The sequence below is a fragment of the Achromobacter xylosoxidans genome (assembly GCF_014490035.1).
Taxonomy (GTDB): domain Bacteria; phylum Pseudomonadota; class Gammaproteobacteria; order Burkholderiales; family Burkholderiaceae_B; genus Achromobacter; species Achromobacter bronchisepticus_A.
Genome location: NZ_CP061008.1, coordinates 5,357,900 through 5,469,984, shown reverse-complemented (window position 1 = coordinate 5,469,984; position 112,085 = coordinate 5,357,900). Strand labels below are relative to the sequence as shown.

General features: G+C 63.7%; 107 protein-coding genes, 2 tRNA genes, 1 pseudogene and 1 riboswitch (2 of these 111 running past the window's edge). Of the genes and pseudogenes, 62 read left to right on the top strand and 48 right to left on the bottom strand.

Translation table 11 applies throughout. The features are described 5' to 3' along the window. A protein-coding gene (locus tag IAG39_RS25370) for a universal stress protein (protein WP_059375544.1) crosses the window boundary here: on the bottom strand, positions 1 to 376 show its 5' portion. The gene continues 62 nt to the left of window position 1, outside the view; only the first 376 of its 438 coding nucleotides appear in the window; the start codon lies at positions 374 to 376; its stop codon lies off the left edge, out of view. Positions 377 to 614: 238 nt separating this feature from the next. Here IAG39_RS25370 and cobA point away from each other — a divergent pair, with 238 nt between their 5' ends. The 8 genes from cobA to IAG39_RS25330 are packed head-to-tail and all read left to right on the top strand — an operon-like array spanning position 615 to position 6,687. Next, the gene (cobA, locus tag IAG39_RS25365) at positions 615 to 1,406 is read left to right on the top strand and encodes a uroporphyrinogen-III C-methyltransferase (protein WP_118931719.1); all 792 of its coding nucleotides are present in this window, start codon (positions 615 to 617) and stop codon (positions 1,404 to 1,406) included. Then, positions 1,385 to 1,732 (top strand): c-type cytochrome, encoded by a 348-nt coding sequence (locus IAG39_RS25360; RefSeq protein ID WP_118931720.1) that lies wholly within the window; start codon positions 1,385 to 1,387, stop codon positions 1,730 to 1,732. The genes cobA and IAG39_RS25360 overlap by 22 nt, the downstream gene beginning before the upstream one ends. Before the next feature lie 7 nt (positions 1,733 to 1,739). Continuing rightward, positions 1,740 to 2,909, top strand: coding sequence for a cytochrome D1 domain-containing protein (locus IAG39_RS25355; protein ID WP_118931721.1), 1,170 nt, complete (start codon positions 1,740 to 1,742; stop codon positions 2,907 to 2,909). Further along, entirely contained in the window at positions 2,899 to 3,897 is a 999-nt protein-coding gene (locus IAG39_RS25350) for an AsnC family transcriptional regulator (RefSeq protein WP_205736586.1), read from the top strand. The genes IAG39_RS25355 and IAG39_RS25350 overlap by 11 nt, the downstream gene beginning before the upstream one ends. Beyond that, the gene (locus IAG39_RS25345) at positions 3,890 to 4,375 is read left to right on the top strand and encodes an Lrp/AsnC family transcriptional regulator (protein ID WP_118931723.1); all 486 of its coding nucleotides are present in this window, start codon (positions 3,890 to 3,892) and stop codon (positions 4,373 to 4,375) included. The genes IAG39_RS25350 and IAG39_RS25345 overlap by 8 nt, the downstream gene beginning before the upstream one ends. A 1-nt stretch (position 4,376) precedes the next feature. Continuing rightward, the gene (locus tag IAG39_RS25340) at positions 4,377 to 4,895 is read left to right on the top strand and encodes an Lrp/AsnC family transcriptional regulator (protein ID WP_118931724.1); all 519 of its coding nucleotides are present in this window, start codon (positions 4,377 to 4,379) and stop codon (positions 4,893 to 4,895) included. 13 nt (positions 4,896 to 4,908) lie between these two features. After that, positions 4,909 to 6,048: a heme d1 biosynthesis radical SAM protein NirJ gene (nirJ, locus tag IAG39_RS25335; protein WP_118931817.1), complete on the top strand. Its 1,140-nt coding sequence runs from the start codon at positions 4,909 to 4,911 to the stop codon at positions 6,046 to 6,048. After that, on the top strand, positions 6,049 to 6,687 hold the full coding sequence (locus IAG39_RS25330; RefSeq protein WP_118931725.1) for a DUF4202 domain-containing protein: 639 nt from the start codon (positions 6,049 to 6,051) through the stop codon (positions 6,685 to 6,687). Between the two features lie 27 nt (positions 6,688 to 6,714). On the opposite strand, the gene IAG39_RS25325 is transcribed toward IAG39_RS25330, so the two are convergent. From IAG39_RS25325 to IAG39_RS25315, 3 genes are read right to left on the bottom strand one after another with little or no spacing between them, the layout of a single operon-like run. Further along, entirely contained in the window at positions 6,715 to 7,707 is a 993-nt protein-coding gene (locus tag IAG39_RS25325; RefSeq protein ID WP_223283220.1) for a bifunctional precorrin-2 dehydrogenase/sirohydrochlorin ferrochelatase, read from the bottom strand. 14 nt (positions 7,708 to 7,721) lie between these two features. After that, positions 7,722 to 8,069: a c-type cytochrome gene (locus tag IAG39_RS25320; RefSeq protein ID WP_118931727.1), complete on the bottom strand. Its 348-nt coding sequence runs from the start codon at positions 8,067 to 8,069 to the stop codon at positions 7,722 to 7,724. A gap of 16 nt (positions 8,070 to 8,085) precedes the next feature. Continuing rightward, entirely contained in the window at positions 8,086 to 9,645 is a 1,560-nt protein-coding gene (locus tag IAG39_RS25315; RefSeq protein WP_118931818.1) for a nitrite reductase, read from the bottom strand. A gap of 233 nt (positions 9,646 to 9,878) precedes the next feature. Here IAG39_RS25315 and IAG39_RS25310 point away from each other — a divergent pair, with 233 nt between their 5' ends. Next, complete coding sequence (locus tag IAG39_RS25310; protein ID WP_118931728.1) at positions 9,879 to 11,405, top strand: PLP-dependent aminotransferase family protein; 1,527 nt, start codon at positions 9,879 to 9,881, stop codon at positions 11,403 to 11,405. A 167-nt stretch (positions 11,406 to 11,572) separates the two neighbouring features. Continuing rightward, positions 11,573 to 12,934 carry a c-type cytochrome biogenesis protein CcsB gene (gene ccsB, locus IAG39_RS25305; protein WP_118931729.1) on the top strand — a complete coding sequence of 454 codons (1,362 nt, stop codon included), beginning with the start codon at positions 11,573 to 11,575 and terminating at the stop codon, positions 12,932 to 12,934. Positions 12,935 to 12,981: 47 nt separating this feature from the next. Here the strand turns inward: ccsB and IAG39_RS25300 are convergent. After that, positions 12,982 to 13,069: transfer RNA gene (locus IAG39_RS25300), tRNA-Ser, on the bottom strand. A 115-nt stretch (positions 13,070 to 13,184) separates the two neighbouring features. Here IAG39_RS25300 and IAG39_RS25295 point away from each other — a divergent pair. From IAG39_RS25295 to IAG39_RS25280, 4 genes are all read left to right on the top strand, one after another. Next, positions 13,185 to 14,162: an NAD(P)H-quinone oxidoreductase gene (locus IAG39_RS25295; protein WP_059375540.1), complete on the top strand. Its 978-nt coding sequence runs from the start codon at positions 13,185 to 13,187 to the stop codon at positions 14,160 to 14,162. Between the two features lie 140 nt (positions 14,163 to 14,302). Further along, positions 14,303 to 15,049: a triose-phosphate isomerase gene (gene tpiA, locus IAG39_RS25290; RefSeq protein ID WP_054450238.1), complete on the top strand. Its 747-nt coding sequence runs from the start codon at positions 14,303 to 14,305 to the stop codon at positions 15,047 to 15,049. 21 nt (positions 15,050 to 15,070) lie between these two features. Further along, positions 15,071 to 15,553 (top strand): preprotein translocase subunit SecG, encoded by a 483-nt coding sequence (secG, locus tag IAG39_RS25285; RefSeq protein ID WP_059375538.1) that lies wholly within the window; start codon positions 15,071 to 15,073, stop codon positions 15,551 to 15,553. A 165-nt stretch (positions 15,554 to 15,718) separates the two neighbouring features. After that, the gene (locus IAG39_RS25280) at positions 15,719 to 16,621 is read left to right on the top strand and encodes a MurR/RpiR family transcriptional regulator (RefSeq protein WP_223283221.1); all 903 of its coding nucleotides are present in this window, start codon (positions 15,719 to 15,721) and stop codon (positions 16,619 to 16,621) included. Here IAG39_RS25280 and IAG39_RS25275 read toward each other — a convergent pair. Further along, positions 16,615 to 17,454, bottom strand: coding sequence for an HAD-IIA family hydrolase (locus IAG39_RS25275; protein WP_118931730.1), 840 nt, complete (start codon positions 17,452 to 17,454; stop codon positions 16,615 to 16,617). The genes IAG39_RS25280 and IAG39_RS25275 overlap by 7 nt on opposite strands. Positions 17,455 to 17,685: 231 nt before the next feature. Here IAG39_RS25275 and IAG39_RS25270 point away from each other — a divergent pair, with 231 nt between their 5' ends. From IAG39_RS25270 to IAG39_RS25205, 14 genes are all read left to right on the top strand, one after another. Beyond that, positions 17,686 to 18,621 carry a phosphate/phosphite/phosphonate ABC transporter substrate-binding protein gene (locus IAG39_RS25270; protein ID WP_118931731.1) on the top strand — a complete coding sequence of 312 codons (936 nt, stop codon included), beginning with the start codon at positions 17,686 to 17,688 and terminating at the stop codon, positions 18,619 to 18,621. A gap of 17 nt (positions 18,622 to 18,638) precedes the next feature. Beyond that, positions 18,639 to 19,484, top strand: coding sequence for a phosphonate ABC transporter ATP-binding protein (locus IAG39_RS25265; protein ID WP_118931732.1), 846 nt, complete (start codon positions 18,639 to 18,641; stop codon positions 19,482 to 19,484). Next, a complete protein-coding gene (gene phnE / locus IAG39_RS25260; RefSeq protein ID WP_118931733.1) occupies positions 19,481 to 20,500 on the top strand; it encodes a phosphonate ABC transporter, permease protein PhnE in 1,020 nt (339 codons plus the stop codon). Before IAG39_RS25265 ends, phnE begins: the two co-directional genes overlap by 4 nt. An 86-nt stretch (positions 20,501 to 20,586) precedes the next feature. After that, on the top strand, positions 20,587 to 20,757 hold the full coding sequence (locus IAG39_RS25255; protein ID WP_165867779.1) for a hypothetical protein: 171 nt from the start codon (positions 20,587 to 20,589) through the stop codon (positions 20,755 to 20,757). 37 nt (positions 20,758 to 20,794) lie between these two features. Beyond that, on the top strand, positions 20,795 to 23,050 hold the full coding sequence (locus tag IAG39_RS25250; protein WP_118931734.1) for a phosphocholine-specific phospholipase C: 2,256 nt from the start codon (positions 20,795 to 20,797) through the stop codon (positions 23,048 to 23,050). Between the two features lie 78 nt (positions 23,051 to 23,128). Next, entirely contained in the window at positions 23,129 to 24,550 is a 1,422-nt protein-coding gene (locus IAG39_RS25245; protein WP_165867780.1) for a YadA family autotransporter adhesin, read from the top strand. A gap of 86 nt (positions 24,551 to 24,636) precedes the next feature. Beyond that, positions 24,637 to 25,578 (top strand): LysR substrate-binding domain-containing protein, encoded by a 942-nt coding sequence (locus IAG39_RS25240; RefSeq protein WP_059375512.1) that lies wholly within the window; start codon positions 24,637 to 24,639, stop codon positions 25,576 to 25,578. A gap of 80 nt (positions 25,579 to 25,658) precedes the next feature. Beyond that, positions 25,659 to 27,056 (top strand): VOC family protein, encoded by a 1,398-nt coding sequence (locus IAG39_RS25235; protein ID WP_118931736.1) that lies wholly within the window; start codon positions 25,659 to 25,661, stop codon positions 27,054 to 27,056. Next, entirely contained in the window at positions 27,053 to 28,228 is a 1,176-nt protein-coding gene (locus tag IAG39_RS25230; protein ID WP_118931737.1) for an alpha-hydroxy acid oxidase, read from the top strand. The genes IAG39_RS25235 and IAG39_RS25230 overlap by 4 nt, the downstream gene beginning before the upstream one ends. A 100-nt stretch (positions 28,229 to 28,328) precedes the next feature. Then, positions 28,329 to 29,318 (top strand): Bug family tripartite tricarboxylate transporter substrate binding protein, encoded by a 990-nt coding sequence (locus tag IAG39_RS25225; protein WP_059375507.1) that lies wholly within the window; start codon positions 28,329 to 28,331, stop codon positions 29,316 to 29,318. Between the two features lie 157 nt (positions 29,319 to 29,475). Continuing rightward, positions 29,476 to 29,560 (top strand) — tRNA-Leu (locus tag IAG39_RS25220). 169 nt (positions 29,561 to 29,729) lie between these two features. Beyond that, positions 29,730 to 31,001 (top strand): tyrosine-type recombinase/integrase, encoded by a 1,272-nt coding sequence (locus tag IAG39_RS25215; RefSeq protein WP_118931738.1) that lies wholly within the window; start codon positions 29,730 to 29,732, stop codon positions 30,999 to 31,001. Between the two features lie 568 nt (positions 31,002 to 31,569). Continuing rightward, complete coding sequence (locus tag IAG39_RS31780) at positions 31,570 to 31,785, top strand: helix-turn-helix transcriptional regulator (protein ID WP_118931739.1); 216 nt, start codon at positions 31,570 to 31,572, stop codon at positions 31,783 to 31,785. A 443-nt stretch (positions 31,786 to 32,228) separates the two neighbouring features. After that, a complete protein-coding gene (locus IAG39_RS25205) occupies positions 32,229 to 33,557 on the top strand; it encodes a hypothetical protein (protein ID WP_118931740.1) in 1,329 nt (442 codons plus the stop codon). 331 nt (positions 33,558 to 33,888) lie between these two features. Here the strand turns inward: IAG39_RS25205 and IAG39_RS25200 are convergent, their stop codons facing one another. Beyond that, the gene (locus tag IAG39_RS25200) at positions 33,889 to 34,365 is read right to left on the bottom strand and encodes a dCMP deaminase family protein (protein WP_205736587.1); all 477 of its coding nucleotides are present in this window, start codon (positions 34,363 to 34,365) and stop codon (positions 33,889 to 33,891) included. Between the two features lie 808 nt (positions 34,366 to 35,173). Here IAG39_RS25200 and IAG39_RS25195 point away from each other — a divergent pair. The 4 genes and pseudogenes from IAG39_RS25195 to IAG39_RS25180 all read left to right on the top strand — a co-directional run bounded on the left by IAG39_RS25195 (position 35,174) and on the right by IAG39_RS25180 (position 39,261). Continuing rightward, positions 35,174 to 36,315, top strand: a pseudogene (locus tag IAG39_RS25195) (IS3 family transposase). 398 nt (positions 36,316 to 36,713) lie between these two features. Further along, positions 36,714 to 38,087 carry a radical SAM protein gene (locus tag IAG39_RS25190; RefSeq protein ID WP_165867781.1) on the top strand — a complete coding sequence of 458 codons (1,374 nt, stop codon included), beginning with the start codon at positions 36,714 to 36,716 and terminating at the stop codon, positions 38,085 to 38,087. Further along, positions 38,084 to 38,689 (top strand): 3'-5' exonuclease, encoded by a 606-nt coding sequence (locus IAG39_RS25185; protein ID WP_118931744.1) that lies wholly within the window; start codon positions 38,084 to 38,086, stop codon positions 38,687 to 38,689. Before IAG39_RS25190 ends, IAG39_RS25185 begins: the two co-directional genes overlap by 4 nt. Then, a complete protein-coding gene (locus tag IAG39_RS25180) occupies positions 38,689 to 39,261 on the top strand; it encodes an AAA family ATPase (protein WP_118931745.1) in 573 nt (190 codons plus the stop codon). The genes IAG39_RS25185 and IAG39_RS25180 overlap by 1 nt, the downstream gene beginning before the upstream one ends. 507 nt (positions 39,262 to 39,768) lie before the next feature. On the opposite strand, the gene IAG39_RS25175 is transcribed toward IAG39_RS25180, so the two are convergent. From IAG39_RS25175 to IAG39_RS25155, 5 genes are all read right to left on the bottom strand, one after another. Beyond that, positions 39,769 to 41,913: a tetratricopeptide repeat protein gene (locus IAG39_RS25175; RefSeq protein WP_118931746.1), complete on the bottom strand. Its 2,145-nt coding sequence runs from the start codon at positions 41,911 to 41,913 to the stop codon at positions 39,769 to 39,771. Beyond that, the gene (locus tag IAG39_RS25170; protein WP_124260342.1) at positions 41,910 to 42,911 is read right to left on the bottom strand and encodes a hypothetical protein; all 1,002 of its coding nucleotides are present in this window, start codon (positions 42,909 to 42,911) and stop codon (positions 41,910 to 41,912) included. The genes IAG39_RS25175 and IAG39_RS25170 overlap by 4 nt, the downstream gene beginning before the upstream one ends. A gap of 360 nt (positions 42,912 to 43,271) precedes the next feature. Beyond that, positions 43,272 to 44,339, bottom strand: coding sequence for a beta family protein (locus tag IAG39_RS25165; protein WP_240633208.1), 1,068 nt, complete (start codon positions 44,337 to 44,339; stop codon positions 43,272 to 43,274). 70 nt (positions 44,340 to 44,409) lie between these two features. After that, on the bottom strand, positions 44,410 to 45,618 hold the full coding sequence (locus IAG39_RS25160) for an ImmA/IrrE family metallo-endopeptidase (protein WP_118931749.1): 1,209 nt from the start codon (positions 45,616 to 45,618) through the stop codon (positions 44,410 to 44,412). Next, entirely contained in the window at positions 45,608 to 45,877 is a 270-nt protein-coding gene (locus tag IAG39_RS25155; protein WP_118931750.1) for a type II toxin-antitoxin system HigB family toxin, read from the bottom strand. Before IAG39_RS25155 ends, IAG39_RS25160 begins: the two co-directional genes overlap by 11 nt. Before the next feature lie 937 nt (positions 45,878 to 46,814). Between IAG39_RS25155 and IAG39_RS25150 the strand changes: the two genes are divergently transcribed. Next, on the top strand, positions 46,815 to 48,701 hold the full coding sequence (locus IAG39_RS25150; protein WP_118931751.1) for a reverse transcriptase domain-containing protein: 1,887 nt from the start codon (positions 46,815 to 46,817) through the stop codon (positions 48,699 to 48,701). Positions 48,702 to 49,017: 316 nt separating this feature from the next. On the opposite strand, the gene IAG39_RS25145 is transcribed toward IAG39_RS25150, so the two are convergent. From IAG39_RS25145 to IAG39_RS25125, 4 genes are all read right to left on the bottom strand, one after another. Continuing rightward, positions 49,018 to 49,944 carry a site-specific integrase gene (locus tag IAG39_RS25145; RefSeq protein ID WP_223283222.1) on the bottom strand — a complete coding sequence of 309 codons (927 nt, stop codon included), beginning with the start codon at positions 49,942 to 49,944 and terminating at the stop codon, positions 49,018 to 49,020. A 112-nt stretch (positions 49,945 to 50,056) separates the two neighbouring features. Next, positions 50,057 to 50,743 carry a hypothetical protein gene (locus IAG39_RS31735; RefSeq protein ID WP_316253115.1) on the bottom strand — a complete coding sequence of 229 codons (687 nt, stop codon included), beginning with the start codon at positions 50,741 to 50,743 and terminating at the stop codon, positions 50,057 to 50,059. A 103-nt stretch (positions 50,744 to 50,846) separates the two neighbouring features. Beyond that, a complete protein-coding gene (locus IAG39_RS25130; RefSeq protein WP_118931754.1) occupies positions 50,847 to 51,209 on the bottom strand; it encodes a hypothetical protein in 363 nt (120 codons plus the stop codon). Positions 51,210 to 51,249: 40 nt separating this feature from the next. Next, positions 51,250 to 51,729, bottom strand: a complete 480-nt coding sequence (locus IAG39_RS25125; RefSeq protein ID WP_124260343.1) for a hypothetical protein — start codon at positions 51,727 to 51,729, stop codon at positions 51,250 to 51,252. A gap of 111 nt (positions 51,730 to 51,840) precedes the next feature. Here IAG39_RS25125 and IAG39_RS25120 point away from each other — a divergent pair, with 111 nt between their 5' ends. Then, on the top strand, positions 51,841 to 52,068 hold the full coding sequence (locus IAG39_RS25120; RefSeq protein WP_118931755.1) for a helix-turn-helix domain-containing protein: 228 nt from the start codon (positions 51,841 to 51,843) through the stop codon (positions 52,066 to 52,068). A 2-nt stretch (positions 52,069 to 52,070) separates the two neighbouring features. Here the strand turns inward: IAG39_RS25120 and IAG39_RS25115 are convergent, their stop codons facing one another. Next, positions 52,071 to 52,580 (bottom strand): hypothetical protein, encoded by a 510-nt coding sequence (locus IAG39_RS25115; protein WP_118931756.1) that lies wholly within the window; start codon positions 52,578 to 52,580, stop codon positions 52,071 to 52,073. A 797-nt stretch (positions 52,581 to 53,377) separates the two neighbouring features. Here IAG39_RS25115 and IAG39_RS25110 point away from each other — a divergent pair. Further along, positions 53,378 to 54,277: a LysR family transcriptional regulator gene (locus IAG39_RS25110; RefSeq protein ID WP_223283223.1), complete on the top strand. Its 900-nt coding sequence runs from the start codon at positions 53,378 to 53,380 to the stop codon at positions 54,275 to 54,277. A 16-nt stretch (positions 54,278 to 54,293) separates the two neighbouring features. Here IAG39_RS25110 and IAG39_RS25105 read toward each other — a convergent pair whose 3' ends face one another. The 3 genes from IAG39_RS25105 to IAG39_RS25095 all read right to left on the bottom strand — a co-directional run bounded on the left by IAG39_RS25105 (position 54,294) and on the right by IAG39_RS25095 (position 59,086). Then, on the bottom strand, positions 54,294 to 56,378 hold the full coding sequence (locus tag IAG39_RS25105; protein ID WP_118931757.1) for an acetate--CoA ligase family protein: 2,085 nt from the start codon (positions 56,376 to 56,378) through the stop codon (positions 54,294 to 54,296). Between the two features lie 8 nt (positions 56,379 to 56,386). Next, positions 56,387 to 57,550: an acyl-CoA dehydrogenase family protein gene (locus IAG39_RS25100; protein ID WP_118931758.1), complete on the bottom strand. Its 1,164-nt coding sequence runs from the start codon at positions 57,548 to 57,550 to the stop codon at positions 56,387 to 56,389. A gap of 105 nt (positions 57,551 to 57,655) precedes the next feature. Continuing rightward, entirely contained in the window at positions 57,656 to 59,086 is a 1,431-nt protein-coding gene (locus IAG39_RS25095) for an NAD-dependent succinate-semialdehyde dehydrogenase (protein ID WP_118931759.1), read from the bottom strand. Positions 59,087 to 59,388: 302 nt separating this feature from the next. On the opposite strand from IAG39_RS25095, the gene IAG39_RS25090 reads away from it, so the two are divergent. The 7 genes from IAG39_RS25090 to IAG39_RS25060 all read left to right on the top strand — a co-directional run bounded on the left by IAG39_RS25090 (position 59,389) and on the right by IAG39_RS25060 (position 65,860). Beyond that, positions 59,389 to 60,282 (top strand): NAD(P)-dependent oxidoreductase, encoded by an 894-nt coding sequence (locus IAG39_RS25090; RefSeq protein WP_059375496.1) that lies wholly within the window; start codon positions 59,389 to 59,391, stop codon positions 60,280 to 60,282. A 146-nt stretch (positions 60,283 to 60,428) separates the two neighbouring features. Beyond that, positions 60,429 to 61,445 carry an iron-containing alcohol dehydrogenase gene (locus IAG39_RS25085; RefSeq protein ID WP_165867782.1) on the top strand — a complete coding sequence of 339 codons (1,017 nt, stop codon included), beginning with the start codon at positions 60,429 to 60,431 and terminating at the stop codon, positions 61,443 to 61,445. 34 nt (positions 61,446 to 61,479) lie between these two features. Beyond that, positions 61,480 to 61,983, top strand: a complete 504-nt coding sequence (locus IAG39_RS25080) for a 2,4'-dihydroxyacetophenone dioxygenase family protein (RefSeq protein WP_059375485.1) — start codon at positions 61,480 to 61,482, stop codon at positions 61,981 to 61,983. A gap of 47 nt (positions 61,984 to 62,030) precedes the next feature. Continuing rightward, positions 62,031 to 62,993: a Bug family tripartite tricarboxylate transporter substrate binding protein gene (locus IAG39_RS25075; RefSeq protein WP_165867783.1), complete on the top strand. Its 963-nt coding sequence runs from the start codon at positions 62,031 to 62,033 to the stop codon at positions 62,991 to 62,993. Positions 62,994 to 63,110: 117 nt separating this feature from the next. Beyond that, entirely contained in the window at positions 63,111 to 64,073 is a 963-nt protein-coding gene (locus tag IAG39_RS25070) for a Bug family tripartite tricarboxylate transporter substrate binding protein (RefSeq protein WP_118931761.1), read from the top strand. A gap of 13 nt (positions 64,074 to 64,086) precedes the next feature. Beyond that, complete coding sequence (locus IAG39_RS25065) at positions 64,087 to 64,848, top strand: class II aldolase/adducin family protein (RefSeq protein WP_059375472.1); 762 nt, start codon at positions 64,087 to 64,089, stop codon at positions 64,846 to 64,848. 13 nt (positions 64,849 to 64,861) lie between these two features. After that, the gene (locus tag IAG39_RS25060) at positions 64,862 to 65,860 is read left to right on the top strand and encodes a D-2-hydroxyacid dehydrogenase (protein WP_118931762.1); all 999 of its coding nucleotides are present in this window, start codon (positions 64,862 to 64,864) and stop codon (positions 65,858 to 65,860) included. A 110-nt stretch (positions 65,861 to 65,970) separates the two neighbouring features. Here IAG39_RS25060 and IAG39_RS25055 read toward each other — a convergent pair whose 3' ends face one another. Next, positions 65,971 to 67,221, bottom strand: coding sequence for a flavin-containing monooxygenase (locus IAG39_RS25055; protein WP_059375379.1), 1,251 nt, complete (start codon positions 67,219 to 67,221; stop codon positions 65,971 to 65,973). A 463-nt stretch (positions 67,222 to 67,684) separates the two neighbouring features. On the opposite strand from IAG39_RS25055, the gene IAG39_RS25050 reads away from it, so the two are divergent. The 5 genes from IAG39_RS25050 to IAG39_RS25030 all read left to right on the top strand — a co-directional run bounded on the left by IAG39_RS25050 (position 67,685) and on the right by IAG39_RS25030 (position 71,920). Then, entirely contained in the window at positions 67,685 to 68,752 is a 1,068-nt protein-coding gene (locus IAG39_RS25050; protein ID WP_410469165.1) for an ABC transporter ATP-binding protein, read from the top strand. 86 nt (positions 68,753 to 68,838) lie between these two features. Continuing rightward, a complete protein-coding gene (locus IAG39_RS25045; RefSeq protein WP_118931763.1) occupies positions 68,839 to 69,837 on the top strand; it encodes an NAD(P)H-quinone oxidoreductase in 999 nt (332 codons plus the stop codon). Positions 69,838 to 69,852: 15 nt separating this feature from the next. Beyond that, positions 69,853 to 70,467 (top strand): glutathione S-transferase, encoded by a 615-nt coding sequence (locus tag IAG39_RS25040; protein WP_118931764.1) that lies wholly within the window; start codon positions 69,853 to 69,855, stop codon positions 70,465 to 70,467. A gap of 10 nt (positions 70,468 to 70,477) precedes the next feature. Continuing rightward, a complete protein-coding gene (locus tag IAG39_RS25035; protein WP_118931765.1) occupies positions 70,478 to 70,948 on the top strand; it encodes a type II 3-dehydroquinate dehydratase in 471 nt (156 codons plus the stop codon). A gap of 12 nt (positions 70,949 to 70,960) precedes the next feature. Beyond that, on the top strand, positions 70,961 to 71,920 hold the full coding sequence (locus IAG39_RS25030) for a 2-hydroxyacid dehydrogenase (RefSeq protein WP_118931766.1): 960 nt from the start codon (positions 70,961 to 70,963) through the stop codon (positions 71,918 to 71,920). A 573-nt stretch (positions 71,921 to 72,493) separates the two neighbouring features. On the opposite strand, the gene IAG39_RS25025 is transcribed toward IAG39_RS25030, so the two are convergent. From IAG39_RS25025 to IAG39_RS24990, 8 genes are all read right to left on the bottom strand, one after another. Then, a complete protein-coding gene (locus IAG39_RS25025) occupies positions 72,494 to 73,315 on the bottom strand; it encodes an ABC transporter permease (RefSeq protein WP_118931768.1) in 822 nt (273 codons plus the stop codon). A 1-nt stretch (position 73,316) separates the two neighbouring features. Continuing rightward, a complete protein-coding gene (locus tag IAG39_RS25020) occupies positions 73,317 to 74,171 on the bottom strand; it encodes an ABC transporter permease (protein ID WP_118931769.1) in 855 nt (284 codons plus the stop codon). A 72-nt stretch (positions 74,172 to 74,243) separates the two neighbouring features. Then, complete coding sequence (locus tag IAG39_RS25015) at positions 74,244 to 75,269, bottom strand: PotD/PotF family extracellular solute-binding protein (RefSeq protein ID WP_118931770.1); 1,026 nt, start codon at positions 75,267 to 75,269, stop codon at positions 74,244 to 74,246. 25 nt (positions 75,270 to 75,294) lie between these two features. After that, positions 75,295 to 76,080: an amino acid ABC transporter ATP-binding protein gene (locus tag IAG39_RS25010; protein WP_059375291.1), complete on the bottom strand. Its 786-nt coding sequence runs from the start codon at positions 76,078 to 76,080 to the stop codon at positions 75,295 to 75,297. A gap of 38 nt (positions 76,081 to 76,118) precedes the next feature. Further along, positions 76,119 to 76,808, bottom strand: coding sequence for an ABC transporter permease (locus IAG39_RS25005; RefSeq protein ID WP_059375283.1), 690 nt, complete (start codon positions 76,806 to 76,808; stop codon positions 76,119 to 76,121). Next, the gene (locus IAG39_RS25000; protein WP_059375281.1) at positions 76,798 to 77,511 is read right to left on the bottom strand and encodes an ABC transporter permease; all 714 of its coding nucleotides are present in this window, start codon (positions 77,509 to 77,511) and stop codon (positions 76,798 to 76,800) included. Before IAG39_RS25000 ends, IAG39_RS25005 begins: the two co-directional genes overlap by 11 nt. Before the next feature lie 84 nt (positions 77,512 to 77,595). Next, positions 77,596 to 78,387, bottom strand: a complete 792-nt coding sequence (locus IAG39_RS24995; protein ID WP_059375279.1) for a transporter substrate-binding domain-containing protein — start codon at positions 78,385 to 78,387, stop codon at positions 77,596 to 77,598. A gap of 46 nt (positions 78,388 to 78,433) precedes the next feature. Further along, positions 78,434 to 79,231 (bottom strand): Asp/Glu racemase, encoded by a 798-nt coding sequence (locus tag IAG39_RS24990; protein WP_059375276.1) that lies wholly within the window; start codon positions 79,229 to 79,231, stop codon positions 78,434 to 78,436. 384 nt (positions 79,232 to 79,615) lie between these two features. On the opposite strand from IAG39_RS24990, the gene IAG39_RS24985 reads away from it, so the two are divergent. The 6 genes from IAG39_RS24985 (at position 79,616) to IAG39_RS24960 (ending at position 84,075) form a co-directional block, all read left to right on the top strand. Further along, on the top strand, positions 79,616 to 80,029 hold the full coding sequence (locus IAG39_RS24985) for a RidA family protein (RefSeq protein ID WP_059375273.1): 414 nt from the start codon (positions 79,616 to 79,618) through the stop codon (positions 80,027 to 80,029). A gap of 20 nt (positions 80,030 to 80,049) precedes the next feature. Next, the gene (locus IAG39_RS24980; protein ID WP_118931771.1) at positions 80,050 to 80,721 is read left to right on the top strand and encodes a DUF1028 domain-containing protein; all 672 of its coding nucleotides are present in this window, start codon (positions 80,050 to 80,052) and stop codon (positions 80,719 to 80,721) included. Positions 80,722 to 80,897: 176 nt separating this feature from the next. Next, positions 80,898 to 81,863: a LysR substrate-binding domain-containing protein gene (locus IAG39_RS24975; protein ID WP_059375270.1), complete on the top strand. Its 966-nt coding sequence runs from the start codon at positions 80,898 to 80,900 to the stop codon at positions 81,861 to 81,863. A 42-nt stretch (positions 81,864 to 81,905) separates the two neighbouring features. Then, positions 81,906 to 83,081 carry an acetylornithine deacetylase gene (argE, locus tag IAG39_RS24970; protein WP_118931819.1) on the top strand — a complete coding sequence of 392 codons (1,176 nt, stop codon included), beginning with the start codon at positions 81,906 to 81,908 and terminating at the stop codon, positions 83,079 to 83,081. Between the two features lie 116 nt (positions 83,082 to 83,197). Beyond that, the gene (locus IAG39_RS24965; RefSeq protein WP_059375267.1) at positions 83,198 to 83,467 is read left to right on the top strand and encodes a hypothetical protein; all 270 of its coding nucleotides are present in this window, start codon (positions 83,198 to 83,200) and stop codon (positions 83,465 to 83,467) included. Positions 83,468 to 83,508: 41 nt separating this feature from the next. Continuing rightward, complete coding sequence (locus IAG39_RS24960; RefSeq protein WP_059375264.1) at positions 83,509 to 84,075, top strand: GrpB family protein; 567 nt, start codon at positions 83,509 to 83,511, stop codon at positions 84,073 to 84,075. Positions 84,076 to 84,108: 33 nt separating this feature from the next. On the opposite strand, the gene IAG39_RS24955 is transcribed toward IAG39_RS24960, so the two are convergent. The 13 genes from IAG39_RS24955 to IAG39_RS24895 form a co-directional block, all read right to left on the bottom strand. After that, complete coding sequence (locus IAG39_RS24955; RefSeq protein WP_059375260.1) at positions 84,109 to 85,317, bottom strand: NAD(P)/FAD-dependent oxidoreductase; 1,209 nt, start codon at positions 85,315 to 85,317, stop codon at positions 84,109 to 84,111. Between the two features lie 140 nt (positions 85,318 to 85,457). Next, complete coding sequence (locus tag IAG39_RS24950; protein WP_059375255.1) at positions 85,458 to 85,637, bottom strand: hypothetical protein; 180 nt, start codon at positions 85,635 to 85,637, stop codon at positions 85,458 to 85,460. A 257-nt stretch (positions 85,638 to 85,894) separates the two neighbouring features. Continuing rightward, entirely contained in the window at positions 85,895 to 86,527 is a 633-nt protein-coding gene (locus IAG39_RS24945) for a helix-turn-helix domain-containing protein (RefSeq protein WP_059375252.1), read from the bottom strand. Positions 86,528 to 86,609: 82 nt separating this feature from the next. After that, positions 86,610 to 88,064, bottom strand: coding sequence for an N-acyl-D-amino-acid deacylase family protein (locus IAG39_RS24940; protein ID WP_118931772.1), 1,455 nt, complete (start codon positions 88,062 to 88,064; stop codon positions 86,610 to 86,612). A 12-nt stretch (positions 88,065 to 88,076) separates the two neighbouring features. After that, positions 88,077 to 89,090, bottom strand: coding sequence for an ABC transporter ATP-binding protein (locus IAG39_RS24935; protein ID WP_118931773.1), 1,014 nt, complete (start codon positions 89,088 to 89,090; stop codon positions 88,077 to 88,079). A gap of 8 nt (positions 89,091 to 89,098) precedes the next feature. Then, positions 89,099 to 90,106 carry an ABC transporter ATP-binding protein gene (locus IAG39_RS24930; RefSeq protein ID WP_118931774.1) on the bottom strand — a complete coding sequence of 336 codons (1,008 nt, stop codon included), beginning with the start codon at positions 90,104 to 90,106 and terminating at the stop codon, positions 89,099 to 89,101. A gap of 8 nt (positions 90,107 to 90,114) precedes the next feature. Continuing rightward, positions 90,115 to 90,990, bottom strand: a complete 876-nt coding sequence (locus tag IAG39_RS24925; RefSeq protein ID WP_054450278.1) for an ABC transporter permease — start codon at positions 90,988 to 90,990, stop codon at positions 90,115 to 90,117. A gap of 14 nt (positions 90,991 to 91,004) precedes the next feature. Then, positions 91,005 to 91,940, bottom strand: coding sequence for an ABC transporter permease (locus IAG39_RS24920; RefSeq protein ID WP_013391996.1), 936 nt, complete (start codon positions 91,938 to 91,940; stop codon positions 91,005 to 91,007). 52 nt (positions 91,941 to 91,992) lie between these two features. Further along, positions 91,993 to 93,564 carry an ABC transporter substrate-binding protein gene (locus IAG39_RS24915; RefSeq protein WP_118931775.1) on the bottom strand — a complete coding sequence of 524 codons (1,572 nt, stop codon included), beginning with the start codon at positions 93,562 to 93,564 and terminating at the stop codon, positions 91,993 to 91,995. A 52-nt stretch (positions 93,565 to 93,616) separates the two neighbouring features. Beyond that, positions 93,617 to 95,062 carry a M81 family metallopeptidase gene (locus tag IAG39_RS24910; RefSeq protein ID WP_118931776.1) on the bottom strand — a complete coding sequence of 482 codons (1,446 nt, stop codon included), beginning with the start codon at positions 95,060 to 95,062 and terminating at the stop codon, positions 93,617 to 93,619. Between the two features lie 127 nt (positions 95,063 to 95,189). Further along, positions 95,190 to 95,606 carry a RidA family protein gene (locus tag IAG39_RS24905; protein ID WP_059375227.1) on the bottom strand — a complete coding sequence of 139 codons (417 nt, stop codon included), beginning with the start codon at positions 95,604 to 95,606 and terminating at the stop codon, positions 95,190 to 95,192. A 28-nt stretch (positions 95,607 to 95,634) separates the two neighbouring features. Then, positions 95,635 to 96,771 carry an NAD(P)/FAD-dependent oxidoreductase gene (locus IAG39_RS24900; RefSeq protein WP_118931777.1) on the bottom strand — a complete coding sequence of 379 codons (1,137 nt, stop codon included), beginning with the start codon at positions 96,769 to 96,771 and terminating at the stop codon, positions 95,635 to 95,637. 113 nt (positions 96,772 to 96,884) lie between these two features. Further along, positions 96,885 to 97,256: a tRNA-binding protein gene (locus IAG39_RS24895; protein WP_059375221.1), complete on the bottom strand. Its 372-nt coding sequence runs from the start codon at positions 97,254 to 97,256 to the stop codon at positions 96,885 to 96,887. 181 nt (positions 97,257 to 97,437) lie between these two features. Here IAG39_RS24895 and IAG39_RS24890 point away from each other — a divergent pair, with 181 nt between their 5' ends. Then, the gene (locus IAG39_RS24890) at positions 97,438 to 98,037 is read left to right on the top strand and encodes a nitroreductase family protein (RefSeq protein ID WP_059375218.1); all 600 of its coding nucleotides are present in this window, start codon (positions 97,438 to 97,440) and stop codon (positions 98,035 to 98,037) included. 98 nt (positions 98,038 to 98,135) lie between these two features. On the opposite strand, the gene IAG39_RS24885 is transcribed toward IAG39_RS24890, so the two are convergent. Then, positions 98,136 to 98,903 carry a substrate-binding domain-containing protein gene (locus tag IAG39_RS24885; RefSeq protein WP_059375215.1) on the bottom strand — a complete coding sequence of 256 codons (768 nt, stop codon included), beginning with the start codon at positions 98,901 to 98,903 and terminating at the stop codon, positions 98,136 to 98,138. Positions 98,904 to 99,049: 146 nt separating this feature from the next. Here IAG39_RS24885 and IAG39_RS24880 point away from each other — a divergent pair, with 146 nt between their 5' ends. The 6 genes from IAG39_RS24880 to IAG39_RS24855 all read left to right on the top strand — a co-directional run bounded on the left by IAG39_RS24880 (position 99,050) and on the right by IAG39_RS24855 (position 105,818). Next, positions 99,050 to 100,015 (top strand): lysozyme inhibitor LprI family protein, encoded by a 966-nt coding sequence (locus tag IAG39_RS24880; RefSeq protein WP_316253114.1) that lies wholly within the window; start codon positions 99,050 to 99,052, stop codon positions 100,013 to 100,015. Between the two features lie 428 nt (positions 100,016 to 100,443). Continuing rightward, positions 100,444 to 101,166, top strand: a complete 723-nt coding sequence (locus IAG39_RS24875) for an META and DUF4377 domain-containing protein (RefSeq protein WP_054450298.1) — start codon at positions 100,444 to 100,446, stop codon at positions 101,164 to 101,166. A 132-nt stretch (positions 101,167 to 101,298) separates the two neighbouring features. Further along, positions 101,299 to 101,805 (top strand): sigma-70 family RNA polymerase sigma factor, encoded by a 507-nt coding sequence (locus IAG39_RS24870; RefSeq protein ID WP_118931779.1) that lies wholly within the window; start codon positions 101,299 to 101,301, stop codon positions 101,803 to 101,805. After that, positions 101,802 to 102,785, top strand: coding sequence for a FecR domain-containing protein (locus tag IAG39_RS24865; protein ID WP_118931780.1), 984 nt, complete (start codon positions 101,802 to 101,804; stop codon positions 102,783 to 102,785). The genes IAG39_RS24870 and IAG39_RS24865 overlap by 4 nt, the downstream gene beginning before the upstream one ends. 66 nt (positions 102,786 to 102,851) lie before the next feature. Further along, complete coding sequence (locus IAG39_RS24860) at positions 102,852 to 105,290, top strand: TonB-dependent siderophore receptor (RefSeq protein WP_118931781.1); 2,439 nt, start codon at positions 102,852 to 102,854, stop codon at positions 105,288 to 105,290. A gap of 84 nt (positions 105,291 to 105,374) precedes the next feature. Then, the gene (locus IAG39_RS24855) at positions 105,375 to 105,818 is read left to right on the top strand and encodes a CopD family copper resistance protein (RefSeq protein ID WP_059375201.1); all 444 of its coding nucleotides are present in this window, start codon (positions 105,375 to 105,377) and stop codon (positions 105,816 to 105,818) included. A gap of 22 nt (positions 105,819 to 105,840) precedes the next feature. Here IAG39_RS24855 and IAG39_RS24850 read toward each other — a convergent pair whose 3' ends face one another. Beyond that, positions 105,841 to 106,290 carry a DUF6389 family protein gene (locus tag IAG39_RS24850; protein WP_118931782.1) on the bottom strand — a complete coding sequence of 150 codons (450 nt, stop codon included), beginning with the start codon at positions 106,288 to 106,290 and terminating at the stop codon, positions 105,841 to 105,843. Positions 106,291 to 106,412: 122 nt separating this feature from the next. Further along, a riboswitch (yybP-ykoY riboswitch) is annotated at positions 106,413 to 106,602 on the top strand. Positions 106,603 to 106,609: 7 nt separating this feature from the next. On the opposite strand from IAG39_RS24850, the gene mntP reads away from it, so the two are divergent. Continuing rightward, positions 106,610 to 107,182: a manganese efflux pump MntP gene (mntP, locus tag IAG39_RS24845; protein ID WP_059375198.1), complete on the top strand. Its 573-nt coding sequence runs from the start codon at positions 106,610 to 106,612 to the stop codon at positions 107,180 to 107,182. A gap of 41 nt (positions 107,183 to 107,223) precedes the next feature. Here mntP and IAG39_RS24840 read toward each other — a convergent pair whose 3' ends face one another. After that, positions 107,224 to 108,174, bottom strand: a complete 951-nt coding sequence (locus IAG39_RS24840; RefSeq protein WP_118931783.1) for a LysR substrate-binding domain-containing protein — start codon at positions 108,172 to 108,174, stop codon at positions 107,224 to 107,226. A gap of 94 nt (positions 108,175 to 108,268) precedes the next feature. Here IAG39_RS24840 and IAG39_RS24835 point away from each other — a divergent pair, with 94 nt between their 5' ends. After that, positions 108,269 to 109,588 (top strand): D-serine ammonia-lyase, encoded by a 1,320-nt coding sequence (locus tag IAG39_RS24835; RefSeq protein ID WP_410469189.1) that lies wholly within the window; start codon positions 108,269 to 108,271, stop codon positions 109,586 to 109,588. A gap of 65 nt (positions 109,589 to 109,653) precedes the next feature. Here IAG39_RS24835 and IAG39_RS24830 read toward each other — a convergent pair whose 3' ends face one another. From IAG39_RS24830 to IAG39_RS24820, 3 genes are all read right to left on the bottom strand, one after another. After that, positions 109,654 to 110,883: a hypothetical protein gene (locus IAG39_RS24830; protein ID WP_118931785.1), complete on the bottom strand. Its 1,230-nt coding sequence runs from the start codon at positions 110,881 to 110,883 to the stop codon at positions 109,654 to 109,656. Between the two features lie 93 nt (positions 110,884 to 110,976). Further along, complete coding sequence (locus IAG39_RS24825; protein ID WP_118931786.1) at positions 110,977 to 111,849, bottom strand: nucleotidyl transferase AbiEii/AbiGii toxin family protein; 873 nt, start codon at positions 111,847 to 111,849, stop codon at positions 110,977 to 110,979. Next, positions 111,837 to 112,085, bottom strand: the end of a protein-coding gene (locus tag IAG39_RS24820) for a type IV toxin-antitoxin system AbiEi family antitoxin (RefSeq protein WP_223283225.1). The gene runs 816 nt beyond the window's last position; 249 of the gene's 1,065 nt are visible here — the last part of the coding sequence; its start codon lies off the right edge, out of view; it ends in the stop codon at positions 111,837 to 111,839. The genes IAG39_RS24825 and IAG39_RS24820 overlap by 13 nt, the downstream gene beginning before the upstream one ends.

Genomic DNA, 112,085 nt, shown 5'->3' with positions numbered 1-112,085 from the left:
GCAGCACGGCCGCCAGCCCGCCATGGCCGCGCGAGGCCATGGCGATCAGGTCGCAGCCTTGCGTCATGGCGATATCGATGATGGTCTGCGCCGGGTTATTGCTTTCGCGCATTTCGGTGGTGCAGGACACGCCCGCGGCGGTGGCCTGCGCGGCCGCTTGCGACAGGTACGACCTGGCGAGCTCCTTGGCCTCGCGCTCATACTCCGTATGCACCCCTTCCAGATGCACCGTTTCCATGGAAGTGGGGCGGTAGGCGCTGTACACCGTCAGCACCGTGACGCTTGCACCCAGGGCGCTGGCCAGGCCCAGTCCTTGCGCCAGGCCGGCATATGAGCGTTCGGATCCGTCGATGGGGATGAGTATGTGCTTGTACATGACTACCTCCTGAGGGTGGGGAGGGCGGCGCGAGTGCGCGCGGCCCTAGGAGCGTGAACAGCGGCTGTCCTCATACTACGCCTTGTGGCGGCTCTCGGCGAATCGCGAGGAAAATACGCTGGGCGCGGCCGGCGCACCCATGGCGGCGGCACGGACCGTACCTACTGCGTCGTCATCCCGCTACCTACACTTCCTCCTGAAGCCTTATTTGCGCAGCGCGGCTGCAAGGGAGGGAGTAGTGAGCGGAACGGTTTACCTGGTTGGCGCCGGTCCGGGCGATCCCGAGCTGCTGACGGTGCGCGCCTTGCGGCTGTTGCAGCAGGCCGATGCCGTGGTCTGTGACCGGCTGGTGGGCGCCGGCATTCTGCCCCTCATCAATCCCGCCGCACAATTCCATGACGTCGGCAAGATGGTGGGCGACTGCCGGCATCGGCAGGAAGACATCCATCAGTTGCTGTTGGCGCTGGCGGGGTCTTGCTCCCGCGTCGTGCGCTTGAAGGGCGGTGATCCGTTCATTTTCGGCCGGGGCGGCGAAGAACTGCTGTTCCTGTCCCGGCATGGCGTACCGGTTGAGGTCGTGCCGGGCATCAGCGCCGCCAATGGCTGCGCGGCAGCGTTGGGCATTCCTTTGACGCATCGGGGCGTGGCGGCCAGCGTGCGTTTCATCACGGGCCATCTGCGGGACGATGCTGGTCTTGAACTGGACTGGAGTTCGCTGGTCGATCCCACCTGTACCCTGGTGTTCTACATGGGGGTTGCCAACGCCGCCGAGATCGTCGCGTCCTTGCAGCGGCATGGGCGTGGCGGCGATACGCCGGCCGCGCTGGTTCATTCCGGCACCACCGAAGCCCAGGACTGGACGGTGGCCCCCTTGCGCCAGATTCCGCAGCTGGTGGCCGGCTTCAAGCCGCCCACGCTGCTGGTGGTCGGCGACGTGGTACGTCTGGCGCAGCGGGCATGGTCCGCCGCCGCGGCGGGACAGCTGCTGTTGCGTGACACGGCCGAGCCATGCGCCCCGGTCGCGGCCTGACATGCCTGGCGCTGGCCTGTTGCACGGGGCTGGGCGCGGCGGCGGGCCAGGTGCAGGCGGCGCCGGACCTCGATCCCGCCGATCGGCAGCGGCTCATCCACCTGGTGCGGCAGGACTGCGGCTCCTGCCATGGATTGCGCCTGAGTGGCGGCCTGGGGCCGGCGCTGACGCCGCAAGCGCTTGCCGGCAAGCCGCCGGCCTATCTCGAACAGGCGATTCTGCACGGGCTGCCCGGCACCGCCATGCCCGGGTGGCGCGGCATGCTTGCGCCCGACGAAGCCGCCTGGATCGCCGCGCGCCTGCTCCAAGGCTTTCCTGAGGAATAGAAGGTTCATGAAACTGCGACTCCTGCTTGTCCTGGCCGCCGTTGCGCTGGCCGGCTGCGCAGCGGCTACCGACCCGCGCGGCACCAACGACCTGGGCATGGTGATCGAGCGTGCCGATGGCGCCGTCTCCATCGTCGAAACCAGCGGACAGACCCGGCTGGCGCGGGTCGAAGGGCTGGGCGATCTTTCCCACGCGCACATCGCCTATTCCCGCGATGGCCGCTACGGCTACGTCTTCGGCCGCGACGGCGGGCTGAGCAAGGTGGATCTGCTGCGGAGGCGCGTGGACCGCCGCATCATCCAGTCCGGCAATGCAATCGGCGGCGCCATTTCGCAGGACGGCCGGCTGATCGTGGTGCAGAACTACACGCCTGGCGGCATCAAGGTATTCGATGCCCAGACCTTGCGCCAGATCAGCGAAGTGCCGGCCGAGTATGCGCCGGGCAAGCGTTCCAAAGTGGTCGGCCTGGCGGACCTGCCCGGACAGAAGTTCGCCTACGCGCTGTTCGACGCGGGCGAGATCTGGATCACCGATCTGTCGGACCCCGCCCGCCCGGCCACGCAGCGCTATGAGGCCGGCCGTCAACCCTACGATGCGCTCGTCACCCCTGACGGCCGCTATTACATCGCCGGGCTGTTTGGCGAGGATGCGCTGGCCATGATGGACCTCTGGCATCCGGAGGCTGGCGTGCGCAAGATCCTGCAGGGCTATGGGCGCGGCGAGGAAGCGCTGCCGGTCTACAAGATGCCCCATCTGCGAGGCTGGAGCGCGGCGGGCGGCCGGCTGTTCCTGCCCGCCATCGGCAGGCACGAGGTGCTGGTGGTGGATACCGCCACCTGGCAGGAAACCGGCCGCATCGCCACGTTGGGCCAGCCGGTGTTCGTCATGGCGCAGCCCGATGGCCGCCGTGTCTGGGTCAACTTCGCGGTGCCCGACAACGGCCAGGTGGAGGTCATCGACACCGACACCCTGGCCGTGGTCCGGACGCTGGCGCCGGGCCGCGGCGTGCTGCACATGGAGTTCACGCCGCGCGGAGAGGCGGTATGGCTGTCGGCACGCGACGATGACCGGGTCGTGGTGTACGACACCCGGACGCTGCAACGCGGCGCCACGCTCGACATTCCCAAGCCCAGCGGCATTTTCTTCACCAACAGGAGCGGCCGCATTGGATTCTGAGCTGTCCGCTACAGATTTGCGTCTGCTCGATGGCTGGCAGCGCGACTTCCCGCTGGTCTCGCGCCCCTACGCCTTGCTGGCCGAGCGCGTCGGCCTGGATGAAGACACGGTGCTGGCGCGCTTTCGCCTGTGGCAGCGAGCGGGCGTGGTGAGCCGGATCGGCCCGGTGCTGCACCAGTCCTGTTTCGCCAGCGCGCTGGTCGGCATGCGGGTGCCGGCCGGCCGCGTGGATCAGGTCGCCGCCTACGTCAGCAGTCTGCCGCAGGTCAATCACAACTACGAGCGCGAGCATGCGCTGAACCTGTGGTTTGTGGCCGCCAGCCGCACGCCTGGCGCGTTGGCGCGCTTGCTGGCGCGGATCGGGCAAGATACCGGCTGCGAGCCGCTGGCCTTGCCCATGGAGGCCGAGTACCACATCGACTTGGGTTTCAGCCTGAGTACGCCACAACAACGCGCAGCGCCGCAGCGCGGCGGCAGTCCAGCCGCGCTGCCGCCCGCCGGCAGCGCGCAAGAGGTCTTGCTCCACGCCGTGCAGAATGGGTTGGACCTTTGCGCGCAACCCTATCGCCGGTTGGGGCTGCCGACGGGGCTGGATGAAGACGAGACGCTGCGCCTGCTGGAGCGCTGGCTGCGCGCAGGCCTGTTCCGTCGCTTCGGCGTGGTGCTCAGGCATCGCCAGCTGGGTTTTCGCGCCAATGCGATGTGCGTCTGGAACGTGGACGACGCGCGGGTGGATGCGCTGGGGGAGCGGCTGGGTGCCGAGCCCGGCGTCACACTCTGCTACCGGCGCACGCGGCGCTTGCCGCAGTGGCCCTACAACCTCTTCTGCATGATCCACGGCAAGGAGCGGGAAGCGGTGCGGGCGCTGCGCGATGCCATCGCCGGCCGGCTCGGATTGGATGCCTGGCCGCATGCGGTGCTGTTTTCGACCAGGTGCTTCAAGCAGCGCGGCGCGAGGTTCGTGCCGGAAGAGGCGGCGCATGGTTAGGCCCAAGAACATTGCCGCGAGCGTGCCGCTGGCGCTGGACGCTGCCGACCGCAAGCTGATCAACCGCCTGCAGGGCGGCTTTCCCATCAGCCCGCGTCCGTTCGCGGACGTCGCGCGGGCGCTGGGGCTGGACGAAGACGCCGTGATCGCGCGCGTGGCCCGCTTGCGCGAGTGCGGCGCGTTGAGCCGTTTCGGTCCGCTGTTCCAGATCGAGCGCGCTGGCGGTGCCTACTGCCTGGCGGCGATGGCCGTACCGCAGGCGCAATGGGAGCGGGTCGTGGCCCTGGTCAACCGCCGGATCGAGGTTGCGCACAACTACCGCCGCGAGCATGCGCTGAACATGTGGTTCGTGCTGGCGGCGGCTGATCCCGCCGATGTGGCTGCCTGTTTGCGCGCCATCGAACAGGAGACGGGCCTGCCCGTGCTGGCGTTTCCGAAGGAACGAGAGTACTTCCTTGAAATGAAGCTGGAGGTCTGAGATGGACGCAGCCGGCCTGACTCCGTTCGAACTGTCCCTGGTCCAAGCCACGCAGGACGGGCTGCCGATCCGGCGGGATCCGTACCGGGCCGTGGCCGAGCGGCTGGGCGTCACCGAAGCCGAGGTGATGGCGCATTTGCGCGACATGCTCGCGCGCGGCGTGATACGGCGCATCGGCGTGGTGCCCAACCACTACGCGCTGGGATTCGTGGCCAACGGCATGACGGTCTGGGATGTGGACGACGGCCAGATCGACGCCGTGGGAGCCTGGCTGGGCCAGCGTGCGGAAGTAAGCCATTGCTACCGGCGTCCCCGGCATCCGCCGCTGTGGCGCTACAACCTCTACGCCATGCTGCACGGCGCCGACCGCGCGGCGGTGCTGGCGCGCATCGATGAAGTCGCCGAGGCCTTGGAAGCGCGCTTTCCGGACGCCCTGCGTGCGCGCGACGTGCTGTTTTCCTCGGCCATCCTGAAAAAGACCGGCCTGCGCCTGAAAGACGGCCGTGGGCCGGACGCATAGCGAGGAATTCCGCATGTTCCGCATCTCTGCCTTCGTCTCCGAACTGCTGCGCCCCACGCCGCTCGCGCCTCGCCGGGGGGCGGCCGGACCCGTGGTGATCTGGAACCTGATCCGGCGCTGCAATCTGCATTGCCGGCATTGCTACTCCGCTTCGGTCGACAGGGACTTTGCCGGCGAACTGGACTACGCCGAGGTCTGCGCGGTCATGGACGATCTGCATGCCCACGGCGTCAGGGCGCTGATCCTGTCTGGCGGCGAACCGCTGCTGCGGCCGGACATTTTCGAGATTGCGCGCCGGGCCAAGGCCATGGGCTTTTACGTAGGCCTGTCGTCCAACGGCACCCTGATAGACCGGCGCAACATCGAGTCCATCGCCGGCTGCGGCTTCGACTACGTGGGCATTTCACTGGATGGCCTGGGCGCGACGCACGACCGCTTCCGGGGCGAGGCGGGTGCGTTCGATGCCTCGCTGGCAGGCATCCGGCTGTGCCGGGACCGCGGCCTGAAGGTCGGCATCCGCTACACCATGACCCAGGGCAACGCCGACGATCTTCCTGGGCTGCTGGCATTGCTGGACGCCGAGAATGTCGACCGCTTCTACTTTTCACACCTGAACTACGCGGGCCGCGGCGGCCGCAACCGGGGCGAGGACAGTCACCACCGCATGACGCGGGCGGCCATGGAGCGGATCTTCGAGACCTGCCTGGAACATGCCGTGGCCGGCAAACCCCGTGAGTTCACGTCCGGCAACAACGATGCCGACGGCGTGTTCTTCCTGCACTGGGTGCGTCGACGGTACCCGCAGCGCGCGCCGCATATCGAGGCCAGGCTGCGCCTGTGGGGCGGCAACGCCAGCGGCATGAACGTCGCCAACATCGACAACCGCGGCAATGTCCACGCCGACACCATGTGGTGGCACTACACTCTGGGAAACGTGCGCCTGCGGCCCTTCTCGGAGATCTGGTCGGATCCCGCCGAACCCTTGCTCAAGCTGCTGCGGCTGCGGCCGCGGCCCGTCAAGGGGCGCTGCGCCGGCTGCGCCTACCTGGACATCTGCAACGGCAACACCCGCATCCGTGCGCAGAAGCAGTCGGGCGACCTCTGGGCCGAGGATCCCGGCTGTTATCTGACCGAAGACGAGACAGGAGTGTGAATGGAATTCCCGCCCAACCCGGTGAATGCGGAAGACGCATCGCTGCAACGCGCCTGGCAACTGTTCGATGGGTACAACCGGCGCGATCCCAATCTGGTCGCCTGGAATGGCGGGATGCAGCCGCGCGAATGGCTGCACGCCCAATTCCTCCAGGGCTGGGTGGCGAAGCTGGCCCCGCGGGCCGGCGCTGCCTTGCGCCTGGCCGCCCGCTGCCAGCACATCGGCCGCTGGGAGGTCCCGCGCGAGGCCTGTCCGGCCGGCAGGACAGGCTATCTGCAATGGCGCAATACGCTCAAGGAACATCACGCGGACGTCGCTGCCAGGCTGCTTGCCAGCGCCGGCCATGACGCGCAAACCATACAGGCAGTGCTGAAGATCATCCGCAAGCAGGGCATCAAGCGCGATGCCGACGTGCAATGCATGGAGAACGCGCTGTGCTTGGTGTTTTTGGAGCACCAGTACGAGGAATTCTGCGAGCGTTATCCGGACAAGGTCGTCGCGGTGCTGCAGAAGACCTGGCACAAGATGGACGAAGCCGGCCGGCAGGCGGCCGCGTCGCTGTCCTTCAGCGAGCGGGGCCAGGCTTATCTGGCGGCTGCGCTGGCGGGCGGCGAGGAGGCCGGGAACGCAAGTTCCTGATCGCGGCGCTGGTCTGGGGCCGGATGGCTACAGTACGCTGCATGCCACGCCGCAAGCCAGCATTCGTCGCACCAGCAGCTTCGGGTCATGCGCGGTTCCCAGCAGCAGGACGGTGCGTTGGCCCGCCCGCACCTGACGGGCCAGCCAGTCCAGTCCCGTGCCCGTGGCTACGGTCGCGTCGGGCTGCAGGCCCAGACCTTTCAACTCGATCCTCGTCGCGTCCCGCCGCGCCTTGTCCAGGATGGCCGGATTGACCGCCGGCACGTGCGCAACCAGGTCGGCCTGGTTCAACAGGCGCAAGGCGCGCAGGGTCAACAGGTCGGCGGGGCCGTCGGCGGCCGCCAGTATCGTCGCGCTGCCTGCGCGGGGCAGGGTATCGGCCTGCATCGCGGCTTCCAGGGCCAGACCGGCCTGCCTGCCGTCTCCCGCCGCCAGCAACGAGGGCAGCGGACCGTCCAGCATCCAATCGTAGAAGTCGCGGCGTTGGTCCAGGTTGCGGAAGCGCGCAACGATGCGGTTGCGGTAGCGCGCCGCAAGCCGGGCCAGATCTCCAGTGCTTTCGTCGAGCAAGGCTTCCAGCCGTTCGCGGATGCGCCGCGCCAGCACGGGCGCACAGCCCCCTGACGAAATCGCCACCACCAGCGGGGAGCGGTCCAGGATGGCGGGCACTTGTATCGTCGACAGAACGGGGTCGTCGACCACGTTGCAGGGAATGCGGCGCGCAACCGCCGCCGCGGCAACCGCCTGGTTCGTGCCGCCGTGATCGGTCGCGGCCACCGCCAGCCAGGCGCCGTCCAGGCAGGCCGGCGAGAAGACCTCCGGCACATGCTGGAACTGGTCCTGGTCCGCGGCTGCACGCAGCCAGGACGTCAGGGCCGGCGCCGCCACGGCAACGGCGGCGCCGGCGCTGAGCAGCAGCCTGATCTTGCGTTCGGCCACCGCCCCGCCGCCCACCACGACCACCCGCCGGCCGGCCAGGTTGAAGTACACCGGGAAGAGCATCGCGGATGGCGTATTCATGGCGCTCTGCTCCCTTACTTGCGGCTGGAGAAGTACTGGGCCAGCTCCTGGATGGCTTCGGGACTCAAGGGCTCTGCCATGGAACTCATGACCGGGTCATTACGTTCCCGGGTCTTGAAGGCATTGAGCTGTTTAACCAGATACTCGGTTTTCTGCCCCGCAAGATTGGGGTACAGGCCGACGGCGCTGATGCCGTCCGCGCCATGGCAGGAGGCGCATAACGGCAGCATGGCGGAGACGCGGGGCGAGAGCGTGTCAGGATTGCCGCCGGCGACCAGGGCGGGCTGCCCGTCGGCGGCCAGCGCGTGCGCGGCGGCCTGGGACAGCAGCAGCGCCGTGAGTATGCGGAATAGCGTTTTCATGTGTCGGTTCCTCGGCTCAGAATTTGCGCGTTTCGGACAGGCCGATGGTCAGCCAGCGGGTGCGGGCGCGGGAGAAAATGCCCGAGGGGCTTTCCATCTTGTGCTCTGCCACCAGTTCCAGGGTCTTGCTGTCGTAGATCTTGATGCGGTCGCCCCAGTAGCCCGAGCTGACATAGAGGTAATTGCCGGTGCGGTTGTAGTCCGGGAAGAAGGCATGTCCGCCCACGTCCAGGGTCTTGGCCACTTCCAGCGTGTTCTTGTCGATCAGCTGGATCCAGGCCGCGCGCTTGTCCTTGTCGACGATGTCCACCGCCACGTAGGGCGCGTTTGGATGGGCGGCGGGCGATTCGGTGGCCCCCGCCACCGGGATCTGCTTGACCACGGAAAAGTCCTTGGTGTCCCACACGGTGACCACGGAGCCCTTGTCGCAGGTGCCGATGTTGGTGCCGAAGGCCAGGAAGCGTCCGTTGACTTCGGTCACCGCGCCCGAGCCGACGTGAGGTTGGCAGCCGGCGGGTATGTCGCGCACCACCTTGTCGTCCTTGAAGTCGATCGCGACGATCTTGTTGTCGTCATAGGACGCGACCATGGAGTAGCGCCCGTCGGGCGTGAGGAAGGTGTCATGCAGCATGCGGCCGACCTTGGTCAGCTTGGTCACGGGCATGTCGGGCTTGTCGGGGTCGATGATCCAGATCTGGCCCGCCTGGCGCAGCGTCAGGGCGAACTTGTTGTTGATCCGGCTGCCGATGACGGGCCCGCCGGCCGATTTGACGAATTTGCCGTCCGGATCCTCGCCCTCCAGATCCATGTACTTGACCGGTTCCAGCGTGTCCGCCTTCAGGATGGCGACGCTCTTGGGCACGAACGAACTGATGGCCAGCCACTTGCCGTCGTTGGACAGGGCGATGCCGGGTCCGGTCAGGCCGACCTTGGCCTTACGCACGATCTGCAGCGAGTACAGGTCGATCTTGTAGACCATGCCGTCGTCGCTCTTGAGCCAGGCCCAGCGTTCCGCCACGGGGCTGAAATCCATGATGTGCGGCGCCACCGGCGTGGCGATCTCGCCGACCACCTTGTTGGTCTTGCCGTCCAGGAACACGGTGCGCGCATTGTTGCCCGTATCGCCCCGCCCATAGCGCCCGCGCGCCATGACCACCATCAGGTCGTAGACGGTGTCGATGGCGTAGTTCGGCTTGGCGGGCAGGGTGGCTTCATCGACCACCACCTGCACGCTGGCGCGGATCTGGTCCAGCCCCCATTTTGGATCGTCTGCCGTCTGCGTTTTGATGAGGCGGGCCAACGCACGGATCTCTTCGTCGGACAGGCGGCCCACGAAGGGCGGCATCAGCGTGTCGGGGATGCCGGTCATGATGGTGCCGCGCAGCGCCGCCTCGCTTTGGACCAGGCGGTCGCTGGTCAGGCCCGGCGCGATGTAGCCGCCGCGGTCGGCGCCATGACAGACGGCGCAGTTCTGCTGGAACAGCTGATTCGCCTTGAGGTACTCCTCGGTCGGCGCACTCCAGGCGGCGCCGGCCGAGACGAACAGCAAGGCCGCGCTCAATAGCTTGGTGTGCATGTCGATCTCTCCCGTAAAGTTCTTGCCGAAACTGCGGCACATGCACTGTGTCATCGCGGCACTGGGCCGATAAGGCACGGCTCACGCCTGCGCGATGGTTACGGTCCAATTTGTTTTTTGACATAGGACAAAGTAATGATGTGGCCAAAGCACTACTGTGATAGCAAACGGAGCGCGGCCGGCCCGCGCCGCTTCGAAAGGCCGGCGCCATTTTTGTCCTGTGGTTGTCCGCCATGTTTTCACTCCCGCTTTCCCTATCCCGCCAGGATGCAAAACCCTACAAGCAGCAGATCGCCGACCAGATCGAGGCGCTGATACGCGCCGGACGGCTGCAGGAAGGAGACAGGCTGCCGGCGATCAACCGCATGTCATCGCTGCTGCAGGTATCGAAGAACACCGTGCTGGGCGCGTATGAACTGCTGATCGATTCCAGCCTGATCCAGAGCAAGCCCAGCCGCGGCTATTTCGTGACGTTGAACCGCAGCCTGGTCATCAATCCGCGCTGTCCCGATTTCGTCCAGGACCGTCCGCCGGTCTACGCCGACGCCGTCAGCCAGGCCCTCTCCAGCGGCGTCTGCGGCCAGTCGCCGCCCATGCCGCCGCGCTATGACTTCAAGGTCGGCCGTCCCTCGGTCCACGCCTTTCCGTTGCGCCAGTTCATCATGCTGTCGAACCAGCTGCTACGGCATGCGGGCTGCGCCATGGCCGAATATGCGCCGCCCGCCGGCCTGTGGGGCTTGCGCGTGCAGATTGCCGATTACCTGTCGGCCGCCAAGGCGCTGAAGGTCGAGCCCGAACAGGTGCTGATCACCGCCGGCAGCCAGGAGGCTTTGAGCCTGATCGCCTCGCATTTCCTGGACCGCCACGGCCGGGCGGTGTTCGAGTCGCCCTGTTATGCGGGGTTCAGGAATCTGGTGCGGCGGCATGGCGCGCAGGAGGCGCCGGTTCCGGTGGACGGGCAGGGACTGCGCACCGACCTGTTGCCGGAAGGCCCGGCCAGGCTGGCTTATGTGACGCCCTCGCACCAGTACCCCCTGGGCTACGCCATGTCCCTGTCCCGGCGCCGGCAATTGCTCGAATGGGCGGCCCGCAGCGGCGCGCTGATCATCGAGGACGACTACGACGGCGACTTTTGCTATGAGTCCGTGCTGCCCATGCCGCTGGCCGCGATGAGTCCGCGGCAGGTCGTGTACCTGGGGACGTTCTCCAAGACGCTGGGGCCCGGCTTGAGGCTGGGATACATGGTCTGCCCGCTTGAGCTGGTCGACGATTTTGCCGAACGCAAGGCCTTGCTCAACAACGGCAGCCCATGGCTGACGCAGGCCGTGCTGGCGCGCTACTTCGATGAGAACTGTTTCGCCCGCCACCTGCAGACCTTGCGGCGGCGCTACCAGGCGCAGCGCGACGAACTGCTGCGTGGCATCCGTAAAGTCTGGGGCGGACGCGGCCGGATCAGCGGACAGAATTCGGGGATGCACCTGGCCTTTGAACTGCCGGCGGACAGCCCCGGCGCCGACGCGGTCGCCGCGGCCGCACTGGCGCAGGGCGTGAGGCTGTATCCGCTGGCCCAGGCCGCCGCCAGCGCGGCCGAGGGCGTCGAGTCCCGGCATCTGCTGTTTGGCTACGCCGGCCTGGAAACCGGAGAAATCGCCCTGGCCATGGCGCGCGTGCACGCGGCCTGCAGGCAATTGCAGGAATCCTGTCCGGAGCGGATAGCGTCCCGCCTGTCCCTGGACGAAGCGCGCTGCGCGGGCGTCTAGCACGGTTGCCGCGTTTCCGGTAGGGATGGCGGCGCAGCGTGGGGGCTGGCGCCGTCGCTATGCAGCGCGGACGCGTCGTTCTTAGAATGAATTTGTCCTATGACAAAATAAGATTCGTTCGGCCTGCGGGCAACCTGGGCCGCACGGTTACGCATGGAGATGCCGCGATGCCGCTTACCGCCACCGGGTCCGTCCCGCCGACTTGCCGCCGGTCCGTGTCGGACGTTTCGAATGCCGCTGCCCGGACCGGCAGGCGCTTGAACCCGACCGACGCCGGGTTCCTGCTGATCTGTCTTGCCGGCTGCGCCTATGCACTGGGGGAGTTCGGCCAGTTCCTGAACGGCTACGAGCAAGCGATGCTGATCGGCGCGGTGCCTGCCCTGGCCTGGCTGGGATGGCTGTGGCGCCCCTTGCGGCCTCTGTTCTTGGCCAGCGGCGCCAGCGCGCTGCTGGCCGCGTGGTTGTACGCGGGCGGGGCAGGGCTGCTGCAGGGCAACCTGGGGCGCGCCGAAAACGTCTTCCTGCTCAAGTATCTGCTGTCGTCGCAGTCGGCCATACTCTGGATGAGCTGCCTGTTCGTGCTGGGCACGCTTTGCTATTGGGCGGGGCTGGCCCGGCCCGCGATCGCCTGGCTGGGCACGGTCCTGACCTGGGGCGGGGTATGGGCGGGGCTGACCGGCCTGCTGGTGCGCTGGCGCGAAGGACATTTGCTGGGACCGGATGTCGGACACATTCCGGTCAGCAACCTGTACGAGGTGTTCGTTTTTTTTGCACTGGTCACGGCGCTGTTCTACCTCTACTACGAGGCCCGCTACGCCACGCGAGCGCTGGGCGGCTTCGTCATGCTGGTGGTTGCCTCGATGGTCCTGTTCCTGTCCTGGTATTCGCTCACGCGCGGCGCCCATCAGATCCAGCCGCTGGTGCCCGCACTGCAAAGCTGGTGGATGAAGCTGCACGTGCCGGCCAATTTCGTGGGCTATGGCACGTTCTCGCTGGCGGGTGCGGTGGGCTTCGCCTACCTGGTCAAGCTGCACGGGCAGAGCGCAGCGGGCAAGCGCCTGATTCCAGTTTTCCTGCTGGGCGCGCTGCTATGCGCCGAGCCGATGATCTTCGGCTCGCGGCGGCTGTCGCCTGTGTGGATGCTGTATTTCGGCGGGGGCGCCATGGTCGTGGGCGCGGTGCTGGCGCTGCGCCGTCCCATTGCCCGCCGGCTGCCGTCCCTGGAGGTGCTGGAGGACATCATGTACCGGGCCATCGCGCTGGGTTTCGCCTTTTTCACCGTGGCCACCGTGCTGGGCGCGTTGTGGGCCGCCGACGCCTGGGGCGCGTATTGGCAATGGGATCCCAAGGAGACCTGGGCGCTGATCGTATGGCTGAACTATGCCGCCTGGCTACACATGCGGCTGCTCAAGGGGCTGCGAGGAGAGGTGGCGGCCTACTGGGCGCTCGCCGGGTTGGTGGTGACGAGCTTCGCCTTTCTGGGGGTGAACATGTTTCTGTCGGGGCTGCATTCGTACGGCAGCCTGTAGCCCCATGCCGCCTTGCGGGCGGCGATGCGCGCTGGCATCGGGTGTCTTGGCGGAAGCGGTGAGATTCGAACTCACGAACGGTTGCCCGTTGCCGGTTTTCAAGACCGGTGCAATCGACCACTCTGCCACGCTTCCTGGTATTGCGTATATTCCGGCGATCCGGCCATCAGGCAAACAATCTGCCGGGCCGGGAACACGATACGCCGTAAAGGGCGCAATAATAATCCATTTGCTGCAAAGGAGGCACGCGATGCACGCCGTAGAAATCTCTCGCCCTGGTGGCCCCGAGGTCCTGGTCCCCGTGGAGCGCCCCACGCCGGAAGCCGGCGCGGGTGAAGTCCTGATCAAAGTGAGCGCCGCGGGCGTCAACCGTCCCGACGTGTTCCAGCGCAAGGGCAACTACGCGCCGCCGCGCGGCGCCTCGGACCTGCCGGGCCTGGAAGTGGCCGGCGAGATCGTCGGCGGCGACCTGGCCGGCAGCGGTTTTGTCTTGGGCGACAAGGTCTGCGCCCTGGTGGCGGGCGGCGGCTACGCGGAATACTGCGTAGCGCCCGCGGCGCAATGCCTGCCGATTCCCAAGGGCCTGTCCGACATCGAGGCCGCCGGCCTGCCGGAAACCTATTTCACGGTCTGGAGCAACGTATTCGACCGCGGCCGCCTGTCCGAAGGCGAGGCATTGCTGGTGCATGGCGGCGCCAGCGGCATCGGCACCACGGCCATCCAGCTGGCCCGCGCCATGGGCCACAAGGTCTATGCCACCGTCGGCAGCGACGACCGGGCCCGCGCCGTGGAAGCGCTGGGCGCCGAGCGCGGCATCAACTACAAGACCCAGGATTTCGTGAAGGAAGTGCTGGACGCCACCGGCGGACGCGGCGTGGACGTGATCCTGGACATGGTGGCCGGCGATTACATCGGCCGCGACATGCAGTGCCTGGCCGACGACGGCCGCATCGTCATCATCGCCCAGCTGGGCGGTTCCCACGCCAATGTGGATACGGCCCAGGTCATGCGCCGCCGCCTGACCATCACCGGCTCGACCTTGCGTCCCCGTCCGGTCGCCTTCAAGGGCGCCATCGCGCGCGCCCTGCGCGAGCAGGCCTGGCCCCTGCTGGAAAAAGGGGCCATCAAGCCCATCGTGCACGCCACCTTCCCGCTGGCCGAGGCCTCGCGCGCCCATGCCATGATGGAAAGCGGTGAAAACATCGGCAAAATCATCCTGACCATGTAAGAAATGGGGGGCGCTCGGCGTAGCGTCCCGCAACAGGATACAATCACGGGTTTCGCCTGGAATTTTTTCCAGGCAGGCCCGTGGGCGGTTGCTACGCAGCCCTTGGCTCGCCCCAGTCCAACCGATACAGATACCTCGCCATGACTTCAGTCGAAAACCGCGCCCGCCTCGTGCTGGGCAACTGGAAGATGCACGGCAACCTGGCCGAGAACGCCGCGTTGCTGACCGAGCTGCGCGCCGCGGATGCTGCGAGCCACTGCGAAATCGGCATCTGTGTGCCGTTCCCCTACCTCGCGCAAGCGGCGTCGGCCCTGACCGGCAGCAGCGTGTCCTGGGGTGCGCAAGACGTCAGCGCCCATGAAAAGGGCGCCTACACCGGGGAAGTCTCCGGCGCCATGCTGAAGGAATTCGGCTGCCGCTGGGCCCTGGCCGGCCACTCCGAGCGCCGCGTGCTGCACGGCGAGACCGACGAGGCCGTGGCCGCCAAGGCCCAGGCCGCGCTGGCTGCCGGCCTGACCCCGGTGGTGTGCGTGGGCGAATCCCTGGCCGACCGCGAAGCCGGCAACACGCTGGCCGTGATCGAACGCCAATTGAAGCCCGTGCTGGCGCTGGGCGCCGAGGCGGTTTCGCGCATGGTCCTGGCCTATGAGCCCGTCTGGGCCATCGGCACCGGCCGCACCGCCAGCCCCGAGCAGGCGCAGGAAGTCCATGGCGCCATCCGCGCCGCCCTGCGCGCGCTGGGCGCGGCGCAGGTGCAAGTGTTGTACGGCGGTAGCGTCAAAGCTGCCAATGCCGCCAGTTTGTTCGCCATGACTGATATCGACGGTGCCCTGGTCGGCGGCGCGTCGCTCGTGGCCGAAGAATTTTTGCGAATCGCCGCTATCTAAGTTTCCGTTCCGGAGTCTGTAATGCCCTTGATGCTCAAAATCCTGCTGGCCGTCCAAGTGATCTCGGCGCTGGCTATCATCGTCCTGGTCCTGCTTCAGCAGGGCAAAGGCGCCGACATGGGGTCCGCCTTCGGCAGTGGCTCGGCCGGCAGCCTGTTCGGCGCCACCGGCGCGGCGAACTTCCTGTCGCGCGCGACCAAGTGGGCCGCCGTGGTCTTCTTCGCGTCCACCGCCGGCCTGGCTTATGTCAGCCACAAGGGCAATAGCGGCCCTGCCGTCGACTCCGGCGTGATGCAAAGCTTCCCGGCCGACCGTTCGGTGCCGCAAGTGCCGGGCGCAGCGCCCGCTCCCGCTGGTTCGTCGGTTCCCGGCGCGGGTTCGGTGCCCGCCGCTCCGGCCAAGCCCGACGCGTCGGTGCCCTCGGTCCCGGCCGCACCCGCCACCCCGGCCGCACCGGCCGCAGGCGACAAGCCCGCCGAAACGCCCGCGGCGCCGGCGAAGTAAGCCACAGCAAACGGAAAGGCCGGCACATGCCGGCCTTTTTCATGGGCGGCTTGCGGCTGCCCGGATATCCTGTCATCGGCGGCCGTTAGCATGCGCCGTCGCCGCGCCGGCAGCGGGTAGGGTATCGTTGCCTGCGCATCCGGTTCCTGTTCCTCGATCTCCGCCATGGCCACATCCAAACGCACTCCCCGAACCCCGACCGCCGCCGATCAGCAGCGGGGCTCGCCGCAGGCCATGCTGGCGCGCATCCAGAGCCTGCTGCCCTCGATGGGGGCGGCCTCGCAGCGCATCGGCGAGTTCGTCATACGCAACCCGGCCGAGGTGGTGCACATGTCGGTCAGCGAAGTGGCCGAGCGCACCCAGTGCAGCGAAGGCAGCGTGGTGGGCTTTTGCAAGCTGCTGGGCGCCACGGGCTTTCAACAGCTGAAGATCGCGCTGGCGCAGCAGATCGTGCAGCCGGTGCAGTACATCCATGAAGACCTGGCTGCCCAGGACACGCCCGAGCAGGTCGTCAGCAAGATCTTCCACAGCAATATCCAGACCCTGCAGGAAACGGAATCGGTGCTGGACGTGGCCGCGCTGTCGGCGGCCGTGGAACTGATCCGCGGCGCCCGCCGCGTGGAAATCTACGGCATCGGCAGCTCGGCCGTCATCGCGCATGACGCGCACTACCGCATGTTGCGCATCGGGCTGCATGCCACGGCAGTGACCGATTCCCACGTGCAGGCCATCAGCGCGTCGCTGACCGGGCCGGACGTCGCCGTGCTGACCATTTCGCATTCCGGCAGCACCCATGAAACCGTGTTGGCGACGCGGCTGGCCAAGGAAGCCGGGGCGCGTACGATCTGCATCACCAATTTCGGCAAATCGCCGATCCAGGAACACGCGGACGTGGTGCTGCACACCATGTCGCGCGAGACCCGTTTCCGCACCGAGGCCATGACCAGCCGGTTGGCGCAGTTGGCCATCATCGACACGCTCATCGCCTGCCTGGCCCTGTCCGACTACGACAAGGCCGTCTCCACGCTGCGCAGCACCTTCGACGTGCTGTCGAACAAGCGCTACTGATCGCCTTCGATGTCCGCCGGCAGCGCATGCCTGCGCGGACGCGCGCCATCCAGCAGCCCCGCCACGTCCGGCGCATCCGCGTAAGGCGCAGTGCCGACCAGCAGATAGCCGATGCCCAGGCGCACCGCGCCCAGCGCATCGGTGCGCACGTTGTCGCCGATGACCGTGGCGTCGGCCGGCGCCAGTCCCAGCCGGCGCAATCCTTCCTCCAACAGCATGGCTCCCGGCTTGCCGAGTATTTGCGGGCGCACGCCAGGCGCGCAGGCCAGCACCGACTGCAGTAGCGCGCCTGTTTCGGGGACGATGGCGCCTTGCGGACCGGGATGGGTGAGATCGCCGTTGCTGACCATCAAGGTCGCGCCCCGCGCCAGCTCGCCTGCCAGGGTCTGCAGCGTCCCGTAGCCGAACGACAGATCGCGCGCCAGCAGCACGATGTCCGCATTGCGGTCCACCAGCGCCAGCCCCAGGCTGGCGGCGAAGCCGCGCAATGCGTCCGAGGCGCAGAGCAGCACCGCGGCCCGCGGATGCTGCCGGGCGATATGGCGCACGGCCTGCTCGCCGGCCAGGATCAGCGTTTCGGCTTGCACCGGCAGGCCCATCGCCCGCAAGCGCGGCGCCAGGCCTGCCGCCGTGTCAGTGGAATTGTTGGACACGATGACGCAGCGTCCCGCCCAGCGGGTCAGCAGCTCGCTGGCGCCCGGTATCACTTCATGGCCCCGTATCAATGTCCCGTCCAGGTCCAGGATCAGGCCGCGCGAGCGGACGGTCCAGGGCGGTTCCGACGTCGGGGCTTGGGAATGGGAAGCGAGAGGAGTGCAGGCAATGCGGGTCATGGATCGGCGTGGTGGCGTCGAAGCGCGTGCAGGGTTGAAAGGAGTGGGCGCCCGCTACGGTTCGGGCCTGCCCGGCGGCTGTGATTCTATCTGAACAAAATTCAAAAATTCATTTTTTTGATTTGAGCAATTTTCATTTTCCTGTCATGTGCCATCACTAATCTGCGTCCGGAATCAGGGCCGAGCACGCAGCGCCCCGATGGCAACCTCAACAAGACTAGGAACAGAAAAATGAAGATCCGCAATTGCGCGCCCGCCCTGGCGCTGGTTTCCCTGCTGGCCGCCGCACCCCTCGCGCAAGCCCAATCCCTGGCCGACGGCTCGCAGCAGCGTCCGTTGCGCGTGCTGCTGATACCTGCCGATGGTGGCACCGAATCGGGCACCAAGGCCGACTACGCGCCGATCTTCAATGCGATCACGCGCAGCACCGGGCTGCATTTCCAACTGACGGTGGGCCAATCCTACGGCGCCGTGGTCGAAGGCATGTGCAACCAGTTGGCCGAGGTCGCGTTCCTGGGACCGGTTTCGTACGTGCAGGCGCACGAGCGCCAATGCGCGCAGTTGCTGGCCGTGGGCGTGCAGAAAGGCGAGTCCGCCTACTACGCCGCGATGTTCGCCCGGGCCGATTCGCCGATCAATACGTTGGCCGACCTGAAGGGCAAGCGCGCCGCGTTCGGCGACGTGAACTCGGCTTCCAGCTTCACCTTCCAGGTGGCGTCCATGATCAAGGACGGCATGAACCCGGCCAAGGACCTGGCGGCGCTGCAATTGACCGGCAGCCACGCCAGCAGCCTGGCCGCGCTGGTGCAGGGCCAGGTCGACGCGGCTGCGCTGTCGTTCGATTCCTTCGACAAGGCGGTGCGCCAGGGCGCGGTGGACCCGAAGTCCGTGAAGGTGATCTTCAAGAGCGAACCCATCCCGTATCCGCCGCTGGCAATGAACACCAAGCTGCCCGAGTCGCTGAAGGCGACGCTCAAGCAGGCATTTGCCAAGGTGCATCAGGCGCCCGGCGTGACCCCGGACATGGTGCGCGGCTACGGCGGCGCCAAGCTGGATCGCTTCGACACCGAGTTCTCCGAGGCGCAGTTCGCTGGCCCGGCTTCGAAGATGGCCCTGCTGACCGACGAGATCAAGGGCGAAATCCTGCAGAAGGCGGCACAGCGGTGATCGCCGGAGCAAGCGAAATGGACATGCTGCGCTACGACGCCGTCGGCATGCGCTATGCCGACGGGACCGCGGCCCTGAACTCGGTGTCGCTGCAGGTGCCGCGCGGCCAGTTCTGCGTCATCCTCGGCGCCTCGGGCGCGGGCAAATCGACCTTGCTGCGCATGGCCAACGGCTTGACCGTGCCGACCCAAGGGGAAGTGTGGGTCGATGGCACGCAGGTGCAGCCTTCGACGCTTGCTGCCGTGCGGCCACGGATCGGCATGGTGCATCAGCACTTCAACCTGGTGTCGCGCGCGACGGTCGCGACCAACGTGCTGTCGGGCGCGCTGCCCGGCTTGCCGGCATGGCGCGCCTATCTGATGCGCTTCCCCGCGGAATTGCGCGAACGGGCCTGCAAGCTGGTGCGCGAAGTCGGCCTGCAGCCCGAACATTTGCAACGCCGCGTGAGCGAATTGTCTGGCGGCCAGCAGCAGCGCGTGGGCATCGCCCGCGCCTTCATGCTGGCCCCGGCCTTGTTGCTGGCCGACGAGCCGGTGGCCAGCCTGGACCCGCGCATCAGCCGCGACATCCTGGAGCTGTTGCGCAATCAGGCGCGGGAACGCGGCGCGACCGTCCTGTGCAGCCTGCACCAGGTCGATCTGGCCCGCGAGTTCGCCGACCGCATCGTGGCGCTGCGCCATGGCGTCATGGTGTTCGACGGACCGGCGGGCGCGTTCGATGAGGCCACCGCCCGCGCCCTGTATCGGGCCCCGCAGCCGGAGAGCGGCATCGCCGCTGCCGATCTTGCGGGCCGCGGCCATGTCGAGCCGCGCGCGGCCAGGCCGATCCGGCCGGCGGTGTTGTCGGCGGGAGGCGCGCAATGAACACGCAGGCATTGAAAACGCCAGCCGACAACGCGGCCTGGCGCCTGGATCCGCCTTACGGCGCCCGCGCGCTGCTGATCGTGATCGCGGCGCTGATGTTGTTCCTCTACACCGGCCAACGGGTCGAGATGGGCCGCATGGCGGCGCTGACCCTGGACGGCGCGCTGGCGGCGGTGGGCCTGAAGCAGCAGTCCCAGGTCACGGCGGGCCTGGGCGCCCTGGCCGACAACCTGTTCCCGCTGCAGGTCTCTTATCGCACCGAGACCTCGCGCATAGAAGGATTCGATCCGGACAAGTTGCCGTGGCTGGCCCGTGTGGAAACGCTGCAGGTGACCGAAAACCGGTTGAATCCGCACACGCTGAAGATGGAAGACGAGGTGTCCACGCAGACCTATCTGGTCGAGCCGCTGGGCTATCTGTGGCGGGTGGCGGTGAAGATGGTCGAGACCTTCGAGATCGCCATCTGGGCGACCTTGCTGGCCGTACTGGGCAGCGTGCCGCTGGCCTATTGCAGCGCCCGCAATTACGCGCCCAATCGGCTGCTGTACGTGGCGGCGCGGGCCATCGTCAGCATGTTCCGCGCGATGCCCGAGCTGATCTGCGCGCTGTTCCTGGTGCTGGCCTACGGCTTCGGCCCGATTGCCGGGGTGCTGGCGCTGGCCATCCATTCGATGGGATTCCTGGGCAAGTTCTACGCCGAGGATATCGAGACGGCCGACGCCAAGCCGCAAGAGGCGCTGGCCGCGATCGGCGCCAGCAAGCCGCGCGTGTTGGCCTATGCCGTGCTGCCGCAAGTCATGCCCAAGTTCACCGGCTACACCCTGTACATCCTGGACCGCAACGTGCGCATGGCCACGGTCGTGGGCCTGGTGGGCGCGGGCGGCATCGGCCAGGAGCTGAAGGGCCGCTACGACATGTACCAGTACGCCCACGTCGGGACCATTCTCGTCGTGATCTTCATCACCGTGTTCTTGCTGGACCAGGTCGCCGCCCGCTTGCGGCGCCGCTTGAGCTGAGCTGGCGCGGCGGCCAGCCAGGCCGCCGCGCCCCTATAGGTTTTCTGCCGGACGGACCCGGCAACGTTCCCTGACCAGGAGTTTTCATGACCCCGTACTTTGCACTGGGCCGCGCCCTTGTTGCGGCCATCGCCCTGAGTTTGACCCTTGCCGCCTGCGGCGGCGATGACGACTCGGATGACGGCGCGACCGCGCCGCCCGAGACCGGACAGCCCGAGACGCCGCCGCCCGCGCCGCAACTGCGCTGCGCGCCCTGAACGCCCGATCCGCTCAACCCAACGCAAGAGTAGCCCCATGACCAAGACCTACCCCTCGCATTCCGCCAGCGTGTCCCCGGCCTTGCCGGGCCGCCGGCAGTTCTTCCGGGCCTCGGCCCAGGCAGCCGGCGCCCTGTCGGCGATGGCCTTGCTGCCCGCCTCGATCCAGCGCGCGCTGGCGGTTCCCGCGGCGGTCGAAAGCGGCACCATCAAGGACATCAAGCACATCGTGATCCTGATGCAGGAGAACCGCTCGTTCGACCACTATTTCGGCACCATGCGCGGCGTGCGCGGCTTCGGCGACCGCTTCCCGATTCCGCTGGCCAGCGGCAAGTCGGTGTTCTTCCAGCCCGACCCCAAGGGCGGCCAGGACATCCAGCCCTTCCGCCGCGATTCCAGGACCAGCAACGCGCTGATCGGATCGGGCACGCCGCACAATTTCCCCGACCAGCAGGCGGCCTGGAACCAGGGCAAGATGGACCAGTGGATCCAGTACAAGAACCAGGCCACCATGGGCTTCTTCATGCGCGAGGACATTCCGTACCAGTTCGCGCTGGCCGATGCCTTCACCGTCTGCGACGGCTATCACTGTTCCATCCTGACCGGCACCGATCCCAACCGCATCGTGTTCTGGTCGGGCGCCAATGCCAATCCCGAACTGCGCAAGCTGGGCGTGAACAGCACCGATACCGATTCGGAGCCCGTCAACTCGCGCTGCTGGCCCAGCCCGTCCAACTGGGTCGCGGGCCGCGCGCAGTTGGCCGACGGTTCGGGCCAGGTCGACCCCGTGACGGGCGTCTACAACTACAAGTACAAGAACAGCGCCTTCAAGTGGGACACCTTGCCCGACCTGCTGCAGCGCGCCGGGGTCAGTTGGCACATCTACCAGAACATGAACAACAACTGGACGGGCGCCATGCATGGCTGCCTGGCCTTCAAGAGCTTCCGCACCGCGCAGCCGGGTTCGCCGATCTATGAACACGGCCTGACAGGCGGCCCCGAGAAGAACGACGGCGCCGTCAATTTCCTGGCGCAGCTCAAGCAGGACGTGGCCAACGGCACCTTGCCGCAGGTGTCCTGGGTGCTGCCCACCCAGGCGCTGGCCGAGCATCCGGGCAGCAGCGAAGGCGTGGCCGGCGCGGCCGACTTCATTGCCGACGTGCTGGACGCCTTGACCTCCAATCCGGAAGTCTGGAGCAAGACCGCGCTGTTCGTGACCTTCGATGAGAATGACGGCTTCTTCGATCACGCCGCCATGCCGGCCGTGCCGTCCTATGACGCCAACGGCGTGCTGATGGGCAAGTCGACCGTGCCGCTGGACGGCGAGTACTTCGATGCCTCGGTGGGCAGCTACCTGAAGGCCGATGACAAGATCACCGGCAACATCCGGCCGTGGGGCCTGAGCTCGCGCGTGCCCATGTACGTGGTGTCGCCGTGGAGCAAGGGCGGCTGGGTCAATTCGCAGGTGTTCGATCACACCTCCGTGGGCCGGTTCCTGGAGCAGCGCTTCGACATCAAGGTCGACGCCATCAGTCCTTGGAGCCGCGCGGTTTGCGGCGACCTGACCTCCTGCTTCGACTTCGTCAGCCCCAACGATCCCCGCGTGCCCACGCTGCCCGACACCAGCAACTATCCCGCGATCAACGCGGCGCAGAAGCTGTTGCCCACCACTGCCGTGACGCAGGCGCCCGCCATCCCCCAGCCGCTGTTCCAGGAGACCGGCACGCGGCTGTCGCGCGCGCTGCCTTATGAACTGCACACCAGCGCCCGGCTGGGCGCGGACGGCGCCGTCGAACTGCTGTTCAGCAACACGGGCGAAGCGGGCGCGGTGTTCCATGTGTACGACAAGCGCAACCTGGACCTGATCCCGCGGCGCTACACCGTCGAAGCCGGCAAGACGCTGTCGGACACCTGGACCGGCGGCGACTACGACCTGTGGGTGTACAGCAGCAACGGCTTCGTGCGGACCTTCTCCGGCAACACGCAGCGCGGCGCGGCTTTGGAAGTGCAAGTCTGCTACGAGCCGGCCGGCGGCGCGCTCTACGTGAAGGTGTCCAACCGCGGCACGGTCAGCCTGCAGGCGAACCTGCAATCCAACGCCTACCGCAAGGACGGCCCCTGGACCCTGGCGGTCGAGCCGGGCAAGGTCGCCGAACACCACTGGTCCATCAAGGAAAGCGGCAACTGGTACGACTTCACCGTCACCGCCGAAGGCTTCGAACGCCGCTTCGCCGGACGCATGGAGAACGGCCGCGCGAGCGTCAGCGACCCCGCCATGGCGCTGCATCTGTGATGGCCCAGGCATGAGCGGGCCAGGCGCGCATCGGGGTGCGCGCCTGGCCATCCGCAACAAAAAACTACCAACATGATCATGAAGAACACATACGCAATTCTGGCCGCCAACGGCTTGTCGGTGGCGGTTCTGGTGGGTGCGCTGGCCGGGGGATCGGCCGCGCAGGCGCAGACCGCGCCGCCCGTGATGTGGGACGGCAGCAATCTCGGCTATGGACCGGGCGCCGCCCAGGGCGTGACGGGCAAAGGTAATCACGCCATAGGCAAGAACGCCGGCGTCAACGTGAAAGGCAGCAACAACATCGGCCTGGGCAATGGCGCGGGCCAGGACGTGAGCACCAACTGGAACCTCGCGATCGGCGAAGGCGCGGGCTCCAAGGTCGGCGGCAAGAACGCCAACCAGGCCATCGGCTATTACGCCGGCATCAACGTGCAGGGCGGCTGGAACCAGTCGTTCGGCCGCAGCGCCGGGCAGAACGTCACGGGCGACTACAACGATGCCTTTGGCTTCTGGGCCGGCACGGACACGGTGGGCAACAACAATGCCGCCTATGGCACCAACGCCGGCCGCAACGTCACCGGCAACGGCAACTCGGCATTCGGCCAGGAAGCGGGCCGCAATGTCGTTGGCGACGGCAACCTGGCGCTGGGCCAGAACGCGGGCCAGAACGTGGAGGGCGAGGGCAACCTGGCGCAGGGCAAGAATGCCGGGCAGAACGTGACCGGCGCCAACAACATGGCTGCCGGCGCCTACGCGGGCTACGGCGTGCAGGGCGACGGCAATACGGCTAGCGGGCTGGCCGCCGGCCGCGACGTCGTCGGCAACAACAACGTGGCGCAGGGTACGGCCGCCGGGTCGGGCGTGCGCGGCAGCGACAACGTATCGATAGGCTCGAATGCCGGACGCGGTTCCGTGGCGGACCGTAGCGTGTCGGTGGGCGCGGACTCGTCCGCGGCTACGCAGAGCGTCGCGGTCGGCGCCGGCGCGGTGGCCAGCGCGGGCAACAGCGTGGCGCTGGGGGCGGGGTCCTCGGCGGCGCGCGGCGCGCAGGAAGGTTACGAGGCCTACGGCATGGCGCGGCCCCAAAACTCCACCGGCGAGGTGAACGTGGGCGGACGCCAGGTGACGGGCGTGGCGGCGGGCAGCGAGGACACCGATGCCGTCAACGTGGGTCAACTGCGCGCCGCCAGCAGCGCAAGCGAGGCGCGCGTGGGCGCCGTCGAGCATTCCGTGCAGAACCTGCGCAACGACCTGGATTCCCAGGAGCGCATGCTGAGCGCGGGCGTGGCCGCGGCCATGGCGACGGCTTCCTTGCCGCAGGCCTATCTGCCGGGCCGCAACATGCTGTCCATGGCGGGCGGCACCTGGAATGGCGAATCGGGCTACGCCATGGGCCTGTCGCGCGTTTCCAGCGGCGGGCGCTGGGTCTACAAGGTATCGGCCAACGGCACGTCCCGCGGTGATTTCGGCGGCGCGGCGGGGGTCGGATACCAGTGGTGAGCCTGGGCCTGCGATAATGCCGCAAGCGCTGCGGCCGGCGATGGGACGCCGGCCGCGGCCAGCACAGGCATACCCGGATCGGCCCCATGGAAAAGCGTTTGATGCCATCGATGATGGCGCTGCAATGTTTCGAGGCGGTGGCGCGGCACATGAGCTTCACGCGCGCCGCCGAGGAACTGCACATGACCCAGAGCGCGATCAGCAAGCAGATCGCGCAGCTGGAGGCGCTGCTGCGCAACCCGCTGTTCCTGCGGGTGCGGCGGCGCCTGCAACTGACGCCTGCGGGAGCCTTGTACCAGTCCGAGGTCAGGGCCATCCTGAACCAGGTGGACATGTCCTCGCGCTACATCCTGACCTACGGCAGCGAGACCCAGGTGCTCACCATCGGCACCCAGCCCACCTTCGGCGCGCGCTGGCTGATCCCGCGCCTGCAAGGCTTCATGGCCGCGCATCCGGACATCCAGGTCAAGGTGCGCAGCGAAACCCGGCCCTTCGACCTGATGCAGGCCAAGATCGACATCTCCTTCTTCTTCGGGCATGGCACCTTGCCGGGCGCCCAGTGCCGGGAATTGTTCGGTGCAGAGGTGGTGCCGGTGTGCGCGCCCGGCTTTCTTCCGGGTGACAGGGTCGACAGCCTGGAGGCGCTGAGCGCGCAGGCGCTGATCCAATGCGCTTCGCGCCCGGAAGCCTGGCACGACTACTTCTCGCGTCAGCAGTTCCAGTCCGACCGCAGCTACCACGGTCCCCGCTTCGATACCTTCTACATGTGCGTGCGTGCGGCAGAGGGCGGCTGCGGCGTGGCGTTGACGCCGCGCCTGCTGGCCGAAGAGGAGTTGCAGGCCGGCAAGCTGGTGATTCCCTGGGACTATGTGCAGCCCAGCGACGGCGCGTACTTCGTCGCCTACTCCGAGCATTCGGCCGAAGTGCCCAAGATCAAGCAGTTCGTCGCCTGGGTGGAACAAGAGGCCGCGCGCAAGCGCGAGCGCGACGCCCAGCGCGCGCGATCCATGAAAAAACGGACTGATTAAGCCGATTTTTTTCATTTGATTGCGCGCGCAGCGCATGATTTCATGCGGCCATCCTTGTTTACCGATGTGCCGAGCCCGCCATGAGTCAGAATTTCGTCAATCCGGATCAGATCCGCGCCTGGTTCTCCCGCGCCATGTCCGACATGTACAAGTCGGAAGTGCCGCTGTACGACACGCTGCTGGACCTGGTCGCACAGGTCAACGCCAAGACGCTGGCCGAGCAGCCCGAGCTGGCCGCGCAACTGGCGCGCACCGGCGAGATCGAGCGCCTGGACATCGAGCGCCACGGCGCGATCCGCGTCGGCACCGCGCAGGAACTGGCCAACCTGCGGCGCGTGTTCGCCGTGATGGGCATGCAGCCGGTGGGCTATTACGATCTGTCGCCGGCCGGCGTGCCGGTGCATTCCACCGCCTTTCGCGCCACCCACGAAGCCTCGTTGCAGGCCAGCCCGTTCCGCGTCTTTACCTCGCTGCTGCGGCTGGAACTGATCGCCGACGAGACCTTGCGCGAGAAGGCCGCCCGCATCCTGGCCGCGCGCCAGATCTTCACCGCGCGCACGCTGGAACTCGCGGCCCGCTTCGAGGCGCAGGGCGGATTGGATGTAGCCGCGGCCCGCGAATTCGTGGAAGAAGCCCTGCATACCTTCCGCTGGCACAGCGAGGCCACCGTCAGCCTTGAAGACTACGAGGAACTGCATGGTCAGCATCGCCTGATCGCCGACGTGGTGGCCTTCAAGGGCCCGCACATCAACCACCTGACCCCGCGCACGCTGGACATCGATGAAGCCCAGGCCGAGATGCCCCGCCGCGGCGTGTCCGCCAAGGCCGTGATCGAGGGCCCGCCGCCGCGCAAGTGCCCGATCCTGCTGCGCCAGACCAGCTTCAAGGCGCTGGAGGAAGCGGTCCTGTTCGCCGGCGCCGACGGCCAGTCCGCGGCCGGCAGCCACACGGCGCGCTTCGGCGAGATCGAGCAGCGCGGCGTCGCGCTGACCCGCAAGGGCCGGGCGCTGTACGACCAGTTGCTGGACCTGGCCCGCAGCCGCATCAGCGGCGCGCCCAACGAAGGCAATGCCGCGGCCTACATGCAGAACCTGCAGGACTGTTTCGCCGCCTTCCCGGATGACTACGACGCGCTGCATGCGCAGGGGCTGGCCTATTTCCGCTATTTCCTGACCGGCAAGGAAGGCGCGGATCCCGAGGCCGGCCTGCTGGACCTGATCGCCCAGGGCCACATCCGCTTCGAGCCGCTGGTGTACGAGGACTTCCTGCCCGTCAGCGCGGCCGGCATCTTCCAGTCGAACCTGGGCGACAAGGCCCAGGCCGAATACGCGCAGAACGCCAGCCAGGCCGCTTTCGAGCAGGCCCTGGGCGCCAAGGTGCAGGACGAACTGGCGCTTTACCAGGACACGCAGGACCGTTCGCTGGCCGCCTGCATGCAGGCGCTGCGCGAGCAGGCCGGCTCGCCGGTGGCCGCATGAGCCGTCTGGACCGTTGCCTGTCCGTGCGCGACTTCGAACGCGAGGCGCGGCGCATCATGCCGCGCTGCGTCGAAGGCTACGTCTGCGGCGGCACCGAGGACGGCGCTTCGCTGGCCGAGAGCGTGCGCGCGCTGGGCGACGTGGGTTTCCGGCCGCGCGGCTTGCGCGTGGTCGACCAGCGCAGCAGCCGGGTCGAACTCTACGGTCAGCGCTACGCCATGCCGCTGGGGTTCGCGCCTACCGGGTTCTCCGCCATCGTCATGCATGAGTGCGACCTGGCGTTGGCGCAGGCCGCCCAGCAGGCCGAGATTCCGTTCATCATCAGCGGCGCTTCCAGCGTACCGCTGGAACGTTTGCAGGAAGCCACCGGCAAGCGCTGCTGGTACCAGGCTTATCTGCCAGGCAATACTGAGCGCATCGCCAAGCTGCTGGCGCGGCTGCGCCAGGCCGAGATCCCGGTGCTGGTGGTGACCATCGACACCTGCGTGGGCGCCAACCGCGAGAACCTGCAGAAGCTCTCGTTCACCGTGCCCTTCAAGCTCAGCCCCAGCGTGATGCTGGACGGCATGCGCCATCCGCGCTGGAGCTTCAACGTCTTCCTGCGCACGTTGCTGGGCAGCGGCATCCCCAGGTTCTCGAACCTGTACGAAGAAATCGGCCCGCCCATCACGCAAGACCCGCCCAACGGTTTTCGCGGCGAACGCGACAAGCTGTCGTGGGAGCACATCCGCTGGATCCGCGAGAACTGGCCCGGCAAGCTGGTGCTCAAGGGCGTGATGCATCCCGACGATGCGCGCCTGGCCTGCGCGGCGGGCGCCGACGGCGTGATCGTGTCGAACCATGGCGGACGCCAGCTGGATGGCTGCATCTCGCCCCTGCAGGCGCTGCCCGACGTGGTGGCCGCGGTGCCGCCGGGCTTCCCGGTCATGGTAGACGGCGGCTTTCGCCGCGGCTCCGACGTGCTCAAGGCCGTGGCCCTGGGCGCGCGCATGGTCTTCACCGGCAGGCCCCAATTGTTCGGCGCGGCCGTGGCCGGCAGCGCCGGCATCCGCAAAGTCGCGGACATATTCCGCAGCGAGATCTCGACCAACATGGCGCTGCTCGGCTGCGCGACGCTGGCCGACCTCACACCGGACCTGATCGCGCCCTTGCGGCCGGCGGCGACCACCTGATGCGGGCGGCGCCAGCCGCCCCGGGCAGGAGCGCCCGCACAACAACAAAAAAACGGCGCGCATTTCCATGCGCGCCCATCCGTTTTCGACAGGAGGAAACATGAAGAAGATCTATACCAAACTGGCCGGCGTGGCGGCAGTGCTGGCGTGCCTCGCCAGCGGACCGGCGCAGGCCCAGGCCGGCGCCTATCCGACCAAGCCGGTGCGGCTGGTCGTGGGTTACGCCCCGGGCGGCACCACCGACATCAGCGCGCGCATGATCGCCGACGTGCTGGGCAAGGAGTTCGGCCAGACCTTCGTGGTCGAGAACAAGCCCGGCGCCAACAGCAACATCGGCGCCGAATCCGTCGCCCGTTCGGCGCCCGACGGCTACACCCTGTTCGTCGGATCGATTTCCACCGCGATCAACCAGTCGCTCTATTCCAAGATGTCCTATGACGCGCTCAAGGACCTGGACGCCGTCGCCCTGCTGAACGTGGTGCCCAACATCCTGGCCGTCAACGCCAGCGTGCCGGTCAAGTCGGTGCAGGAATACATCGCCTACGCCAAGAAGAACCCCGGCAAGCTCACCTGCGCCTCGCCCGGCAACGGCTCGTCCGCGCACCTGGGCTGCGAACTCTTCAAGATGAAGACCGGCATCGACATCCTGCACGTTCCGTACCGCGGCAGCGGCCCGGCCGTGGCCGACCTGCTGGGCGGACAAGTGGACTCGATCTTCGACAACCTGCCGCCGCTGCTGCCGCACGTGCGCGCGGGCAAGCTGACGGGTCTTGCCGTCACGACCGGCAGCCGCGTGCCGTTCGCCCCGGAAATCCCCACCATCGCCGAATCCGGCGTGGAAGGCTTTGACGTGGCAGCCTGGTTCGGCGTGTACGCGCCGGCCGGCACCCCGCCCGAAATCGTCCAGAAGGTCAACGCCGCCATCAACAAGGCCCTGACCTCCGACGCCGCGCTGGCCGCCAGCTACCAGACCAACGGCTTCCTCATGCCCCCGCCGCCCAACACGCCGCAAGCGTTCAAGGCCTTCATGGAAAGCGAAACCCGCAAGTGGGGCGAGGTCGTCAAGGCGACCAACCTGCAGATCAACTGATAGGCTGGGGAAGGGGCCGTCCGGAGCCCCTCAGAAGCGTTCTTGGGGACGGATTGGTGGCGTTGCAGCGACAAAGCAGCACGGAACCACCCGATTCCTGATTTGCGTGATAGAATGTTCGACTTTCCAGGAAAGCACGCTTTTCTGGTTGAAGTTAGCCGACGTGGTGAAATTGGTAGACACGCTATCTTGAGGGGGTAGTGGCGAAAGCTGTGCGAGTTCGAGTCTCGCCGTCGGCACCAAGAATTTGTCCCAGGGCATCCCTGGAAGTGTAAAGAGCCCGCATCTCTCCTATGGGAATGCGGGCTTTTTGTTGCCTGGCGTCCCAGTTTGGCCACCAGCATCCATTGCATTTGAGTAGGGCTTTGAGTATGTTTTTGACTTCATACTCAAAACGGGCCCCCTTTTTGTATGCCTAGTTTGGCTAAAGGACTGACCGACATTGCGGTCAGAAATGCAAAACGCAAAGATAAGCGCTACACACTGGCTGATGGCTTGGGGCTGCATTTGGAGGTGTGGCCGTCAGGCCGGAAATCCTGGTTCGCGCGTTACCGATTGCCGGAAGGCAAGCAACGTACCGTAGTGCTGGGTTCTTATCCAGGCCTAAGCCTTGCTGAAGCGCGCCAGAAGGCTGAAGAAGTACAGTTGGCTGGCAGGATCGGCGAACCCATCATCGGCGCGCGGGTGGAGGCGAAAATCCGGCTGAACGCTCATGCCGCCGAGCAAGACCTTGCCCTGCAAGCAGCAGCGGCAGCAAAGCGCTATTCATTCACACATTTATCAGAAGCTTGGCTGGCGTCCCGCAAGCCAGGCTGGGCCCTGGAGAGCTACCGGAAGGCTCGATACGTAATTCAGAAGTTACTTCAGCCGGCCATCGGCGAGCGAGACATGCGAATGTTGCGCAGCCCTGATGTGACCGACACGCTGCGGGGGATCGCGGCAACTACTCCGAGCTTGGCCAAGAAGGCCATCCAATACCTAAATGGCGTTGTGGACTATTGCATCCACGAGGGTATACGTGAGGACGATCAAGTGCTCAGGTTGAAAGGAGTTCTTCCCAGGCATCGGGGTGGGCATGTGCCCGCTGTGACCCGGGAACAGGACGTTGGTCAATTGATGAGGACGATTCGAGCCTACGAAGGCGTTATCGTCCGGTCAGCTCTTCTACTTGCTGCTTGGACCGCCTTACGACCCGGCGTTGTTGCGAGCGCCAAGTGGTCCGAAATAGATCTGGAAAGAGGGGAGTGGCACATCTCTGGCATGAACGCCGACGGATCGCGGCGCATGAAGACGGGGCATGACCACCTTGTAAGTTTGCCGGCCCAAACCATTGAGATGCTGCGTGAAATGCAGCAGTTCTCTGGTGGTGCTGACCACGTCTTTCCTGCTGTCGGAAAGTTAAAAAATCCGCACTTGCACCGAGATGCACTTTCTCGGGCTTTACGCTTGATGGGCTTTGCGGGCGAACATAGTCCGCACGGCTTTCGCGCCATGCTGCGGACCATAGCGCGCGAACGACTCAAGATTGACTTTGATGTATTGGAAGCGCAGCTTGCGCACGCCAAGCGGGATCAAATTCAGGCTGCTTACGACCGAACTGGGTTTGTCGACGAACGGCGCGAGGCCATGCAAAGGTGGGCCGACTACTTGGATGAGCAGGCTGCGCAAGCAACGGGGACCTGACCGATACCTTCCGCCACGTACTGTATGCGCCCTAATGCGAACCTAACCACGGCCTCGAGGAGCGCCCGGCGCGCGAAGACGGCCAGCGCCATAACGGCGTATCAACACAAGTTTTCTGATGTACCCGTTGTGCCGGCCTCACGTAATGTCCGATCGCGTTCCAGCGCGTAGCTCGTTAACTCTGGTACTCTTCTTTCATCCCTACACGTTCCCGGTCATACCGGGGCGTGCCAAGTCTCTCAGGCTTGGAAATCGATTGGTGCGTATGTCCAGCCAATGAGCCCGAGCACCTATAGGGTGCGCTTGTCTACAGGTTAGCTAAGCCTGTCAGGCTCCAGTTCGAGACGAAGAGACTCCTTCGCCAAGACTGCTCGACTTGCTGCCTCGGTGTAACGCCGAGGGAGAGGTTTTCCTTCAGACCTCTTGCAGTCAAAAATCAGACACTTGCTTGTGATGCGAAGCCGTTGGGGCGGCTGCTATTGAGACAGGATGCGGGTAACTCTCGCCCCGCCCTGTTTCGTCATCCCAGTAAGCACCCACAATTCCGAGAGTGCACAAGGATGCACTTATGAACCACAGAACGCTTGTAAGCGTGCCGCGAGCTATGGAGCTTAGCGGTCATCGCAGCCGATCCTCTTTCTATCGTCGTATCCAAACGGATCAACTGTTCCCTCGACCGGTCAAGCTTGGTCGATCCACACGCTTCGTGTTGGAAGAAATCGTAGCTTGGGTTGAATCGAAGATAGCTGAGCGCGACAGTCCGCCCGCTCAGCAGCGGCAATAAAGCCGACATCTGCAAGCCCATCCCGCGCTACGTCCGTGACTTCACATTTTCTCGGAGGTCGGCGCCGTGTCTTCGAGACGCATGAGTTGCCGTGCAAATGTCGGCTCTCGGGCCCTCCGACATTTGCTCGTGCTCTTCGTGTCAAACGCCGACCCTATTGGTCGTTGAGCGCGGGAGTTTTCAACAAATTCTGGGGGGATCGCAAAGTGAAGCGCATTCCCTTTGAGAAAGCACGGCGATGCCTCTGCGAGGACGTTGATGGCAAGTTTTGGATACGTGAAAGAGCTGACATGCGCACTAAAGTAACTACTACAAGTGATGAGTGATGACCACACCAGTGACTACCGCACTTAACGCGAGTCACACACCCCCTAATCCCCAGCCAACGACTACTGCTCACACTGATAGATCAATGAACAGTTACTCGATAGGACTGGCGGTCAATGAAAGCAATCTTCGAGCACAGAGGAATATCCGTGGCTGACTCTATCGTTGTCACTGCCCTAATTTCAAGCGATCTTGATGTCACCGAGTTCGAACAGTGCCAGTTCCCCGATGGGACGGACGGCCCCGAGCTGACGGCTTCGGCGGACTTCAAGGTCATCGAAGCCAAGAGCCCTTTAACAGGGGCTGGCTTCATCATAGCTCCCCTAGGTCTCCCGATCCCGGGAAAGAAAAACGAGCGGTTTAAGTACGGGAGAATCGCTGGCTATCAAGTCTCTGCAAACATACCCGCGTGCCTTGTCGGTCACAATCGGCAACTGGTGAACGGAGTAAGACCGGCCGCCCGCGCAGCCATTCTTTTGCTGAAATGTTGGCTTGCTGATAATGGCTGCACCGCCAAGGGGATTTCCCACATCAATGCCGAGAACGCCTGCATATTCTCAGTGACATTGACGTACCTGTTCGAGTACGGCACGCAGAAGCAGGCACGAGCAGTCCTGGACGAGTTCCGCACTCATTCCGAAACCGTGCTCAACACAGCGAAGACGAGCGCAAGGTGCATGGTGCCCGCCTATTCGTATCCTGCTAAGCCAGATCCACACCAGGCCCAGTACACCTATACATCGTACATTCGCAGGCGAGAGTTCAAGGTCACTGCTTATGTCAAGGAAAGAGACCAGCCGAATGCCTTTCTCCTGCCTATTCGAGATGAGACTGTAGAGTCTGCATTGCAGGCCCGATCCGAAGCTACTTTGCGTGTGGAGGTGAAATTGCACGCGAAGTGGCTTGAGGACCATGACCTTTCGGCCTTCAACGATTGGTCCAACAATCCGGAGGCTTACCAACGTGTCTTCGAGTTGGTGCGCAATGTTTTGCGACTGGACGAGGGAATTCGTTCAAAGCGTTTGAAGAAGAATACTGTTGATAGCCTCCCGCTTAGCCGCAGGGAAAAAGGCTACCTGTTGGCCCATCTCGATGGGGTGTGCCTTCGTGAAGAACATAGCGACGCGCGCGAAATGGAGCCCAGGAGCTGGTGCAAAACTTATTCCGCTGCTAGAAGGAATATTTTTAGTGCTACGTGCATCGATCTGGACATTCCATACGCCAGCCATACTCGACGTCTGGTGCCCGCGCTTTCTGAGAGGCTAAGGTACCCGGGCGAGTACACGCCCCCTGCAAAGTGGGCCAAGCACATATTCTCTCGAACTAGCATCTTGGATCACGCCGAGACACTGCATTGGTACATCGAGCAGCGGCTGTGTAAGAGCGATGCTATTCCTGTGCCGCCTTTACGAGATGCATGGGAACAGGAAGTCGAGAGCGTCTGAAAAAGGTACGCGTCGCGACTTGAGGCAGCTCTGAGAGATAACTGATGGTCCTGCGATAGGGACGATTCTGTGTAGATCGTAACGGGTAAATGCGAGACGGGGGCGGGTGCAGTCGTCCGGTTTCGAGCGGGGCTGTCTGAAAACGTGCGCTGGTCAAAGAAGCCGGCAATCTCTCGGCTTGATACTGGATCGATTTTCGTGAATTAGGAAAAGGGTGAGAGGCTTTGGAAATCGCCAGCAAGTCGCGTTTTCACACAGCCTCGCCCCAAATTGACAGCTACTCACGAGCTAGCTAACCCGACCGCCACAGGCGGATTGACCTAGCGTGAAATTAGCTCTCTTGAACAGAATAGAAGTCCACTTCAACGCCGGCTTCTAGAAATATTTGATGTGATATTTTCCCTGTTTTGTGCCATTTTGAAACAACAGGCACTGAGTCTGGATTGAGTGCAACTACTCGTTTGATACCAGCCTGTATTATGGAGCCTGCACAGCGCGCGCATACCGGTTTTCCCCAGACATACAGAGTTGCGCCGGATGCACGAGATCCTGCTGCGATTAGAGCGTTCTGCTCTGCATGAACTACCAACTCAAGCTTCATTTCTTGATCTTGCAGCCGTTCTGCTGAGTCTTCGACACCCATTGGAAAGCCGTTATATCCAACAGAAACATCGCCCCCTCTTTTGGAGAAAATTACAGCCCCCACTTTTGCGTTTGGATCCTTAGACCAATCAGAAATAAATTCCGCCAATTCACAAAATCTGGCGTCCCATTTGCTCATGGGTTTTGAGTCAAGTATCAGTTTCATGCTTGTCCTTAATTATTGGTTGTAGGCGTCTAATTATTAGCTAATACCCTGCGCTCAAGTTTTTTGGCGAGAGGGCGGTTCTTGATGTACCCGGTATTGGGAGCATGAAAGGTGAATACTCAAGCACCGTTCGCGGCGCACTGCGCGGCGCTATTGAATCTTCCTTATTGCTGAGTGTCCGTTGCTGATAGCAATGGCCGCCTCCCCCCCCCCAACGGTGCATAGGACACGAAGGCAATCGCATTTTTCTAAGACCACTGCACAACGTCTGCCGAATCCATGTGCAATAGATGGAATGCTTGCGCAAGGGGAGGGTATTTCTAATGGTAACACTGAATACCCCCGCCTCCATAGCTCCAGTATGGGCTTGGGTATTCTCGTATTCATCAGAGTCAACAAGTGTCCTATCGAGTAGCCGTTGGACGGGGAGCGGCTTCCCGCGTCCCAACCGAGGCTGCGTGAGAATGCGATTTACTGGCGATTTCGCGAGAGCTACACCCCTTTCCTAATTCACGAAAATCGATCCTGTAACAAGCTAAGAGATTGCCGACGTCTTTCCCGTGGAGCACGTTTTTCACTCAGCCTCATTCCAAAGCGGCCCTCGACGTGACGGAATGTCATGTAGTGATCGCATGCTGAGCCACTTTGGCGTGGAGGAAATAGCGCCGAGCGACGCGACGGGCGCCGGCAATCTGGCTTTTGTGCTGAGAATTGGGCTGCAGGCGGGGTGACCCTAACCCAGTTTCTAGTACCGATCTAAATTAGAGAAATCCGGCATGACTTCACCATATGGAATAGGAGCCATGCCGTGAAGAGATCGAAATACACCGAAGAGCAAATCGCCCTTGCGCTGAAGCAGGCCGAACTGGGAACGCCCGTACCCGAGGTCTGCCGCAAGATGGGCGTGAGCGAAGTCACCTTCTACAACTGGAAGAAGAAATTCGGCGGGCTCGGTCCCTCGGAGCTGCGACGACTTCGCCAGCTTGAAGAGGAATGCAATCGACTCAAGCGCCTGGTCGCGGACCTGTCGCTGGACAAGGCTATGTTGCAGGACGTTCTGGCAAAAAAGCTCTGAAGCCTTCGCGGCGCCGCGTACTCGTGGATGATCTGATGAAGCGCTACGGCGTCGGCGTGACCAAGGCGTGCGCCGCGGTCATGATCTCCCGGTCGTTGTATCGCTACGAATCGTGTCGGCGCGACAGTGGCGCGCTGGTCATGCGAATCCACGAGATAGCGCATACGCGCGTTCACTACGGATACCGGCGTGTACACGTGATGCTGCGCCGCGAAGGCTATCGAGACAATCACAAACGGGTCTACCGTTTGTATCGAGAACAAGGCTTGTCGTTGCGGCACAAGCGCCGCAAGCGCAATAAGTCGGCGCAACGTCGCCAACCCAAAGCGGTCGCGCAAGCCATCAATGACATCTGGAGCATGGACTTCGTCATGGACCAATTGTTCGTTGGTCGCCGCCGGCGTGCGTTGACTCTGGTCGATAATTGCACCAGAGAGTGTCTGGCCATCGACATTGGGCAAAACCTGCGGGGTGACGATGTGGTGGCGACGCTCGGTCGCGTATGCGCACTGCGCGGCTTGCCGCGCGTCATCAAAACCGATAACGGCAACGAGTTCATCTCCAAAGCCATGGACAAATGGGCATACGAAAATGGGGTGGAAATTGACTTCAGCCGGCCCGGTAAGCCGACGGACAATGCGCAGTGCGAATCCTTCAATGGCCGCCTGCGTCAGGAATGCCTGAACAGCCACTGGTTCTTGTCATTTGCCGACGTCAAGGAGAAAATCGACGCCTGGCGGCCGTACTAGAACGAGGTTCGCCCCCACTCCGCGCTGAAGTGGCAGGCACCTGCTGAATACGCGCGCCAGCACTTGGCCAGCGGCCAAAGTACCAACCTCAATGAGCCGGAAATCTCTACTTCTGATCCGGACTAATTCGGGGTTAGGGTCATTTGTGAACGGACTCTACATCGATTTCGTACTGACCACGGGGAGCAGGTCAGGTACGTAGCAAAACCAGTATGAGACCAATCTGAAGTCGACCCTTCGACATTAGCGACAACTTGCTATGGCGAACTGGGCGGGGACAGCCGTGCGGCGGAGGACCAACTCAGTTGGGTCGCCTCGGCCATCAAGGCCAAAGAGGTTGCACAGCGGTAAAATACTTCGGGTAAAGTCACGCCGCCGAGACAAATAATCTCGACACGCAAGTTCGCATTGAATGCTCTAATCGGATATTGAGTCATCGATGTAGTTTTTTTGCATCCTTTGACGATTTTAGAGCCACGTGGGCACTTATATGCCCAATCCATCAGGTAATGGACTATTGCCACATGACCAAGAAGGTGTTTCTCGCACACAACGCCTGCCTGAATGCAGGCTACGACCTGAATGTGCTCCGTGCAGGTATCCAAATTGCCGGCGGAACGATCGTGGACCGCCCCGAGGATGCCGATGAAATTGTATTCTCAGGATGTTCCGTACGCGAACATTGGGTCGATGACGCCATCGGTCAGGTTGGCGAGGCCATATCCCGGGCGCCTAACGCGCGGGTCGTCGTAACAGGCTGTATTGCGAATACCAGTTCGGAGAAGGTGCGCAATAGCTTGGGCGATGACCGGCTTGCAATCCTGCCTATATCTGATGTTCTGAAGGAAAGCACCAGTCTGCCCTTCTCAGAGGTTGACCGACGCAACTCACAGGGTGCGGGCTATAACTTCGAGTCGACCTCATCCGAAGGTCTTCATAATCTGCGCAACCGGGTTGGACCGGCTAAGTCAATGGTGGTGGCCGAGCTGGAAGAAGAAGATAGGCGGCACGGCACCAAGCTGGTTCGGGCTTACCAACAGACCACCAAAGGATTCGTGTTCTACGATGAGTACGACCCATGCGAGATGATTACTGTCACTCGTAGTTGCCTTTATCAATGCAGCTTCTGCAATATTCCCCAGGGACGTGGTGAGTACACGTCAGTGCCGCTCATCGACGTGCTGGCCAAAGCCAAGGCTGCGGTGAGCCGGGGAATCACCCACTTGGTCCTGATCGGGGATGAAGTTGGAAACTACGGTGTTGGGTCAAACGGCCCGCGCTTTGCGGACATGGTGAAGTCCATACTGGACATCTCACCGGCGGTGAAGCTTTCGATTCGGTACATCGAACCAAAGCCCTTTCTCAAAAACTTTGAGGACATCCTAGCCTGGGGCCAAGCTGGTCGCTTACAACTACTGTACATCTCCCTACAGAGCGGATCCTCGCGCGTCCTCAAGGCAATGCACCGGGGCTACGACATCCAAAAGGTTGCTCAGGCACTGTGGCAGTTCCGTAATAGCACCCCCTCTGTGCTCTATGGGAACTGGCTTGTAGGGTTCCCCGACGAATCCGAGGACGACTTTCGGCAAACCGTTGAGCTGGCTCGCAGACTGGATTTCCATATCAACGTCGCCATCCCATTCTCCGCAAGACCCGGGACACCTGCCTACTCTATGGAGCATCAAGTGAACGCTGCCGTGATGGCATCTCGGGTGGAACGCCTGACAGACCTTGCGGCAGAGCTGAAGGCTGACATGATGCGCCCGTTGATGGAAAGTCTGGCTCAAACTCGGCGAGACGAGCTTCTGAGCTTGATCCGTCGCGCTGAGCGCGACCAGTACTCCCCACCCGCGCCCGGGAAGCGACGCCCTATTCCTATTATCGTGCAGACCACATGAATAATCTAAACTGGAGCCAATGCCCTTACGTAGTGATCGACGTTGAGGGCAACGGGCAAGAGCCGCATGATCTGATCGAAATTGCGACAATTCAAATCATTGATCAGCAGGTGCAACCAGTCAAGTCTTGGGGCGTTCGTCCTCCACGGCCGATTACTGATCGAGTCATCGATATCCACGGTATCACCAACGAGATGGCTGCTGCCTTCCAGCCCTGGAGTGCAAACGCGGGCGAGATCCTGGCGGAAATGGAAGGCCGCGTCGTTGTTGGTCATAACGTGGGTGTGGATGCCCGCGTCATTGTCCATACTGAGCCGGACTGGCAGCCATTGGCGCTCATCGACACCAGGACACTGGCCAAGCATGTCCTTCCAGGCAGGAATGAGTATTCACTACGGACACTGGTAGCTGATCTGCTCCCGGACAACGCAAACTGGACCCAGCATAGGGCTGCTGGCGATGCATTAGTTACAGCCCATCTGTTCATTCGGCTTGCCTCGATGCTTGAGGAAAAAGTCGACCTCACCTTCCTGACGCTCGCGAAGATTGCACGGGCTAGCGAAGACACCTATCTCAAATCCCAACAAGGAAGCCTGTTCTGATGCCGAAGTTCATCGCGTTTACCGGTACACACTCGACAGGAAAGTCGACCTTTGTCGACAACCTTACCGACATTGCAGAAAAGCGAGGACTTCGCGTTGGTAAGGTAAAGGACAATGCCTCCGAATGCGCTGAGGCTGGCTTTCCCATTCTCAGGGATCACACCTTCAGTAGCACTCTGTGGATTATGTCTACTGTGATCCGTGAGGAACAATATGAGGGTCTATCTGCTGATCTGGTGATCGTCGATCGTCCGGTCTCCGACGCCATCGGCTATCTTGAAGCGGCCCTTGCAGTGACAGGTCGGAACGTTCCTCCGGAGGATCGGGACTATCTGTATGCCTTGGCCAAGCTTCACGCCCCCCGATACGATCTGCTGTTCAAGACAGTCCTCAATGAGAGCATACCGCTTGGTCCGGATCGGGACCCAGACTTGGCTTATCGTAAGGATGTGGACTCCCACATAGGCGCTGCCCTTTCCAAGCTTGGGGTGCAGCCATTGAATCCTCTCAGTGACGATGACATGGCACAGGCGTTGGCGCTGATTGATTCAATCGCCAACGAGATCAAGTAGAGCACCGGTCGGAAGTGTGCTGAAAGCAAGCCGCCCACGATCTCATTGCAATGCGGGCACTCGGCGAGGCGTAATGCACTCATTGAGTGTTGCCGTAGCCTGAGCGAAGGCTTTCAACGACTGCTTCTGGCCGAAAAGCAGTCGATTGGCGTTCACGGCTGACTAGCGATAATGGTGTGTTTTCACTACTTGATACCAAATCGCGCCGGTGGGTTTTTTTGGGGCGGGACACAACCTGTGTTCACTATCTCCGCTTTCGACCCGTTGCTGCCCTTCAGGCCGTCAGGGCTTCAACGCCAGGTAACAGAGCGAACCCGTCCTCCAAGTTGGCGGCTCACCGGCGGCGGCTCGGACTAACGGCCGTAGAATCCGCCCTAAACCGGAGATCCCTGAATTGCAGCCTCCTTGGGCGCCAAGGACGGTAGCCACCTCATTGCGTCCATTGCCGAAAGAGGCCGCATAACCTATGTGCACCCTGAACCTATGTGCACCCTGAATCCAAACACTTTACGAGAACAAAGGTGCGGGCAGGGGCTGATAGCGATCCAGCAAGTCTTTGAGCCATTCTGCGCCGTCAGTCACCCCAGCCGACGTAGACGCATTCATAGCCTCCCATTGCTTCTCCAAATATGGCACCCACGACGGGTTGTGTCGGTTTGGGTCGCGTTTTTCGCCCTCCAGCCAAGTCTTCACGGCCTGCCTGGCGTGCTCGGCCTCGCCTGACGAGCCAGACTGCAAGGCCTGCAAATAACGCCACAGCCGGGTCTCCAGCGGAAATTCCTGCTGGGTAGCAGCGTCGTAACGGTCGAGCACGTCGGCATCCCACTGGGACAGGGTCACTGCTTGCCGGAGGGCCCGCGGCAGTGGCAACACCCGATCCGCATCGGCGGAAGCGGCGGCCGAATAAGCCGCGTTGGGGGACGCCGTCCAGGAATGCACCGAGTCGGCAAAAGCGCGCCAGGCGGGATCGGTTTCGGGCTCAGCGACGGTGACAACGTTTGCCATTTGGTCGTCGTCCTGATGGCCGAGCGGTTGCCCCTGCACGTGCTGCCGCCGCAACAAACGCAAGTTATTTTCGGCCTTTGTGTTTCCGGGATAGTGGGTCACGAAGCGCTGCAAATCCTCGATGGCCGTCTGCAAGTCGCTCGGCCCGTTGCGCCGGGAATAGGCTTTGGCCAGCAGGACGGCGCAAGGCTCATTGCTGGGATCAATCCGTAAACCCTGCCGGGCATGGTTCATAGCCCGATCCCAGTCTTCGCGGCGGATAGCCAATTGCGCCAGGGTGGAATGGGCGTGTAGATGGTTGGGGTCTATCGATAACACTTGCCCCAGCAGACGCTGGACCAGGGGCTGCTCGTCAGGGGCCTGGGACTCAGCCAACAGACGCGCCAGTTCCACACGGCAAGGTAGGTGATCAGGGAAACGCCGGGTCATCTCCCACAGCACCCACTGGGCGCGCTGCGGCTGGCCGGCTTTGCGTAAGGCCAATTCCCACAACATCCACAGCCTAGGATCCTCCGCGTCCAGACGCAGGGCTAGGTGTACCCACTGGAACAGGCGGCCCTGGATTTCCGGATCACGGAGGGCGAAGTTCTCGCACAGCGCGCGGGCGCATCGGTCCAGATTGCGCACGAAGTAGTAGGCGTCGCCGGTCTTACGCAAATACTCCTCGTGGGCAATCAGCAGGCGATGGATAGGCTGCCAGGCCTGCGCCAGGCTGCCTGACCCGCGCACGGCCTGAACTGCGGCGTCGGTCTCTTCGGTTTTCCCCGGCGGCTCGATCTTATGAACAGAATGTGCTGTTGAAGCGCCATACGGCCGCGTCGCCTGGGCCAGCCCAAGCAAGCTCAGCACAGACGCGGTCTTGTCGTCACTCAGCGGTGAAAGCAAATTGGTGAGGAAGGCCCGGTAGTTGTCGGTACCCATGCTGAGATTGCGCGCCATCACGCCGGACAAGCTGTCCGCCAGTTCTTCCAGGGCTGCCGTGCCCAAGCCCTTGCGGCGTTGGTAGCGGTTGATGAGGGACTGCGCTTGCAGGCGCAGATTACGTAGCCCGTCCTCCTCCAACAGGGGTAGGCGGGCCAGAGCGAGCAGGCCCAGGTTGAGGAAGCGCCGCGAGCGCAGGCATCCCGCTTCCAGCACGAAGGTCTGCCAGAAGAACTGCAATCCATCGTCGTTTTGGTGCGCGGCCAGCACCTGCCAGTAGTCGTACTCCGGATCGCGGTAAGCCGAGAGGGTGAGCGAGCCGAGCCATTGAAGCCAGTGCGCGCGCTCGGCCCGCAAGGCGGCGCGGGTTTGCGGCAAGGTGAAGTACAACGGCCACTGCATGGCTTCGCACACCTGTGCGGTGTAGGCGCCGAGCTTTCTCGCGGGCGGTGGGGCGGCTTGGCGCTTGGCGAGCAGCCAAGCCGACAAACCGGCATCCACTAGGGACGGCAGATCAGCGTTTTGGTCAAATCCTGGCGGAGGTGAGGCCGGCTCGCCGTGCAGGGCGCGCGATGCGAGTCGGCTAGTCCGCGGCAACACGGCGAGTAGAAATTCATACGGTTCCAGTCGCTCGAAAGGTGCGACGTCCGCCGCGCCCCGGAGCAAGTCCGCCACGGCCTGTTCGGGGGCCTGGCGCAGTTGGTTGGCCCAACGTTGCCAGCTCATGGCAGTACCTCGCCGTGTCCGCTACAACCCGGAAGGCCTTGCAACCCCCGCACATGGCAGTTGCGCGCATCGAGCACGGCTCCGTCTGTTTGGAGTGCATGCGCGCGGGAAATGAACCCCAGGGCCTTGATGTGCCTGGGCTGGTACTCGATGGGAAAAGTCAGCAACTCCGGGGTGAATTCAGTGGGAATCCCTGTGTGCCCCAAGTCCATGGTGTAGCCGTAGCTTTCACCCTTAGCCAGCAAAGGTGCTGGAATGAACGCGGCGGACATTTCCGTGTCCAGCACGGTAGGACGTGAAAAGCTGGCAACCGCCCCTTTCTTTGTGGCGGTCAACCGTGCCTGACGCACCTCGTCGAGCGTGTAGCAGATCAAGGCGACTGGGACCGGTTTGCCCGGCGTGCTCGGCCAATGGGTCAAGCCCAGGCGGTCACGCAGTAAGTGCGGCCAATCGGTCTTGACGAAATCTGTGAGGTTTCCACCGAATTCGTTGAGAAAGGTGGCGAACATCGGGCGGGCTTGCACACGCCGCGCGTTCCATTGATCCACGAACTCGCTACGCAACGTCTCGTCAGCACTGGACAACTTGTCCTTGCGCAGGTCTTTTTGAGAATTGAAAAAGCGCAGCCAAAATGCTTCGCCAATAGCCGGTCCGAGCAGTGCGTTGCTGACCAGGGAATCCAAGGATTCCAAGCGCAGCAGAATGGTATTGTCCAACTCTTCGTTCAAGTGCGCCAGGCTGTTGACGGCCATGAAGGATTCCGAAATCCTTGGGTGGTCCTTGGCAACCTGGACGAAGGACCGGAGATAGTCTTTGTGCTCTCCCTGCCACTCTTTGTGGTTGGCCACATCGCCGGCATAGGCGTTGTATTCGTCAGTGCGGTCAACGGAGACTGCCTGTTCCCAGCGGAAGTTGGCCGCAGCACAACGAACTGTCGCGCCCTCCGGGGCCGCGACGGCATCTGAAGCAAGATCGAGTAGCGGAGGACTGAGCTTCATAAGCGCAAAAATCATATCTCAAACCATACCTGTATCGTGTCCGTGAGGTCTAATACCTAGAGTACTGCAAATGTCATACGCGTAGGCTGTCAGGCCGGTTTCAGAGTGGACCCGCCGACTGAATGGCGGTCATACCGATTCGTTGGCCGACAGTTCATGGCCGCCAGCAGCCGCTGGAGATGGGCGGCTTCCGACCCATCGCGCACTTTTTCCCCTAAGATAAAGCGGCTGAAGTCCGCTGGATTTGATATCCGCGAACACCGCGTCGCTGGGACCGAAATCGAAAACGCCCCGTTCTCGGGACGTTTCCGGTAGGCAAAGCTTCTCGCGACTTGTGACGCTGAATAAGCGAAACCCGAATTAGGCCATCGTGGCGCTAGGAGCAGGGGCCAGCACGCGCTCAAACTCTCGCACCTCTTCAACGACAAACGCCAGATGGTGGCTGGTGTCGTACGCGATCCATTTTCCATGACCGTTCTTCACGGGTAGGCCGTTGCTGCAGTTGGCAATGACCTGATCGCCCCAGCTGAAGCTCGGCAAAAATTCTTTCGAACTGACGATTTCAGCCGCGACCGCCGGCATCTGCAATGCCCAACCTCCCGCAACCGAATGACCACGCGAGACAAGGAACGCTTTGTCGCAGGTGTACCGAATCTTCGCGTTTGCGTTAGGGTTGCGAATACCATCATTCGAGCCCGGGCCGCGCACACCGTAATCACCAAACACCAACGGAATCCCACCAAATTCTGTGCGCAGCGCCTGCCACAACAGCATCTCCCTGCGGATTACTTTCGCAGTGCTGTCCTTTTTTTTAACTGCCAAGTCAATAGACTTGGGCATCGACGATCCTGCAGTGGCGATGTACCGAAACCCATAAGCGCTGAGCAATTTCAGCACGCGGGTTGCATCGCTGGTGATGTCGATGAGCGGCTTAGTCGTCAAGTCACCAAGGTCAAGCAGCACAGCGCACTCCGCTGGGCTCAGCTGCATATCCTCCAGCATCTCTTGCATGCGGTCGTGGAAGATATCCGGTTCTGCCGCATCCTCCACCGCACTGGCTTCAAGCCGGAAACACACGTAGGGAGCGCCGGCCAGATCGAGGCCGCGCATCGCGAGTTGGTAAAGCGGATCGTCCCACCGGTCGTATCCCACCACCGGCGCCACCTTAACGCCCCTTGCCTTGAGGCCGGCATAGAGGTGAGCCATGACGTGCTCGCCTGTTTCAACCGTGGTGTCTGGCGCCCAGTTGAAGTCGTCGGTGAGCACCACATCACCCTTCCAGGATTTGGCAATGTTCTCAGCGACTTCGTCCAGATAGTCCGACTTTGGCGTAGAACTGTTCTGGTACTTCTTCGCCTTCTGCCGGTTCTCGCTAATGACGGGAACATCGAATAGCGGATGGATGACCGCAGCGTACGCTTCGTCCATGTTCTTGGATGCTTCGTACTCGCTAGTCAGAGACTTGAGAATCGGTAGATAAATCGGAGTCATGTCACACCTAATTCGAAGACGGAAAGAACGAACTAACTTGCTGCTGCGCGACTAGATCAGAGAACGCTGTGTAGTTGCTTGTCTCCTTTCGGAGTCTACCGGCGACAATGGCCGGGTGTATCCGAAGCTCCCTAGCTAATTTCTCGATCGTGTCTCTACTAGGGGAAAGATACGCATCGCTGCGTCGCCACTTGACCCTCGGAATGAATGCTTCGCGAGCTAAGCGGTTCGCCTCCGCTTCTCGCCGATCTTCGGACGACGCATCCAAGTCGTCTAAGAAAGCCTCGTCGTTATTGATGTGTTTCCAGACGTGCGCAACCTCATGGACCAACGTGAACCAGAAGTTGTCCAGTCTGTCATATCGCAAGGTCAACCCGACGATGGGAGTGGAGTCGACGTCCCTCACTGCAGCGCCGTCCAGCTGAGTCCCCTTGAGATGAGGTTCGATCACCACGGCGATGCCGTGCCGCTCCAAGAATTCGACCGCCAACAGTGGGCCTCGCTCCGACCAACTCAGCTGGGCGAGCTCACGCAGGAAGCCTGCATTCAGCTTTTCGGGCTCAAAGGGGCCCAGTCTCGGTTTCTTGGCGCGCGCCTGCTGTATCACGCGAGCTAGCCAGGCGTAGAGCGCATATCTTGTGGTCGGAGAAGCGGCTTCTCCGACTATGCTCCGGCGGAATGCAGCCGCTCCAAACTGAAGCCCGGCGTCCTCGATGAACCCCTTCACCATCTCCTCGACACCAGTCTTTGCTTTCCCGGATAATTCCGACAGCCACCCACGATGGGCCATTTCCTTGAAGGGAAACTTCGACCAATCCACGTCCGCTTTGCCCGACGCGGCGTGATCCTCCGGAACGGATAGCCCAACTAGCGTCTCAGCCGAGATGCCGAGCCCGATAGACAGCGCCCGGATCATCTGGACGGTAAGCGGGCGCTTTCGACCCAGTACCTCGGACACACGGCTGCGAGTCCCAAAATACGGGACGAGATCGGCTTGTTTAAGCCCTTTTTCCTGCATGCGGAAGAGGATGGCATCGACGGGATCGGGTGCCTCAATCGGGAATTTGCTGTGTTCGTATGCCTCAATCAGGACGGTAAGAAGCTCAAGCCGGTCGCTATCGGCGGAACCCACTGCGGGCTGGCGCGCCATAAGTTCCTGAACCTCCCGCAGGTAGCCGAGATACTGCTCTTCGGTGCGGATGACCTTAGCGTCCATAGTGATTGTCAATATTGTTCATTTCAAGGATCAAAGCTATGCCCTGTGCGAAAGCGACCTGGAGCAGCAGCCAGTACCCGCTGGTTCCGATCGGGAAGAGGAAGTCGCCGCCGAGTCTCGTTCGCACGTTCGGAAACTGCTCGATAACATCCTCTGGCCGCCGCCAGTGTGCATGGGCCACTTCCGAGCACCAGGCGCAGAGCCAGCGGTCGACGTCTTGAGGTCCATGTTTCAGCTTGTCCCGGCCAATTAGCTTCATATGCGGTGTTCTCTATTTGGGAACATTTTATCGATAAATACACTGGGGGTCAATTGTTCTTGTTTTGGGAATTCTTGCCTCAGACTTGGCGTTCTCCTTGGGGCGGCAGACGCGACACGATCAGCCCATAACGAAGAGCCAAGGCCCTAAGTGCCCACGGTCAGCTTCACTGCTTCCACCGAGAGATCGCTGCGCGCTGCCATTCGCTCCTGACCGAAAGCAGGGGAGGCCCATCGCCCGGCTTGTCGCTGTCCGAAAGCTCAGTAATGTGGAAGTGCTTTTGATGTAACGGAACAACGTGGCGCCTAAGTTCAATGAACTTTCTGGGAAAAAATTAAGTTCAGTGAACCAGGAACATCATAGTGAATGAACTAAAACCTGCTAAGTCTATGATTTGGTTAGCATCAGGGTTTGGCTTTCAATGAACTTCGACAGCTGTTCTTAGCGGACTGCTTCGGACCCGCAGGAGCCGTTCGAGGATCTGCATTGCCGAAGGCGAGAATCGGAGTGAATTGGTCATCGGTGCGCTGGCTGCTACGTGTTCATCGGTGTCGACCGCCCGGTGTACATGGGGATATCCTGTGGAGTCGATAAGCGCCTGATCCAGCACTTCAGCTTCGAATCCCGCTAAACCTCCAGCCAGGTCTACAGAATGGCCAGAGCGAGGCCCCCCAGTATGAAGCGCGATACGGCCCATGGAGGACGACCAGTGCCACGAGTTCTTCCTGTCGCAGAGGCAATCAGCGGGGTTGATGGCGACCATTGCGTGGCGGGTGCCTGAGACCTTACAATCGACCGCCGCCCCGGGCAGGACTTAATCTCGTCTGCGTTAACGCGGACGTTGCAGCATTGGAACCCCGCTACGCTCAGCCTGTCCGCTATACGGATTGCGCGCAGCAGGTACAGGAGAAAGATACTCGGGGCGGTACCTACTCCTATGACGACGCCTCTCATTACTACAGAAGACGCCGCTGAGGCCGCCAATTGGGCGGAAATACTGGCGCGCACCGACGTCCACCAGTTTGCCAGCGTTGTGTTCGGTCTCGCGTACGAGGAGATCCAGGACATCATCTACCCGACGCCGCCGTACAAGGCCTACCTGTTGGGGAAACGCAGCGGTGGGCAACGGGTCATTCGCGAACCACGCCGTCGCCTGAAGGACCTGCAAGTGAAATTGCTCCCGTATCTAGTGGAGCGCGCCGGCCCCCCCAAGCCGTGCGCTCACGCGTTCACCGCAGGTCGCAGCATCGTCACGAATGCCCGGAAGCACCTTGAGCGCCGACCGCACTTCGTGCTGAACCTCGATCTCGAAGGCTTCTTCCCGGCGATCTCCTTTTATCGGATCCGGGGAGTTCTTAGAAAGGCGCCGTTCAACCTAGCGCACCCAGTTGCTACGATGCTCGCGCACATGTGCACCGTGAACAACGAACTGCCGCAGGGGGCTCCGACCTCGCCCTTTTTGTCGAATCAAGTCTGCCGGTCCCTCGACCGGGACCTCATGGCCTTGGCAAAACGCCACCAGGCCACATACACCCGCTACGCCGACGACATTACTTTCAGCTTTTCGACCCCGAACAAGGCAGCACTGCCGGCGAACATCTGCACGTTCGACAGCGGTGTGGTAACCCTCGGCCAGGAGCTGGTGGGAATCATCGGCCAGCACAACTTCCGAATCAACCCGGCGAAGACTCGCATGTCGACCCGGCAGCGTCGAATGGAGGTCACGGGGATCGTGATCAACCAGTTCACAAATGTGAAACGAGTCTTCATCGACAAGATCCGAGGTGCTCTGCACGCTTGGGACCGACACGGCTACGAGGCCGCCGAAGAAAACTGGCAGGCCCGCGTAGCCAACGGCGCTCAACTCGCCCAGGAGAAGCGCCCGTGGAAACGGCAGACCCGGCTCCGCAAACCGCCTGAGTTGAAGACCGTGCTGTGGGGAAAGCTATTGTTTCTCCGGATGGTCCGGGGCGCCGACGATGCAATCTACACTCGACTCGCCGAAAAATATAACCGTCTCGTCGAGCGTGAAAGCGCTGGGGACACGCCATTCGTTGGCGCCACCCTGCCGGTCGAAGCCATCGTCCGCAACGCAGAGGACGCCGAGCGTGCCGTCTTCGTCGTCCAGTGGCTCGCGGACTACCATCCTCCCGCCCCGGGGATTCAGGAGGCGGTCGGTGGCCAAGGGACCGCATTTGCGTACAAGCGTCACAATCGCCTCATCACCTGCGACCATGTGTTTCGAACGGAGGGTGAATACCGTCGACGCGATGATCCCCAGGCTCCCCGGGTTCCTTTCACGACCGACTTGACGGCGCCGGAGGTCCACGGGCCGATGGTCTCCGTCACCGACCCGGCGACCGGACAGGAATGGACGGTTCGCGTCGTACATCGCGATGCGCATCGTGACCTCGCGATTTTGGAGTTCGACGAGGAGCCACCCGCCCATCGGCACTTCTCAGGCATGGACGCACCCATCACCCGCCATGCCCCCGGAAAGCTAATCGGCTTCCCGAACTGGAACAACGGTCGCCGGGCCAACATCGAACAGGCCGTTGTGACCGCACGGTTCCCGCGCACTGGGCTTCAACGGTTCGAGATCAACCAGTTGATCCGAAAAGGCAACTCGGGTGGGCCGTTCGTCGACGAACTGTTCCGCGTCGGCGGCGTTGTTCAGCAAGGAGCTCAACAGGACGCCGGCAACAATGAGTGCCTATGCGTGGCCGAGCTGGACGCCTGGATCGCGGCATATGAGGCCACGCTATTGCCATCGCCGCCCAGTCCGCTTGCACCCGCCGCCACTCAATCAGACTCAGCTTCATGACGCGAATCGGTTAACCGAAATTTATACGTGATATACCCGCCAACGATTTGCACCTGAGCCTGCTTCGTCAGGGCGGGAGTTCCAAAGCGGACCTCGCGCGCGCTTCCAGCATTGGAAACGTCTTTTTTGGGACGATAAACCGGCGTTTGAGTCTGGATGGTAAAGCACAGCCGAGCTACCGCTAATGGCCGACAGCAGTCGTGAATGCCGGCTAGGGGAGCGGATACGGGAGGTGTCGTGAATGTGGAGCGCAAGCACATGCAGGTGACAATGCAGATTCCGAGCGCGCGAGGAACCCATCGTAAAAAGGCGTCTCCTACAGCAGAGTCGGTATCTTGCGCCGCTCCACCGGCCGAATGTATCGCGCCAAGGTCGCCGTTGAACGATGGCCCGTCTGTTGTTGAATCTGAAAAGGCTGTAAGCCAGCCATCGCGGCTGCGGTCACGTACCCTGCTCGCAGGCTGTGACCGGCTACAAGACTTGCATTGCCACCTCCACGCCTGTATGCCGCTTTGAGAATTAGTGCGACAGATTGACTGGTAAGTGGACGGCTTCCTACGGTGTCGTGGCGAGTCACCCTTCGGAATACGTATCCGGAGTCTATGCCGCTCACTGCGGTCCACTGATCTATGGCAGCGACGGGGCATCTGGCCCCTTTGGCGCGAGGGATAAAGACGGTTCGTCCTACCCCTTCCTGGTCTGTTTTGGAACGCCGTAGCAAAATCTCGATGCCGTCATCTATTACCGTGATGTCTTCATACTGAATGGCGACAAGTTCCGCACGTCGGAACGCTCCCGCGAACCCAATCAGTAGAAGTGCTCGGTCGCGTGCGGCTCTCATCGGCTTCTGCTGGTCGACTAGGGCAAGCATCTCCAATAAATCATCTTTAACGATCGCCCGCACACGACGTTGTGAGATACCCAAGGTTCTACGAATACCTTGCATGGTCTGTCGCACGCTGACATGGACGGCGGGTGACGTCAGGTTTTGATCTTGATGGGCACGATGGATGCCGATTAGTCTTCGCTCTATGGTCGCTACGGCCAAAGTTGCAGCGAGCTTGGCCAGGTATGCGCAAAGTTGTTGTGGCGTCGCCGGTAGCTTTCCACCGTTCGCCAAAAAGTGAGCGAGATCAGCCGTATATGCTTTCTTCGTTGCGACTGATCGGGCTGCATCAATGTAATGCTCTGCCGTCATTGACGCGACAGGAGAGTCAGGAGTGTCTTGAGAGGACTTAGACATGGGGCGTTTCGATGCGCTACCGGCACATCTATTGGGCTTTTTCATGATTGGAGTGAAACCCTCTGGTTGTGCGCGTGAGTGACGGCGGGAAGCCGGACGTTGAAGCGGCTGATCAAGGCGCGTAATCGGCCAAGTTCGGTTGACAAGCAAGGGAAAGTTCGTAAGCGTAGATGAGCACTTCTCCAAGATCGGCGAGCAGCGCGCCGACGCTTGGAATGGTGCGCCTAATTTCGACGGCCTCGCCTGTTTCCTCCATCGGAACACTCGCGAGTAACGCGCCAATCCCCGCGATGCCTTGGAGCAAGCTGCCCAGCGTGAGATCAAGACGGGAGGCCAGCGTCAGCAGCAGTTGGGGGTCTACCGCTGCAACGTCGATATGGCCATCCGCAGCGGCAGGGAACAGGTGCAGCATCGCGAGAAGATCACGCAACGGGGCGTTCCGCGTGACCGACTCTCCGGCGTTCGGGTTCGACTCCATATTCAGTACTCCCCTGGCAGCAGGAGCGTCGTGGAGGACCGATCGGCTTCGGTGATGATCCATAGTCGCTCGCCCCGCTGCTTCATATGTAGATATGAAGCGGTGGCCATGTATCGCCGCAGCCTCGTTGGCTAAGGCATCCTCCGGATGCACGTCACCCCAATCACCAGACCGGTGGCGCAATAGCATCTGGAATGGATTCAGGTTCGCGCGCTGCAATAGACCCAACGCGCCAGGGGTTGCCACGACCTGGCCGAGCGGAATACGTAGGCCCCGGCGTTCTGTGGTCGATGATGAAGTGCAGCATTGAAGTTTTTCCATGAGTCTTCGCTTTTGATAGGCAAGGAATGTTGGACACCGAGAAAGCAAAAGAGCCAAGGTGCATAACCTTGGCTCTTGCAGTGAATGCAGCTGCTCGAAGCAGCTATTTCTGGCTGTATTTGCCCGCCATGGACCCGGCAGCGTTCATGCCGCAGTAGCTATCGCATCCCTTCGTGGTGACTTGGACGGCGCGATTGGAAAAGTTCAAGAGCACTACACACTGATCGGCCGGATCTTCCGAAGACCACGCCGCCCGTGAACCGTCAATCGGACGGGCGAATAGCGGCTCCTCTTCTCCCAAGCTGCAAACGTGGGTGCCGACGTTGGTGTTGAAGGCGAACTCGACGCCCTGTGTGGTTTCTTTGACCGTGAGTACGCCACCCTTCTTGACGTATTTGCCGGTAGCGCCCGCAAGTGCTGCCGGGCTAGATAGTGCTAGAAGTAGAGCCAACGCGTAGGTGTGCATTTCGAATTCCTTAGGATTGAGTACGGGGCTGGCCAGACAGCTAACGGCCCGGCATGACGAATTCTTCTTGGGGACGTCCGAGTAGCCGCCAGCCTTGTTCGGACTGGATCAGCAGCACCGCGCCTCGCAGGACGGTTTGCCGCGTTTGCGGGTTCACTGCGCCCGCCATGCCCGCGACAACATTGCCCATCTCACCCATGCAAGGCTTGTTGCGAGGGTCGTCAACGAATCCGCGAACGCTGGCGTAAGTACTGCGGGCGAAGTCTTCACGGATCGTCAGGGTGGCTTCGTAATCGAGTTGGTACTTGTCGCCCCGCTGGACGCTGTCGATCTTCCTGGCGTTCGAAATGGTCCACAAAGGGCAGCCAGAGAATCGACCTTCAAGGAAGTTCTTGGCTTCCGCATTGCCTGGTGCCGCCGCACCGCAGCCTGTCGTGAGAAGGGCTGCAAATATTCCTGCGAGGGTGAGGGCCGCATTGCGTGCGCGGTGTCTGCTGAAAGTTTGTCGTTTGGTCTGCATATCGAGATTAAGAGTGAAAAATAACACTTTGAGTTTGGTTGCGAAGCTAAATGTACCAAAACCAAACCCAAAGTGTGTGGAGTGAGGGGGAGGGATAAGAAAAACTTCGGCATGTCTAACCCAATGCAAAAGTGTGATGCGCAGGTGTTGTTTGCCGCGAACATGCGCCGCATTCGCAAAGAGAAGCAGCTAACTCAGGAGCAGGTGGCTGAAAGGGCGGGCCTGCATCCGAACTACGTGTCTTCTGTGGAACGCGGCGAACGCAATCTATCGATCGCCAACATCGAACGCATCGCCGCCGCACTCGATGTCACGATGGCGGAGCTGGTCACCCCCTAGCTTTACTTGCCGGCGGCGCTTTTCGTGGCCATGGGATGCACGCCGATGTACCAGGCCGCGCTAAGCGGCTTGAGGTCGGTTCGGACATGCGCGGACGTCTCGATCCAGTATGCAGGGTCAACCATGTAGGCAATGACGGTCTTTGGCGAGTGGCTCGCCGACGCTCGGTGGAACAGCAGGTGACGGCCGATTTCCTTGTCGGGGTCGTAGTCCACCATCAGGATGGCCAGATCCGGGACATCCGCCAGCTTGCTTACCTCTTTGTAGACCGTGGCAACCCAGCCGTAGTGCGCCAGAAGTCCGGCAATCAGGTCTTCGGTGATCCAGTAGGGACCATGCGCGGGATGCTTAAACCGGTTCACTGCGAGCTCGCGGACCTCTGCAAGCGGCTTCCCTGTGATGCTCGCAATGCACGCGAAGGCACAATCGAAGTCGCCGTTCTGCGCGACGCGAGCGAAGGCGGGCTGGAAGCCCTCTGCGGTCGAGGTTACGGTGCTGGGTATGTTGGGCATGACACAATCCTTCGTTTCAGGTGCGCGCAACGAAGCCGCCCAGGGACATCAGGGGCACTCAATGGACGAATGGGGAGAGGCGGAAAGTGCAGATTGCCGTTGAGGCAGTCGTCTTTCTGGCAGCGTTGCGGCGCTGGTTGAGGGGCGCGCCGAGGGCTGAGCCCTGGCGTGCTAAAACCAGCTTAGGGCTGGCTGCCGTGTCGGATCAACAACAAAATAACTTTGGCAGTTGGCAACTAGAGGGCGGTGTTGTCTTGAAGAGGTCGGCCCTGTAGCGAGTCGCTCTGGCAACGAAGAAGCGGCCAGACAGCGAAATTTGAGTATGTTTTTGAGTGGGTTTCGCCGCTAACCGGTAGAATTTACCTATGTGGTTCGAGTTTCGCCGTCGCACCAAGAATTTGTTCCAGGCATACGCCTGGAAAGTAAAAAGCCCGTAAGAATCCATTTCTTACGGGCTTTTTGTCGCTTGCTTCATCCGATCGTGGACAGGCAGCGAGCCAAGAATGTTGCATTTGCACGCTTGCTGGCGGCAGCGCACCTGCGCCGGAAAGTCATGGGGCGGACCTCAAGAGGGGAGACGACGAAAGACTCCGGGCCCCTGTGTATGATTCGTGCTCGCCATGCAAAACAAAACTCACGGAGACAAAATGCGAACCACTCGCAAAGTGCCGGGCGCAACGCGCTCCATGGCCGGTACGGATCGCATGCGCGTCTCTGACCTTTTCACGATAGCTGGGCGGGCCGTCCATTCCATGTGAATCGTCAGTAGTCATTCCATGTCAAAGAAAATTCCCCCCATGAATCCTCTGCGCGCGTTCTATGTCGTCGCGCGCACCAAGAGTCTGACCAAGGCCGCCAAGGAGCTTCACGTCGGCCAGTCGGCGATCAGCAAGCAGCTGGACGTGCTGGAGAAGTATCTGGGGGTAAAGCTGTTCCGGCGCGAACAGCGGGGCATCAGTCTGACGGATATCGGGGAAGAGCTCGGAGAGCGGATCATTCCGGCCTTCGACCAGATCGCGGATGCGACCCATAGCATCATGGAGCAGGGCAACGACAACAAGATACGCGTGCATACCTATACGACGTTTGCCGCGAAGTGGCTGATCCCGCGACTGGAAAGCTTCCAGAAGAAATACCCAGAGTTTTCAGTCCTGATCATCAATCTGGTCAAGGACATTGATTTCGAGCGGGACCGCATTGATTTCAGCATCCAGTTGGGTAGCGGCGGCAACCCCGACACCGAAGCCGATCTATTGTTCGACGACATCATCGAGCCGGTTTGCAGCAGCGCGTTTCTGAGAAAGCATGCTCCGGAAACCGCGTATCCCCAAGCCATCCTGCGCACGCGGCTACTGGTTTCGCACTATCGGCCCAAGGGGGAGTGGAAGATGTGGGCAAAGGCGCACGGGCACTTGGCTGATATTGCCGATACCCACCAGATGAATTTCAGCAGCTCGGTGCTGACCTGGCAGGCCGCCATGGACGGCCTGGGCGTGGCGATCGGTCAGGTGGCGCTCTTGATGGGGGACATCGAAGAAGGGAGCCTGCTGTATCCGTTCAAGCAGCCGGTAAGAACAGGCCTTTCCTTCTACCTGCTGCGACCCAAGGTCCGTCGCGAAGCCCGGAAGATAACTTTGTTCCGGGACTGGATTCTGTCGGAAGCCGCAGCGACCCGGCCCCTGTTGCCGGATTGCTGACAGCGATCCATGCAGGTCACGCGCTTTGCATGACCAGGGCGTCCACGGCCAGGACGCCTTGTCCTTCGGCCAACACCAGCATCGGGTTGACTTCGGCCTCCCGTAGCTTCAGTTCGGGTCGTTGCGCGAGCATGGACAGCTTGGAGATGGCGTGTGCCAGGGCCTCCAGGTCACCCTTTGGTTTGCCGCGCAAACCCGATACGGTTTTCAGGATTCGGATCTCTTCGATCATTTCCCGTGCGCCTTCGACCGATACCGGCGCCAGGCGGATGCTCCTGTCGCGCAGGACCTCAGCCCAGACGCCTCCGGCGGCCAACATGACGATGGGCCCTGCATCGGGGTCGACCCGGTAGCCGATCAATACCTCTGCCATTCCCTGCAACTGAGGTTGAACCAGCACGTGCTCGCACACGAGCTGCGGCGCTTTCTGCCGCAGATTCGTGCGTAACGTTTCGAAGGCCCGGGACAGCTGCGCGGGATCCTGAATGTTGAGCACGACGCCGCCTACTTCTGTCTTGTGGGGAATTTCCGCCGAACAGAGCTTGGCCACCACTGGATACTCGAAAGGCAGCGTCGGGATCTGGCCGTTCAATGGGAAGATTGCGTAGTCGGCATGAGGCACCTGCAAGCGGTCCAGCACGTCATAGGCTTGCGCCTCGCTCAGGGCCTGCGCTTGCGCCAATTGGGGCGATCCGGCCGCGGCGGCGGTAGAGAGTTTCCGTCGGGCAAACACCGAGGAAATGGCGTCAGCGCACGTCTCTGGCGTGCGAAAGCAGGGGATGCCTGCACGCGTCAGCGTGCCCAGAGCTTCGGGGGCGTCGGGTACCAGCATCACGGCTAGAGGCTTGTCCGCGCCGGTGAATTCCAGGATGGGTTTGACGGCCAGTTCAGGCTGCAGCCTTGCGGATGAGCCCACGACCGCGACCACCAGGTCGAATTCCGGCGCTTCCAGCATGATCTGCAGCGCCTTCTTCATGACCTCGTACTTCGTTCCTGCCAAGGTCAGGTCCAGCACGCGGCCGGCGGAGCCGGGAATCTGTGCCTCTTTCAACTTGCGCTGCGTGGCTTCGGACAGCGGCTGCACGGTCACGTTCCGAATGCCCAGTTGATCGACGACCATGGCGGCGCCGCCGCCCGTCGTGGCAACCACGCCCACCCGTTTGGCGCGGGAATCAGGCGCGGGCATTCTTTTTGCCAGCGGCAAAGCCTCGAAGAGGGTTTCCAGCATCTCGACGCGGACCACGCCCAGGTCTTTCAGGAACGCGTCCGCAATGTCGTCCTCGCCCGCCAGGGCGCCAGTGTGCGTGGCGGCCATTTCCGCCGCGGCGTTCGAACGGCCCAATTTATAGGCGATCACGGGTTTGCCCCGGCGGGCGGCCTCGGCGGCGAATGCTCTCAATTTGTCTCCGTGACGCAGGCTTTCAAGAAAGAGCACGTAGCCCGCGATCGTCGGATCGTCGAGTGTCGCCTGGCAAATTTCTCCCACGCACAAATCCGCTTCGCTGCCGACGGACACCAGGCCGGCGAAACCCACGCCGCGCGCCTTGCCTCTTGAAACCAGGGCTCCGATCATGCTGCCGCTGTGCGAGGCGACGAACAGGTTTCCCTTGGGCAGGTCAGGTTCCGCGAACGCGGCGTTCGCGGTCAGGACCAGGCCGTTGTGGGGATTGACGACGCCCAGGCTGCTTGGCCCCAGGATCCTGACGCCCGAGGCTTGCGCAAAGTCGCGAAGTTCCCGTTCGCGCTGGCAGCCTTCTTCTCCGGATTCCGAGAAACCCGTCGCCAGGATGGTCACCTGCTTCACGCCGAGTTCCGCGCATTCCCTGACGGCGGGAAGCACCGTATCGGTGGAGGACAGGATGAAGACATGCTCCGGCACCTCTGGCAAGGCACTGAGACTGGGCCAAGCCTGTTCACCCTGGACCTGATCGCGATTCGGATTGATGGGGTAGATCTTTCCTGCGAACCGCGAGCGCCGCAGGAATTGCAGGGGGCGGCCGCCCGTCTTGCCGGGATCATCCGATACGCCCACCAATGCGATGCTGCGCGGATGCAAAAGTGCCTGGCTGATCAACTGCTCGGAATGCTCGATGATGGACATGCGTACTCTCATTGATGCGAGGCTCTGGGCGCGCGCTGGGAAAACGAGCGGCCAAAAATACCCTCGGCAATTCGGTTCTTCAGTACTTCGATGGACCCGCCCGCGATCATCCAGCCGCGGGTCCGGCGAACGCAATACTCTACCAATGCTTCCTGGCTGAAACCCATTCCACCCATGATCTGCATGGCATCATTGGATGTGTCCCAGCCTGCCATATTGCAGGCGAGTTTCGCCATGGCGGTGCTTTGCGCCGAGGGCAGCCCTTGCTCGCCTTCGAGAGCGGCCTTGTAGAGCAGCAGCTGAGCTTGCTCGAGCTTCATCCACATATCGGCAAACTTCCACTGCAAGCCCTGGAACTCGCACAGCTCGCGGCCGAACTGCTTGCGCAATGTGGCATGGTCTCTGGCCATGTTGAAGGCGTACCTTCCCAGGGCCAGCGCGCGCGAGGCATTGCCCAGCCGTTCCACGTTGAATCCGGAAATCTGCTTCTTGAAGCCGCCCGGACCCAACAGCAGATTTTCCTTCGGCACCCGGCAATGCTCGAAGTAAAGCTGAGACCACTGCTCTCCGTTCATGAAGCTTGAGGGCTTTCCTATCTCGAAACCCGGCGCGCCTCGTTCGATCAGGATGGACCCGATGCCTTCCACGCCAGGGCCGAACCGCACATAGACAAGAAAGAGCTCCGCGTCGGGACTGTGGGTGGAGAAAACCTTGCTGCCATTGACGACGTAGTGGTCTCCGTCGAGCACCGCCGATGTTTTCAAGTCGGTCACCGCGGAGCCGGCGCCCGGCTCCGTCATGCCTAGCGAAATCAGTTTCTTCCCAGACAGCAGGTCAGGGAGAAAGCGGGCCTTCTGTTCCTTGTTGGCATACTCGACGAAGGTGCGGATAGGTCCGAAGTTGCCCGCCTGCACGATATCCGCGCTTTTCGGACACGCCAGCGCCACTTGCTGGATCGCAAGCACGGCGTGCATCAAGGTGCCGCCCTGGCCTCCGTCCTCCTCGGGAAAAACAATGCCCAGCAAACCCTGTTCCGCCAGCAGCGCCGCGGTTTCCCAGGGGTACTGATTGGAGTGGGCCCGTTCCAGCGCTCCAGGAGCCAATTTGTCCTGCGCGAATCGCGCGACGCTATCTGCAAACGCCTGGTACTCTTCCGAAAGGTTGAAATTCATGACGGTCCCAATGGTTTCTATTTAGTGCGGGGATCTTAAGTCGGGGCATGTGCGCGCAGTTTTTCCAATCGCGCCGACAAACATGCCAAAAAAACATATCAGGCGTCAGGCCAACCCGCCTTGACGCACGCACTTCACGCGCAGGAATTCACGCAGTCCTTCCTCGCCGCCTTCAGATCCCAATCCACTGTCCTTGAAGCCGCCAAATGGCGTTTCCGGCAGCGAGGCCTGCAGATCATTGATGCAGACGACGCCACTCTCTATCTCGTTGACCAGCCGGTGCGCCAGTTTCATGTCGTTGGTGAACGCATAGGCGGCCAACCCAAAGGGCAGCGCATTTGCCTCGGCAATGGCCTCGTCGGCGTCCTCCACGGGCATCATCAGGGCCACAGGACCGAAAGGCTCCATGCGGCTGACTTCCGCGCGCCTGTCTCGCAGCGCCAGGACGGTGGGTTGATAGAAATAGCCGCGCCCCTCGATTGCGCAGCCCCCGGCGATCAGCGTGGCGCCGCAGTCGACCGCGTTGCGCACGAGGGCATCGATGGCGGCCAGGCGGCGCTTGTTCTTCAGCGGCCCCATCCTCGACTGGGGATCGAAAGGGTCCTTTACGGCCAAGGCGCGGGTGTGAGCGACGAATCTTTCGCAGAAGTCATCGAAGATGTTCTTGTGCACAAGGAAGCGCGTGGGCGAAGTGCATACCTGGCCAGCGTTGCGGAACTTGGCTGCGACGCCTGCCGCGGCTACCTCGTCGATATCGGCATCGTGCCAGACCACGACGGGGGCGTGGCCGCCCAGCTCCAGCGTTGCTTTCTTCATGTGCAAGGCCGCCTTTGCGCCCAGCAGCTTGCCCACCTCGGTTCCGCCAGTGAAAGTGATCATGGACACCCGCGACGAGGTGCACAGCTGATCAGCAATGGACGCGGGGTCGCCAAACACCATGTTCACGGCGCCTTGCGGCAGGCCCGCGCGTTCGCAGGCCTGCGCAATCAACAAGGCGACGCCGGCTGTTTCCTCGGAGGGCTTGAGCACGATCGTGCAGCCGGCGGCGAGGGCTCCGCTGATCTTGCGAGCGGGGGTGATGGCAGGCGCGTTCCATCCTGCAAACCCTGCCACCACGCCATATGGCTCCAGTTTGACCAGCTGCTGCACGCCTTGCGTCCTGGCCGGAATCAGGCGGCCATACAGGCGCCGCGCTTCCTCCGCGGCCCATTCGAACATTTCCGCGGCGGTGTCGACCTCCTTTCGCGCCTCGGACAGGGGTTTGCCAAGCTCGAGGGTGATCTGGCGAGACAAGTTGTCGCTGTCTCCGCGCATTTCCTGCGCCACTTTGCGCAGCAGTTCAGACCTGAGCGTGGGGCTGGTCCTGCGCCACGTGCCGTAGGCGCGGTGCGCGCCGCCGATCGCCCGTTCGACGTCGTCTGGCGAAGCGGCGCGGTAGCGTCCGAGTTCCTCATCCGTTGCAGGCGACACCAGGACCAGCTCTGCCTGGCCGGTGCCTGCGCGGAACTCGCCGTCTATGTATTGCGAATACTTCATGTCTCAATCTCCGCGTCTCGATATGGTTTTTGGAATTGCCCGCCGCGGCACCGGCAATCTGCGCGAGCAGGCCAGCTGGTTGAACGCGGGGCGGGAGTTCGTCGCAGTCTATCAACCAACGACTGTGCGGAGCGTCCACTTTTTCTCTGGCAAACATGCGTTTTTCGACTATCAACGCGGCTGTTTTTCAGGCGGCTGGAGCGTGATCGGATGTATGCCTAAAACGACTATCTGCCAGAAAAAATGTCGTCCTCTGGCATTTTTGATCGTCGATATACTTTGCCCGTCTAAAGGAGTGGGCTATGAGGATCGGTTTTATTGGCTTGGGCAGGATGGGACTTTCGCTGGCACGTTCGCTGGTCGGCAAGGGCGAGCAGGTTTGGGTTTTCGACCTGAACGAAGAGGTAGCGAAAAGACTCCAGGCCGAAGGTGCGCATATGTCGGCGGACGTGGCCGATCTGTGCAGAAATGCCGATATCGTCTTCACGATGCTGCCTGGCCCAAGGCAAGTCAAGGAGGTGGCGCTCGGCTCGGGCGGCATCCTCGAAAACCTTGCCCCCGGAGCCATCTACATCGACATGAGTACTGTCGATGTCGATACCGTCGATGCGCTGTTCCAGGCGTTCACGGCAAAGGGAATCGTGTTCGGCGATGCTCCCGTGGGTCGGCTGGCCGCACATGCGGACAAGGGAGAATCCCTGTTCATGCTGGGCATCGACGCGCGGTATCTCGAAAAGGTCGAGCCCGTTCTGTACAAGATGGGGACCACCGTTTATCACTGCGGTGCGGCGGGCCACGGCACGCGTACCAAGCTGATCAACAACATGATGGTCCTTTGCTATTGCCAAATCAATTCCGAAGCCTTGGTGTTGGCGCAATCGTTGGGTCTGGATCTGAACAATACGTTCAATGTGCTCACCAGCACGACTGCCAGCAACGGTCAACTGAAAGAGAAATGGCCGAACAAAGTGCTGAAAGGAGATTTGTCGCCGGGCTTCGATCTGGCGCTGGGATACAAGGACATCTCCTTGGCTTCCAACGCGGGCGCCAGCAGTCGGGTGGCTCTGCCCGTGTGCGACACGACCAGGAACATCTTCAGAATGGCGTTGGCGGCGGGCAAGGCAGGGCAGGACACGTCCAGCCTGACTGACTTCTGGGCCGAAATCAACGACTGCCCCAAACCCAGGCTCGGCTAGGCGCGTTTCGTCGCGAACCTAGAGCCAAGTGGATGCCGGGCCGCAGGCGCCCCGGAACACCATTGCTTCCGTTACTCATGGCCAATACATACTCAAATCTATATGGGACGGGCTTTCCTGCGCGATATGTGCAGGGGCCTGCCGCGTTGCACGAACTGAAAGGCATACTCCGGGACTGCCTGGGCGCGGACTCGGCGCTATTGATCTACGACGCGGCACTTGAGCAATACATGCCTCGTTTCAACCAGTCCGGCGTGGCGATCCATGCCTTCATCTTCCCGGGAAACTGTTCCGATGCTGCCATCGATGACCTGACCGCAGCTGCCCGGAATATCGCCGTGGATTGCGTGATCGGTTTCGGCGGGGGGAAAACGCTGGATACCGCCAAGGCCGTAGCGGCAAACCTGAATCTGCCCATGGTGATCATGCCGTCGGCGGCTTCGAACGATGCTCCGACGAGCCGCCTGGTTGCGATCTACGAAGAACATGTCTTCAAGCATTCCAGGGTGCTGGCGCGAAATCCGGACTTGGTGCTCGTGGATACGTCGATCCTGGCCGAGGCGCCCAGGCGGCTGCTTGTCGCTGGTATCGGGGATGCCCTGTCCAAGAAATTCGAAGTGGATTGCTCGGTGGCGAATTCCGTCCCGAATACCTTCGGCATGCAAAGCCTGCTGCTTTCGCGAACGCTGGCCGACAGATGCTATGAACTGATCCGCATCCACGCCATAAGCGCCATTGGCGAATGCGAGGCGCAACGGCCGGGCGAGAACTTCGAGCGACTGGTGGAGGCCTGTGTCCTGTACTCGGGACTGGCATTCGAGGGAGGCGGCCTGTCGCTGGCGCATGGCTTGCTTCGTGGGCTCACGTGCATGCCGGAAACCGAATGCTTCCTGCACGGCGAACTGGTGGCCTATGGCTCCCTGGTCCAGGTGCTGGCCTGCCAGCGCCAGCGCGACGAATTCGACGAACTGCTGGGAGTGGTCAAGGCAGTCGGCTTGCCCTCCTGCCTGCGGGATTTCGGCGTGTCGGACATCTCGAAGGAGCGGCTGTCGGAGGTGGCGGCGCAGACATTGACCGCGCCCTATCTGGCGGGTGGAGCGCAGCAGATATTCCAAGACGACATCGTGCAGGCGATGCTCGAACTCGAGCGTCGCACCGCCTGAAATTTCATCCAAACGGAAAACCGAAGGAAAAACCATGAACTCAGTTTTGCCATTCCCGAAAGAACTTCAACCCAAGGGCATACGCCAGGAGATCGTGACGCCGGTGCTGGAAGGCGATGACCGGTTGTGGGTTCCGATTCATGACAACGTGTGGTTCAAGCCGCTGTTGCTCAACATCACGCACGGGTACTGGACCAGCGTCCTGCGAGTGCGGCGTAAGGGCGTCGTCAGCTGTCATCGCCATCCCGCGACGGTGCATGGATATGTGCTGAAGGGGTCGTGGCGCTATCTGGAGCATGACTGGACGGCTAAGGAAGGAAGCTATGTCTTCGAGCCACCTGGCGAGACCCATACGCTGGTATCGGAAGAGGAAGGCGAGATGCTGACGTGGTTTCTGGTCAATGGCGCCTTGATATACGTGGACGAGAACGGCAAGCAGACCGGTTACACGGACGTATTCGATCGTGTTGAGAAATGTCGCGCCCATTACAAGAGCGTGGGCCTGAGCGAGGACTACCTCGAAAGCATCATCCGCTGATGCGATTCCCAGGGTGAGGAAGACAAATGAAAAAGATCAAAAACTTCTTGCTGCTGGCCTCGATGTCGGTGGCCATGTGCGGCGGCCAGGCCATGGCCGCTGACTATCCCGCTCGTCCCGTTTCGCTCGTCATCGGGTTTGGCGCCGGTGGCCCCACGGACGTGATTGGCCGGTATGTGGCGCAGCAGCTTGGCGACAAGCTGGGGCAGGCCGTGGTCGTGGAGAACCGGCCGGGCGCGAATGGCCTGATCGCCCTGCAGTATGTGAAAAAGGCCAAACCGGATGGCTACACCCTGCTGTTGGCGAGCAGCGGGTCCCTGGCTATCGAACCCATGTACCGCAAATCGATCGATTACAACGTCTTCAAGGACTTCACGATCATTGCTCCCGTCGCGCAGTATCCGTATGTGATGGCGGTGAATGCCCAGTCGAGCGTCAAGTCCATCCCCGATCTTGTCGCGGCCGGAAAGGCGGCCAAACAGCCGCTGACGTTCGGTTCCGCCGGCATGGGGGCGGACAATCATCTGGCCGGGGAGTGGTTCGCCAAGAGAATGGGGGTGCCCTTGTTGCACGTGCCATATAGCGGGGGAGACGCCGCCCTGGTGAATGGCATGCTGAGCGGAGGCATCGATATGGCCCTGATCAGCGGCGCCGTGGCGCTGCCGCAGGTGCAGGTGGGCAAGCTGCGCGCCATCGGCGTGGGCACAAAGGAACGCGTGTCTTTTCTGCCGGAGGTCCCGACGGTCATCGAGGCCACTGGCCAAGCTGATTTCCTCATCGGGCCATGGAACGGCATCGTGGGCCCGGCCGGCATGGATCCCGCGATTGCCGGGAAAATCGAGACGGCCGTCCAGGAAATCCTGAAAACCGAAAAGTCGCAGAAGACCCTGCTGGGGCACGGCCAGTATCCCTTCCTGGGTTCAGGCCAGGATTTCAGCAACTACATCAAGGCGCAGCAGGACCACTGGGCAGAGGTCATAAAAAGCTCGGAACTCGAGAAGCTGGACTGACCAGGCTGCGGTTCGACGTAAGGAGAGCTGTCGGAAGAAATAGCCGATACGTCGACGCACGCTTACCGGAATACCGGATTCCGTTGCGAGTGAACATAGAAAATAGGAGACAGCTCCATGGAAGTGCCGTTCTCTTCCCTTGTTTTTATGGTGTCCATGCTTGGCGTTTCCGTCGGCGCCCAGGCTCAGAATTTCCCCGAAAAGCCGCTGACGCTGGTTGTTCCTTATTCCGCGGGAGGCAGCACGGACGCCACCGCGCGCCTCGTTGCCGAAGGCATGAGCAAGAAGATCGGGCAGCCCGTTATCGTCGAGAATAAGCCAGGGGCCGGCGGCGGGATCGGGGCTCTGTATGTCAAGCGCGCGCCCAGCGACGGCTATATCATGCTGGTGACGTCGGCATCTCATATCGTGAATAAAGTCATGGACAAATCCGTGGACTACGATATGCAGCGCGATTTTCGTCCCGTATCGCAGCTGACGAATCTTCCGATCGTGCTGGTCGTGAATGCGAAATCGGATTTCAAGTCGGTCGACGATCTCGTCGCATTCGCCAGGAAGAATCCCGGAAAGCTGAACTATGGCTCCGCCGGCAACGGCACCGTTCAACATATGTCCGCGAGCCTGCTGGCCGATATGGCGTCGGTCGAGATGACGCACATTCCCTATAAAGGCGGCGCCGCGGCGCTGACGGATCTTCTTGGCGGCCAGCTGGACTTCGTTTTTTCGCCCATCAATGAGGTGGTCGGCCAGGTCAAGGAAGGCAATGTCCGGCCACTGGCCGTGACCACCAATGTCCGGTCGGACGTGCTGCCGGACGTACCCACAATGAGTGAATCTTTGAAGGGCTATCAGTTGCCGCTGTGGTTCGGCATCGCGGTGCGGGCCGATGTCTCGGATGAACGGACGGCCGTACTGTCCCGGGCGGTCCAGGATGCCTTGCGGGACAAGGAGGTCAGTGAGCGGCTGATCGCTCAGGGCAGCGAGCCGGTCGGGTCGACTCCGCAGGAGATGGCGGCACTGCAGGCCAGCGAGAAAGTGCGCATCGAGAAGTTGTTGGCCACGATGAACGTGGCTCGATAAAGGGAGAGGCACAATGCATACGTTCTCTGATGAAGAGTGGGCACTGCGAGTCGATCTGGCCGCCTGCTATCGCCTGGTGGACATGTTCGGAATGCTGGACATGATCTACAACCACATTTCCGCCAGAGTGCCGGGCGAGGATTCATTTCTCATCAACCCGTTTGGATATCATTATTCGGAGATTACGGCCTCGTCGCTGATAAAGGTGGACGTTGACGGCAATGTTCTCTACAACCCCCATGAAACCTATGGTGTGAACAAAGCGGGGTTCGTCATCCACAGCGCCATACACAAGGCTCGCCATGATGTCGAATGCATCATCCATACGCATACGTTGGACGGCATGGCCGTGTCGGCAATGAAATGCGGGCTGTTGCCTTTGACGCAGACGTCGATGCGGTTCGTGAATGTGGCGTACCACGACTATCAAGGCGTCGTGGTCGATACCGAGGAACAGGAAAGCCTCGTGAACGACCTGGGGGAGGCCGACGTGATGATTCTCCGGAATCACGGCTTGCTGGCCACTGGCCGGACCATCCCCGAAGCCTTCAACAATATCTACAGGCTTGAAAGATCGTGCGCCGTGCAGCTGCGCGTCATGTCGTCCGGCGCCGAGATCAACCTTCCAAATGACGAGGTGATACGTCGCACGGGACAGCAATTGAAGCTGCAACCCAGCGCAGACAGCCCCGGCAAGCAAAAGCCGTACGGAATATTGGAATGGCCTGCCTTGAAGCGGCTCCTGGATAAGAAATGTCCGGACTACAAAGATTGACCCGGGGCATTGCATGAATCCGCTTATCGTTTTGTCCCGCGAGGTGCATGGGCGTGATGTGGACGGGTACGCCCTGCTCAGGTCCCGTTGTGGCGAGGTATTCGACTGGCTGCTCTACGAGGGCGCGCACAGCGTTGCGGAGGAGGACAGGGCCCGGGTCGTAGGGGCGTATCTGTCAGCAGATATTCTGGAACTGTCCTCCAAAACGGAGCTGACAAGGAAGATGTCGGATTTTTGCGACCTGATGCGGAAATGCGGAGGGTTGCGGTTCCTGCAGGTTCCCTCCGCCGGATTGGATCGGCCGTTTTACGACGAATTGAGCGCCCGTGGCGTGCAAATCTGGGATGCGCGGGGGATCGCGGGGACGACGGTTGCCCTGAGCGCATTCACTGGCATGCTGATGCTTGCCCGGAACATGCATGTCCATTTCCGCAAGCAGTACGAAAATGAATGGTTTCCGGTGCGCTTTGGCCCGTTGGAGCCGAGGGGAGTTGAAAACAATACGGCCGTGATCGTGGGCGTCGGCAGTATCGGGGCTGAAATCGCCCGGCTATGCAAGGCCGTGTCCATGAAAACCATAGGCGTGAGGCGAACTTCCTGCGGCCCCCTGCCGAATTTTGACAGTGTCGTCACCCTGGACAGGAAGGATGAGGTATTGCCCCGCGCCGACTGGGTATTCCTTGCATGCCCGCTGACGCCCGAGACGTTTCATCTCATGGATGCCGATGCCTTTGGCAAGATGAAGGCCGAGGCAGGACTGATCAACGTTGCGCGGGGACCGGTGGCCGATGAGGACGCCTTGATCGAGGCGTTGCAACGGGAGCAGGTCCGCTGCGCTTACCTGGACGTTTTCGAAGTGGAACCCCTGCCGCCGGCGTCGCCTTTGTGGAATATGCACAACGTGATTCTCACGCCGCACGCGGCGGGCGATGCGCAGACCCGATACGGGAAACTGGACGAGCGCTTTCGGCAGCGCTTGCTGCAATGGTATGCCAGCGCTAGCCAGCTCTAGCTACAGTGCCCGAATGGGGTAGGCCAGCCAGGACCGCAAAAAACCCGCAGCTCCCACGAGCGTGCGGGTTTTTTCTGGCTGACCTGGCAGCCGGCCATGCGCCGCCTCCCTCATTCCTTCTCGTACGCCAGGTAATCCAGATGGATGCCGATATGGTCCGCGATATAGCGGGCGTCGTGCCAAACCCCCCAGATGAACGAGGAACTACGGTTGGTGAGGTTGGGCAGGCCAAGGAAGTAAATGCCTTTTTCGGCGGAAATGCCGCGCTTGTGGATGGGGTAGCCGTTTTCGTCGAAGGTGTCGACGTCGATCCAGCTGAAGTCGACCTTGAAGCCGGTCGCCCAGAGGATGGTCTTGATGCCGGCCTCGGCCAGGTTCAGGCTGAGGATGGGGTAGGTAAGGCATTCCGGGTCGGGCAGCAGTTTCCAGGCATCGGGCTCGGGCGGCAGGTCCAGGCCGTTCTGCTCGATGTAGGCGTCGGCTTCGCGCAGGACCTCGAAGTAGTCGGCGTCGCCCTGGGCGACGTCGCGGCCGAGGTTGTCGGCGAAATGCAGCACGCCGTTCTCATAGGAGGTGGTGATGCCCACCAGCTGGATGCCGTCGCGCGCCAGGCGGCGGAAGTCGACGGTCTTGCCGTTTTCGTAGCCGCTCACGGCGAAGGCGACGTGTTCGCGCTTGGGCTTTTTCTTGACCTCATCCCACATGCCCAGCGCGCCCAGCCACCAGCAGTAGTCGCGCTGGCGGTAGGAGCGGGGCGGGCGATAGTGTTCGCCCACCGACAGGTAGACGGTGCGGCCGGCCTGGCGGAGTTCTTCGGCGATCTGCGAGCCGGAGGCGCCTGCGCCGACGACGAGCACGGCGCCCTCGGCCAGCTGGCCTGGATTCTTGTAGGCCGAGGAGTGAAGCTGCTGGATGCCGGCGTCCTGCGGCACGATCTTCGGGTAGGTGGGGATCTGGAAGGGGCCGGTCGCGGCGACCACGTGCTGGGCTTCGATGGTGCCCGCGGAGGTGGTGACGGTGAAGCCCGGGCGCTTGTCGTTGCGCTGCACGCGCAGGACTTCGACGCCAGTGCGCACCGGCGCCTTGAGCATCTTGGCGTAGTCCTCGAAGTACTGGGCCATGCGCTCCTTGGGCGGGAAGACGTCGGGTCCGACGTCATCGAATTTCAGGCCGGGAAAGCGGTCGTGCCAGGCGGGGCCGTTGGCGACCAGCGAGTCCCAGCGTTCGGAGCGCCAGCGTTCGGCGATCCGCTTGCGCTCGAGCACGATATGCGGAATGCCCATGGCGCCGAGGTGTTCGCTCATTGCGATGCCGGCCTGACCGGCGCCGATCACCAGCGTATTGGTTTTTTCAATTGACATTTGAAGATCCTAAAAATTACCGAGACCCTGGTGCGTCTCGAGGCTGACACGAAGATCAAGCAACAGAAGACCGGCGAACCGCGCGCTTGATCAAAGGGCGCGCTGAACGATAGGCACGCAGTGTGACCCTGAAGCCCCGAGTTGATAACTTCGTTTTTCGGACGGCTGACTTAGGAAAAAGCAAAGGAGCAGGTTTGCGCGGAAAGGGGGGCTTCGGGGCGTCCGGGATGCCGCGATTTCTTTTTTCCGATGGCCCCCATCAGCATCGGCAACGCACTGGGAAAAGGGCCTTGCCGTATTCTTGAACGCACCAGAACGCTGAGGACGCTCTCTTGCGTGCCATGCGGCCACCGCCTGCTTTTCCCGAGCCATACACGCCGGGAAGTCGAACTTTGTGAGTGCAGCAGCCATGCCGAATCGCCCCTTTGCCTCCGATACTCCCAGCGCGCTCCGATTGGAGGGCGTGATCAAGAAATACCGCGATCATGCGGTGCTCCAAAAGGTCTCCCTGAAGATCGAGAGCGGAGAGTTCCTGACGCTGCTGGGCCCGTCCGGTTGCGGCAAGACCACCTTGCTGAACCTGATCGCGGGTTTCGCCGACGCGGACGAGGGCGAGATCTTCATCGATGACACCCCGGTCACGGCCTTGCCGCCATATCAGCGCCAGATCGGCATCGTGTTCCAGAACTACGCGCTGTTCCCACACATGACGGTGGCGCGCAATATCGCTTATGGCCTGCGGATGCGGCGCGTGCCGGCCGCCGAGATCGAGCGCAGGGTGGGCGAAGCCATGGCCCTGGTGAAGCTGGATGGACTGGGCGAGCGCAAGCCGCGCGAGTTGTCCGGCGGCCAGCAGCAGCGGGTGGCGCTGGCGCGGGCCCTGGTGATCCGCCCCAAGGTGCTGCTGCTCGACGAGCCGTTTTCCGCCTTGGACAAGGGCCTGCGCGGCGCCATGCAGGTGGAAATCCGGGATATCCAGCGCAAGCTCGGGGTGACGACAATCTTTGTCACCCATGACCAGGGCGAGGCCCTCAGCATGTCGGACCGCATTGCGGTGATGAACCAGGGCGTGATCCGGCAGGTTGCAGCTCCCGACGAGCTGTACCGCAATCCGCAGGACCCGTTCGTGGCCTCGTTCCTGGGCGACGTCAACATCCTGCCCGCGCACTATCACGGCTCCGGCGCGGAGACCATTCAGCTGCGCCTGGGCGCGGGGCTGACGCATATTCCCCGCCACCGCCTGGTGGGCGGCTCGCACGAGGGGCACCGGCTCGATCTTTATGTGCGGCCCGAACATATCAAGCTGGAAACCCTGCATAGCGGGTCGGTGCTGAGCGGCACGGTCGTCAACCACGTATTCCAGGGCGACCACGTGGATCTGTACCTGGAGGTGCACATTCCCGTGGAGGGACGCCAGCACGTGATGGTGCGCACCTCCGACCTGAACTGCATCCATGAATGGCCCGTGGGCGCCGTGGCGGGACTTGCTCTGCCCGGTCACGGGGTCAGCGTCTTCAACGCGTCGTCCTGAAAGACGGGTTCCGCGCTGTTCCATCCTGCACGGCGGCCGCGCCAGCGCAGCCGCCCGGCTTCCATTCTTTCGCGAGGCAAAACTCCATGAAGCAGATCCCCCTTGAAATGCAAGCCATCATCGCCCGCGAGCCCGGCGACGCCACGGTGTTGGCGCTGGCCGAGCGCCCGGTCCCCACGCCAGGCCCCGGCGAAGTGCTGTTGCGTGTGCTTTCGGCCGGCATCAACCGGCCCGACATCATGCAGCGCCAGGGCCTGAGCAAGCCAGCGCCGGGCGTGACGGACGTGCTCGGGCTGGAGGCCTGCGGCGAGGTGGCCGCCTGCGGCCCCGGCGTGCCGGAGTCCCTGCTCGGACAGCGGTTCATGAGCCTGCTGGCGGGCGGAGGCTATGCGCCGTGGTGCGTGGCGCGCGTGGATCATTCCCTGTCCGTGCCTCCGGGGCTGGGCGACGCCGAGGCGAGCGCCCTGCCGGAAGGCCTGTACACCGTCTGGCACAACCTGTTCGAGCTGGGCCGCCTGCGCATGGGCGAGACCGTGCTGATTCACGGCGGCGGCGGAGGCATCGGCACGCTGGCGATCCAGATGGCGCATGCGGCCGGGGCAAAGGTCATCGTGACGGATGGCGAGCGCGACCGCGGCGCTGCCTTGCGCGAACTCGGCGCGTCCGAGGTGATCTGCTTTCATGACACGGATTTCGTGCAGGCCTGCGAGACCTATACCGAGGGCCGCGGCGTGGACGTGGTGCTGGACATCGTCGGCGGCGATTACGTGCGCCGCAATCTGCAGGCGCTGGCCTTCGGCGGGCGTCACGTGAGTCTTTCCTTCCTGCAGGGATCGGCCGTCAATGTCGAGCTGCTGACCCTGATGCAGAAGCAGCTGAGCCTGCATTCCTCGACCATGCGGCCGCAGACCGATGCCGAGAAGGCCCGCATGGCCGCCGCGCTCAGGCGCCACGTGCTGCCCTTGGTGGCCGCCGGCCGCATCCGGCCCAGAATGGCGCAAAGCCTGCCGCTGGCCGAGGCCGTGCGCGCGCACCAGTTGCTGGAAAGCGGCAAGGTGTTCGGCAAGCTGGTCCTCAAATCCTGACAATCGGAGATTGGATTGAAACTCCTCTACGCCCCGACGTCCCCTTTCGTGCGCAAGGTGATGATCTGCGCCCACCTGACCGGCCAGGCCGGACGGATCGAATGGCTGCCCAGCGCGGCGCATCCGGTCAACCGCGATGCGCGCATCGCCGCCCATAATCCGCTGGCCAAGGTGCCGACCCTGATCCTACCGGACGGCAGGGCGCTTTACGACAGCCGCGTGATCTGCGAATACCTGGCCGGCGCCGCCGGCGACGCGCAGCTGTTTCCGGCGGGCGAGGCGCGCTGGCTGGCATTGACGCGCCAGGCCCTGGGCGACGGCCTGCTGGATGCCGCGCTGCTGGCGCGCTACGAACACACGGCCCGGCCGGCCGAAATCCAATGGCCGCAATGGCGCGAGGCGCAGCTGGTCAAGGTACGGGCCTGTCTCGCGGAAATCGAGGCGCAGGCAGACGAGCTGCCGCAAGCGCATCCGGACATCGGCAGCCTGACCATAGGCTGCGCCCTGGGCTATCTGGATTTCCGCTTTCCCGAGCTGGACTGGCGCGCCGCGCATCCGCGCGCCACAGCCTGGTTCGCCGTGTTCAATCAATTGCCTGCCATGCAGGCCACCCTTCCCAACGAAGCCTGAGACCGCCGCCATGACGACGCCGAGCGCACCTTCCACCTCCTCCACGGTCTGGTTTCTCAACGGGCCGAACGCCAATCTCTACGGACTGGATGCCAACAAGACCTATGGTTCCGACAGCTTTCCCGTGTTGCAGCAGCGTTGCGAAAACAAGGCCGCCTCGCTGGGCATCCGGCTGAATTTCGTCCAGTCCAACCACGAAGGCCAATTGGTCGACTGGATACAAGAGGCGCGCGGCAGCGCGCAGGGCGTCATCATCAATGCGGCCGGCCTGACCTATTCGTCGGTGCCCATCCTCGATGCCTTGCTAGCCTTTCCCGGCAGGATCATCGAGGTCCACATGAGCAACATCTGGCGGCGCGAGGCCTTCCGCCATCATTCCTACATTTCCAAGGCCGCCGACGGTGTCATCGCGGGCCTGGGCGGCGACGGCTATGAGCTGGCCATCGAGGCCATGTCCCGCCTGATCAACCGCAGCGCCTGAGGTCGCCCCGCCATGCATGCATCCTCCCGCCCGGCCGTGTCGGGCACGATGGTTTTCTACAGCGAGTTCGACGACTACACGGCCTGGCGCGACGCCATGCGGGCGCGCCTGCCGGACCTGCGCATGGTGCACGGCAGCGAGGCGCACGACCCGGCCAGCATCCATTACGCACTGGCCTGGAAGGCGCCGCAGGGCTTCTTCGACCGCATGAAGAACTTGCGCCTTATCGTGAACCTGGGCGCGGGAGTGGATTCGCTGGTGGGCCGCGAGGACCTGCCGGCCGGCGTACCCATCACGCGTATCACGGATCCGAACATGGCGCGCATGATGGCGGGCTACGTGCTGTTCGCCACCCTGCGCTATGCGCGCGATATTCCGTATTTCGAGGCGGCGCAGCGGCGCGGCGAGTGGGCCTACCGCCATCCGCGTTCGCCCGAGGGCGTGCGTGTGGCGGTGCTGGGCCTGGGCGAGCTGGGCGCCTGCGCGGCGCAGGAGCTGCGCCGCCAGGGGTTGACGGTGCTGGGTTGGTCGCGCAGCCCGCGCAGCATCGAAGGCGTCGAGTGCCACGCCGGCATGGAGTCGCTGGACACGGTGCTGTCGCGCGCGGACATCCTGGTGGTGATGCTGCCGCTGACGCCGCAGACTCGCGGCCTGCTGGATCGCGAACGTTTGCAGCGTCTGCCCCGCGGAGCAGCCCTGATCAATGTGGCCCGGGGCGCGCTGGTGGACCAGGCCGCCCTGACCGATCTGCTGCGCAGCGGCCATCTGGGCGGCGCGACGCTGGACGTGTTCGAGCGCGAGCCCCTGCTCACTGGCGACCCGCTCTGGGCGATGGACAACGTGCTGATCACGCCGCACCTGGCTTCGGTGGCCATTCCAGCATCGGCCGCCGGACAGATCGCCGACAACATACTGCGCGTCAACCAGGGCCTGGAGCCCGCCAACCGCGTAGATCCCGCGCGCGGCTATTGACGTTGGGTCTTGCGGATGTCAGGGTTCTTTAGCCGCCGAGGCAGCCCTGCGCCATTCCGATGCTCGCCCCAATGGGGCTGCGCTTCGGATGGCTCCGGACCACCTCGGCTGACAGTCGCCTAATGCGTTGGTTTTGGACCCCGTTCATGGGTAGATATTGTGAGCCGGTGGCCGGACGGAGGGATCCGAAGCGCAGCCCCACCGGGGCGAGCATCGGAATCCCGCAGTCCGGACGCCGGCGACTCAAGAACCCAGCCTCACAAAACCGAAGCGGCAGGGCTTCGAGCTCTCAGATGTCAGCGTTCTTTAGCCGCCGAGGCAGCCCTGCGCCATTCCGATGCTCGCCCCAATGGGGCTGCGCTTCGGATGGCTCCGGACCACCTCGGCTGACAGTAGCCTGATGCGTCGGCTTTGGACCCCGTTCATGGGTAGATATTGTGAGCCGGTGGCCGGGCGGAGGGATCCGAAGCGCAGCCCCACCGGGGCGAGCATCGGAATCCCGCAGTCCGGACGCCAGCGGCTCAAGAACCTGATCTCACCAAACCAATCAGCAACATTCCACCCCAGAATTCTCTAGTGGTTGTCCTCGATATTGAGGATCCTGCTCAGCCCGAGGAAACGGTTGGCGAAGATCAACAGCGCGGCCGTCACCACGATGTACACCACCGACAGCGCAGCCAGGGTCGGGTCGGCGAACTCGCGCACATAGTTGTACATGGTCACTGGCAAGGTCTGCGTGCTCTGGGTGGTTACGAACAGCGAGGCGGTGAATTCGCTGAATGACATGATGGCCGCGAACAGCCAGCCGCCGAACAGCCCGGGCGCCAGCAGAGGCACGGTAATCGTGAACAGCACCCGCACGGGCGAGGCGCCCAGGCTGGCGGCGCTCTGCTCCAGGCGTTCGTCCAGGTTCTCCATCGAGACATAGACGCTGCGCAGCACGAACGGCAGGACCAGGATGACGTGGCACAGAATCACGATCCCGTAGCCGCGGTCCACGTTCAGCTGCGCCGCCAGGATCAGCAGGCCCAGCCCGACCGTGAAATGGGGAATCACCAGCGGCGAGAGCAGGATGGCTTGCAGGATGTTCTTGCCCGGAAACGCCATGCGCTTGACGGCGATCGCCAGGCCGGTGCCGATGACCAGCGCCAGCAGCGAGGACCAGAGCGTCACCACCATGCTGGCGCGAAAGCCATCGCGGAAATCGGCGTAGGTGAAGACGCGCTCGAACCAGCGCCAGGACCAGGCCTGCGGCGGAAAAGTGAGCAGGGCCTTGTCGTTGAAGGAGGCCAGCATCACCACGACTACCGGCAGCAGCACGAAGGCGAGGATCAGCGTGATCAGCACCGGCGCGCCGATGCGCAGCCACAAGGGCAGGGATTTGCGGATGCTCATGTCAATGTCCTCCGATGACCTTGAGACGGCGCGTGACCTGGCCGAGCAGCATCAGCGAGATCGCCGTCAGGCCCAGGCCCATGACGCTTAGGCTGGCGGCGAGGGGGAAGTTCATCGACGAGAATCCCAATTGGTAGACCAGCGTCGAGACCGTCGGCACGCGGCCCCCGCCTATCATCTGCGGCGTGGCGAAGGCGCTGAAGGTCCAGGCGAACGAGGTGGTGATGCTGGCCAGGATGCCGGGCATGGACAGCGGCAGGGTGATCGTGAGAAAGGTGCGTACCGGCCCCGCGCCCAGGCTTTCCGCGGCCTTTTCGTAGTCGCGGTCGATGTGCGAGATGGCCGTGGCCAGCATCAGCACCACGACGGGGATGGTGACGTGCACCAGCGCCACCAGCACGCCCAGATGGCTGAACATCAGTGTGAGCGGCGTATCGATCAGGCCTATCTTGAGCAGCATCGAATTGATGAAGCCCGTGCTGCCCAGCACGATGATCCAGGAATAGGTGCGCACGATCTCGCCCAGGAACAGCGGCGTGATGGACACGATCAGGATGAAGGATTTGATGGCACGGTTGCGCACCCGGACCAGGGCATACGCCAGCGGATAGGCCACGAGCAGGGAACAGACCGTGGTCTCCACGCTCAGGCGCAAGGTGTTGGTGAAGGCATCGATGTAGATCTGCTTGCCCATGCCCGAAAAGTTAGTCAGCGTCAGGCCGCCGACGTCCAGCGAACCCGGAATGAAGGTGCGCAAGCTGTACTGCAGCACGGCCGCCATGGCGACGCAGATGCACAGGGCGATGAAGCTTGCCGGGGATATCAGCCATCCCCTCAGGGTGGAACGCGCATCCATGGTGAACCCATCCTTGGTTTACGTTGAGGACGTGGCGGCGCCGCGGCCCCATGGGGCCGCGGCCTTGCGTTATCAGTTCATGATGTTCTCGGTAAACCACTTGCGCCACTCGGCCGTTTTCTCCGCGCGCAGCTTGTCGTCGATGACGATGGCCTGGGTGTCCCACTGCTGTTTGGTCGTGAAGACGCCAGGAAGGGCAGCGTCTTCAGGCGAGACCTTGGCGTTGTCGACGACGGGGCTGGCTTTCTTGGCCGCCACGATCTTGGCCTGCACCTCAGGCGACAGCGCGATGTCCATGAACTTGTGGGCCAGGTCGGTCTTGGCGCTGCCTTTCATGATGGCCATGGTATCGACACCCAGCACCGCGCCTTCCTTGGGCATCGCCACCTTGATGGGCACGCCCTGGCCGATCATGTAGTACGCGTTCATGGATAGCACGACCTGCACCGGCGTTTCGCCGGCGGCGATCAGTTGCTGGCTGTTGGCGTCGTTGGTGTAGAAAGCCTTGAAATTGGGTTTCAGGGCCTTGAGTTTTTCCTGCCCCTTTTCCCAGGTGCTGGCGTCGCCGCCGGACAGCAAGGCCGAAATGTCGATGATGTGGCTGGGGTCGAAATCGGGCGCGGACAGCTTGCCTTTCAGCGCCGGGCTCCACAGATCGTTCCAGCTGTTGAAGGTGACGCCCGCGGGAACCAGGTCGGGGCGGTAGCCGATGGTGTACACGTACGCCCAGCTGCCGATATGGTACGGGCTGATCTTGGCCCGGTCGACCAGGTGCGAGTAGTTGGGGATCTTGCTCAGGTCAAGTTTTTCGTACAGGTTGGCGTTGACATAGAGCCAGCCGATATGCGACGTGGTGAACGTGATGTCGCTTTCCGGCTTGGTGGCGAGCTTGGCTTTGTTCAGCCGGTCTATGGTGCCGCCCGTGATGTACTTCACCGGCACGCCGGTCTGTCGCGTGAACTCGCGGCCGATGTTCTCGTCGATGAGATCGCGGAAGCTGCCGCCCCAGGTGCTGACCACCAGCGCATCCTGCGCCTGCGCCGTGGCGGAGAGAGCCGCGCCGGCAAGCATGCCGGCGCTTATGAGTTTCTTGATCATGACAACCCCTTGTCTATATGGTTGACTACAGAACCTGCTCGAGGAAATTCTTCAGGCGCTCGCTGCGGGGCGCCCCAAAAAACTGTTCAGTGGGCGCGGTCTCGATGATTTCGCCTCGCTCCATGAAGACGCAGCGGTCGGCCACCCTGCGGGCGAAGCCGATTTCGTGGGTGACGCAGATCATGGTGATGCCGGTCTGCGCCAGGTTTTCCATGATGCGCAGCACCGAGCCGACCGATTCCGGATCGAGCGCCGAGGTCGGCTCATCGAAGAGCATGATGCGCGGGCGCAGGCAGAGCGCGCGGGCAATGGCCACGCGTTGCTGCTGGCCACCGGAAAGCTGGATCGGATACTTGTCGGCCTGCTCGATCACATTGACTTTGGCCAGGTATTCGCGCGCCGTCTGTTCGGCCTCGCGGGCTGGAACCTTCAAGGCGATCTTCAGCGCGAAGGTGCAGTTGTCCAGCACCGTCATATGCGGAAAGAGGTTGAAGTTCTGGAACACCATGCCCAGCTGGCGCCGCACTTTCTCCACGTCTTCGGGACGCCGGGTCAGTTCGGCGCCATTGACCCGGATGTCGCCCGAGTCATGCTGTTCCAGATGATTGATGCAGCGGATGAGGGACGACTTGCCGGATCCGGAAGGACCGCAGAGGATGACGATCTCGCCGTTGGAGACCTCCAGGTGGATATCCCGCAGGGCGTGGAAGGCGCCGTAGAACTTGTTCAAACCCGAGATGGAGACCGCGGGCGCGCACTCGGACAGGGTGGCGGAGACAGGCGGCGTGATGCTGGACAGGATGGCAGTCATGATGGTTCGCGCTCTGATAGTTCGGTCGGCCGGGCGGTTCAAGCCCTGGCGAGATAGCGGTTCAACTTGCGGTCCGCGATCGAGAAGCCAAGTCGTATGCAGTTGGTGATGCACCAGTAGATCGCCGCCGCCGTGATCAGGGGCGTGAACGGGTCATAGGTGTAGTCGAACACGGTGTTGGCGGCCGCGGTGAGGTCGACCAGCGTGATGGCGCTGACGGCTGCCGTGCTTTTCACCATGATCAGCAATTCATTCTGATAGGCGCGCAGCACATAGCGCGCCACCAGCGGCAGGCGCAGGCGGAACAGGATCTGCGCAGGCTTCAGGCCCAGGGTCTGCGCCGCTTCGATCGTGCCCCGGGGTATCGCCGCCAGTCCGCCGCGGATGATCTCCGCCATGAAGCCGGAATGGGTCAGCGCCAGGCCCAGCCAGGCGCAGACATAGGCGTTGGAGAAGACGCTCCACAAGGGGGTGTCGCGCACGATGGAGAACTGCGGCAGTCCGCTGTAGATCAGGTACAGCAGCACCAGGCTGGGGACGCCGCGGAAGAAGCCGATGTAGCTGCTGGCGAAGAGCGCGCGGGCACCGGGCCGGAAGCTTGCCAGCGCCACCGGCAGCGCCAGCAGCAGGCCGATGACCAGCACCGGCAGCAGCACGGCGAAGGTGGTGCCGGCGCCGGCCAGCAGTTTGGGCAGGCTGTCCCAGGCTACCTGGAAGTCAAAGTGCATGCGACGCTCCCTTGGTCACGACGGGATGAAAGCCGCGCGCAGCCCATGTTTCGACACGGCGCGCCACGTAGTAGGTGAGCCAGGTCATCATCAGGAAGAAGCCGGCCGCAAGCATGTAATAGACGAAAGGCTCCTTGGTCACGCCCGAGGCAAGCTTGGCGTAGGCCATGATTTCCTTCAGGCCGATCAGGGAGATGAGGGCGGTGTCCTTGAGCACGACGATCCACATATTGGTCATGCCGGGCAGGGCCAGCCGCAGCATCTGCGGCAGGATCACCTTGAGCCAGATGGCGGTGCGCGGCACCAGCAGCACCCGCGCGGCCTCGAACTGGCCGTGGGGAACGTTCTGGATCGCGCTGCGGATCAGGTCGGCCAGATAGGCGCCATACACCATGCCCAGAGCCGCTACCGCCGCCATGAACGGCGTTACCTCGATCTGCTGGTCGATGCCGAACGGCGCTAGCAGGCTGGCGACGATCTGCGAGCCGCCGTAATAGAACAGGAAGCCGACCAGCAGCGAAGGCACCCCCGTGAAGATGGAGGCATACGGAATCCAGACGATCTTGGCCAGCCATGTCGGCCGCAGCGTGATCAGGGCGAAGAACGTCCCGATCGCGAGCGCCAGCAGGTAGGCGCAGACGGCGACCTGGATCGTCATCATTGCGCCGGTCGCGAGTTGCTGCACGAAACCCATCGAAGGCATGAGGTCTTCCTGGCAAGCGTGGGTGGAGTTCCGCCCGGTCCGGCAAGCTCGTGCCGGGGACTCGGGCGGCGCGCGCGAATCCTGCTAGCGGCAGGCCGCTTCCTCGGGCAGCAGCTCCACTTCCATGTACGGCTTGCGCAGCTTGGTGAAGGTGCAGTCCTTGATGATGGTGTCCAGCGTGACGTTCATGCGGTTGAGCAGTTCGCCGCCGTCCTTGCGGGCGATCCAGCTCGATCCGGCTTCGCCGCCGCCAGTCCACAGATCGCCGCCAGCGAACTTCCAGCCCTTGCCCTGGGGCTTGGACAGGAACTCATTGGTCCAGCTGATCTTGGGACCCAGGCTCATGTCGAGCCGGCCGTTGGCCAGGTCGAGACGGATCTGGTCGGGGTTGTCGTAGAACACGATCTGCACCGCGTTGCCGAATGTCTCGCCCACGTACTTGGCTTGGGCCGAGCCGCGTTGCAGGCCGATGCGCACGCCCTTCAGGCCCTCCGGCGTGAAGGTGTAGTTCTTGGCCTCGGGCACCACATAGGAGTCCGGGTTGAACAGCACCGGTCGGCCGAACAGCACTTTTTCCTTGCGCTCCGGCAGCGGCTTGGTCTGGCTGACCACGGCATCCAGTTTCTTCTGCAGCAGCGCCGGGATCAGGGCCTTGAAGTCCATGACGACGATCTCGCAATCGACCTTCATCCGCTTGCACATCTCGCGCGCCAGGTCGGGTTCAAAGCCGGTCAGGCGGCCTGACGGGTCGACCATGCTGAAGGGCGGATAACTGCCTTCGTTGCCCAGCACCAGCTTCTCGGCTTGGGCGGGCGTCACAGCGAACAGCGAGGCGCCTGCGAGCGTCAGCGCCGTGATGGTTTGGTGTAGATGCATTATTTTCCCCTTGCTTATTTATTGGTCATGCACTTCGTTGAATGGTCTACATTGCTGCGGCCTTGCTCAGGTTGCCGTTGAACAGCGAGCCGTAGCCGGGCTTGGCGCCCGCCGCGCCGGTGAGATCCAGGCAATGCCAGAACGAAGCCTGGATGGCCGAGATCACCGGCTTGCCGAGTTTCTGTTCCAGCGCCTCGATGGCGCCGACGGTGCGGAAGTTGGTGCACGAGACGAAGATGGCCGTCGCGTCGGGGTGATCGACCGAGAGCACGTGGTCGTAGACCTTTTCCAGCGAGACCTCGGCCAGCGCGTGATCGTCAGAGATGCCGAGGCAGGCGCTCTTGACGACCTCGTGGCCGTTTTCCTGCAGGAAGCGGATGGCGCGCTCGTGGATCTCTGGAAGATAGGGCGTGGCCAGCGCAACCTTGCCGGCCTTGACCTTCTTCAGCGCCGCGAGCGTCGCGGTGGAGGCGGTGGTGATCTGCGGCCCCGGCACCCACTGCCGCAGCTTCTGGATCAGCGCCTGGTCATAGGCGGTGCCATGCAGGAACGAGGCGCTGGTGCCGCCGAACAGCAGCACGTCGATGGGAGCGGCGCCGGCCAGGCGCGCGGCCTGTTCGAGTTCAGGCGCGTTCATCATCTCTTCGATGCCTTGCACCGTGACCTTGGGCAGCTTGATGCGCGCGGTATGGGTGGAAACCCCTGGAGCGGACATGGCCCACATTTCTTCTTCCATCACGACGCTGGAAGCGATGTAGATCAGCCCGATGCGGGCCAGGTCGCCCGAGCCGTCGTAGCGGAATCGGGGATAGGCGGCTTGCGCCGGCGTTGAGGCGGTGTTCATCCGGATCCCTTGTAAGGTGAGGTTGCTGCGGATTGCATCTGGTGACGTCGGCCGTCGATCCGGGACCGGGCGTTGCCGCCGCCCGCCGCACCGGCCACGCCAGCGAAAACCAATGATGCGAGAGGCCATCCGAGGCACCAAGTCGCCTTTTCCGTTGGCATGGATCGATTTTCCTGATGGCCCCGCGAGGCCGCCGAGGCAGGTCGCATGCGCATGGCGGCGGGCGCCGCCCGCGTCAGGATTTCCGAGACGGGACGCCGGAAAAAACAAATAGGCTGCGTTCCCGCTTGGACCGACCATCAGCGGGCAGGTCACGGCCTTGTGCGATGCCGCCAGCCAGGCGGGCGCGGGGTCTCCGGATAAACCCTAATGCAGATACGAGCCATGAAGCACAAGCGCATACGCACCTTCAATACCAAGGCAACCTACCCTGAACAGAACCTCGATAACGATCTGTGCCAGGCCGTCGTCGCGCGCGGCAGCACCGTCTTCTTGCGCGGGCAGATTGGCCAGAATCTGGACACCTCGGAGAGCGTCTGCATCGGCGATGCGGCGGGCCAGACCGAACAGGCGATGAAGAACATCGACATGTTGCTCAAGGAGGCCGGCGGCGAGCTGCAGGATATTTGCAAGATCACGATCTACATCATCGACCCGCGTTATCGGGAGCCGGTCTACCGCGTGGTCGGAAAATGGCTCAAGGGCGTGTTCCCCGTGTCCACCGGCATTGTGGTGTCAGCGCTGGCGCGCCCCGAGTGGCTGGTGGAAATCGACGCGACTGCCGTTATTCCGGATTGACGCCGCAGGAGGCCCAGCTCATGACTTTCTCCATCATTGCCCGCTGCCCGGCCACCGGCCAATTCGGCGCGGCTGTTTCGTCCTCGTCGCCCGCGGTCGCGGCGCGCTGCATCCGTGCGCGTGCGGGCGTAGGCGCGGCGGTCAGCCAGAACATCACCGACCCCGCCCTGGGGCCGCTCATCCTCGACGCGATGGCCGAGGGCCGCACGCCCGAAGGCGCGCTGCAGGCGCTGGCCGAACGTCCTTTCATCAGCTACCGGCAGCTGATGGCCATCGATGCCACCCAGGCGCCGGCCATATTCACGGGCTCGAACGCGCTGGGTCGCCTGGCCGACGCGCAAGGCGAGCATGCCGCATGCGCGGGCAATATGCTGGCGTCGCTGGAAGTGCCGGCGGCCATGTTGTCGGCGTTCGAGCAGGCCTCGGGTTCGTTGGCCGAGCGCCTGATGCAGGCCATGCTGGCGGGCCAGGCGGCTGGCGGCGAAGAAGGGCCGGTGCATTCGGCCGGGCTGCTGGTGGTGGCGGACCTGGATTGGCCCATCGTCGATTTGCGCATGGACTGGGTCGAGCAAGGTCCCGTCGAACGGCTGTACGAGGCCTGGCAGGTCTACGAGCCGCAGATCGAGGCCTACATCACCCGCGCCAGGGACCCGCGCGCCGCGCCGAGCTTTGGCGTGCCAGGCAATCCGTGAGCGCTTGCGGCTTGCGGCGAGTGCGAGAAAACCCGAGGAGCGCCATGCCCCGCTGTCAGGGCATAGTGGATACACTTTTGCACGGTGCGGTTGACGCTGGCGCCGGGCCGCGCCGGCGGCCTGCGCAGCGGACCGCCGCCTCCTTCCAGCCTGCTCCAGTTTTCTCACTTCGGACTATGCTCAATCGCATTTCGCTGCGCCAGATGGAGTACTTCGTCGCCACTGCCAAGCATGGCAGTATCGCCGCGGCATCCAACCAGATCCACATTTCGGCGCCGTCGATCTCGGCTGCCATCGCACATGTCGAAACCGAATTGGACGTGCAGCTGTTCGTGCGGCATCCGTCCAAGGGCCTGGCGCTGACAGTGCTAGGCCAGCAGGTCATGAGCGAATGCGAAGATCTGCTCGAGCGCGCGTCGCGCCTCTACAAGATTGCATCCGTTTCCAGCAACACCATCCAGGGCACCTTGCGCGTGGGCTGCTTCCAGTCGCTCACGGCCATGATCGCGCCCGAGGTGATCTTCGGGTTCTCGCGCGCATTCGACAAGGTCGAGCTGCACATGGTCGAAGGCGATCAGCAGTTGCTGATCGACAAGCTGCATACGCTGGAGATCGACGTTGCGCTCAGCTACGACCTGAGGCTGGGCGACGAGATATCGTTCGAGGCGCTGGCGCGCCTGCCGCCGCACGTGGTGGTCAGCGAGCTGCATCCGCTGTCGCAGCAGATCGCGGTAACGCTGGAAGAACTGGCGCGCTTGCCCATGGTGTTGCTGGACCTGCCCCTGAGCCGCGACTACTTCATGTCCCTGTTCGCGAAGTTCGGCCTGGAGCCGAACATCGTGGCGCGCTCGCGCTCTGAGGAAGTGGTGCGGTCCATGGTGGCCAACGGCATCGGCTACGCCCTGTTCAACGTGCGGCCGAAGTCCACCCAGGCCCTGGACGGCAAGCGCCTGGTGCGGCTGCGCCTGGTGGGCGAACACCGGCCGATGCTGCTCGGGCTCACCACCTACAAACCGATGAAGCCGTCGCGCCTGACCGAAGTGTTCATGCAGCGCTGCCGCGCCTACATTTCGGACCAGTACATTCCGGGCATGAGCGAAGGCAGCTTCTTCGATCCCTACGTGCCTCCTGAAAACAAGTGAATGGACGGCGCGCGCGCCGTCCGTCTTTTGCAGGTCCATGCCATGAGCTCACCGACCCCGGACAACAGTCCAGACCTATTGCGCGAACTGCTCGCCTTTGAATCCGTCACGCTGACGCCCAATATCGACCTCATAGAACGGGTGCGGGAATTGCTGGCGCAGGCGGGCATCGCATCCACGCTGGCGGCGGACCCGCAGGACGCCAGGCGCAGCAATCTGTTCGCTTCCGTCGGCCCTTTGGAAGTACCCGGCATCCTGCTCTCGGGCCATACCGATGTGGTGCCCGTGACGGGGCAGCCCTGGACCACGCCGCCCTTTCAGGCGACCGAGCGCGATGGTCGCATCTATGGTCGGGGCAGCGCGGACATGAAGGGCTTCGTCGCCTGCGCCGTGATGGCCATGATCCGCGCGGCTCGCCTGCCGCTGGCGCGCCCGCTGCATCTGGCGCTGTCGTTCGATGAAGAAATCGGCTGCGTCGGCGTGCGCCACCTGCTGCGCGCGCTGCAAGACATGGAGCCCGCACCGTTGCTGTGCGTGGTGGGCGAGCCCACGCTGATGAAGATCGGCACCGGCAACAAGGGCAAGGCGGCCTACCGGGCCGTGTGCTGCGGCCAGGCGGGCCATTCCGGGCTGGCGCCGCATTTCGTCAACGCCATCCATACGGCCAGCGATCTGATCGGCGCGCTGCGCGACGTGCAGCGCGACCTGGCCGAACACGGACCGCGCGAGGCCGGCTATGACGTGCCATATACCACGGTGCATGCCGGCACCATCAAGGGCGGCACGGCGCTGAACATCGTGCCCGCGGAATGCGAAGTCAATTTCGAGATCCGCAACGTCGCGCAGGACGACCCTAACCAGATCCTGGAGCGGGTGCTGGAGCTGACCAGGACGAAGATGCGCGCCGCGGGCGCCCGGCCCGAGGCCGAACCGCCCCGGGTCGAAGTGGTCAATAGCTATCCCGGCCTGGCCACGGCGGACGGCTCGGCGGCCGTGGCGCTGCTGGCCTCGTGGCTGCCGCCGGACACGCCGCTCACCAAGGCTGCCTTCGGCACCGAAGGCGGGCTGTTCCAGCAGCTGTGGGCGCAGACCTCGGTGCTGATCTGCGGACCCGGCAGCATCGAGGTGGCGCACAAGGCCGACGAGTACGTCGAACTTTCGCAGCTGCAAGCCTGCGACGCCATGCTGGAGAAGTTGACGCAGTATTTGATGGTTTAGGCGCCGGAGCGCGGGATCGCTGGCTACGTGGCAACGTTTTGAAGCAATCGCCTGTTGAGCCGGGGCTGCGAGAGCCTGCTATAACAGCGGCTACAGCTTTTCTGTAGGGCCAGGAAATGTCCATTCAAACGTTGAGCCGCTATGGTGTGGCGATTTTTGCGGCTGCGCTGATGGCCGGCTGCTCCTCCAGCGGTCCCAAGACTTCGGAGCAGGGTGCAGCCAAGTCGTATTCCTCCACTGCCCGCGCCGGCGGCGAGTGCGCGAGCCGCGGCAAGTGCATCTACAAGGGCGCGTATGAATCAGGGGAACGGAACTACGCCGAAGCGGAAGCCAAGCGCCTGAACATCGCCGAACTGGAGCGCCTGCGCCGCGCTTTCGGCAATTGACCCCGGCAGGGAACCGGCGCACGCCCACGCCTGAAGAAATCATGCGGCACTACGACTCGGACCCGGACGAGGATCCCTGGGTTCGCGGCAAGCCTGCGCCGGAGCAGGTCGCGGTAGTACCTTATGACCCCGATTGGCCGGCCCGTTATGCCCAGCTTGAAACGCAGGTGCGCGAGGCTTTGGGGCCGGCCGCGCTGGCGGTCGAGCACATGGGGTCGACCGCGGTTCCGGGCTTGCCGGCCAAGCCGGTAATCGATATCGATCTGACGGTGGTCGACCCCGTGCAGGAGGACGCCTATGTCCCCGCGCTGGAAGCCGCCGGTTACGTGCTGGTTTTACGGGAGCCGTCCTGGCATCAGCACCGTCTTTTGCAGCTGGCCGCGCCGCGCGTGAACCTGCATGTATTCGGCCCCGATTGTCCCGAGAATATCCGGCACCGGATGTTCCGCGACTGGCTGCGCCAGCACGCGGCCGACCGCGATCTGTATGCCCAGGCCAAGCGTATGGCGGCGGACGGCATGATGCAGGTCATGGATTACAACAAGCGCAAGGAAGCGGTCCTGCGCCAGATCTACGAACGCATGTTCCGCGCCGCCGGCTTTATCTGAGGCGCGCCGGCGCGGATATCATCCCTATCCGCTTCAATAGTGGCTTTTCAGCGGCACGGCGGGGTCGGCCAGCACGTCGCGGGGCGGGTTCAGGCCCAGCTCCAGCAGCTTGCGCGCCGCCAGGTGGTCCATCGGGGCGTTGATCGATTCGACGCAGACCAGATGGCCGTCGGCAAAGTGCAGGATCGAGAAGCTGCCGGGCTTGGCGCCGGGCCGCAGGACGCGCTCGGTGTCCGGCGGCGCCAGGCCGGCGATCTGCAGGCGCAAGGCGCCCTGATCGGACCAGAACCAGGGCAGGGCGTGATACGGCGTTTTCGTGCCCAGCAGCACGCCGGCCAGGGTGCGGGCCTGGTCGTTGGCGTTCTGCACCGATTCCAGGCGCAGGGTCTTGCCCCAGCGCGCATACGGAAACGAGGTGCAGTCGCCGATGGCGTAGATGCCGGGCGCGGAAGTCTGCATCAGCCCGTCCACCACGATGCCGTTCAGGCAGTCCAGGCCGGCGGCCTGCGCCAGCGTGATCTCGGGCACGGCGCCGATGCCGGCGACCAGCAGGTCCACCGGATGCTCCACCTCGTTGACGACTACGCTGCGCACGCGGCCGTTCTCGGTCCGGATGTGTTGCAGGTCGGAGGACAGGCGCAGGTCGACGCCGGAGTCGTGCAGTACGCGGGCGACGTGTTCCGAGGCCTCGGGCGACACGGAGCGCGCCAGCAGGCGCGGCGCGGACTCGAAGACGGTGACCGGGCGTCCCAGGGCGCCCGCGGTGGCCGCGATTTCCAGGCCGATGAAGCCGCCGCCCACGACCGTGACCGACGGCGCGTCGGCGATCGCGGCGCGCAGGCGCGCGGCGTCGTCGGCGTTGCGCAGGTAGATCAGGTTCTGCAGTTCTTCGGGCACGTCCGGCAGGCGCCGCGCGCGCGTGCCGGTGGCCAGCACCAGCGCGTCATAGTCCAGCTGCTTGCCCGAAGCCAGCGTGAGCACGCGCGCGTCGCGGTCTATGCCGACCGCGGGATCGGCCAGCAGCACCTGCACGCCAGCGTCGGCGTAGACCGCCTCGGGGCGCAGCAGCTGGATCGGAGCTTCCGGATCCTTGATGTAGGTCTTGGAGAGCGGCGGGCGATGGTAGGGCAGCGAGGCCTCTTCGCACACCAGCGTCAGGCTGCCGGGAAAGCCGCCTTCTATCAGGCTGGCGCACAATTGCGCCGCCGCGTGGCCGCCGCCGACGATTACCACCTTCTGCATGCATGACTCCTGTTCTGCCTGGCCCGGTCTCGGGCCGAATCGGCAATGCTACCGCAGGTGGCAGCTGGAGGAACTGCATGCAGGACGCGAAGGGCGCTGCGCGCCTGGAGAGGATCAGGCCGCGGCGTTGGGGGACGGGCTCAGGCGCCCGGCAGCATGTAGCGGGCGGAAACGGCCAGGATGCGCTGGGCGGATTCGCGCAGCCTGCGGGCTTCGCGGTGGGCGTTGAGGGAAACCACGGCGTCGTAGCGGCGCGCGCTGAGCGGACCGGCCAGCAGCACCGGGCGGCGGGTAAGAATCGGGGATATCAAGCGTTGCATGTGGAGCATTCCTGCGGGCGTCAGGCCCAGTCGATGCCAGGTATCGTAAGGCGGCCGGGGGTGGCGGCCAACGAATTACCTTTTATATGAATATCCGGCGCGCGCCCGGGATTCGGGGGCTGGCGGATATTCGAACGCCAGTATCGCCCGCGAGTATGACAGCCATATGCCAGCGGCGCTTGCGGCCGCCCGGCAGGCGCGGACCAGGTCCGCGCGGAGAACCCGCCGGATGACGATGCCCCGGGGGCGCCAGCGGCTCAAGGCGCCTTGAGCCGCGACGGCACCTCGCCCACGTCGCTGCAAACCGCCAGCACTTCGGCGGGCTTCTTGCTCATGGACAGGTACACGTGGCCGATGCTGCTGTCGAAGTAGGCGGTCTCCAGCTTGCCCAGCACGACGCTGTCGCCGTTTTCGAACTGGATGCGGACCTTGCCCGACAGCACCACCGCGAATTCCTGGCCGGGGTGGCGGATGTAGTCCTCGAACTCGACCACCTTGCGCGAGTCGATGAGCGCCAGCATGGGCGTCATCTTCTTGCCGGGGTATTCGCCCATCAGCAAGCGGTAGTGGTAGTTCTCGGTGACGTAGTCGCGGGCGTCGCTGAGCTTGTTCTTGACGAAGGTGGGGGCGACGGCGGCCTGCGAGGCGTCCGGCAGCATGAACATGCGGGTCATGTCTATGCCGAGCGCGCCGGCCAGCGCGGCGAACTTCTCGTAGCTGAGGGCGATCTGCCCCAGCTCCGCCTTGGACAGCGTCGAGACCGCGATGCCGCTGGCGCGGGACAGCGCCTGCAGGGTCATCTTGCGCGCCTTGCGCTCGGCCCGCAGGCGAGCGCCCATTTCTTCCTTGCCGACGATCTCGGGCGGGGATGTAGTGCCGGGTAGGGCCATGTAGCGATCTGGCAGGTAGGGGTGATTGGGGCAGGGCCCGCAAGCCCCGCTGCGTATGCCGGATTGTAAGGGCTGGCCGGGATCAGGCTCCCGCCCGGTTGAGGACGCGGCCGGCGTGCTGGCCGGTAAAGGCCTGGCCTTCCCAGACGGGCGCGCCGTTGACGTAGACCGAGTGGATGCCCGCCGCGCGCTCGGTGGGACGCTCGAAGGTGGCCGAGTCGGCCACGGTGGCGGGATCGAAGACCACCAGGTCGGCGTAGTAGCCGGGCTGCACCTGGCCGCGTTCGGCCAGGCCGAACTTGGCGGCGGTCAGGCCGGTCATCTTCCAGACCGCGGTCTCCAGCGGGAACAGGCCCAGGTCGCGCGAGTAATGGCCCAGCACGCGCGGGAAGGTGCCCCACAGGCGCGGGTGCGGACGCTCGTCGTGCGGCAGGCCGTCGGAGCCGATCATGGTGGGGCCGAACGCCAGGATGCGCTGCACGTCGGGCTCGTCCATCATGAAGTAGATGGCGCCCGCGGGCTGCAGCTCCGGCACCACGTCGTACTTGGACTTGCCGCGCTCGGCGGCGATTTCCTCCAGGTCGCGCCCGCTCAGTTCGGGAAAGGGCTTGCACCAGGTGATGAGCGTGCGGCCCGCCAGCAGCACGCGGTCCTGCTTCAGCATGGTGGAGCCGGCCACGTAGGGGTAGGCGTCCAGGGACACGTCCTGGGTTGCCATGGCGGCCTCGATCAGCGCCAGCGTTTCCTTGGAGCGGCCGAAGTTGGGCTTGCCCATGACCTTGTGGTGCGAGATCACCACCGGCACGTCCAGCTCGCGGCCGATGCGGAAGGTCTCTTCCAGCGCCGCCACGATGTGTTCGCCCTCGTCGCGCATGTGGGTGGCGTAGACGCCGCCATGCGTGCCCAGCGGGCGGCAGACCTCGATGATTTCCTCGGTGCTGGCGTGGGCGACGGGCGGGTAGAAGGCACCGGTGGAAATGCCGATGGCGCCGCTGGCCAGCGCGTCGTCGGCCAGCGCTTGCATGGCCTGGATCTCCCCGGCCGTGGCTTCGCGCTTCAGGTCGGGCATGACGGCGGCGCGCAGGGTGGAATGGCCCACCATGCAGGCGGCGTTGACGGCGGGCGGCGCGGCGCGCAGGGCCTCCAGGTAGTCGGAGAAGCGCTCGAAGCGGAACGAGCCGCCTTCGTCCAGCAGGTCCAGCGGCGCGGGCGGGTTGGCATGTGCCAGCGGCGCCAGGCTGATGCCGCAGTTGCCGGTGACCACGGTGGTGACGCCCTGCGAGATCTTGGGCGTCATGTCGCGGTGCTTGAGCAGGTAGTTGTCGTCGTGCGTGTGCGAGTCGATGAAACCCGGCGACACCACCTTGCCGGCCACGTCGATGCGCCGGCGGGCGCTGCTGGCGCTCAGGTTGCCGACGGCGGCGATCCGGTCGCCGCGCACGCCGACGTCGGCAAGCCGGCCGGGCGAGTTGGTGCCGTCGATGACGGTGCCGCCGGCAAGGATGTAATCGAACGGGGTGGCGTCGGTCTGGGACATGCGTATCTCCGGCTAAACGGGGGTGGCGAAGTGGCAGGCGACCTGCTGTTCGGGGGCGATCTGGCGCGGCTGCGGCGCTTCCTCGGCGCAACGCGGCTGCGCCATCGGACAACGGGTGCGGAAGGCGCAGCCCGAGGGCGGCGACAGCGGGCTGGGTATTTCGCCCTTCAGCACTTCCACGGGTTTGCGCTCGCCCTGGCGGGCCGAGGGCACGGCGGCCAGCAGGGCGCGGGTATAGGGATGGGCGGGGCGTTCGAAGATGGCCTCGCGGGTGCCGGTCTCGACGATCTTGCCCAGGTACATCACGGCAACGCGGTGGCTGATGTGGCGCACCACGCTCAGGTCGTGGGAAATGAAGACGTAGGTCAGTCCCAGGTCGCGCTGCAGGTCCATCAGCAGGTTGATGACCTGCGCCTGCACCGACACGTCCAGCGCCGATACGGGTTCATCGCAAACGATCAGGCCCGGATCCAGCGCCAGCGCGCGCGCGATCACGATGCGCTGGCGCTGGCCGCCGGAGAACTCATGGGGGTAGCGGTCGGCGGCGTCCGGACGCAGGCTGACGCGGGCCAGCAGTTGCGCGACGCGCTCGCGGATGGCGGCGCGGCTGTGGCCGAAGGCGCGCAGCGGCTCGCCGATGATGTCGCGCACCCTCATGCGCGGGTTCATCGAGGAAAACGGATCCTGGAAGATGAATTGCATGCGCTGGCGCATGGCGCGCAGTTCGCGGCTGTTCATGGCGGCCAGGTCGCGGCCTTCCAGCAGGATGCGGCCCTCGGTGGGGTCGGTCAGGCGGATCAGGCATTTGCCAGTGGTGGATTTGCCGCAGCCGGATTCGCCCACCAGGCTCAGCGTCTGGCCGCGCGGCACCGACAGGGAAACGCCGTCGACCGCGCGCAGCACCTTGGCGCCGCTGCCGCTGTCCACGGGGTAGTGCTTCTTCAGGCCGATGACTTCCAGCATGGGCGGGGCGTCGGCGGCGGGCGCGGACACGGGGCTCGCAAGGGGGATGTCGTGCAGGTTCATGGCGGGCCTCAGGCGGTCAGGGCGGCGGGAGCGGGTTCGGCCGCGCGGGCCCAGCACCAGACGCGGTGGCGGCTGCCGGCATCGGCGGCGGGCGGCGCCTGCTCGGAACAGCGCGGCTGCGCTTCCGGGCAGCGCGCCGCGAAGGCGCAGCCGCGCGACTCGGGCGTCATCACCGGCACGATGCCGGGCAATTCGGCCAACCGCGCCGTATGGTCCTGGCCGTCGGCGAAGTCCGGCAGCGAGCGGATCAGCGCTTGGGTGTAGGGGTGCTGGGCGCGGTCCAGGATGTCGTCGACGCTGCCTTCCTCGACCTTGCGTCCCGCGTACATCACGATGACGCGCTGGCACATCTGCGCGACCACGCCCAGGTCGTGGGTGATCAGCACGATGGAGGTGCCCAGCCGCTGCTGGATTTCCCGCAGCAGGTGCAGGATCTGCGCCTGGATGGTCACGTCCAGCGCGGTGGTGGGCTCGTCGGCGATCAGGACCTTAGGCTGGCAGGCCAGCGCCATGGCGATCATGGCGCGCTGACGCATTCCGCCGGACAGCTGGTAGGGATACTCGCGCACGCGGCGCGCCGGGTCGGAGATCTGCACCAGCTCCAGCAGCGATTCGGCCTGCGCCATGGCCTCGCGCCGCGACAGGCCCTGGTGCAGCATCAGCGATTCGCTGATCTGGCGGCCCACCGTGAACACGGGGTTCAGCGAGGTCATGGGTTCCTGGAAGATCATCGAGATCTGGTTGCCGCGGATCGCGCGCATGGCCTTTTCAGACAGCGCCAGCAGATCCTGGCCGTCGAACTCGATGCGGCCGCCGGCCACGCGCCCGGGGGCGCGCAACAGCCGCATGATGGACAGGGACGTGACGCTCTTGCCGCAGCCGGATTCGCCGACCAGTCCCAGCGTTTCGCCGGGCATCAGGTCGAAGGACAGGCGGTCCACGGCAAGCACGGTGGTTTCATCGCCGTCGAAACAGGTGGTGAGGTCGTGCACGCGCAAGACGGGTTGGGTTTGCATGTGCGCTCCTACAGCTTTTTGGCCAGACGGGGATCGAGCATGTCGCGCAGGCCGTCACCCACCAGATTGACGGCCAGGACGGCCACGCCCAGGAACAGGCCCGGATACAGGATGATGTGGAAGGCCACGGCGACGAAGTTGCGGCCTTCGGCCATGATGTTGCCCCAGCTGGGGATCTGCGGCGGTATGCCCACGCCCAGGAAGCTCAGCACGGCCTCGGTCAGGATGGCGGATGCCGCGATGAAGGTGGCCTGCACCATCAGCGGGGCGAACAGGTTGGGCAGGATGTGGCGCAGCAGGATCGCGGGTACGCGCGTGCCGGACGAAATGGCGGCCTCGATATAGGGTTGCTCGCGTATCGTCAGCACCAGCGCCCGCACCAGCCGCACCACGCGCGGCACCTCGGGAATGACGATGGCGATGATCACGGTGCCCAGGCCGCCCTTCAGCGTGGCCATCAAGGCGATGGCCAGCAGCACGCCGGGGATGGCCATCAGCCCGTCCATGATGCGCATGATGAACGCGTCGATGCGGCGGAAGTAGCCCGCCGCCATGCCCAGCGCCACGCCGGCCACGGTGGAGACCACCGCCACCACGATGCCGACCACCAGGGAGACGCGGGCGCCCCAGACAGTGCGCGAATAGACGTCGCGGCCCAGCGCGTCGGTGCCGAAGAAGTGTTCCGATGACGGCGGCTTCATGCGCGCCAGCGGATTGATGTCCTGCGGGTCGACGGTGGCCAGCCAGGGCGCGGCCAGCGCAATCGCGGCCAGCGCCAGCAGGATGGCGCCGCCTATGTACAGCATGGGATGGCGGCGCAGCGAGCGCAGCACGCGGCGGTGGCGCGGGCGCCGCGCGGGCAGGGACAGGGTAGTGGTAGTCATGCGTTGCCCCCGGTTCAATAGCGGATGCGCGGATCGAAGAGCCGGTAGCTCAGGTCGACCAGCAGGTTGATCAGGACATAGATGCCCGAGGCCACCAGCAGCACGCCCTGGATCACGGGATAGTCGTGGCGCAGCACGGCGTCGATGGTCAGGCGGCCCAGGCCGGGAATCGCGAATACGGTTTCCGTGACCACCACGCCGCCGATCAGCAGGGCCACGCCCACGCCGATGGTGGTGACGATGGGATTGGCGGCGTTCTTCAGCGCATGCCAGACGATGGGGCCAGCCGCCAGGCCCTTGGCGCGGGCGGTGCGGATGTAGTCCTCGGACAGGGCCTCCAGCATGGTGGCGCGCGTCATGCGCGTGAGCAGCGCCATGTAGACCAGGCCCAGCGACAGGCAAGGCAGCACCAGATGGCGCAGGTAGGGCACCACGCCGTCGGCCAGGGGCTTGTAGCCCTGCACCGGCAGCCAGCCCAGCTTGATCGAAAAGCCGTAGACCAGGCTGTAGCCGATCAGGAACACCGGCACCGAGAATGCGCAGACCGCGCCTATCATGACCAGCCGGTCCAGCCAGCGTCCGGCGTGCCAGGCCGCCAGCACGCCCAGCGGAATCGCCACGATCACCGCGAACAGCATGGTGAAGATGGCGATGGACAGCGTCGGTCCCATGCGCTGGCCGATCAGCTGCGAGACCGGCATCTGCGTCGACATCGAAGTGCCCAGATCACCGGTGGCGATGTGGCTGACCCAGATGCCGAACTGCTGCAGCAACGGTTTGTCCAGGCCCAGGTTCTGGCGGATCTTCTCCACGTCGTCGGCGGTGGCGTTGTCGCCCGCGATCACGGCCGCGGGATCGCCCGGCGACAAGTGGATCAGCAGGAACACCACGACCGCGACCACGGCCATGACAGGAATGACGGCCGCGATGCGGCGCAGTATGTATTTCACGCTGGTTTTCCCCCGGCTTGTGGCCGGGCGCACGCGGCGCCCGGCGCCCGCCTTACGGCTTTTCGATGTTCCACATCACCGGGATGCCGGTCTTCAGCAGCTCGGTGTGCTGCAGGCCGCGGAATGCGGACACGGGCTTGAATTCCCCCCACATGACATAGGGCACGCTCTGGTAGGCGCGCGCCTGCATCTGCGCGGCGATGTCCTTGCGCTTGGCCGGGTCCGTTTCGCGGATCCAGCTGGTGCGCAGCGCGTCGAGCTCCTTGTCGCAGGGCCAGCCCGGCAGGCTGTTGCCGCAGGCGGCGGACATCCAGGGGTTGGTCACCGGCGTGCTGGCGTCGTAATAGCCGCCCCAGGTCAGGAAGACGTTCCAGCCGCCTTGCGCCGGCGGATCCTTCTTCAGGCGGCGGCCGGCCAGCGAAGCCCAGTCCATGGATTGCAGGTCGACGTTGATGCCGGCCTTCTTCATGTTCTGCGTCAGCACCATGACGGCGGGCGCGCTCAGGTGGTCCGTGGGGTACAGCACCACCACCTTCTCGCCCTTGTAGCCGGCTTCCTGCAGCAGTTGCTTGGCGCGCGCCGGATCGGTCTTGGCGTAGGGCGCCGCGCCCGCGTCGCTGGCCAGCGGCGAGCCGCAGACGAAGAGGCTGGGGCAATAGTCGACGCGGTATTTCTCCGGGTAGCCCATGGCCGACAGCATTTCCTTCTGGTTCACCAGGTGGTAGAGCGCCTGGCGGGCAAGCTGGTTGTCGAAGGGCGGATGCAGCGAATTGAGGATGACCATGCCCTGCGTCGCGACGGACGTGTTCAGGGTGATGTCCTTGTTGGTTTCCAGGACGGGCAGGAAGTCGGGTGTGGTCTGTTCGATCATGTCGACCTCGCCGTTCATCAGGGCGGCGGTGGCCGTGTTGCCGTCGGGGATGTAGACCCACTCGACGCGGTCCACCTTGACGTTCTTGCCGCCGGCCAGGCCGTCGGCGGGCTCCGCGCGCGGCACATAGGCCGGGTTCTTCACGTACACGACCTTGTTGCCCGGCACCCATTCATCGCGCTTGAAGAGGAAGGGGCCCGAACCGACCATTTCCGTGACCTGGGTGTTCGGGTCCGTCATGGCCAGGCGCTTGGGCATGATGAAGGGCGGCATGCCGGAAGGCTTGGACAAGGCGTCCAGCACCAGGCCGAAAGGCTCCTTGAGCGTCAGCGTGAAGCTGTTGTCGCCGGTCGCCGCGAGTTCGGCGCCCGCGGCCATCATGGCCTGGCCCAGCGTGTCCTTCTTGGCCCAGCGCTGGATCGACGCCACGCAGTCCTCGGCCTTGACGGGCGTGCCGTCGTTGAACTTCAGGCCCGGGCGCAAGGTGAAGCTCCAGCTCTTGCCGTCTTCGGACACGGTCCAGCTGTCCACCATCTGCGGCTTGACCTGCCCCTTGCTGTCCTGCGAGAACAGGGTGTCGAACACCATGTAGCCGTGGTTGCGCGTGATGTAGGCCGTGTTGAACAGCGGGTCCAGCGTCTTGAGGTCCGCGTGCGGCACCAGGCGCAGGGTCTTGGTCTGCGCCAGCGCGCCGGTGGCGGCCCCCATGGCCAGCAGGGCGGCTGCGCCCAGCAAACTGAAACGTCTGATCATTGTTATCCCCTTCGTTATTCCCATGCCCTGCTCGGGCGGCGATCGTTGAGCCTCAGGCCTTGAACGGCCACTTCGGCAATTTGCGCTTGGTGTAAGGCAGCGCGTTGTAGTCGGTGGTGATGGCGCCCGGCGTTTCCACGTAGATGACGTGGCGGCCGACCTGCGAATACGAGGCGTAGAAGTGCTGCGACGATTTCACGATGATGAGCTTCATGGCCTGCAGGTCCACGCCGAACTGCGTGAACAGGTCGGTGCCCATGGCCTGGGTGCGGTTGGTGGTCAGGGCGACGGTCACGCCCTGGCTGCGCACGATGGCCACGTCACCCAGCAGCGCGGGCGTGCCGGCCAACCCGGTCATGATGGCGTCCCGCTTGAGCGCCACGATTTCGCAATCCAGGTCCAGCGGCTGGCCCGACACCGGCGCGACCTTGCCGCCGATGCGCAGCTGGATGCGCGCGCCTTCGCCCGCCTCGAAACAGAGCTGCACGGCCACCGGGTCCCAGAACGGGCCGGTCGCGACGTCGGTGATGCCGCGCGCCAGCACGCGTTCCAGGATGAAGGTGGCGTCGCTGGGCGCGCCGCCGCCCGCGTTGTCGGCGGAGTCGGCCAGCACCACCGGAAAGTCGTTCAACGCCAGGGCCTGGTCCAGCGCTTCGTCGGCGCCGGGGTAGGGCGGCGCCAGCTGCTCGCGGAAACCGATGATCTCTTCGCCCAGCGCGCGCGCCAGGGCGTTGGCCTGGGCCTGGTCGCCGTCGGTATAGACCAGCACCTTGGAACCCATGTCGGGCGTGTCGCCCCACGGGAAGCCATGCGCGATGGATACCGACAGCACGCCTTCCTTGCCTTCCATGGCGAGCAGGCGGTCCACGAAGCTGCGCATGGGTTCGCGGCTGGTGTGCATGATGGAGATCATCTCGCAGTCGTACACGGCGCGCGTGGGTTTGATGCGGCCTTCGGCGCGCGCCACGCACAGGTCCACCAGGTCGTAGGCGCGCTCCAGGATGTCGGTGTGCGGATATTCCTTGAAGCAGACCAGGAAGTCGGCGCTTTCCACCATGTCTGCCGTCATGTGGCAATGCGGGTCCAGTTCGGCGCCGATCACGGTGTCGGGACCCACGATCTCGCGGGCGCGGCGCAGCAGGTCGCCTTCGCAGTCGTCGTAGCCGTCGGCCACCATGGCGCCGTGCAGGCCGAACAGGGCGATGTCGACGCGGCCGGCGCGCTTCAGATCGCCCAGCAGTTCGTCGCGCAGGGTTTCGTAGGCGTGGCGGGTGGTGATGCCGGCCGGCGTGGCGCCGGCGGTCAGGCCTTCGACCAGGGTCCAGTCCTTGCCCTGGGCGCGCTGGCGCGCGGCCCACAGCGGCCCCGAAAACATCTGCATGCGGTCCGGATGCTGGCCCGCGGGGTAGTAGCCGCGCGCCCGATAGGCCGACAGACCGGTCGGGATGGGAGAGAAGGTATTCGTCTCGGTCGCCAGGGACCCGGAAAAGATTTTCATGCTGCCGCTCCGCGTAAGGATGTGCACATGGGGGCGCCGGCGTTGCCGCGAGCGCAAGAAAAAGACCGCACCGCCTGGCGCCAGGGCCAGGAGGTGGCTAGCAATGGGACCGGCCCGCGGCGCGGGCTCAGGCTTCGGACACGGGGCCCGGCGTGTAGCCGCCGTGCACGGCCGCCGCGCCCAGCCAGGCCTGCACCTCGATTTCCACGTCCACGCCCATGGCCAGCTTGGCCTCGACTGTTGAACGCGAGGGGAAGTCGGAAGAGAAATGGCTGCGGTAGGCGTCGTTGAACTGCGCGAAGAGTTCCAGGTCCGACAGCCACACCGTCACGCGCACCACGTCCTTGAGGGTGGCGCCCGCCAGGGCCAGCGTTTCCTTGATGCGCTCGATGGCGGCATGGGTCTGGGCGGCGATGTCGCCGCGCACGACCTGGCCGTTGGCGTCCATCGGGATCTGGCCCGACAGGAACAGGAAGCCGCCGGCCTGGGTGGCGCGGGAGAACGGCAGGGGCAGGGGGCTGGGGTAGCGGGCAATGGTGGTCATGGTGGACTCTCGCAGGCAAGGGGAGGGTTCAGCGCAATCGCGCGGGACGCACGGCTTCGGCGTCCACGCCGTGCGCTTGCAGATGGGCGGGCAGAGGCTGGTGCGTGAGCAGTGCGGCAGCCAGCTCAGAAGTCGCCGCGGCCGTCTGGATACCATAGCCGCCTTGGGCCGCCAGCCAGAAGAAGGCGGGCGCGTCGGCGTCCCAGCCGACCACGAAATCGCCATCGCGCACGAAGGAGCGCAGGCCGGCCCAGGTGTGCTTGGGGCGGCGGATGGTGAGCGAGGTCGCGGTTTCGATGCGGTAGATGCCGGTGGCCACGTCCAGTTCTTCCGGCACCACGTCATGCGCGGCGACCGGGTCGGCGTTGGCCGGCGATCCCAGCAGTTGGCCGGCATCGGGCTTGAAGTAATAGCTTTCGTCGACCCCGACCACCGCGGGCCAATGGGCAAAGTCCACGTCCTGCGGGCCGGAGAACGTGAAGGCGGTGCGCCGGCACGGCTGCAGGCCGACGGGCGAGGCTCCGCACAGGGTCGCGGTATGGTCAGCCCAGGCGCCGGCGGCGTTGACCAGCGCCCGCGCACGCAGGCTGCGGCCATCGGCCAGCGTCAGCGTCCAGACGCCGTCCGCATGCGCGGCCGACACGACTTCGGCGTTGTTGTGCAGCACCGCGCCCTGGCGCGCCATGCCGCGCAGAAAGCCCTGGTGCAGCGCGTGCACGTCGATGTCGCGGGCGTCCGGTTCTTCGATGGCGCCGCAGATCTGGTCGGCGCGCAGACAGGGCACGCGCTCGACGGCCGCTTCGGCGTCGATCAGCGTCACATTGGGCGATTGGCTGCGGAAGTCGTCATAGACCTGGCGCAGCAGGTCCTGCTGTTCGGGCGTGGCGATGTACAGCACGCCGCGCGGGCTGAGCAGCGGATGCTCGCTGAAGCCCTGCGGCGGATTTTCGTAGAAGGCGCGGCTGGCGCGCGTGAGCGCCTTGATCTGGTCCGTGCCGTAGGTTTCCATGAACATGGCCGCGGATCGGCCGGTGGAGTGGTAGCCCGGCTGGGCCTCGCGTTCCAACACGGCCACCGAGGCCGTGGCGCTCAGGCGGTAGGCCACGGAAGCGCCAGCGATGCCGGCGCCGATCACGGCGTAATCGAATAGGGGTTCTGCTGTCATTTTGTCGGAAGCGAGAATTCTCTTATTTGATAATTCTCGAATACGATAGTTTTTTGACGGCAGACAAGTAATAGGGGAAAGCCCCGATGGAGGAAACTCCGAGGCTCGGAAAGTCAGGTCAGGCGCGTGCCATTGGGAACTTGATCGTCCGGCACTGCCAGCACGATGCCGCCGGCTTCGTCGGCGAAACCCAGCACCAGCACTTCGGATTTCATCGGCCCGATCTGGCGCGGCGGAAAGTTCACCACCGCCATGACGCGCTTGCCCGCCAGCTGTTCCAGCGTGTAGCGATCGGTGATCTGCGCCGAACTTTTGCGGATGCCCACGCCGGCCCCGAAATCTATCGTCAGCTTGTAGGCGGGCTTGCGCGCCTCGGGAAAGGCCTGTGCCGACTGGATGGTGCCTATGCGGATGTCGACCTTGAGGAAGTCGTCAAAGCCGATGTCGGCGGCGGCGGGGGTATTCGGGTCTTGGGTGTAGTGCACGTTGGGTCCTTGGATTGGGTTGTCCGTCACCTTGCGCAGAGCCGATTTGGTCGATAGACGGAACAGTTTGTTCCGCGCAATGGTGTGTTTTTTGGCTTCCTAAACGTATTCGGGACAATTGCCGGTCGGTAGAATTCGCCATGCATTTTCCTCTATCTACTCGTCGGAAGGCCACAACGTCATGAGCAACGCTTATCTGGACGCCCTCAAGCAGCGTCGCACGCAGTACTCGCTGGGCCGCAACCTGTCGATCTCCAAGGAGGAACTGACCTCCCTGATCCAGGAAGCGATCAAGCACAGCCCCTCGTCGTTCAATTCGCAAAGTTCGCGCGCCGTGATCCTGTTCGGCGCCGAGAGCGACAAGCTCTGGAACATCGCGATCGAAGAAGTGCGCAAGGTCGCGCCGGCCGAGAGCTTTGCCCAGACCGAAGCCAAGCTCAAGAGCTTCGCCGCCGGCGTGGGCACCGTGCTGTTCTATGAAGACCAGGGCGTGGTGCAGGGCTTGCAGGAAAAATTCGCCCTGTACGCGGACAACTTCCCGGTCTGGTCCGAGCAGGCGGGCGGCATGGCCCAGCTGTCGGTCTGGAGCACCCTGGCCAGCGCCGGCGTGGGCGCCAGCCTGCAGCACTACAACCCGCTGATCGACGCCGCCGTTGCGCGCGAATGGAACATCCCGGCGTACTGGAAGCTGCGCGCGCAGATGCCGTTCGGCTCCAACGAAAACGGCTTCGGTGAAAAGGCGTTCATGGACGACGCCGAGCGCTTCCGCGTGGCGGGCTGAGTTTTCGGGACGCCTTGGGCGTCCCGGTCCGAGCGCATCGGAAAACCCGCAATTCCCTGGGAATAGCGGGTTTTTTTACGTCCGGCTCCTGGCGGCCTTCAATCCGTCTTCCAGCCCCACTTCTTGAAGATCGCCCGACCTTCGGGCGCGGTCAGGAAGTCGACAAAGGCCTGCGCCTGCGCGTTGCCTTTCCCTTTCTTGGTGACGACGGCGCCCGCGTCGCGATAGATGCGGTACGGCTCTTCCACCTCGACCACGCTGGCCAGTTCGGGGTTCGACACCTGCCAGATGTTCCAGATCAGCCAGGCGTCTATGGTCTTGTCCTCGGTCCATTGGGTGCGCGCCTGCGCGCTGTTGCCGGCCTCCGGCAGCACGAGGTTGGCGCGGAAGGCGCGCACGGTTTCGATGTCGCCAAGACGGCCGGCCACGTCCTCCCACAGTCCGGTCTGGCCCGCGCCGGATACCGCCATGACCTTGATGCCGGGCTTGAGCAGATCCTTGAAGCCCGTGATGGCCTTGGGATTGCCCGGGCGCACCAGGATGGCGGAGGGTCGCAGGTACAGCGTGCGGGCTTCGCGCAGCTCGAACACGCCAGGCAGCGCCGAGGCAAAACCGCTCATCATGTTTTCGGCCCCGCTGTAGATCACGTCGGCGTCCTGTTTGGCCTTGTCGGCCCAGGCCGGCGTCGGACCCGCGGTGACGCTGACATCAATGCCGTGCAGCTTGCCGAACGCAGCGGCGGCTTCCTTCATCGCGGGCGCGGGGCCGCCGGGGCCATACACGTTCAGGCTCGGAGCGGCCCAGGCGCTGCCGGCGGCGGAGCAAGCCAGGGCGATGCCGCAGGCAAGGGATCTGATCGACTTCATAGCTGACACTTCCGTTCTACGCCGATTGCGGCCGGTTGCGATAAGCGGCGCGATCGGCTGGTTGATCCATGGAGCGCCGCGGGGTCTTTCCTGCGGCTCGCCACCCGGTAGACGCGCAAGGGAAGGGGAATATTCCGGCGAGGACGTTGCAGAGGGTAGAACTCTGTTTCCAGTCTGTTAAAAAGTCGCGTGCAAAATTGCAGCCTTGCCGCCGCCTCGCGATGGACGACAACACAGTCTTCAGGCATCGAGACAAGGCGAGGGGCATCCTCAACGAGAAACGTCACATGAAATCTGGAATCACCGCAGGCCGTTTGTTGTGCATGGCTGGTTTCTGCGCGCTTGCCGCGCCCGCCTACGCGATCGATTGCGCCAAAGCCGCCAGCGCCGCGGAAAAGCTGATCTGCTCGGACCGCAAGACCGTGGCGGCGGACGCCGAGTTGAACCGGGCTTACGCCGCGATACTGAAACAGGCCCCCGACGGCGATATCCGCGCCATGCTGGCGCACAGCCAGAAGCGCTGGATTGTGGCGCGCGACCGCGCGCTAACGGACCTGATCGAGGATCCGGGCTCGGTCCCCGCAGGCAAGACGGTTGCAGACGTCGCTCGCGATTTGATCCAAAGCCGCACGGCGCAGCTCAAGGAAACGCACAAGGGCGCCGCGCTGCCCGACATCATCGGCAGCGCAGTCCGCCAGCGGCAGTTCCAGGCGCAATTCACCGGCGGCGCGTACGCCGGCTACTCGACTTCATGCGACATCTTTCCGGGCGAACATGCCTACTACGGTTGCTTCGCGACGCGGCATTACCAGAACAATGACCGCATCTGCTCGGTCGACGAGTACTGGGCCTCGGGCGGCGTTTATACCAAGCGTTATGTCGCCACCGTGGTGGGCGGAAAACCACAGTTGGCTGCGTCCTGCTCGTTCAGCAGCTCGGACGAGGCGTGTTCCGATACCCCGGGCCAGACAAAATGGAACATGAAGCCGCAAAAGCCGGACTTTTCCTATCCCGACCAGCCGCTGCCCAAGATCGATGGAGAGATCGTGAGTGATGACGACTATGAGTGGGCCCGGGCCTGCCTGACGGGCGCGGCCTACCCCGCCAATTGACGCCAGTGAGCTGATCGCGCCTGCATGATCAGTTTCGCGTTGCGACGATTTTGCGTATTGCGCGCAGTTCGCGGTGTATTGGCAATACTTGCAGTATTTTGAGGGTTATGTATTTAGTTGTAAGCCAGCGAAGACCTCGCGGCTATCCGTTGGCAGGCAAGAGTAATACACGTTTGTTTAGGGAAAACCCGTAGCTTGCGTTGCTCAGAGGGTGTTTTTCGGGCCGGCTCTGCGGCAAGATTTTGAAACGGACTGGATGGCCGGGCGTCCAAAACGTCCATCCCGCGAACGTAGAATCCCGTTTTTCATCAGTGCCATCCGGCTGACAGGAACGAACCATGAAGAAAACCATCCTCCTTGCGTCCGTATGCGCCGCGCTGCTGCAAGCTTGCGCGCCGACCTCCTCTCCCCGCGAAGGATCGTCCTCCATGCCCACTACCGCCACCACGCCCGCCAGCCCTGAAGTGAGCCTGCCCGCCTACTACTGGCGCCTGGCTTCCGCCACCGACGCGGCGGGCAAGCCGATAGCCGCGCTGCAGGCCGGCGTCGAACACCAGCTGCGCCTGTCGTTCACGCAGGACGCCTTGAACATCCGCGGCGGCTGCAACGCGCAGTTCGGCGGCTACACCTACAAGAACGGCGTGCTGCAAGTGGCGAACCTCGCGTCGACCATGAAGGCCTGCGACCAGAGCCTGATGCGCCTGGACGCCGAGATCGGCCAGCGCATGAAGGGCGACCTGCGCGCCACGCTCAGCGGACACGCTTCCGAACCGGGACTGGAACTGGTCGCGCAGGACGGCAGCGTGCTTAAGTTTGTCGGCGAACCCACGCCTGAAACGCTCTACGGCAGCGCCGGCGAAATCATGTTCCTCGAAGTCGCCGCGAAGAAGACCGAGTGCAGCCACCCGCTGATTCCCAACTACCAGTGCCTGATGGTGCGCGAGCGCCGCTACAACGAAGCCGGCGTGCAGCAGCCCACCCAGGACAAGTGGCATCCGCTGTATCAGTCCATCGAAGGCTTCCAGCACCAGGACGGCGTGCGCACCGTGCTGCGCGTGAAGCGCTACGACTGGAAGAATCCGCCCGCGGATGCGCCCAAGCAGGTGTATGTGCTGGATATGGTGGTAGAGCAGGACGCGTCGAAGAAGTAAGACGCCAGCTTCCCTCTGGATTTCCCGATTGCGCCCGGCCCCTGGATTCAGCGGCCGGGCGCAGTCATTTCACCCGGTGCAGGGCACTATGTTGTAAATTGTAGTCATTCTCATTTATAACCGTGCGTCTTCATGGCCGCCTCCGATCCCTCTCCGCGGCACCCCCTGCACACGCTGTACCAGGAACACCAAGGCTGGCTGCAGGGCTGGCTGCGCAAAAAGTTGGGATGCGCCTTCGACGCCGCCGACCTGGTGCATGACACCTATCTGCGTGTGTTGGCCCGCCGCGAACCGGGCGACATTCGCGAGCCGCGTTCCTATCTGGCGACCATCGCGCACGGTCTCATGGTCAACCATCTGCGGCGCCGGGACCTCGAACGCGCCTATCTGGAAACGCTGGCGCAGCTGCCCCAGGCGCAGTCGCCGTCGCCCGAGGAGCGCGCCCTGGCGCTGGAAGCCCTGTGCGAAATCGACGCCATGCTGGACGGCTTGCCCGTGCCGGTGCGGCGCGCTTTCCTGCTTTGCCAGCTGGAAGGCCTGACGCATGCGGATATTGCCAAGACGCTGGGCGTGTCGGTCGGCTCGGCGCGGCTGTACATCGCGCGCGCCCTGCGCCAGTGCCTGGAGTTCGTGCCATGAGCGCCGGAGAGGCAGGGCGCATCGATCCGCGCGCGCTGGACGGAGCGGTGGACTGGTTTCTGCGCCTGACGTCGGGCAGCGCCAGCCAGGCGGACCGGGAAGCGTGGCAAGCCTGGCGCCAGGCCGATCCCGAACATGAGCGCGCCTGGCGGCGCACCGAAGCGCTTACGCGTCGCTTCGAGGCGTTGCCCAAGGGCATGCTGCCCGTGCTGGGACGGCCGCGCTCGTCCGCCCGCCGCGCCGCGCTGGGCAAGCTGCTGGTGCTGATCGGCGCCGGAGGCGCCATCGGCTACGCGCAGGTCGATGAAGCCTGGCGCGGCTGGGTGGCCCAATACCGCACGGCTGTCGGCGCCCGGCGCGAGGTGCTGCTGGCGGACCATAGCCGCGTGGTGCTCAATGCCGCCACCGCCATGGACGTCTTGTTCGATGCCCAGCAGCGGCTGATCGCGCTGCACGGCGGCGAAATCCTGATCGAAACCGCGCCGGACCCGCAACAGGACGTTCGGCCGTTCATCGTGCGCACCCGCGAAGGCAGCATCACCGCGTTGGGTACGCGCTTCGTGGTCAGGCGCGACGACGGCGTATCGGCGGTACAGGTGCTGGAAGGCGCCGTGCGCGTGGCGCTCCCGGGCGCTTCGGCGGATGCCGCGCGCATCGTGCCCGCCGGCATGGGCCTGCGCTTTGGCGGCGGCCAGATCGATGACGCCCAAGCGCTGACCGGCGATCCCTCCGCCTGGCAGCGCGGCATGCTGCAGGTCGACGGCATGCCCTTGAATGAATTCCTGCGTGAACTCCAGCGCTACCGCGCGGGCTGGATCGATTGCGCGCCCGAAGTGGCGCATCTGCCCATTTCCGGCGCTTTCCCGCTGGCCGAACCCGACCGGGTGCTGGTCACGGTGGCGGACACCCTGCAACTCGGCCTGCGCTACCGCACCCGCTACTGGGTGTCGCTGGTGCCGCGCGGCGAGACTATTTTGTAACGGCGACTAGCACTTTGCGCGTCTTATCTGGCTACGAGGGTAAGACCAACATCTGGAGTGCATGTCATGCCCCGTCAGCTTTCCCCGTTGCGCGCAAGCGTCTCCTTCCCAGTCTTGCTCGCGGCAGGCGCATTCGCGCTACCTCTGGCCGGGTTGATAGCGCCCGCCCAGGCGCAGACCCAGGCGGGGCAGGTGAGCGTGGCCGTCGAGCCTGGGCCGCTCAGCGCGGCGCTTTCGGCCTATGCTGCCCAGGCCGGCGTTCTGCTGTCGTTCGATCCCGCCCTGACGCGCGATCTCCAATCGCCTGGGCTACGCGGCAGTTTCGGCTTCGAGGAAGGGTTGCGCCAGTTGCTGGCCGGTAGCGGCCTGGAACCGGCGCGGCGCGCCGATGGCGGCTACACGCTGCGCAGATTGCCGCAGGGCGAAGTCACCGCCTTGCCCGCAGTGACCGTCACCGGCGCTGGCGACGAAGGCCCCTCCGAAGGGACGGGCTCCTATACCGTGCCGGCAACAAGCGCCGCCACCCGCATGCCGCTGTCGCTGCGTGAAACCCCGCAATCCATCAGCGTCGTCACGCGACAGCAGATGGACGACCAGAATCTGAACACGCTGGACGAGGTGATGCGCCAGACGCCCGGCATCGCCGTCGAGCGGCTGGATGAGCGCGTGCAATTCACCTCGCGCGGTTTTGCGCTGAACACCATGCTCGACGGCGTGCCCACGCTGTCGTTCAAGACGCCGTCGGCCGAGGCGGGCATGATCAACACCGCCATCTACGACCGGGTGGAAGTCGTGCGCGGCGCCGCCGGCCTGCTCAACGGCGTGGGCGAGCCGGGTGGTTCGGTGAATCTGGTGCGCAAGCGTCCCACGTCGGAGTTCGCCGGACACGTCACCGGTGGCGTCGGCCGCTGGAACAGCTACAACGCCGAAGCCGATCTGGGCGGCCCGCTGAACAGCGCCGGCACGCTGCGCGGCCGGGTGGTCGCCGCCCGCACCGCGGGCGACAGCTTCATTGACTACAAGAAGCGGTCCGACGATGTCTTCTACGGCATCCTCGAGGCCGACATCCTGCCCAGCACCACCGTCAGCCTCGGCTACGAGCACCAGAAGACCGCCATCGACGGCGCGAACTTCGGCCAGGCGCCGCTGTTCTACAGCGACGGCACGCGCACGAACTTTCCCCGGTCCTTCAATCCCGTGACGCCATGGAGCCAATGGGACATGTATACGGACCGGATATTCGCGACCTTGGACCATCGCTTCGGCAGCGGCTGGCACGTCAAGATGGACGCCAGCCGCTTGAAAAACGAAAGAAAGGCCGCCTGGGGCTACGTCCTCGCGTATCAGCCCGTCGATCCGTCCGGCGCTTCCACTATCGAATTGCGCGACAACCCGGCAAGCTCCACCAACAAGTCCTTCGATATCTACGCCGAAGGGCCGTTCCAGGCATTCGGCAGGGAGCACCGGGCCGTCCTGGGACTGAGCTACAACCGCTACACCAGCGAACTCAACCTGAACTCGGCGAACCCCGCTGGCTGGGACCGCCGGCGCGTGAATCTCTACGATCTGCGCGACGTGCCGCGGCCCGCCATGCCCTACACCTTCTACGACACCTTCCTGGACGCGAAGGAGACCGCCATCTACGGTTCCGCGCGCCTGAAGATGGCCGAGCCGGTGTCGCTGATCCTGGGCGCCCGGACCACCTGGTACGAAGAAAACTCTTCGGCCTATAACGGCCCCGCCAACACCTGGACCCACAACCCCACCGCAAAGGAAAATGGCGTCTTCACGCCCTATGCCGGCGTGGTCGTGGACCTGAGCAAGGATTATTCGGCTTACGCCAGCTACACCCGGATATTCATACCCACCACCTCGCGTGACGCCAGCAACGTGGTGTTGCCGCCGCAAACCGGTCAAAACTATGAAATCGGTTTGAAGGGCGAACATCTGGACGGCAAGCTGAACACAAGCTTCGCGATATTCCGCACCCAGGAGGAAAACGTTGCGGTGGAGGATCCGTCCAGCCCGCCGCTGCCGGACGGGAGCACTCCCTACCGCGCCGTCAAAGGCGCGCGCAGCAAGGGGTTCGAGTTGACCGCGTCCGGCGAAGTGGCGCCTGGCCTGCAGCTGATGGGCGGCTATACCTACTTTGCCAAGCGCGACGCCGAGGGCGCATTGCTGCTGCCGAGCACGCCCCAGCGGCTGTTCCGCCTGGCTGCCAGCTACAGGCTGCCGGGCGAGTGGAACAAGCTCACGATCGGCGGCAACGTCAGCTACCAGAGCAGCATCTACTACGACGAAGCCGGCGGACTAGGACGCGCCAGCCAGGGCGGCGTCACGCTGTTTGGCCTGATGGCGCGCTATGACTTCAACAGGCATGTGTCCGCGTCCGTCAATGTGGAAAACCTGACCGACAAGTATTACTACAGCGGCCTGGGGGGCTACAACGGCTACAACTACGGCACGCCCAGGAACGTCTGGATGAAGGTGAGCTACAAGTTCTGAGCGGGGGGCGTTTGATGTTTGTCATGTTGCAGCGCATGGCGCGGATGAGACAATCCCGACTGATGGCCATTCCCATTCGCAGCCATGAACACCTACCCCTTGCTGCTCATCCTGCATCTGCTTGCCGCCTTCCTGTTCGTCGGCACCGTCACCTTCGAGGTGCTGTTCCTGGAACCGGTGCACAAGCGCCTGCCGCCCGACGTGCGCCGCGCGCTGGGCAGCCAGCTGGCGCCGCGCGTGCGGGCCGTGCTGCCGTGGTCGGTCGTGGTGCTCTACCTGGCCGGCCTGGGCTTGGCCTGGCAATACCGCGGCGCGCTCGCCGATCCATTCGCTTCGTCCTTCGGCGTCCTGCTGTCGCTGAAGATCGCGCTGGCCTTGAGCGTGCTGCTCCATGTCGCGACCGCCTTGACGCTCGCGCGCCGCAAGCGCCTGACCGGCGCATTGAGCAGGCGCATGCACATCAGCGTGTTCTGCCACATGGTGCTGATCGTGGTGCTGGCGAAGGCGATGTTCCACGTGGCCTGGTGAGTGCGCGGCCCATGCCGCGGCGCTACGCCGGTAGTGCGAGCGGTTCCAGCGTTCCGTAGCCTTCCTCCCCGTACACCAGCCCCGGCAGCGGCGAACGGCCATGGCCGCTGGTTTCCCACAGTTCCGCCACCCATTGCATCGCGGTATCGACGATGACGTCCTGTACGTTGAAACCGGCTTCGTCCGACGCGAACAGCGGCACTTCGGGTTCGATGCCGTCTTCCGTGTGGCGCACGTCGAACAGGTAGCGGTGGCCTTCGATGGCCTTGTTGAGCACGAACAGGTCCGGGCCTTCCAGGCTGGCCACCACCGAAAACGTACCTTCGCCGTCCTGATCGGGGAACACCACGAAATGGATTTCGCGCGCCTTGGGCGGCAGGGCGGCGATCAGCGCCGTCAGAGTGGCGCGCGCCGCGGCGTCGTGGGCGCGCAGGATGCGCAGCAGTTCGGCGATGTATTCGGATTGGGTCATGTGCGTGTCCTGATCATTCCCGCCGGGGCGATGGCAGCATCGCCAGACAGGCGTTCGCGTGGAGCTGGGAATCCACAAGGACTAGTGGTGTAACACACGGATCGGCAGGCTCTGCTAGACTGCCCTTACTCTTTGGGGAGTAGCCTCCTTGCAGCCCGGCCAGCCAAGGTCCGGTCCGCAGGGGCTTGCGTCAACATTCTTGGCTTCCTCGGCCATGGCGCAAGCGGCATCCATGCTTGGCGAGACCACGGATTTTTCGCGCGACGCCGGGCGGCGCGGGAGATCCGTGCCGTTTCCGCCCAGCAGGATCACGACTCCAATGAATCCCATCGCCATCATCGTTCTCGCGTTCGCCATGTCCACGGATGCGTTCGCCGCGGCCATCAGCAAAGGCGCCGCGCTATACAAACCCCGATTCCCGGAAGCCCTGCGCACAGGGCTGATCTTCGGCGTGATCGAAGCCATCACGCCGGTGATAGGTTGGGGACTGGGCTCGGTCGCGGCCAAGTACGTGGTTGCCTGGGATCATTGGATCGCGTTCGCGATGCTCTGTATTCTGGGTTTGCTGATGATACGCAACGGCCTCAAGGAAGAGGAGGAGGACGCCGCGCCCGTCACCCGCCATTCCTTCTGGCTGCTGGCGGCAACGGGCCTGGCCACCAGCATCGACGCCATGGCGGTCGGCGTGGGGTTGGCGTTCGTGGACGTGAACATCGTGGTGGCGGCCATTGCCATTGGCCTGGCGACTACCTTGATGGTGACGATAGGCGTGATGCTGGGGCGGGTGTTGGGCAGCGTCGCCGGGAAGCGGGCCGAGATCCTGGGCGGTATCGCGCTGATCGGGATAGGCGCGGCGATACTTTATGAACATTTGAGCGCCGCGGCGGTTTGATGTCGCGCGGCGGCGTCGCTCGCCGGTTCCACGGCGTGTCCTTACCCGCGCGAGTCCCCGATCAAGGCGGACCGCGCGCTGTCGAAGCTGCGGCATTCGGATTTCAACCACTCGGAAAAGATCCGGGTGCGCCGCTCATCAGGCCGGCGTGACAGCAATACGTAGCGCGCCGGCGCGGGCGTGTGCTTGCCGAACACGTCGACCAGCCGCCCGCTGCGGATCTCGTCATAGACCATCGCGCTGCGCCCGATCGCCACGCCCTGGTGATTCAGCGCGGCGCCAATGGCAAGGCTGGCCAGGTTGAACTGCGGCCCGTCCAGATGGCGCACCCAGCCCGGCTGGTGCGCTTGCATCCAGGTGCGCCATTCGATGAACTCCGCGGCGCCAGCCCAAGGCGAGGCGTCGTGCAGGAACTCGACGCCATCGAGCGATTTGCCGGCGCGAAACTTGGGGTGGGCCGCAAGGTATTCGGGCGTTGCGACCACCAGCAGATACTCGTCCAGCAAGGCGTCCGCCTGCAAATCGCTGTAATGCGCCGGGTCGTAGCGGATGGCGATGTCTATGTCTTCCTCCTCCATCAGCTTGCGGTCCAGCGGCTGGAACTCCGCCTTCAGCCGCACCGATATGTCCGGCTGCAAGCGATGGAATTCCGTCAGGCGCGGCATCAGCCATTGCAGCGCGAACGAGGGCAGGCAATTGACCTGCAGCGTTGACGCCGGCAAGCCCAGCCGCTCGATCTCTTGTTGGATGTCGCCCAGCGCGCGGCTGACCGTCGAGTACAGCGACTCGCCCTTGGACGTGAACGTCAGGCCGCGTTGTTGACGAACAAACAGCAGGTAGCCCAGGCGGTCTTCCAACTGCCGGATCTGCTGGCTTACCGCGCTTTGCGTGAGGTTCATGGCTGCCGCAGCCCTGGTAAAGCTGAGATGACGGCCGGCCATGTCAAAACAGCGCAGGGCGCCCAGCAGTGTCGAGTCGAAATGGGCTGGCATAAGTCACGCTAATGGCTGCAGTAGAAATGATCGCTATTCTTGCATGCTGGCGGCATCTACGATTCGCGCTGAACCATCAACCTGCAAGTTCATGATGACCGCCAATTTCGATCCTCAGCTATTAGAAAATCTTCAATCAAGAACGCCTTTGCTATGGCTCAACCCCGAAAGGGGCGGACCCATGCCAGGATCCGCCCCGTCCCTGACCCTGATCGACGAGGCGGAAAGCCGTCTGGCGCGTTGCGCGCCGCTGCTGGCTACGCTCTTTCCCGAGCTCGCGGCCGCGAATGGGCATATCGAGTCCCGGCTGATGGCTGCCGGGCCGTTGCAACAGGCGCTGGGCGGCGGCTGCGCCTCGGGCAGCTGGTACCTCAAGCGCGATGACGAGCTGCCCGTCGCAGGCTCCATCAAGGCGCGCGGCGGATTTCATGAAGTGCTGGCCATTGCCGAGACGATCGCGCAGGAGCACGGGCTGCTGCAGGATGCGTCAACGGACAGGCGCATCCTGGCCACGCCGCGGGCTCGCGCCGTGTTCAGCCGGTATGCCGTGACCGTGGGCAGCACCGGCAACCTGGGCATGAGCATCGGCGTCATGGCCGCCGCGCTGGGATTCGATGCCGTGGTGCATATGTCCGCCGATGCCAAGGAATGGAAGAAGGACCGGCTGCGCCAACGCGGCGTGCGCGTGGTGGAACACGACGGCGACTACGCCGAGGCCGTCGCAGCCGGGCGGGCGCAGGCGCTGGCCGCGCCCCGCAGCCATTTCGTCGACGACGAGCAATCCGAGCTGCTGTTCTTCGGCTATGCCGCGGCGGCGCGCGGACTGGCGCGGCAATTGGTGGAAGCGGGGCGCGTGGTCGATGCAGCGCACCCGCTGTTCGTGTATATCCCCTGCGGCGTCGGCGGCGCACCGGGTGGCATCAGTCATGGCCTGAAGGCTTTGTTCGGGACTCACGTGCATTGCTTCTTCGCCGAGCCCGTCGCCTCACCGTGCTTTCTGGTGCAGTTGGCGTCGGGAGCGGACACTCCCGTGTCGGTGTACGACATCGGCCTGGACAACCGGACCGAGGCAGACGGCCTGGCCGTCGGCCAGGCATCCGAGCTGGTGGCCGCGCTGATGAAGCCACAGCTGGGCGGCGTCTTCACCGTGTCCGATGACGAGCTCTACCTGAACCTGATTGCGCTGAAAGACACCCTGGGCGTCGAGGTCGAACCATCGGCCGCCGCCGCGGTTTCCGGTCCGGGCTGGTTGGATTCAGCCGCCGGCCGCGCGTATGTCCAGGGCATGGATATGTCCGAAGCCACGCACGTCATCTGGGCCACGGGCGGGTCGCTGGTGCCCGCGGAGGCGTTGCGCGGCTTCCAGGAACACGCCAGGGGACTCAGCCGCGCCGGTGCGGCCCTTGACCCGTGATTCCAGGCGGCGCCGGCCGCTTTCGACCGCATGGTTTTTCGCGCACGGCAAGCCCGTGCGCTCCGTCAGTTGTTGACCAGATACGCCTGCCCGTCCGGCTTCAGATAAGGCGTCAAGGCCTTGAACGGCACGCTGGCATGGGGGCCCAGGCAAGCGCCCGACGCGTGCCCGACTCCGGACACGGACAGGCTCAGCGCGCCGGGCGCCTGCACGCCCAGCGCCAGATAGTCGGGCCAGAGGTTCGCGCAGTCTTCCAGATTGGGCCGATCCCCGGACTGTTGGGCGGCGGTGCCCGACTTGACCGCCTGTTGCACCAGCGCGAGCAGGGCGGGACTCTTTTCCCCGCCGAAGCTGCGCTTGCCCGGCACGTACGCGTCGAACACGCGATTCCAGTCCAGGTATTCGCCGCGCAGCAGATCGTAGGTGTAGGGTTCGAAGTGGTTGTAGGGATGCGCGCCGCCGCAGTCCAGGCTGCCCGATTCGGTCACCGTCATCAGCGCGCGCGACAGCCAGGTGACGTGCACGGCCTCTTCATCGAATCCGCCCAGCGTGCCGGCGCCCGGATTGCCGCTGGTGTAGGCCGAGGCCATGCAAGCCAGCGCGCCCAGGCTCTTCTGCCAATGGCGTTGTTCGAGCAGATAGTTCGTGCGCTGCAGGACCTGCGCATCGGGATGGCGGCTGAGCCGCGGGTAGGTGAACTTGGTGCGCGGATCGCTCCACATGCGATAGGCCACCGCGCCGTTACCGATCTCCTTGCCGACCGGCTGGGCGTGTCCGGCCAGCTTCAGCGTCTCGTAGGGCGCACGGGCGGCGGTGATGCCTGCCTGGACGTCGACGTCGCCAAGATTGACCTGGCTGGCGCGGGCCCGCTTGCGGTCCTTTTCCAGCTGCTCCGTGTCGTATTGCGCAACCTGCTTCAGGTCGAAGCGTAGCTGCTTGCCGCTGCCGGCGTCAGTCCAGAGGCCGCGGTAGCCGGTGGCATCGCGCGTGCCTTGCCAGCTTGCGGCCTGATCCGCCGGCTTGCCTTCCTGGCGGGGCTTCGGTTCGAAGAGCTCCTTGGCCGTGCCGCGCAGCGGGATGTCCACGCCGTGCTTGGCGTAGAAGTAGCGGCCGGTCAAGGTGCCGTCGGCCGCTGCTTCGGTGTCCAGCTCCAGCACGATGTTGCCGGCGCCTTGCAGTGTTCCGGTGTAGACGGTGCGGGGCGCGGCGTGGGCCTGGGCGGCGCTCAGCAATAGCGTGGAAAGCGTCAGCACGGTGAAGTATGAACGGGGGTGGGTAGAGAGAGTGCGAAGCATCTGAGGGAGCATCCAAGGCCGCGAGGCGACTGAATTGACGGAAGAAGTTTCGGTGTTTCAGGCTTTGTGGTGAGCGTTTTGGGATTTGAATGGTTATTGCGTCCGCAGTCCCAAAGCCCGTAGCCAAGCGTCCACTTGCCCGAAGGCGTCCTGCTGCCATTGATCCGCGGTTCGTTCTCCCAACACATTCGCGTCCTCGACAAACCGACGCACACAAGTTGGTCCGAAGCCATCGACGGTATCGAACTTGGCGGCGATGTAGGTGTAGCCTTTGACGCCGGACTCATGCTGCAGCAGAGGGAGGCAATCGTCCGCCAGCACCTCGGCGCCGCCGGCATAGTTGCGGATACAGTAATAGATGTCGTAGGCGTCCTTTTGCTTGTAGCGGCCTTGGATGGCGTGGCCTTTCATCGCGAGTAGCGCCGGGATGGAGCAGACGGCGACTTCAACGCGGTTCGTTCCGCCGTTAGGCATCGATCCAGCGATAGCGACCATTTGGTAGAACCGTAGCGCGAGATCCGCTCCATCGGCGCGCTGTACCGCGAATTCGCTGATCAGCGCAGGCGCGTTCCTCACGATTTCGGCTTGCCTGGGCATGAGAAAGTCGATCACTACATCAATGGCAGGACCGCCGTCGTTCGCCTGGATCTGTCGCACCAGTTGGAATCGCCTGAGTTCCTTGCGCTGTGCATACCCTTGGCTCAGCAGCGATTCGACCAGGTGCGCGTACTGGCCATCGCCCAGCGCTTCGGCATCCAAACCCAGGTCCACATCCAGGGTGCCGACGTGGGGCATGTCTTCATTGCCCAGCAACAGCCATGGCACGGCGCCGCCTACGACGGCAAAACGTCCCTTGAAGCTTCCAAGGATCTGCCCGATTTCGATAAGGACGGATTTGACTGCCGCCGTCGTGCGGTCGTCGTACTCGCTAGCCAGCTGTGCCTCGCCATGCGTCATTCGTGCCATTGGAGCCTTTCCCGTCGCAGGTGATCGGCGGCCTCCTGTCCGCGCTCGCCTGCCACGCTGAGGTCCAGATAGGTCTGGACTGGGCTGGTGCAGACTACGCCGGGCGCCGGTTGCACAGTGTCACGGAACAGCCCAGGATCGTCCAGTACGGTCACCACCAGGTTTTCTCCCTTGCCGGCGGTTTCGAGCTTAAGCCGTGACCGCAGGAGTTCAAGGCCTGCGGCATCAGCGTAGAA

Bases quoted from the DNA above. Each gene is read 5' to 3' on its own strand.
- IAG39_RS24980 (WP_118931771.1), top strand. From the start codon at position 80,050: ATGACTTTCTCCATCATTGCCCGCTGCCCGGCCACCGGCCAATTCGGC.
- IAG39_RS24985 (WP_059375273.1), top strand. From the start codon at position 79,616: ATGAAGCACAAGCGCATACGCACCTTCAATACCAAGGCAACCTACCCT.
- IAG39_RS25065 (WP_059375472.1), top strand. From the start codon at position 64,087: ATGCATACGTTCTCTGATGAAGAGTGGGCACTGCGAGTCGATCTGGCC.
- IAG39_RS25045 (WP_118931763.1), top strand. From the start codon at position 68,839: ATGAAGCAGATCCCCCTTGAAATGCAAGCCATCATCGCCCGCGAGCCC.
- IAG39_RS25200 (WP_205736587.1), bottom strand. From the start codon at position 34,365: ATGAAACTGATACTTGACTCAAAACCCATGAGCAAATGGGACGCCAGA.
- secG (WP_059375538.1), top strand. From the start codon at position 15,071: ATGCCCTTGATGCTCAAAATCCTGCTGGCCGTCCAAGTGATCTCGGCG.
- IAG39_RS25235 (WP_118931736.1), top strand. From the start codon at position 25,659: ATGAGTCAGAATTTCGTCAATCCGGATCAGATCCGCGCCTGGTTCTCC.
- IAG39_RS25270 (WP_118931731.1), top strand. From the start codon at position 17,686: ATGAAGATCCGCAATTGCGCGCCCGCCCTGGCGCTGGTTTCCCTGCTG.
- IAG39_RS25190 (WP_165867781.1), top strand. From the start codon at position 36,714: ATGACCAAGAAGGTGTTTCTCGCACACAACGCCTGCCTGAATGCAGGC.
- IAG39_RS25125 (WP_124260343.1), bottom strand. From the start codon at position 51,729: ATGCAGACCAAACGACAAACTTTCAGCAGACACCGCGCACGCAATGCG.
- IAG39_RS24835 (WP_410469189.1), top strand. From the start codon at position 108,269: ATGACCGCCAATTTCGATCCTCAGCTATTAGAAAATCTTCAATCAAGA.
- IAG39_RS24900 (WP_118931777.1), bottom strand. From the start codon at position 96,771: ATGACAGCAGAACCCCTATTCGATTACGCCGTGATCGGCGCCGGCATC.
- phnE (WP_118931733.1), top strand. From the start codon at position 19,481: ATGAACACGCAGGCATTGAAAACGCCAGCCGACAACGCGGCCTGGCGC.
- IAG39_RS25030 (WP_118931766.1), top strand. From the start codon at position 70,961: ATGCATGCATCCTCCCGCCCGGCCGTGTCGGGCACGATGGTTTTCTAC.
- IAG39_RS25115 (WP_118931756.1), bottom strand. From the start codon at position 52,580: ATGCCCAACATACCCAGCACCGTAACCTCGACCGCAGAGGGCTTCCAG.
- IAG39_RS25315 (WP_118931818.1), bottom strand. From the start codon at position 9,645: ATGCACACCAAGCTATTGAGCGCGGCCTTGCTGTTCGTCTCGGCCGGC.
- IAG39_RS25310 (WP_118931728.1), top strand. From the start codon at position 9,879: ATGTTTTCACTCCCGCTTTCCCTATCCCGCCAGGATGCAAAACCCTAC.
- mntP (WP_059375198.1), top strand. From the start codon at position 106,610: ATGAATCCCATCGCCATCATCGTTCTCGCGTTCGCCATGTCCACGGAT.
- IAG39_RS25020 (WP_118931769.1), bottom strand. From the start codon at position 74,171: ATGGATGCGCGTTCCACCCTGAGGGGATGGCTGATATCCCCGGCAAGC.
- IAG39_RS25325 (WP_223283220.1), bottom strand. From the start codon at position 7,707: ATGAATACGCCATCCGCGATGCTCTTCCCGGTGTACTTCAACCTGGCC.
- IAG39_RS25355 (WP_118931721.1), top strand. From the start codon at position 1,740: ATGAAACTGCGACTCCTGCTTGTCCTGGCCGCCGTTGCGCTGGCCGGC.
- IAG39_RS25170 (WP_124260342.1), bottom strand. From the start codon at position 42,911: ATGAAGCTCAGTCCTCCGCTACTCGATCTTGCTTCAGATGCCGTCGCG.
- IAG39_RS25000 (WP_059375281.1), bottom strand. From the start codon at position 77,511: ATGCCTTCGATGGGTTTCGTGCAGCAACTCGCGACCGGCGCAATGATG.
- IAG39_RS24860 (WP_118931781.1), top strand. From the start codon at position 102,852: ATGCCCCGTCAGCTTTCCCCGTTGCGCGCAAGCGTCTCCTTCCCAGTC.
- IAG39_RS25250 (WP_118931734.1), top strand. From the start codon at position 20,795: ATGACCAAGACCTACCCCTCGCATTCCGCCAGCGTGTCCCCGGCCTTG.
- IAG39_RS24875 (WP_054450298.1), top strand. From the start codon at position 100,444: ATGCCCACTACCGCCACCACGCCCGCCAGCCCTGAAGTGAGCCTGCCC.
- IAG39_RS25345 (WP_118931723.1), top strand. From the start codon at position 3,890: ATGGTTAGGCCCAAGAACATTGCCGCGAGCGTGCCGCTGGCGCTGGAC.
- IAG39_RS25110 (WP_223283223.1), top strand. From the start codon at position 53,378: ATGAATCCTCTGCGCGCGTTCTATGTCGTCGCGCGCACCAAGAGTCTG.
- IAG39_RS25015 (WP_118931770.1), bottom strand. From the start codon at position 75,269: ATGATCAAGAAACTCATAAGCGCCGGCATGCTTGCCGGCGCGGCTCTC.
- IAG39_RS24855 (WP_059375201.1), top strand. From the start codon at position 105,375: ATGAACACCTACCCCTTGCTGCTCATCCTGCATCTGCTTGCCGCCTTC.
- IAG39_RS25245 (WP_165867780.1), top strand. From the start codon at position 23,129: ATGAAGAACACATACGCAATTCTGGCCGCCAACGGCTTGTCGGTGGCG.
- IAG39_RS24890 (WP_059375218.1), top strand. From the start codon at position 97,438: ATGAGCAACGCTTATCTGGACGCCCTCAAGCAGCGTCGCACGCAGTAC.
- IAG39_RS25145 (WP_223283222.1), bottom strand. From the start codon at position 49,944: ATGTCTAAGTCCTCTCAAGACACTCCTGACTCTCCTGTCGCGTCAATG.
- IAG39_RS24975 (WP_059375270.1), top strand. From the start codon at position 80,898: ATGCTCAATCGCATTTCGCTGCGCCAGATGGAGTACTTCGTCGCCACT.
- IAG39_RS24915 (WP_118931775.1), bottom strand. From the start codon at position 93,564: ATGATCAGACGTTTCAGTTTGCTGGGCGCAGCCGCCCTGCTGGCCATG.
- IAG39_RS24960 (WP_059375264.1), top strand. From the start codon at position 83,509: ATGCGGCACTACGACTCGGACCCGGACGAGGATCCCTGGGTTCGCGGC.
- IAG39_RS24935 (WP_118931773.1), bottom strand. From the start codon at position 89,090: ATGAACCTGCACGACATCCCCCTTGCGAGCCCCGTGTCCGCGCCCGCC.
- IAG39_RS24930 (WP_118931774.1), bottom strand. From the start codon at position 90,106: ATGCAAACCCAACCCGTCTTGCGCGTGCACGACCTCACCACCTGTTTC.
- IAG39_RS25180 (WP_118931745.1), top strand. From the start codon at position 38,689: ATGCCGAAGTTCATCGCGTTTACCGGTACACACTCGACAGGAAAGTCG.
- IAG39_RS24865 (WP_118931780.1), top strand. From the start codon at position 101,802: ATGAGCGCCGGAGAGGCAGGGCGCATCGATCCGCGCGCGCTGGACGGA.
- IAG39_RS25120 (WP_118931755.1), top strand. From the start codon at position 51,841: ATGTCTAACCCAATGCAAAAGTGTGATGCGCAGGTGTTGTTTGCCGCG.
- IAG39_RS24940 (WP_118931772.1), bottom strand. From the start codon at position 88,064: ATGTCCCAGACCGACGCCACCCCGTTCGATTACATCCTTGCCGGCGGC.
- ccsB (WP_118931729.1), top strand. From the start codon at position 11,573: ATGCCGCTTACCGCCACCGGGTCCGTCCCGCCGACTTGCCGCCGGTCC.
- IAG39_RS25225 (WP_059375507.1), top strand. From the start codon at position 28,329: ATGAAGAAGATCTATACCAAACTGGCCGGCGTGGCGGCAGTGCTGGCG.
- IAG39_RS24945 (WP_059375252.1), bottom strand. From the start codon at position 86,527: ATGGCCCTACCCGGCACTACATCCCCGCCCGAGATCGTCGGCAAGGAA.
- IAG39_RS25090 (WP_059375496.1), top strand. From the start codon at position 59,389: ATGAGGATCGGTTTTATTGGCTTGGGCAGGATGGGACTTTCGCTGGCA.
- IAG39_RS25230 (WP_118931737.1), top strand. From the start codon at position 27,053: ATGAGCCGTCTGGACCGTTGCCTGTCCGTGCGCGACTTCGAACGCGAG.
- IAG39_RS24965 (WP_059375267.1), top strand. From the start codon at position 83,198: ATGTCCATTCAAACGTTGAGCCGCTATGGTGTGGCGATTTTTGCGGCT.
- IAG39_RS25185 (WP_118931744.1), top strand. From the start codon at position 38,084: ATGAATAATCTAAACTGGAGCCAATGCCCTTACGTAGTGATCGACGTT.
- IAG39_RS25105 (WP_118931757.1), bottom strand. From the start codon at position 56,378: ATGTCCATCATCGAGCATTCCGAGCAGTTGATCAGCCAGGCACTTTTG.
- tpiA (WP_054450238.1), top strand. From the start codon at position 14,303: ATGACTTCAGTCGAAAACCGCGCCCGCCTCGTGCTGGGCAACTGGAAG.
- IAG39_RS25010 (WP_059375291.1), bottom strand. From the start codon at position 76,080: ATGACTGCCATCCTGTCCAGCATCACGCCGCCTGTCTCCGCCACCCTG.
- IAG39_RS24850 (WP_118931782.1), bottom strand. From the start codon at position 106,290: ATGACCCAATCCGAATACATCGCCGAACTGCTGCGCATCCTGCGCGCC.
- IAG39_RS25035 (WP_118931765.1), top strand. From the start codon at position 70,478: ATGACGACGCCGAGCGCACCTTCCACCTCCTCCACGGTCTGGTTTCTC.
- IAG39_RS25095 (WP_118931759.1), bottom strand. From the start codon at position 59,086: ATGAAGTATTCGCAATACATAGACGGCGAGTTCCGCGCAGGCACCGGC.
- IAG39_RS25070 (WP_118931761.1), top strand. From the start codon at position 63,111: ATGGAAGTGCCGTTCTCTTCCCTTGTTTTTATGGTGTCCATGCTTGGC.
- IAG39_RS25005 (WP_059375283.1), bottom strand. From the start codon at position 76,808: ATGCACTTTGACTTCCAGGTAGCCTGGGACAGCCTGCCCAAACTGCTG.
- IAG39_RS25100 (WP_118931758.1), bottom strand. From the start codon at position 57,550: ATGAATTTCAACCTTTCGGAAGAGTACCAGGCGTTTGCAGATAGCGTC.
- IAG39_RS25340 (WP_118931724.1), top strand. From the start codon at position 4,377: ATGGACGCAGCCGGCCTGACTCCGTTCGAACTGTCCCTGGTCCAAGCC.
- IAG39_RS25240 (WP_059375512.1), top strand. From the start codon at position 24,637: ATGGAAAAGCGTTTGATGCCATCGATGATGGCGCTGCAATGTTTCGAG.
- IAG39_RS25205 (WP_118931740.1), top strand. From the start codon at position 32,229: ATGAAAGCAATCTTCGAGCACAGAGGAATATCCGTGGCTGACTCTATC.
- IAG39_RS24990 (WP_059375276.1), bottom strand. From the start codon at position 79,231: ATGAACACCGCCTCAACGCCGGCGCAAGCCGCCTATCCCCGATTCCGC.
- IAG39_RS31735 (WP_316253115.1), bottom strand. From the start codon at position 50,743: ATGGAAAAACTTCAATGCTGCACTTCATCATCGACCACAGAACGCCGG.
- IAG39_RS24905 (WP_059375227.1), bottom strand. From the start codon at position 95,606: ATGACCACCATTGCCCGCTACCCCAGCCCCCTGCCCCTGCCGTTCTCC.
- IAG39_RS25060 (WP_118931762.1), top strand. From the start codon at position 64,862: ATGAATCCGCTTATCGTTTTGTCCCGCGAGGTGCATGGGCGTGATGTG.
- IAG39_RS25165 (WP_240633208.1), bottom strand. From the start codon at position 44,339: ATGGACGAAGCGTACGCTGCGGTCATCCATCCGCTATTCGATGTTCCC.
- IAG39_RS24830 (WP_118931785.1), bottom strand. From the start codon at position 110,883: ATGCTTCGCACTCTCTCTACCCACCCCCGTTCATACTTCACCGTGCTG.
- IAG39_RS25215 (WP_118931738.1), top strand. From the start codon at position 29,730: ATGCCTAGTTTGGCTAAAGGACTGACCGACATTGCGGTCAGAAATGCA.
- IAG39_RS25130 (WP_118931754.1), bottom strand. From the start codon at position 51,209: ATGCACACCTACGCGTTGGCTCTACTTCTAGCACTATCTAGCCCGGCA.
- IAG39_RS24840 (WP_118931783.1), bottom strand. From the start codon at position 108,174: ATGCCAGCCCATTTCGACTCGACACTGCTGGGCGCCCTGCGCTGTTTT.
- IAG39_RS25280 (WP_223283221.1), top strand. From the start codon at position 15,719: ATGGCCACATCCAAACGCACTCCCCGAACCCCGACCGCCGCCGATCAG.
- IAG39_RS31780 (WP_118931739.1), top strand. From the start codon at position 31,570: ATGAACCACAGAACGCTTGTAAGCGTGCCGCGAGCTATGGAGCTTAGC.
- IAG39_RS25320 (WP_118931727.1), bottom strand. From the start codon at position 8,069: ATGAAAACGCTATTCCGCATACTCACGGCGCTGCTGCTGTCCCAGGCC.
- IAG39_RS24955 (WP_059375260.1), bottom strand. From the start codon at position 85,317: ATGCAGAAGGTGGTAATCGTCGGCGGCGGCCACGCGGCGGCGCAATTG.
- IAG39_RS24910 (WP_118931776.1), bottom strand. From the start codon at position 95,062: ATGAAAATCTTTTCCGGGTCCCTGGCGACCGAGACGAATACCTTCTCT.
- IAG39_RS25055 (WP_059375379.1), bottom strand. From the start codon at position 67,221: ATGTCAATTGAAAAAACCAATACGCTGGTGATCGGCGCCGGTCAGGCC.
- IAG39_RS24995 (WP_059375279.1), bottom strand. From the start codon at position 78,387: ATGCATCTACACCAAACCATCACGGCGCTGACGCTCGCAGGCGCCTCG.
- IAG39_RS24825 (WP_118931786.1), bottom strand. From the start codon at position 111,849: ATGGCACGAATGACGCATGGCGAGGCACAGCTGGCTAGCGAGTACGAC.
- IAG39_RS25255 (WP_165867779.1), top strand. From the start codon at position 20,587: ATGACCCCGTACTTTGCACTGGGCCGCGCCCTTGTTGCGGCCATCGCC.
- IAG39_RS25330 (WP_118931725.1), top strand. From the start codon at position 6,049: ATGGAATTCCCGCCCAACCCGGTGAATGCGGAAGACGCATCGCTGCAA.
- IAG39_RS24870 (WP_118931779.1), top strand. From the start codon at position 101,299: ATGGCCGCCTCCGATCCCTCTCCGCGGCACCCCCTGCACACGCTGTAC.
- IAG39_RS24950 (WP_059375255.1), bottom strand. From the start codon at position 85,637: ATGCAACGCTTGATATCCCCGATTCTTACCCGCCGCCCGGTGCTGCTG.
- IAG39_RS25080 (WP_059375485.1), top strand. From the start codon at position 61,480: ATGAACTCAGTTTTGCCATTCCCGAAAGAACTTCAACCCAAGGGCATA.
- IAG39_RS25360 (WP_118931720.1), top strand. From the start codon at position 1,385: ATGCGCCCCGGTCGCGGCCTGACATGCCTGGCGCTGGCCTGTTGCACG.
- argE (WP_118931819.1), top strand. From the start codon at position 81,906: ATGAGCTCACCGACCCCGGACAACAGTCCAGACCTATTGCGCGAACTG.
- IAG39_RS25155 (WP_118931750.1), bottom strand. From the start codon at position 45,877: ATGAAGCTAATTGGCCGGGACAAGCTGAAACATGGACCTCAAGACGTC.
- IAG39_RS25150 (WP_118931751.1), top strand. From the start codon at position 46,815: ATGACGACGCCTCTCATTACTACAGAAGACGCCGCTGAGGCCGCCAAT.
- IAG39_RS25160 (WP_118931749.1), bottom strand. From the start codon at position 45,618: ATGGACGCTAAGGTCATCCGCACCGAAGAGCAGTATCTCGGCTACCTG.
- IAG39_RS25275 (WP_118931730.1), bottom strand. From the start codon at position 17,454: ATGACCCGCATTGCCTGCACTCCTCTCGCTTCCCATTCCCAAGCCCCG.
- IAG39_RS25175 (WP_118931746.1), bottom strand. From the start codon at position 41,913: ATGAGCTGGCAACGTTGGGCCAACCAACTGCGCCAGGCCCCCGAACAG.
- nirJ (WP_118931817.1), top strand. From the start codon at position 4,909: ATGTTCCGCATCTCTGCCTTCGTCTCCGAACTGCTGCGCCCCACGCCG.
- IAG39_RS24885 (WP_059375215.1), bottom strand. From the start codon at position 98,903: ATGAAGTCGATCAGATCCCTTGCCTGCGGCATCGCCCTGGCTTGCTCC.
- IAG39_RS25025 (WP_118931768.1), bottom strand. From the start codon at position 73,315: ATGAGCATCCGCAAATCCCTGCCCTTGTGGCTGCGCATCGGCGCGCCG.
- IAG39_RS25295 (WP_059375540.1), top strand. From the start codon at position 13,185: ATGCACGCCGTAGAAATCTCTCGCCCTGGTGGCCCCGAGGTCCTGGTC.
- IAG39_RS24925 (WP_054450278.1), bottom strand. From the start codon at position 90,990: ATGACTACCACTACCCTGTCCCTGCCCGCGCGGCGCCCGCGCCACCGC.
- IAG39_RS25265 (WP_118931732.1), top strand. From the start codon at position 18,639: ATGGACATGCTGCGCTACGACGCCGTCGGCATGCGCTATGCCGACGGG.